We start from the raw sequence: 112,488 nt of genomic DNA, 5'->3' as shown, positions 1-112,488 counted from the left end.
AGTTCAAAGCGGCCTGCGCCTGCTCGGTCAGCCACGTGATCATCTGACGGTAGGGCACCGGCCCATAGCTGACACGCGCCACGCCCAATTCGGCCAGTTTGGACGTTTCAGGTGTGCCGGGCAGGGCAATGATATTGACGGGCAGGTTGGTCGCCTCGCAAAGCTGGCCAATCATTGTTTCGTCTTTCAGGCCCGGCGCGAAAAATCCACTGGCGCCCGCCGTTTCATAGGCCGCGGCCCGCGCAATGGCATCCTGCAGCATAGCCTGGTCATGCGTGTCAGCCGGTGTCTTGAGGAAGAGATCGGTGCGCGCGTTGACATACGCGGGGATGCCTGCACTTTCACAGGCTTTGCGCATGGCTTCAACACGCTTGGCCTGAACCGCCATGTCATAAAGGCCCTCGCCACCGATGACCTGATCTTCGAAGTTGAACCCGACTACGCCGCATTCCAGCGCACGTTTCACGTTTTCCGCGACCCCCTGCAAAGTTTCCGCATAGGCTCCTTCAAAGTCCAGCGTCACCGGCAGATCGACGGCTGAGACAATGCGGCGGGCATTATCCAAAGCAGCCTCAAGGGGGATGTTCTGCCCGTCACTGAACCCTTGAGCCATGGCAACCGGTGCGCTTCCGGTCGCAATGGCCTGTGCGCCCGCATCCCGAACTGAGCCTGCGCTGCCTGCGTCCCAGATGTTGAAAAGGATGACCGGATCGCCTTTTTTGTGAAGGCTGGTGAAGGTTTTAGCGTCCTGGATCTGATCGGTCATTGGAACTCTCCTGTTGTGGTCTGTGCAACAGTTAGTCAGTTGAAGAGGACTGGAATAGAGTTTTTTCCATCCCACACGTCACTTTGAAGTGACGACACAGGCGCTGTGCAGATCCGTCAAATACCTGTGCCGTCTGATAGGTTGGTCAAAACCGTTAGGCTTGCTCTGACGCGCCAGATACGAATTTCGCGCTGAAATTCGCCTCACCCAAACGCTTCAGCAGGTTCAATTGAGTGTCCAACCAGTCTTTGTGACCTTCTTCTTCCAGAAGGATACGTTCGAACAGAGTACGCGAGCCGACATCCCCGACCTCGGCAGCCTGCAGCGCGGCTTTGGTGTAGAAATCAACGGCCTCGGTTTCATCCTTCAGATCCGCAGCGAACATCTCTTCCAAAGAACCCGCGGCCGCCGGAGTTTTCTGAAACTCAAGTTCAGGAACGCCACCAAGGAACAGAATTCGCTCGATGAAGGCGTCAGAATGCCCAATCTCCTCTTGCATCTCACCGCGCATCTTTTCGGCGAGAATGTCGAGGCCCCAATCTTCTAGCACATGGGCGTGCAGCTGATACTGATGCGCCGCTGTCAGTTCCATATGCAGTGCTTGTTGGAGGTTGGTGATGGTTGTTGCGTTGCTCATCGGAAATCTCCTGAATCTCTGAACTGTATCCAAGGCACGAAGCAGAAACTTCGCATCCTCATACAGTTAAGAGGTCAGCCCCCACAAAACAACGTGGGGGTGACAGACCGACACAGCGGGGGATTACACCAGACGCGAGGTGTCTTTTGCAGCGCGCACAAAATCGCGGAACAGCGGGTGCGGGTCAAAAGGCTTGGACTTCAGTTCCGGGTGGTACTGAACGCCGATGAACCAAGGGTGGTCCGACCATTCCACGATTTCGGGCAAACGACCGTCCGGCGACATGCCTGAAAAGTTCAAACCGGCTTTCTCAAGTTGTTCGCGATACTTGATGTCGACCTCATAGCGGTGACGGTGGCGTTCCTCGATCTGGGTGCTGCCATAGATACCGGCAACCTTGGATCCTTCGGCGAGAACCGCGTTATAAGCGCCCAAGCGCATGGTGCCGCCTTTGTCGTCGCCGACCTTGCGTTCAACCTTGTGGTTGCCCTGCACCCATTCTTTCAGGTGGTAAACAACTGGCTCGAAACGTTTTTTTCCGGCCTCGTGGTCGAACTCCTCTGAACCCGCCTCGGTGATGCCAGCAGCATTCCGTGCCGCTTCGATCACCGCCATCTGCATGCCCAAACAAATGCCCAGATAGGGGACCTTGTGTTCGCGCGCATACTGAGCAGCCTTGATCTTGCCTTCGGTGCCGCGTTCGCCAAATCCGCCGGGTACGAGGATCGCGTGGAAGCCTTCCAGATGCGGTGCTGCGTCTTCTGTGTCGAATACCTCGGCATCGACCCACTCGATTTTCACCTTGACCCGGTTGGCCATGCCACCATGGGTCAGAGCCTCAGCAATCGACTTATAGGCATCCTCGAGCTGAGTGTATTTGCCGACGATGGCAACTTTGACTTCGCCTTCGGCATTGTGGATGCGGTCACTAACGTCTTCCCATTTAGCCAGATCGGGTTTCGGGGCAGGGCTGATCTGGAACGCGTCCAGAACCGCCTGATCCAGACCTTCCCGGTGATAGGCCAGCGGTGCATCATAGATGGTGCTCAGGTCTTGCGCCGCAATCACGCTGTCAGGGCGGACGTTACAGAACAGCGCCAGTTTCTCGCGTTCCTTGGTCGGGATCGGGCCTTCAGAGCGGCAGACCAGAATATCGGGTGCCAGACCAATCGAGCGCAGCTCTTTCACCGAGTGCTGAGTCGGCTTGGTTTTCAACTCACCAGACGCTTTGATGTAGGGAAGCAGTGTGAGGTGCATAAAGATACACTGGCCGCGCGGCTTGTCCTGGCTGAACTGACGGATGGCTTCAAAAAAGGGCAGGCCCTCGATGTCGCCGACGGTGCCGCCGATCTCACACAGCATGAAATCGACTTCATCTTCGCCAATTGCGATGAAATCTTTGATCTCATTGGTGACGTGCGGGATCACCTGAATTGTTTTGCCCAGGTAATCGCCACGGCGCTCTTTCTCGAGCACATTCGAATAAATGCGCCCCGAGCTTACCGAGTCGGTTTTCCGCGCTGCTACGCCGGTGAAACGTTCATAATGTCCAAGGTCCAGATCGGTTTCGGCACCATCGTCGGTGACAAAAACCTCGCCATGCTCAAACGGGGACATCGTGCCTGGGTCGACGTTCAGATAGGGGTCAAGCTTGCGCAGGCGAACGGAGTACCCTCGCGCCTGCAACAGCGATCCCAAAGCCGCCGAAGCCAGTCCTTTGCCCAAGGACGAAACCACACCACCAGTGATGAAAATAAAACGCGCCATAGTTTTTCGGCTGCTCCCGTGAGACGTCAAAATCAGCTGCCCGACGGTTCCGAAAAACCGCTGCATCACGGGACTTCACGTATAAAGGATTCGCGTCAAAAGCGCAAGAGAACCGCAAGATGCTGTTGCAGTCCTCTTTTAGGTTTCTAGGTTTTGTGGATCAGTCCGCTTGCGGGATCAGTGGCGCGTTGTCGCCCTGTGCCGGTGGCAGAAGATCATCTGCCGACGGAATCGCCGGAGTGCTTTCTTCGGTGGAAGCCGGGGCCGGAACGCCCAGACGATCAATCACTGAGCTGCCCGAGGATTTCTGTGCAGCCAGAATGGTCAGTGTGATCGAGGTCACGATAAAGCAAGCGGCCAGAATCCAGGTCAGCTTGCCCAGCGCGGTTGCCGCTGCGCGGCCCGTCATGGCGCCACCACCACCGCCACCCATACCAAGGCCACCGCCTTCGGACCGCTGCATCAGAACAACGGCAATCAGGCCCAAGGCCAACAGAAGGTGGATGATGAGAACGACGTTTTCCATGGTGGTCCTGTACAGCGTGGCGTGTATCGCGTGGTACTTATGCAAGTTTGTCCGCGGGGGCAAGTCAGGAGTTGGCATCACGACGTGTGATATACCATATCACGGCAAAGGGACTGGACAGAACGCTGATGAGTGACGCAGGCTGCGGCCCATGCCACATGACGATCACGACCACCCGCACGCCCTGTTACCGCCGGAACCCGCACTGCGCGTCAAAGCGCTTGAAACGATTCTGACCCGTAAAGGGCTGATTGATCCGGCGGCTCTGGATGAGATTATCGACACCTATCAAAACAAGATCGGCCCGCAGAACGGCGCGCGGGTTGTTGCCAAAGCGTGGAGCGACCCGGCTTTCAAGGCGGCCCTGCTGGAAGATGCCACACCTGTTGTGGCGGATCTTGGCTATTACGGTCGACAGGGCGAACACATGGTTGTTGTCGAGAACACGCCAGCCCAACACAACATGGTCGTCTGTACCTTGTGCAGCTGTTACCCATGGCCGTTATTGGGTATCCCGCCCGGCTGGTACAAGTCGGATGCCTACCGCGCCCGCGCCGTGCGCGAACCGCGCAAGGTGCTGGCCGAATTCGACGTCACCTTGCCCAAAGGTACATCAGTGCGGGTCTGGGATTCGACCGCTGAGATTCGCTACCTCGTCCTGCCCATGCGCCCCGAAGGCACAGATGGGATGAGTGAAGACGAACTTGCCTCGCTGGTGACACGTGACAGCATGATCGGTTCCGGCTTTCCCAGGGTGGCCTCATGACCCGCGTGCACGACATGGGTGGCCGTTTCGGGGATGGGCCGATAAATCCCGAAGCAGAGGATGCACCTGTCTTTGCCGAGGACTGGCACGCGCGAGCCTTGGCGGTGACGCTTGCCTCTGGGTTTCTGGGGCAATGGAACATCGATGTGTCCCGCCATGCGCGCGAACGCCTCTCACCCAAGGATTACACGCGGTTTTCGTATTATGAGAAGTGGATCTCGGGCCTGGCCGATCTATTGGTAGAGAACGGAGTGTTGACCCATGAAGATCTGCGGGGTGGCGGGAACGACGAACCGCACCCGCTGGCAGAAAAGATGCTGAAAGCAGAGGCCGTGTCCGCAGCATTGGCCAAAGGTGGTCCCGCAGACAGACCCTCCAATGTCGCTGTGCGCTATTCAATTGGACAAGAGGTTGTCACGACTCGGCCCGCAGCAAATCGCCTTGTGGACGGTGGCCACACACGGTTGCCGATCTATGCGTCCGGCGCCAAGGGGCGCATCCTTCGCCTGCACGGCACACATGTTCTGCCCGATTCCAATGCGCATGGATTAGGCGAAGCGCCTGAACCGATCTATGCGGTGGCGTTCCCGGCATCCGAACTTTGGGTCAGTCCGGAGCATCCCGACGACGAAGTGGTGCTGGATCTCTGGCAAAGCTATTTGGAGCCCACATGAACAACTGTGTCACCCATACGGCCCCAGAGCCCGTTTTTGACCAACCCTGGCACGCGCAAGTCTTTGCCGTCACAGTCGCGCTGAACGAGGCGGGCCGTTTCGCGTGGTCCGACTGGGCGGCCCGTTTCGCGGACACATTAAAGCGAAATGGAATAGCCCGGGACCTGGATGGTGGCGACGATTATTTCCAGGCGTGGTTGGAAACCCTTGAGGATTTGCTTGCCGATCAGGGCGCCGCGCCACCACAGGATGTAAAAGCGCTGCACCGGGCTTGGGAGGACGCGTACTTGACAACGCCGCATGGGCAACCTGTGCATCTACGCTGACAAAAATTGGGGGCTCTGCCCCCGCCGCCCGTTCCGGGCGACTCCCCCGAGGTATTTTGAGCAGATGAAGCAGGGGATCCGTTCTTCATCTGGCCGAAAATACCTCCGCCGGAGGCATCGCGCGCCCGCGCGATTATCATCTGCGGCGAAATATCGGTTTCCCTGCCGTCTGAGCCCCGCTATACGAGCCGGGTTTGATTACTCAGCACGAAAAGGACCGGATATGGCCAACGTGGTTGTTGTCGGCGCTCAATGGGGCGACGAAGGAAAAGGCAAGATTGTCGACTGGCTCAGCGAACGGGCGGACGTGATCGCGCGTTTTCAGGGCGGGCATAATGCCGGCCATACGCTGGTGATCGATGGCGAAGTCTACAAGCTGCACGCGCTGCCCTCGGGCGTTGTGCGCGGCGGCAAGCTGAGCGTGATCGGCAATGGTGTCGTGTTGGACCCCTGGCATCTGGTCAAGGAAATCGCGACCATCCGCGCACAGGGTGTGGAGATTACTCCTGAGACACTGATGATTGCTGAGAACACTCCGTTGATTCTGCCGATCCACGGAGAGTTGGACCGTGCGCGTGAAGAAGCGGCCAGCAAGGGCACAAAGATAGGGACCACTGGGCGCGGAATTGGGCCCGCCTACGAAGACAAGGTCGGGCGTCGTTCCGTACGCGTCGCCGATCTGGCGGACGAAGCAACCCTTGAAGCCCGCGTGGATCGTGCCTTGCAGCATCATGACCCGTTGCGCAAAGGTCTGGGGATCGAGCCGGTTGATCGTGATGCACTGATCACTCAGTTGAAAGAGATCGCGCAGGAGATTTTGCCTTTTGCGGCTCCGGTTTGGAAAGTGCTGAATGAAAAGCGTAAAGCTGGCAAGCGCATCTTATTCGAAGGGGCGCAAGGTGCCCTTCTGGACATCGATTTCGGCACTTATCCTTTCGTGACCTCGTCCAACGTGATCGCGGGTCAGGCCGCTACGGGCGTTGGGATTGGGCCGGGTTCGATTGATTTCGTGTTGGGTATTGTAAAAGCATACACCACACGGGTCGGCGAAGGACCGTTCCCGACCGAGCTGGAAGATGCGGATGGTCAGCGCCTTGGTGAGCGCGGCCATGAGTTCGGAACGACGACAGGCCGCAAACGCCGCTGTGGCTGGTTTGACGCTTGCTTGGTAAAACAAACTTGCGCGACCAGCGGAGTAAACGGCATCTCGTTGACCAAGTTGGATGTTCTGGACGGGTTTGAAACACTGAAAATCTGTACCGGGTATGATCTGGACGGCGAACGTTTGGATTACCTCCCAACTGCGGCTGACCAGCAGGCGCGCTGCACCCCGATTTACGAAGAAATGCCGGGCTGGAGCGAGTCGACGGAAGGCGCGCGCAGTTGGGCTGATCTGCCCGCCAATGCGATCAAGTACGTACGACGGGTCGAAGAGCTGATAGAATGCCCCGTAGCGCTTTTGTCCACCAGCCCGGAGCGGGACGACACCATTCTGGTGACCGACCCGTTTGCAGACTGATGGCCGAAGAAAACAAACCAGGCCTGAGTTATAAGGCGCGCCGCCGGTGGTCGTTGGTAATCCTTGTAATTGGTCTGCCACTCTACATTGTGGCTGTGGTGACAGTTGTGAACTGGCTGGATCGCCCCCCGATTTGGGTGGAGCTTTTGGTCTACGTCGTCCTGGGCGTTCTTTGGGCTTTGCCGTTCAAGTTCATCTTTCGCGGTGTCGGGAAAGAAGACCCCGATCAGTCCTGAGCCACTTGAGATGTCGGCGCTTGGTTTGGCCAGCTGAGCACTGCGCGTGCAAACGCGCGGTACTCACTTGTAAATTCCTTGGCCATGCTGAACGGTGTAGGCCAAGGGGTCGTCAGCGTCGCCTCGACCTGACCTGGTACAAGAGTTAGCTCTGCGTCGTGTTTCGCGGCCAGGCGTCTCATTTTTTGGTTGGTCGCAAGGCAAAGCATGTGAACTTCCCTGATCCCTCGGTTCTGAGCGATTGTAATCAGACGTGACAACAAGGCATCGCCAATCCCCTGATCTTGCCAGGCTTTCTCGACGGTAAATGCGGCCTCGGCGACGTGGTGCCTATGATCAGGTATCAAACGCAATTCGCCCACGCCTCGAAGGCACGAATCTGGGAAGGCTCCGAATATGAATGCTGCATCTGCAAGAATGCCGGAGAGATAGTTTTGCAGCCCCTGCGACGGAACATGTGTGCCAAAGCGCGAATATAGTGCCTCATCATCCAAGCTGTTGAAATGGCTTTCTATCAAGGCCTGGTCGTATTTTCGAAGTCGTCGAATCATGATGTCTTGCATAGCAATACCTCTGTCTGAAACGGGTGTCATGACGAGATTTCTGCCGTGAGATTACACCAGAATTCTGCGACGCAGCATAAATTTTTAAGCATTTCCACTAACAGGAGTTTTTTCCGCCGCGCTTTGCCAAGACTGCAACAAAAAAGGGCCGGGAATTACCCGACCCTTTGTCTTTTGATGTTGTTGCAGTTAGCCGACTGCGCGCTCGTCATCTGGGCGGAAACCGATCAGATTGGAGGCCGCGAACCGGCCACCACCAGCCTTTTCGATTTTCCCATCGCGCAGCAGTTGGCCAAACGACCGCAGGCTTTCTTCGCGATTGAACTCGTCCTGCTTCAAAGAGCGGACTTTGTTCATCAGTTGCGGGCGCGAGAACTGTTCCTGGCCTTCGATGAAGGAAAGATAAGCTGCTGCTGCTTCCAACAGATCGGGCAGTGATTGTGCGCCTTGATCCTGTGCAAACTGCGCAAAGCCGCTTTCTTCCGATCCGGTATCTTCTAGATCCGAAGTGACGCGACGAGGCATGACAGGACCAGTTGGTTCGCTTTGATCGTCCACGCGCTGTTCGGCAACCAGTTTCAGCGGGGCCGGAGCGTCTGCTTCAGGGCGCGCGCTTGTAACCTTCACTTGGGGGCGGCGGGGGCTGACAACGGATTCCAGATCGCCGCGATACTCGGCGTCCTTCGAATGTGTAGCGGCTTCGTCGTCAAGCTCTGCTTCTGTCGCGGCAACCGCTGTGCGCAGGTGCGAATAAGTTTCACGCGCGTCGCTGCTTGAAGGATCTTCCATGTGCTCGCCGGTTTTGGCCATTAAGCGAAGGACATCCTGTTCGGGATCAACATCATCAGTCAGTTTTTGGCTCGAGCGTTCAGAAAACTCAGATTCGATCTCGGAAATCTCGCTCAGCAGGTTCTCTTCATCTTCTGCGGTCAGCAACCCATGCGTCTGAGTGTCCTGATCATCCTGGGCAGTTTCGACCGTCACATCCTCGACGTTAAGGATGTTTGGAACGTCCTCTTCTTCGAGTTCTTCCTCGATATCTTCTTCCAGCTCCGCAAAGAGGGGTTCGGCAGGAAGTTTCGCCGCTTCGGGAGCGTCTTCAAGGTCATCGGCTTGCACGTGCTCGGGGGTCATGGGCACATGCATTTCTTCGGTTTCCGCAGTTTGCTCTTCTGATTCAACAGTTGGGACTTCTGCTGCTTCAGCTTCTTCCGTCTCGTCAGACGTTGTTGGCGCTTCGGCTGAAAGGTCATCTGTCTCTTCTGCGTCAGCCTCATCGATAACAGGCTGCTGCGGCTCCTCAGGCATTGGCGCCGCAGGTTCGGCAAAATCTTCTGCTTTCAATGCACCAGCTTCAAAAGCTGCGGCTACTGCGTCCACAGGGGGGGTGGAACTTGCCAGCAGAGATGTGTCTTCGTCTTCGGAATATGCTGAAGGAGGAACATCCGAATGAGAGACAACTGCGCGAATGCGCTGCAGCTTGGCCGAGATGCTGTCAGCCGCTGGAGCAGGGGGTTCTCCGACTGGTTCCGCATCGGCAAGTCCGGCTGGGGCCGGATTGGGTGGCTCGTGAGTGGGGGTGTGTGCCATGGTCATCGCGCCGGCTTGCGGGGCTAGCTCCTGACGGGGGGTCTCAGGTGTCTGTGTGGCGCGCAAAAGAAGTCCGGATTCGTTCTGGCTGGCTTCCACCCGTTGGGACGCATCGCGTCTGGCAATGCGTGTCAGCATCTCGGCATCAGGTTGAGGGGGTTCAGAGCCGAAATAGCGGTCATCTGCTGCAAGATCGCGAAAATACTCGGCGATGGCTTTCATCGTCTCAAAGGAATCGTCAAATCCTTCCAAAGTGCAGGAGAAGGTTCCATAAGAAACGGTCAATACCTTGTTATTCTGTACCATCAGACGCACGTCCTTTACAAACTACGAGAGCCAGCTTACCCGGAATCGGGAGCACACACTGGCTCGGAACTTTCTGCATGAACCTATCATTTTGTGGTCTTAATGTGTCCAAATCCGGGAAAAATGGCCAATCTTAATAAAAACGAGATCATTGTACGCTCGATTGATCCAATTGGTCTGTTCGGAGGGGGATTTGTCGGTGCCGAGGACCTGAATCTGGTGCTGAATCGCGTCAAATCGGTTGTGGCCGCTGATGGTGGTGCAAAGGTTTTGACAGAATCAGGTCATATCCCGGATGCCGTTATCGGCGATTTCGATTCGCTGAGCGCGTCGACACAGGCAAAAATACCGACCGAGCGTCTATTCCCGATCCGCGAGCAGGATAGTACGGACTTCGATAAAGCGTTGCGCAGCACGCAATGTCCGCTGATTTTGGGTGCGGGGTTTCTGGGGGGGCGGCTGGATCATCAATTGACCGTATTGAATACCCTGGTCAGGCGACAAGATCAGGCGTGTATTCTGTTGGGCGAACATGAAGTGGTTTTTCACGCACCGCCACACATCCGTCTGCCAGTTGATCCCGGCGACGTGGTTTCGCTGTTTCCTTTGCGCCCGGTTACAGGGCGCAGCACCGGGTTGGAATGGCCAATCGACGGGTTGAAATTCGATCCAGCAGGTCAAGTGGGCACATCGAACCGCGCGCTGGCAGAGGTCGAGTTGCATATGGACGCGCCGGGACTATTGATCATGATCCCGCGTTCTGCGTTGGATCCACTTATGCAGGTGTTTCTGTCGGAGCAGACCGGGCAGTGGCCCGCTCGCGAAGAATGACATAGAGCCCGGCAGCGATTGTTATCGTAATGCCAAGCGCGGCAAGCCCGTCAGGCAGGTCGCTGAAGATGACCCAGCCGATTAGGGTTGCAACAGGGATTTCCAGGTACTGCATCGGTGCCAGCGTGGCTGAGGGCGCATAACGCAACGACCAGGTCATCAGCAGGTGTGCAACGGTTCCCAAGACCCCGATCGCAATCAACAGCCAGTACATGTCCGGGGCAGGCAGGGTCACAGAAATCTCCCACACATCCAGATGCGTTCCGATCACCAGAACCGGGGCCAGTACCAGAGTCGCAAGAACACCTGATACCGCCTGTAACGACACAGGGTCTGTCTCTTTGGCGATTTGCCGTGTGACCAGCATAAACAGAGCAAACACAACAGCGACGATAAGGGGCAGCAGTGCAGGCGCGCCAACCTCGGCAAAGCTGGGTTGGATGACTAGAAGCGTGCCGATGAAACCTACGATGCAGGCGATCAGACGGCGTGCGCCAACCTCTTCACCCAGAACAAACTTGCCCAACAACAACATGATAAACGGCATAACAAAGGCGATTGCGATGGCATCCGCCAGAGGCAGGAACTGCAACGCGCTGAACATTGCGGTGATGCCAATGATGTGCAGAAACGTGCGGATTATCGTCAGTCGCAGGATGCGGCCACGCATCCGCCAAGGTCTGCCGGTCAGTGCAACCAGAGGGATCAGGATCAGGGCCTGAACTGCAAAGCGGACCGTTACCAGCAACCCCAGTGGGGTGGTCTCGCCCAACAGTTTGGCCATCGAGTCGCCCAATGGGGCAAGCAGGCAAAAGCCAAGCATTAAGACAATGCCAAAAACGGGACGATCCTGAGTCATGTCCGCGACGCTAGCCGTTTCACGGTACAGTGGAAAGGCTGGATGTTAGTCTTTCGGCAAGGGCTGAACCTTTGTGTAATCTGGCCCAATGCCCGTGGGTAAACCGTCATCAAGGTGCAGCCAGCTCAGCTTTTCTTCGTGGGAAACATGCAGCGTGGGCTGCAGGTCATCAGGCACCTCTAATGTCGCCACGTACAGATGCAGCACATCCGACATCTTGGCCGAACGGAACGAGATCGGTGTACCGCAATGCGGGCAAAAGCTGCGCTCAACTCCGGGTGAGGAGTTAAAGCGCTTGGGTTCTTCCCCGGTCCAGCGCCATTGGCCGTCGCGGACGGCGAAGTAGGTGGTCATCGGGGCGGCGCATTGGCGACGGCAACTGTCGCAGTGACATGTCACGCAAGACAATGGCGAAGAGTCGACTTCGTATTTGATTGCGCCGCACAGGCAATGTCCACGCATTACGACCCCCACATTATTTTGCGATCAGCAGTTTGGCACGTTCACCGCCAATCCACCAAGCGAGGTTTCCTTATACTTCTCGTGCATGTCATGACCCGTCTGGCGCATGGTCTCGATTACCGAATCCAATGGCACGAAATGTTCGCCATCCCCACGCAGGGATAATGACGCGGCGGACACTGCCTTGATGGCTCCCAATCCGTTGCGTTCGATACAAGGCACCTGAACCAGACCCGCAACGGGATCGCATGTCATGCCCAGGTGATGTTCCAGAGCAATCTCGGCGGCGTTCTCTACCTGTTCAGGTGTTCCGCCCATCACGGCACAGAGCCCAGCAGCGGCCATGGCAGACGCGCTGCCGACCTCGGCCTGACATCCTGCTTCAGCGCCTGAGATCGAGGCATTGAATTTGACCAGCCCGCCTATCGCAGCAGCGGTCAGCAGGAAATCTTCGATATGGCTTTCCGAAGCGCCAGGCACGTGATCCAGATAATAGCGCAGCACCGCAGGTAGAACGCCGGCCGCGCCGTTGGTAGGGGCCGTTACAACCTGCCCACCGGCAGCGTTCTCTTCGTTGACCGCCATCGCGTAGACGCTCATCCAGTCGTTGATTGTGTGTGGGGCGGTCAGGTTCATACCACGTTCAGCCATTAGAGCATCATAAATGCCCTTGGCGCGACGACGTACTTTCAACCCACCCGGAAGGATACCGTCTGTGGCTAATCCCCGTTCGATGCAGGCGTTCATGACCTCCCAAAGACGGGCGGAGCCTCTGGCAAAGCTGTCGGCGCAACCCCGCGCGATTTCATTTTCACGCTTCATGTCAGCAATACTCTTGCCGCTGGATTTTGCCATCTCCAGCATCTCGGCCGCGGATTTGAAAGGGAACGGCACCGGAGCGCCTTCGTCGGTTGCTTTGCCCTCGGCCAGTTCTTCTTCGGTCAGGACAAATCCGCCGCCGATGGAATAGAACACCTGTCGCAGGATCACGTCACCCTGTGCGTCCGTTGCCATCAGAATCATGCCATTGGCGTGCCCGGGCAGGGTGTTGTCATAGTCGAAAACCAGATCGGCTTTGGGGTCAAACTGTAGGGTTGGCAACCCTTCAGGGGTGACCGTATGCGTGCTGGCAATATCTGCCAAAGCAGCCTCGGCTTTGTTGTTGTCATAGGTGTCCGGTACAAAACCGGCCAAACCCAGGATTGTCGCCCGGTCGGTCGCGTGGCCGACACCGGTAAAGGCCAACGAGCCGTGCAGCGACCCTTTAAGACCGGAAAATTCAAACGGCGAGGCACGCATCATATCAAGGAAGCGCGCAGCAGCCACCATGGGTCCCATAGTGTGGGAGGAGGACGGGCCGATGCCCACTTTGAACATATCGAAGACAGAGAGAAACATATCAGATAGCTGAGCCTTCTGGAGGGGTTGGGTGAACAGGGGAGGTGAACGGGTTGGCCCCAAGACCTTCGGCCAAAATGGCCGAGCGGGTCGCCGGGCGTGTTTCAAGCTTCATTAACAGCGTTTGCAGGCAAGGCGTGTCTGTCAGTTGATACCAGCTTCGGTCTGTCATAGCAGGGTAAAGCGCCATCCAGCGCATCATGCACGCGACATAGTAGGTCAGAACGGAAGGGTGATCTGCACAGAACCAACCCGGCGCGCTTTTGGCCATTGCGTCCAGCAATTGAAGGTGACGTCTCAGGCGAGGATGTGTAGCGGCCCGCAATTTGTCGGCCTGCCGTGGGTCGATGTATTTCTCGGCATAAAACACGATACGCAGATCGGCGTGAAGCGTGTTGGACGCAAAGAACAACCACTTCAGAAAGCCTGCGCGTTCCGGGTCATCTTTTGCAGGGGCCAGCTGGCCATGTTGTTCGGATAGCCAAAGCAGGATGGCCGCTGTTTCAAAGATTGGCCCTTGCAGCGTTTCCAACACTGGGATTTGACCGTTGGGATTGAGTGCCCGAAAGGCTGTACTGTCCTGCGCATTCTGGCGCCGATCCACCAGGACCGTGTCAAAAGGCGCACCTATCTCTTCTAGCACCAGGCGGATTACCAGCGAGGCGTTATCAGGGGTATAGTGCAGGCGGTAGGGCTTCGACATGGCGGCAACTTATAGCTCAAAGATGGTCTTGTAAGACATGATTGCGACGTTTCCGATAGGAAACGCGTAGTACTTTGGTATCTCTGAGTTCGCTGGGTCACAAATTGGGGTCGCAGTCACCCGAGGCTTTCCCTATAACTTCGGCAGGCCAACTTTGGAAAGCTGCCATGACCGGAGATCTATCGCCCATCGACACTGCAAAATACGTGGCCGCGTGCCGTGCGGCCGAGATGGTCGAAGACGGAATGCGTGTGGGCCTGGGAACGGGATCTACAGCCGCTTGGTTGGTACGCCGCTTGGGTGAGCGCGTACGAGGCGAAGGCTTGCAGATCAAGGGCGTGCCCACGTCGACCCGAACGGCCCAGCTTGCACGTGAGGTTGGAATCGAGGTCATTTCCCTGGATCAGGCCGGATGGTTGGACTTGACCATTGACGGCGCAGATGAGTTTGACGCGGACCTGAACTTGATCAAAGGCGGCGGTGGTGCACATCTTCAGGAAAAGATTGTCGCCACGGCCAGCGATCAGATGGTCGTCATCGCAGACGCCGGAAAAGAAGTTGAAACACTGGGCGCTTTCCCGCTGCCGGTCGAGGTGGTTCCCTTTGGCTGGCAAACCACGCGGACGCTGATCGAAGAAGCGCTGGACACAATGGATGTTCTGGGGACCACCTCTGCGCTGCGCATGAACGGTCAGGCCCCTTTTGTAACCGATGAAGGAAACCACATTCTGGATCTGCACCTGCAACGCATCGGCAATCCGCGCCAGATGGCGCTGATCCTGAATCAGGTGCCGGGTGTGGTGGAAAATGGTCTGTTCGTCGATATCTGCGACAAGGTCGTTCTGGGCCACGGAGATGGCAGGGTCGAACTGCGGGACATCAATGCAGGTACCATCCAACTGGACCAGTTGTTGAGCGGATCCCGCGATAACCTGTTTTCCGATGTTTCGGACTAAGTTTGATGCTCTTATCTCCGACAAGCGCCCGTGAATGTTTGAATTTTCTGTGCCCAGGGGTTGGCGCCAGGGTTTTTGCGCCCAGATATCCAGAGGATTTTGCAAGTTGAACGAAGGAAACCGGCATGAGCTTTGACTATGATCTTTTTGTCATCGGCGGAGGCTCGGGGGGGGTCCGTGCTGCGCGTGTGGCGGCGGGTGAAACCGGTGCCAAAGTCGCGCTCGCCGAAGAAGACCGCTATGGCGGCACCTGCGTGATCCGGGGCTGTGTGCCCAAGAAGCTGATGGTCTTTGCCAGCGAATACTCGGGCATGGTGGGTGATGCACAAGCTTATGGCTGGGACATTCAACCCGGTGCATTCAACTGGAATACCTTCCACGGCAAGTTGGTGACGGAACTGGATCGGCTGGAAGGTATCTATCGTAACATCCTGAAAAACAACGGAGTGGAAAGCTTTGATCAGCGCGCTCGTCTTGTGGATGCGCACACAGTCGAATTGACTGATGGTACCCAAAAAACCGCTAAGCATATTCTGATCGCCACCGGTGGCCGTCCGGTCGTGCCTGATTTCCCGGGATCAGACCTGGCGATCACCTCGAACGAGATTTTCCAACTGGACAAGTTGCCTGAAAGCATCCTGATCGTCGGCGGTGGCTATATCGCCAGCGAGTTTGCCGGGATCATGAATGGGCTGGGCGTCAAGACAACACAGTTTTATCGCGGCGCGCAAATCCTGCGCGGCTTTGATGAAGAAGCGCGCGGTCTGATCTGTGAAGAGATGCGCCAGAACGGAATAGACGTGCGACTGGGAACCAACGTGCTGGAAATGACCAAAGACGGGGACCAGATCCGCGTCAAGGCAACCGATGGCACCGAGGATCGTTTTGACGTCGTTATGTACGCCACGGGCCGTACGCCAAATGCCGATAACCTTGGGCTGGAAGACCTGGGCGTTGAACGCGGTCGCAAGGGTGAGATTGTCGTAAATGAATACAGCCAGACCGCAGTGCCTTCGATTTACGCTATTGGTGACGTCACGGATCGGGTGAATCTGACACCGGTTGCGATCCGCGAGGGAATGGCTTTTGTAGAGACCGTCTTCAAAGGTAACCCGACACCTGTGGATCACGAACTGATCCCGACAGCGATCTTTACGCAGCCGGAATTCGGAACTGTTGGTCTGAGCGAAGAAGAGGCCGCGGCGCAAGAACCGATCGAAGTCTATGCCACGTCGTTTAAGCCGATGCAGAAATCGTTCGCGGGCGGAACGCAGCGGGTTCTGATGAAGATTCTGGTCAGTCAGGCCACACGCAAGGTTCTTGGCTGCCATATTGTCGCCCCCGGTGCTGGTGAGATGATCCAGCTTGCCGGAATCGCCGTAAAGATGGGGGCGACCAAAGAAGATTTTGACCGTACTGTCGCCGTGCATCCGGTGATGGCCGAAGAACTGGTGACAATGCGGCAACCTGTGCGCACGGCTTGATTTGCAACCGCGCGCACACAAGTTACAAAGGACGCCGTGATCACACGGTCAAACACAAGGGAACATGTACATATGGCGGGCAACAGCGGTGGCCCCTGGGGGGGCGGAGGCTCTTCCGGTGGCGGAGGAAATCGGGGAAATAACGGGGACGGGCGTCGCCCGCCCGAAGGCGATGGCCCGCAGATTCCCGAGATCGATGAGCTGATGAAGAAGGGCCAAGAGCAACTGCGCGTTCTGATGGGCGGTCGCGGCGGTTCGGGCAAAGGTGGCAGTGGCGGTCAACGCGGCGGTGGTCCGGCCTTTACCAAGGGCACGATTGCAATTGGCGTTCTGGTCGCTGCAGGTCTTTGGGGTCTGGCGAGTTTCTACACCGTTAAACCGGAAGAACAGTCAGTTGAGTTGTTCCTGGGTGAATTCTCGGCCGTCGGCAATCCGGGCCTGAACTTCGCGCCCTGGCCGTTTGTCACCGCCGAGGTCATCCCGGTGACACGCGAACAGAACGAAGACATGGGCGGTGCCCGTGGCAGTGATGACGGCCTGATGTTGACCGGTGACGAAAACGTCGTCGATATCGATTATCAAGTGGTCTGGAACATCAATGATCCTGCCAAATTCCTGTTCAATCTGCGCGATCCACGCCAAACCATCCGCGCTGTGTCGGAATCTGCGATGCGTGAGATTATCGCGCAGAGCGAACTGGCGCCGATTCTGAACCGGGATCGTGGTATTATTGCCGACCGCCTGCAGGAACTGATTCAGGCAACGATGGACAGCTACGACTCGGGCGTGAACATCGTTCGTGTGAACTTTGACAAGGCTGACCCGCCGCAAGACGTGATTGCTGCCTTCCGTGATGTTCAGGCCGCTGCTCAGGAACGTGACCGCTTGCAGAATGTTGCGGACGCCTACGCGAACCGTGTGCTCGCCGAAGCCCGTGGTGAGGCTGCTCAGGTTCTGGAAGAGGCCGAAGCGTATCGTGCCCAGCAGATCAACAGCGCACAGGGTGAGGCCAGCCGTTTCAGCGCGGTTCTGGAAGAATACTCTAAAGCGCCAGATGTGACCCGCAAGCGCCTGTATCTGGAACGGATGGAGCAGGTTCTGGGTGACGTGGACAAAATCATTCTGGATGAGAACTCTACTGGTCAGGGGCAGGGGGTTGTACCCTATCTGCCGCTCAATGAGCTTCGCCGCAATTCCGGACAGGAGAGCAACTGATGCGTAAAACGACATTTATCCTGCCGGTCGTCTTTCTCGCGATTGTTGGCGTTTTATCTTCGATTTTCATCGTGGATGAACGCGAGCGGGCACTGGTTCTGCAATTTGGCCGGGTTGTCACGGTCAAGGAAGAGCCTGGTCTGGCGTTCAAAATCCCGTTGATCCAGGAAGTGGTGCGTTACGACGACCGCATCCTTTCTATCGATGTGCAGCCGCTTGAAGTAACACCTCTGGATGATCGGCGTTTGGTGGTTGACGCTTTTGCCCGCTACCGGATTTCAGATCTGGAGCAGTTCCGTCAAGCCGTTGGTGTTGGTGGCATTCCGGTTGCCGAAGATCGTCTGGACCGCATTTTGCGTGCTGAAACCCGCGAAGTTCTGGGTTCGGTATCCTCGCGCGACATCCTCAGTTCGGACCGTGCGGCGCTTATGCTGCGCATCCGTAACAGCGCCATCGCCGAGGCGCGAGCGCTGGGCGTCAACGTGATCGACGTGCGCCTGAAGGCGACTGATCTGCCGCAAGCCAACCTTGAGGCAACCTTCGACCGGATGAAGGCGGAACGGGAACGTGAAGCAACCGACGAACGCGCCCGCGGTAACGAAGCGGCGCAACGTGTTCGCGCCCAAGCCGACCGGACCGTGGTTGAACTGGTCTCGGACGCTAATCGTGAAGCCGAAATCATTCGCGGTGAGGCGGACGCTGAGCGTAACGCGATCTTTGCCGAAGCCTTTGGCAAAGACCCGGAATTCTTCGAGTTCTACCGCTCGCTGTCCGCCTATGAGCGTGCGCTGGGTGGCAGCAACAGCTCGATGGTGCTGAGCCCGGACTCCGAGTTCTTCAACTACTTGAAATCGCCCACAGGGCAGGCGAACCAGTAATGGGTATGATCCTTCTGGCTTTCGGGCTGGTGCTGATTGTCGAGGGGCTGGCCTATGCGCTGGCCCCTTCGCTTATCGAGCGTATGCTCGAAGCGTTCCGGTCAATACCTGAACAGGCGCGCCGTTTGATGGGGCTGCTATGCGTCATCAGCGGGTTGATCCTGCTTTGGGGCGCGCATCAACTGGGTTTTTGAGGCCAGAGCTTCACTTGGCGGTGATTTCCCCGCGATCCCGAGTTGCTAGCCCGACCAAACTGACTACATTGGTTGACAAGACAGACCGTGTACTGGCGGTTCTGGCAAGAATGTCAACAAGGAGAGCTCAAGTGCAGGCGAAAGCGCGCAGTGTATCCGTCCGGTGGGACGAAGTGAGTGTTTGGATGCGGCTGATGTGGCTGGCCTTTGCCGGTTCGCTGCTTTTGCTGGCGCAAACTGTTGCCGCACAGGCAAGGGGCGAAAGCCTTGCACCGTTGGCCGAAAAGATCAGCCCTGCGGTGGTGAATATTACCACGAGCACACTGATCGAAAACCAAACAGGGCCTCAAGGTATCGTGCCCGAAGGTTCCCCGTTCGAGGATTTCTTTCGCGAGTTTCAGGATAGAAACGGCGACGACGACAACGACGCTCCGCGCCGCAGCAATGCCCTGGGTTCGGGTTTCGTGATCTCGGAAGACGGGTTTATTGTTACCAACAACCATGTCATTGCCGAGGCCGATGAAATCCTTGTGGAATTCTTCCCGGGTGACGGTCAGCCCAGGAAAGAGCTGGTAGCCAAAGTCATCGGAACTGATGAGAAAACCGATATCGCTTTGCTCAAGGTCGAGGCGTCCGGCCCGTTGAAATATGTAACCTTCGGGGACAGCGATGTCGCGCGTGTGGGTGATTGGGTGATCGCCATGGGCAACCCGTTGGGGCAGGGCTTTTCCGTCTCGGCTGGTATCGTATCGGCCCGTAACCGGGAACTCAGCGGGTCTTATGACGACTACATTCAAACTGATGCCGCAATCAACAGAGGCAACTCGGGCGGTCCGCTTTTCAACATGGATGGTGAAGTGATAGGCGTGAACACTGCGATCCTGTCACCAAACGGTGGCTCAATCGGAATCGGTTTTTCGATGGCCTCGAACGTTGTTGTCAAAGTTGTCGATCAGTTGCGTGAGTTTGGCGAAACGCGCCGTGGGTGGTTGGGTGTGCGTATTCAGGACGTAACACCGGACATGGCCGAAGCCATGGGGCTTGAGAAGCCCGGAGGCGCCTTGATCAGCGATGTACCGGAAGGCCCGGCGAAAGAGGCGGGGCTGAAGGCCGGCGACGTGATCACCAGTTTTGATGGTGTCGAGGTCGAGGATACACGCGGTCTGGTTCGTCAGGTGGGCGAAACCGAAGTCGGAAAGGCCGTGCGCGTGATCGTGCACCGTGATGGCGGTACCCAGACTGTGCTGGTTACGTTGGGTCGTCGTGAAGACGCAGAACGTTCCGAAACCGGCGAACCGGAAGCTGAGGAGGCCCCGGTTGATGAGAATGCGGATATTCTGGGTCTTACCATCTCACCATTGACGGATACGTTGCGCGAAGATCTGGGCCTGGATGCGGATGCCGAAGGCCTGGTGATTTCTGACGTCGATCAGGCGTCCGAGGCTTATGCCAAGGGGTTGCGGGCTGGTGATCTGATCACCGAGGCAGGGCAGCAAAAAGTGGAAACCATCGGAGATCTGGAGCAGCGGATGGAAGAATCGCGCGAAGCTGGCAGAAAGTCTTTGCTGCTATTGGTGCGCAGGGGCGGGGATCCACGGTTTGTGGCGCTGAGCCTGGAGGAATAAGAGCAAGAGGCCGGGATAAAATCCCGGCCTTTTTCGTTGTTCGCCCGGTATTGTGGGCAGGAGCACCAGCAACAAAAAAATGAGCCATACGCAATAGTTGCGTATGGCTCAGATACAGGGAGAGGTCAGTGGACAGATATCGGGGATGATTCTCTGACCTCCTACGGTAACAACTTCACCCTAGGTCATGTTGGAACGTGGGTCTGTGAACAAGATCACACCGACTCAGATCAGGTCGGATTCGGCTAACTCACGTAATGCTGCAAAGTCCTGAATCAGCAATCCGCCGCGGGACGCTTCCACGACATTGTCACGTTTCCATCCAGAGATTGTTTTGGACACCGCTTCTCGCGTCGCCCCGACAAACTCGGCCAGTTCGCTTTGCGACAGAGTAATGCGTTCGGACGGGTTGTCCTGCAAACCAGACAGTTGCAGCAGCCTTCGCGCCAGTCGAATGGGCATGGGCAAAAAGACCTGCTCGTTCAACTGAGACCCCATGTACCGCATCCGCAATCCGGCCAGCCGGATTAAATCCTCTGCGAGATCAGGATGTCGCCGGATCTGTTTCAAGACGTCATTGCGGCGCACACGCAGAACGCGCGAGGCTTCGGCCGCAGCAATGGTTGCTGTGCGCGGGCCATTGTCGAACAGGGCGATCTCGCCAAAAACTTCACCGGGGCGCATAAGAGTCAGGGTCAGCTTGCGCCCGCTCATGGCCAGAAAAGACACTTCAAGCGTGCCGTCCAATATTGCGTAGAGCGCGTCGCCCTCGTCGCCTTGTTCAAAAAGTGTGTCGCCTTGGGCCAGGGAAATTTCGGTCGCTTGAGCCGAAAGCATTTCTCTGAGCCCGTCGGAGGCTTCGGAAAGGAAGCCGCTGTTGGGGAAAGCCGTCATGTATGCACCGATCTTGGGCGAGGTGAGTGAGTGGGTAGTCACTCAATTTCACATAGCTCGGCTCATTATCCAAGAATTTTGTTTGTTTTGGCGGACCTGGCTGATGTGACGGGAGCTATTTCTGTTCCGGGTCCTCCATATAGTGCTGCAACATGCTGAATTGCAGCATCAGAAAAGCCATTAGGGCAATGGGAAAGCCAAAGGTCTCGATCTTGACCCACATGTCGGTAGACATCGTGCGCCAGACAAGTTCGTTTGCGGCGGCCAAAACAGCAAAACAGCCACACAGTCGGCGGGTCAGAATCATCCAGCCTTCCTGCTTCATTGGAAGCAGTTCTTCCAAAACATAGGCGAGATAAGATTTCTTTTGCAACAGGCCGACGCCCAGGATCAGGGCAAACAGGCCGTAGACCAGCGTGGTCTTCATCTTGAAGAACCGCTCGTCATTGAACCAAGCGGTGAGGCCACCGAAGAAAAGCACCATGAATGCGGTGAATATTTGCATCCGGCTGAGTTTGCCGGTCAGGTACCACAGGATTGCCATGGCGCCCAGCATCAGGGGGACAAAGATGATCGCTGCAACGATAAAGCCGGAATACTCGACGCCACCAATCAGAAAACTATCATCGCGCAGGCGCAGGTAGATGAAGAAGAAGGCCAATGGGGGGCCAAGCTCGAGCACCTGTTTGAGAAACGGGTTGATGTCTTTTTTGCCTGTCATCTGTATATCCTGCTGTTTACCCGCCCATTTCAACTATTACGGCACCAAGTGCAATCAATGCCATCAGGGCAATACGCCGGGGGCCGACGGTCTCCTTTAACACAAGCCAGCCGATCAATGCCGCAAAGACGGTTGAGGTCTCGCGGAGAACCGCGGCCTCGCCCACTTTATCCAACCGGGTGGCCAACATGATTGCTCCGAAAGACAACGGAGCGATCAGGCCTCCGGCCAGCCCGCGCAACATCAGGGGGCCGACAGCTGGGCGGTCAATCATGGCGCGCCATCTGAGAAAGGCATAGATGGGCATGGCTGCGCCATCAATCATGAAAAACCAGGCCAGAAAGGTGAACGGGTCGGCGGTGGCGCGAATGCCGTAGGCGTCATACGTGGTGTAAAGCGCCACAAAGAGGCCGGTGATGATCGCCAAGACCAGCGCGATACCCAGCGTGTCGCGGTTGGTTTCCAGAAATCGGAAGTTGTATGCGGCCAACCCGAATATGCCGGCAAGCAGGGTTGCCACGCCCAGCCACTGCACTGTCGTGAACGTCTCGCCGAACAACAGATATGCGCCGATGACGGTGAACAATGGCCCGGTTCCGCGCACGACCGGATAGACAACCGTGTAGGAGCCTTTGGTATACGCCATGGCCTGAAGTGTCTTGTAGGCGATATGAATCAGCCAGACGAGCGCGAAGATCGGCCACATATGCGGTTCGGGCCAAGGCACCACAAAGAAGGCAAAAGGCGCGGCCATTAGGCAGTAACTGGCATCAATGGCCCCACGAGAAAGCCACGGATCATGACGCCCCTTTTGCAGGGCTCCAAACACGGCATGAAGGAAAGCCGCCATCAGGGCTAGTCCAAGCGCAAGCTGGTGGCCTGCTTCGGTCCCTTCCAGTGAGATCAGCCAGTTACTCAAAGATGCCAACCTTTTGCTGGGCGGTGAGGCTGGGGGTTTTCCACCTCCAGACCCCCGAAGGTATTTTTAGCCAGATGAAGGGGCGGATCAGCCTTTGTCGAGACCGGTCAGGGCGGCGGCGAATTCTTCGGGGTCGAAGGGGGCGAGATCGTCGATCTGTTCGCCCACACCAATGGCGTGGATGGGCAGGCCGAATTTGTCCGCCAAAGCGACGAGTACGCCGCCTTTGGCGGTGCCATCCAATTTGGTCATGACCAATCCCGAAACGTCAGCCAGCTTGCGGAAAGTCTCCACCTGGCTCAGGGCGTTCTGTCCTGTTGTGGCGTCGAGGACCAGCAGGGTGTTGTGCGGCGCTGTGTCATCGACCTTGCGGATGACGCGGACAATCTTGGCCAGCTCTTCCATCAGGTCAGCACGGTTTTGCAAACGGCCTGCTGTGTCGATCATCAGCAGATCGGCACCTTCGGCCTGTGCGCGGGTCAGGGCATCGAACGCCAGACTGGCGGGGTCCGAGCCTTCTGGCGCGGTCAGCACAGGAACCCCGGCCCGATCGCCCCAGACTTGCAGTTGTTCAACGGCCGCGGCGCGGAAGGTGTCACCGGCGGCGATGACAACTTTCTTGCCCGCTTCTTTGAACTGGCTGGCCAGTTTGCCGATGGTCGTGGTCTTGCCCGAGCCGTTGACGCCGACCACCAGCACCACTTGCGGGCGTTTGGGATAGATCGGCAGGGGCTTGGCTACCGGCTCCATCACGCGGGCCACCTCTTGTGCCAGCAATTGCTTGATTTCACGTGTTGAAAGTTTGCGGCCAAAGCGGCCCTCGGCCATGTTCGAGGTGACGCGCAAGGCCGTGTCGACACCCATGTCAGAGGCGATCAGCAGCTCTTCGAGTTGCTCCAGCATGTCGTCATCGAGTGTGCGGCGTATTTCCGTTGTGGTGCCACCGCGATTGAACAGGCGGTTCAGGATGCCTTTGGATTCCGGTATCTCGGGTGGAGGCGCGACCGGCGTGGGATCGGCAGGGATTGGGGCGGGCGGCTCAACAGGTTGTGGCACCGGCGCGGGTTCCGGAACCTCGGGGACCGGTTGCGGTTCGGGCTTTGGTTCGGGGATCACCGGGTCAGGCGCGGTCGTTTCCTCGCCGCCATCTTCGACGATGGCTTCCAGCCCCTCTTCCAGGCGAGAGGAGGATTTGAACAGCTTATCCTTTAGCTTTGAGAAAAACGCCATGTAGTGTCTCCGCAGGTGTTCCCTTCACCTAATGCGGATTTGCGGCAGTTGCAAAGGGTCACGCGAATGCAAGGACAAAACCAAGCTGTGCGCCCCAATAAAGGGGCCAGACCAAATAGGGCGTTGCCTTGAGGGCCGGATGGCTTGGTGGCAGCAGGAACTTTTCAGTCGCAAGGACCAGATCGGACGCGATGAAGGCGATGGCGGCGGGAAAAGCCCACCGCAAAGCGCCGGTGTCCGGCAGTGCCAGAACAGTGATACCCATCCCAAGGATGATGGGGATATAGGCCAGAACAGGCCCTTTCAGATCACCGGCGCGGGGTGCAAGTGTCGTGGCCATGATGATGCCCAGAATGACGAGAGACCATACCGTTGCGGGCGCGTTCCAGATTAGGCCAGCGTTACTGGTCGGGTAGGTCATGAACAGCGTGATGTAAGCCAGATGTCCGCCGGCAAAGGCGGCAATGCCCGACATAAACGTGGCATCCGTTTCGCGCGATAACAGTGCGTCGCCCGTTGCGCATAAGATGAGCGCCAAAACCAGCAACCAGGGTCCGCCATTCAAAAAGGCGATCATGGTCAAGGCAGCCACGGAAGCGGTTTTCAATACCGTGCGCAAGGCTGAGGCCGGGCGCGCTGTCAGCGGCAAATAGCCAAGGGCACAGCCGAGAGCGATCCAAAAGAGTACGTTGGTCATGGGTCCCCCGACAGTTTCCAAACGACTTCATCCGAGGTGAATATTGAAATCAAGCGCTTACGTTGAGTTAAGGGAACTGTGATGAACCCAGAGGCAAAGGGTGAATGGCACAGCTTAAGCGCTTCTGGCAGAATGTACTTATGCTTAGATACTGGATGATTCTCGCAGGCTTTGCTGCGCAATCCGTTGCGGCCCAGACCCCGTTGTCTGGACCGGAATTCGATAGCTACACGCAGGGCAAAACTCTGTTCTACGGGTTCGAGGGGCAGGTATACGGGGTTGAACGGTATCTGCCGAACCGGCGTGTGATCTGGTCATTTCTGGATGGCAATTGCAAGGAAGGTGTCTGGTATCAAAGGGATGAGCAGATCTGCTTTGTCTACGAAGACAGGCTCGACCCTCAATGCTGGGTTTTTACGCAATCTGGCGGCGGTCTGGTTGCGCAGTTTGAAGGCAAACCGGAGGCGACGGAGTTATATGAGGCCGAAGAACTTGGCGAGGAAATGGTGTGCTATGGGCCTGAGGTTGGTGTGTGATCGGGGCACGCGCAGGTCTTCATAACTGATCATCACGTGGTTCTGATAGGCAGACCTTTCCGCCAGTGTCTCATAATACCGGCGCAGGTTTGGGAGTGCTGCGCGGGGTATGTCGATATCGTAATAGCGATACAGGACGTGCCCCAGCTGAATGTCGGCCAAGGTCAGGTCGGTGCCGCACAGGAACGCGTGTTGGGACAGTTGGGCGTCTGCAAGTGTCAGCTTGTTTTCCAAAGTGGTCACAGCTTGTTCGATTGCCTGCTGGTCCTGTTCCGCCTTTGGGATTCGGGTAACCTGCCAAAACACGGGCACGGTGAATGCCATCGCGACGTTAATCTTGGCCCATTCTGCCCATTTGTCGACTTTGGATTGTTGCCCCGGATCGCGGGGCCAAAACCTTTGAGTCCCATATGAATTGGCTAGGTAGCGGAGAATTGCACCGGTTTCCCAGAGGGGCGGACGGTCGCCATCGCGTATGACAGGGATGGTTCTGTTTGGGTTCAATTGATGGAATTCATCAGTGTCCAGTCCTCCGAACCTGTGTCCCAGATCGTGGCGGCGGTAATCCAACCCCAACTCACCGATACACCACATCAGGGCCTGAACATTCGATGACGTTTTGCGGCCCCAGATGGTCAGCATGGCTTAAAACAGTGATCCCTGATCCCGGGCGTCCGGTTTGGGTTTCTTGGGCGTCGGTTTTGCGGCTGAGCCAGTGCTCAGAACGCCATCTGCGAACTCGATGTCAAGCGCCGCATGTGTGGCCGCCTGGGCTTTGGTGGTGATCACGTCACCGTCCGCACGGACGACCGCATATCCCCGTTCCAACGTGGCTTTGTAACTGAGCGTTTCCCGCAGGCGGTCGGTGGCCTCAAGTTGTTGCTGAAGGCGTTCCAGCCGCGTGGTCTGAGCGGTGTTCATTCGATCGTTAAGCCGGGCAAGGCTCTGCCGCTGCTGGTCGATCTCGCGCTGAATCGGGCGCAGAGACAGGCGTGACGACAGGTTGCGCAGTGACTCCTGACGCGTTGTTACCAAACCGCGTAGGGTCGAGGGGCGTAGGTGGGCCGACAGTTCGACGACTTGCAGACGGCGGTTTTGAACGCCATGGGTCAAGGCGGGTGTCAGGCGATCTGCAATCAAATCAAGGCGCTGGCGTGGGGTGTTCAACAGGGTTTCCGGACGCGGCAAGGCGCGGGACAGATCGTGCAGCCTTTGCGTTCGGCGTTGAACTGCATCCGTTGCCGCACGGGACAACCGCGCACCTTGCTCTCCGGTCCATGCAAGCAACTCCATGCGGACGGGCACCGCAAGCTCTGCTGCGGCAGTGGGCGTGGGCGCGCGACGATCCGAGACAAAGTCGATCAGCGTTGTATCGGTTTCATGCCCGACGGCTGAAATCAGCGGTATGTCCGAGGCAGCTGCGGCGCGGGCGACGACCTCTTCGTTAAAGCCCCAGAGGTCCTCGATAGACCCGCCGCCGCGGGCGACGATGATCAGGTCGGGCCGGGGCAAAGCTCCGCCAGGCGTCAATTGGTTGAACCCTTCAATAGCTCGGGCGACTTCTGGTGCGCAATTCGCCCCTTGGACGGCCACGGGCCAGATTAGCACCTTACGCGGGAACCGGTCCCTGAGGCGATGAAGAATGTCACGGATCACAGCACCCGAAGGCGATGTCACCACACCGATGATATTCGGCAGATAGGGCAACGGCTTCTTTCGCTCGGGCGCAAACAAACCCTCGGCTTCAAGCTGTTTCTTGCGTTTCTCCAGCAAGGCCATCAATGCGCCTTGTCCGGCGACGGATACCTCATCGACATTCAGATTGTATTTCGATTGCGCGCCAAATGCGGTCAGGCGCCCGGTGACGACAACCTCCAACCCTTCTTCCGGCACAACAGACAGGCCGGAAATCTGCCCTTTCCAAGTTGTACAGGCCAGAACGTTCCGGTCATCTTTGATGTCATAGTACAAATGCCCGGAACGCGCTTTGAATACGCGCCCGACCTCACCCCGCACTCGGATTCGCCCGAAAGAGCCTTCGAGCGTCCGTTTCACCTCTCCCGAGATCTCGGAAACGGTGTATTCGGGGGTATTTTGGCCCGGAATCGGGTCATCAAGCAGATCGGACATTTCAGCGCCTTGTTTCAAATGCCGGGCCAGCTTAGAACGCCGCGCAGGCAAGGCCAAGCAGATCGGAGAGCATTCATGAACATCCTCATTCTCGGTAGCGGCGGGCGCGAACACAGTCTCGCCTGGGCGGTGTTGCAAAACCCAAAATGCGACCGTCTGATCGTTGCTCCGGGCAATGCCGGAATCGCTCAGATCGCGGACTGTGCAGCGCTGGATACTGAAAACGGCGGGGCTGTTGTCAGCTTCGCCGAAGAAAACGCGATTGACTTTGTGATTGTCGGACCCGAGGCACCTTTGGCTGCCGGGGTGGCTGATCGCTTGCGCGAGGCCGGAGTTCTGGTTTTTGGTCCCTCCGCCGAGGCGGCGAAGCTGGAAGCGTCGAAAAGCTTTACGAAGGAAATCTGCGACGCGGCCAACGCGCCCACCGCAGCTTATGCCCGGTTCACCGAAGCCGAACCTGCCAAGGCCTATATCCGCGAACAAGGCGCGCCGATTGTGGTGAAGGCTGACGGTCTGGCCGCAGGCAAGGGCGTGATTGTTGCGATGGATGAACAAACCGCACTGGACGCTATTGACGACATGTTCGGCGGCGCTTTTGGCGGTGCTGGTGCGGAAGTTGTCATCGAAGAGTTCATGGAAGGCGAAGAAGCCTCGCTTTTTGTTCTTTGCGATGGCGAGAACATTCTCTCTGCCGGGACGGCTCAGGACCACAAGCGTGTTGGCGAAGGCGATACCGGGCTGAACACGGGTGGCATGGGCGCGTATTCTCCGGCACCGGTGCTGAGTGCTGAGGTCGAAGCGCGCGCAATGGAAGAGATTGTGCGCCCGACCATGGCAGAAATGAAGCGTCGCGGCACGCCGTTTCAGGGAGTCCTTTACGCTGGGTTGATGATCAAGGACGGACAACCACGCCTGGTGGAATACAATGTGCGTTTTGGCGATCCCGAGTGTCAGGTGCTGATGATGCGCCTTGGTGCGCAGGCGATGGATTTGATGCATGCCGCAGCCGAAGGGCGGCTGGGCGATATGCGGGTGAACTGGGCAGATGATCACGCGATGACGGTTGTGATGGCGGCCAAAGGCTATCCGGGGTCTTATGAAAAGGGTTCGGTCATCATGGGGCTGGATGCTTTGCCCGAAGACAGCAGCAACATGGTGTTCCATGCCGGTACCAAGGCTGTTGAGGGTCAGGTGCAGGCCGCCGGTGGGCGAGTGTTGAACGTGACTGCGCGCGGTGACACGCTGCAAGAGGCGCGGGAACGGGCGTACAAGATGGTTGATGGTGTGAATTGGCCCGAAGGGTTTTACCGACGCGATATAGGGTGGCGTGCATTGGATAAGTGATCGGGCAGGGGGCTTTGCCCCCTCGGCCTGCGGCCTCACCCCCAAGGTATTTTTAGCCAGATGAAGAGGCGGATCAGCAGTTCAAGGCCTGTGCGAGGCTGTTGGGGCCTTTGAAAGGGCCGAGATCGATTTTGGTCCAGTCATTGTCATAGGAAACGCTCATGATCCGTGACCAGTCGGCGCTGGCCACGATCAGTTCTGGGCGTTCGCCGCAGGTGCGCAGGCCGCCCGAGATGAAATCCTCACCGATCTTGTGGTTGGTCAGACCGGGTATCGAAGCGATCTGGGTCAGGGCGTTGTCTTTGTAGCGCCAGATGCGCAGTGTTTTGGCAAGGTGCGGACGGTCGATATAGGCGATTTCGATATTGCCGTCTCCGTCCAAATCGGCTGCTCCGATTGGGGCGAGCCAGCGGAAGCGGGTGCCGATATGAGGTGTGGAGGCGATTTTTGCGCCGCTTGCGTTGTAAATGGCCAGCTGCGCGCCTTGTTGATCCTGAGATTCAACGACAATCGCTTCGAAAGTTCCGTCTGCATCAATATCGATAAGTCGTGGTGTGAGATCTTCGAAGACGCGATCTTGCGGCAGGCGAACGATTACGGTTTTTGGGTTTGAGCCGGTGTTTTGAACACGAAGTTCCAATGCACCATATTCAACAGTGTCGCCCAAGACCCCGTGCGCGTAGCGTGTGGTCGGTTCTGTGAATTTGGCCGCTTTGATTTGATCGGCAGCTGTCGCGGTGCCTAAGGTCGATCCCCAAAGGCACAGAGATGTCAGTGCGCCGCGTGTCCGACGCCACCAAAGGCGACGGGAGGGACGCGGCGCTTTGGAATGCATCAGATCTGTTTTTCCGGCATTTGCACGATCAGACCGTCCAGCGCGTCGGTGACCTTGATCTGGCAGGTCAGGCGCGAGCGGGCCGGGTCGGGCTCGTAGGCAAAGTCCAGCATGTCTTCTTCCATGTCATCCTTGCCCGGTATTTTTTCGACCCAGTCGGGGTGGACATAGACGTGGCAGGTCGAGCAGGCGCAGGCGCCGCCGCAATCGGCCTCGATGCCGGGAATGTTGTTGTCACGGGCCCCTTCCATGACGGTCAGTCCGTTGGCGACCTCGACAGTGTGTTCGGTACCGCCGTGCTCGACATAGGTGATCTTTGCCATTGCGTGCGTCTTCCTTTTGCGATGTTCGAATTCTTCCTTAGTCAAGGCATTTAGGTCTTTCCAGCCTCATTTGCGACTCCTGAGGCCGTGTCTGGACTTTCTTGGTGTTTGTTCTATTTTTGTTCTCATGCTTGTTGCCCCTGTTCATTCTGTGGTTTCCAGTCGGAACTGGCCACGCCCGCCATCTTGTTTGCCGTCAAATCAGTTGACAGCACCGCCCGAGGGCGCGCGCGTGGCCGTGGCCGGGCTGGTGATCCTGCGGCAGAGGCCGGGGACGGCAAAGGGGGTGATCTTTCTGACGCTTGAGGATGAGACCGGGATCGTGAATGTGGTGGTGTGGCGCAAAATCTACGAACAATTTCGCCGCGCGGTGATTTCAGGTCGCTTGCTTAAGGTGACGGGCCGGATGCAGCGGGCGCATTCGGTGACTCATGTAATCGCGGAAGAGATCGAAGATATCTCGGGCATGTTGGATATGCTGGTGCAGGGGGAAGGGCATTAAAGCAATCTGTGTATAGTACGGCCTCTGGACAGGGCGCTTTGCCGGTCATAGCTCGGATAGGATCGAAGCAGGAAAGAGGGCGCGATGGCAAACGGACATTTTCTGTGGACGTACCTGTCCACCTACGACATACGCGCTGCCAGAGCGGACTATGCCAGAATATTCAATTGGGCATTTGGTGAAGAAGACACTTATGACTTTGCCACTATCGGCGGGCAGGAGGTGGCGGCCGTTTTCCGAATGCCGGATCGTTTGGCGAAAATGAACATGCCGTCTTTTTGGATGTCCTATGTGCACGTCGATGATTTGGACGAAAAGGTCGAACAAGCCCGGACACATCAGGGTGCCATCATCGAAGTGGAGCCTCAAACCTTTGGCGACGCCGCGCGTATCGCGCTGGTTCGGGATCCATCCGGTGCCGGGTTCACGATGTATGAGGGTCCAGACATACAGGCCGGAGCACCGGGTGCTGGTAAGGTCATAAGCCGTTTTCACCACGTTCCTGATATCAAACTGATCGCGCCGTTTTATGCGGACCTGTTTGGGTGGCGCTTTGAGAAAAGCTCGGCAAGCCCATGGCCGCGCTATGATATACGCCATCCTGAAGGAACCTTGGTTGCTGAGGCCGAAGAGGTGCCCGAGGCCATCCGCGGAAAATTTCGCTACTGGATGCCCTGTTTTGGCGTCAAGTCGGTGGACGATTCCATTCGGCAGATCAAAGTCCGGGATGGGCATCACCATAATGACTTGCCAGAAGGTCGTGCATTGGTTTCAGATCGGCAAGGGGCTCATTTCATGATCCAGAATGTAGGTCAGGATACTATTGCGGTCAGTGAAAGCCCACGTGCGGCGGCCCGAAGCACAACTGATGGTTTGGCTTGGAAGTCCCTGCTTGCGTTGGTTTGTGTCTGGCTTGCTGTGATTATGGATTTGCAGGTGTTTTGGGGCGTGCTGTTTCTGATCTGGACTTGGCTGGCGCTGAAATCAGGGCGTGCTGATTTTGTCGAGCCAATTGACCGTTCGAATCGACCGTTTATGTTTTGGCTGATCACGGGAACATGGATGGTTCTGAGTACCTGGGTGATACTCGCCTCGGTTTTCGGCGGCGGATGATCATGTTCACGCGGCGTGTACGCTAAAGGTAAATTTGATCTGGTTTCAGCAGGTTGGCACCTAAGCACAAAACTGCGCTTGGGTTTGCCCAAACGTGGTGTCTAATTCCAAAGCGCATAAGAGGCGTCTTTCCGCCAATCTGGTGCGTGTTGGTCGACTCTGTGTCACAGGGCAGGTAATTGCGTGTGTTGTTACGCCTCAGCCTGTGTCCGAGATCAGGTTTGATCGTGCAGCACTCAACGTCTTGTCTGAGCCACTCGAGATGCCCAACGTAAAACAACATGGATCGTTCGAAAAAGCCGTCGTTCTGAATGACAACCTGATTTCTGACCGTATTGCCGAACTCTCAGAGCTTGTGCGGTCCAAGGGGTGCATTCACGCCGCCAGAATGATCGAAGAAGCTCGGAACGTCTATGCGTTCGAGAAAAAGCACCTTGAAGCCGCTGAGGCATACCGATCAAAATTTTGGGACCTGCAATCGCTGTCGTTGGAAGAACCGGAAAAACAGCAGCACAAGATTCCGAATTTTCGATCAAGGCGTTCTGGAGTACCGAACGATTTCTTGTCCGATTTTGCAAAACGACCCGTCGACCAGGTCCAGGAAAAAGCAGTAGGGCGGCCAGCCCTGGTCCTGACATCCCGGATGCGCGTGGACGGAAGAAATTTCACAGCACTGCGCAGTGGGAATCGTGGCAGCAAGCCATTGGGATTCCTTGTAGAACCTGAGTTCAAGTTTCGCTGACTGACCGTAGTGCGGGCAAAGCTATCAGGGCAGGTGATCGCGCTCTGAACCCAAGAGGCACAAATATGCGCTAGGATCGCCCCAAGGCATGCAGTGACCCTAGGGGTTGTTTTTGCGCAGAACCTCCTCACCAACTCGAACTACGTCAAGCAAAAAGCCATCAATATCATCGCGTCTCGTTCGATGGTTGTTGAAGGCACAGCGAAGCCCGTGCCTGCCTTGGACAGTTGTGTCAGAGGCTACGGCAAGGCCGCGTTCCTGAAGCCGGAGCATAATCTCTGTGTTGAGAGCCTTCGCTGCACTCTCATCCGCCGCCACATATCTGAAGCACACGATGTTGAGGTCTACCGGAGCAACAAGTTCCAGCGTTGGATGAGCTTCTATCTGGTGTGCCATATAGCGTGCATGGGCGATGTCTTGTGAAATGAGGCGGCCAAACTTTGCGGTACCATGTTCCCGCAGCGCCATCCAAATCTTTAGAGCTCGGAAACCACGGCTAAGCTCTAGCCCGTAATCGGCAAGGAATTTTCCTGCGATCATCCCGCGTTCCTGCAATTGAAGATAGGCACCATGCATTTCGAAGGTCGCGAAATGAGCCTCGGCATCTTTGATCAAAACGGCTCCAGCCTCGAAAGGTGCGTGCAGCCATTTGTGAGGGTCGATTGCAACCGAGCCGGCCCGCTCCATCCCTTTCACAAGATGCGCGTGGTCGGGTGCAAGACGTAATACGCCGCCGATGCATCCATCCACGTGAAACCAAAGCCGCTCTCGATCACAAAGATCCGCAAGTGCGGTCAGGTCATCTATGGCTCCGGTGTTCGTGGTGCCCGCCGTCCCGATCACGCAAGCTGGCTGCAACCCCTTCGCACGGTCTTCAGAGATTGCGGCCTCGAGCGCGTCGAGTTGAATCCTCTGGCGGTCGTCGCTTTGTATCTCGACCAGCGCTTTTGAGCCAAGGCCGAGGGTTTCCAACGCCTTTTGGTGGCAGCTATGGACCTGATCGGATGCGTAAAACCGCAGCGGCTTTTCCAAAGCAGAAACACCTTCTTCGCGCACATCAAAACCGGCGGCCAGGTTACGGATGACCGTGTGCGCGATCAGGTTTGCCATTGACCCGCCGCTGGTCAGGGTTCCACTGGCGCTTTCAGGAAAGCCAGCGATTTCCTTTAACCAATCGACAACCTGCTGTTCTACCTGTGCCGCGCCTGTGTTCCCGCCCCCTAGGTTGCTTCCTTCTACGGCGGCAAGGAAATCACCCAATGCCCCGGTGAAGTTGCTTGCTCCCATGTACCACCCCCAAAAGCGGGGGTGAATATTACCCATCGGATAAGCACGTACGAATTCCCTATAGTCGCCATAGACCTGTTCCAATGTGCATGGGTCTTCCGGCAAAGCCTGTTTCAGATGCGCGCGGACATCATCGGGCATAGGTTGCCAAACCGGGCGTTCTCGCACCTGCTCTAGGTGGTCAATTGCTTCATCTATTATGACGTGCGCTAGGGCCCGTGCGGCGTTCCAGTCATCTGGATCAAGTGTTTCTTCTTTGATGTTTCGCATTTGCCGCCACCTCCCTCGTCCGAGGAAGAGTGCGTTAGAACCACTTTCAGGGCAACAACTCCGTGGTCTTGGCATTCAGCAAAAACGGTTTGCGTCCGCTCGCCCGCCGCTTGGTGCTTGATTAGGAATATGTGCTTGGTGCAGAGCGTGATTTGCAGAAGTGGCAAATCCTCAAATCTCGGTGTAGGCCTCGTAAGGGCTCAACACTCGCCATAGATCCTTATCACCGCTTGAACAGAACACCTTGCGATTGCTTGTCCCTGTGATCGCCGCGCAGGTCTGCATACAACGCGCGACCGGCCTGAACGCCGGGACGGGCACCTACGGTTTCAAGCCAGCGGGCGAAATGGGGTGTGTCGTCGATCTTGTGCTGTTGCCCTTCCCACAGACTGGCCCAACCCCAGATCGACATATCCGCGATGGAATAGAAATCGCCTGCAACATATTCATTGTCCGCCAGCCGACGATCCAGCACACCGTACAGCCTGGCGACCTCGGCGCGATAACGGTCCTTTGCATAGGGCAGGTCCTGTGGTGGGTCCAGTTGAGGGGCGTATTTTAGAAAGTGATGCGCCTGACCGGCCATTGGTCCGACGCCGCCCATCTGCCACATGAGCCATTCTTCGACCGCGATCTGGTCCCGCTCGGTCTTGCCATAGAAGCGCTTGGTCTTGCGGGCCAGGTACATCAGGATCGCACCGCTTTCGAACACGGAAACGGGCGCACCGTCAGGGCCATCGGGATCGACGACAGCAGGCATCCGGTTGTTGGGGGCGATTTTCAGAAACTCCGGGTCGAACTGATCGCCTTTGCCGATATTGATCAGGTGAGTCTTGTAGGGCAGCTCCATCTCTTCCAGGGCGATGGACACTTTCCAGCCGTTTGGCGTGGGCCAGAAATACAGATCGATCATGGTCTCTCCTCAGGTTGAAAAGATCATGAGGGTTTCTGCGCAATCGGCAAGAGGGCTTGCGGCAGGCGAAGCGCAAAAAGCTGTGACTTCGGGCGATACCATCGCAGGGAAGGCCCGTCGGACCTTTGATTACAGATCTGTGACGACGGGCTTGTCGGGGTTGACGACTCTGCATGTGCGGCGTAAGGCCAACATCACAGACCACGTGGCGATTTGTTACCGGATTGCGGGCCACGCTAAACAACACCGCTAAAAGGTCAGGATGAAAGACCCCTTTCGCTTGGCCGCGTCTGGGGTTTTTTGTTTGCCTCTGCCAGAGGCTGAAAGGAATGAGATGAGCGAGAACTGGAACAAACGCACCCAAGCCGTCCATGGCGGCATCCGTCGTAGTCAGTACAACGAGGTGAGCGAGGCGATTTTCCTGACGCAGGGCTTCGTTTACGAAAACGCAGAACAGGCCGAGGCCCGTTTTCTGGAATGTGGCCCCGACGAGTTCATCTATGCGCGCTATGGCAACCCAACCGTGTCGATGTTCGAACAACGCATCGCGGCGCTGGAAGGGGCCGAGGACGCCTTTGCGACGGCGTCGGGCATGGCGGCTGTCAACGGTGCGTTGACCTCGATGCTGAAGGCTGGTGACCATATCGTGTCCGCCAAGGCGCTGTTTGGATCCTGTCTGTATATCGTCGAAAACATCCTGACCCGCTTTGGCGTCGACGTGACTTTTGTTGACGGTACTGACCTGGAGCAGTGGAAAGCGGCGATCCGCCCGGACACCAAGGCTGTCTTTTTTGAATCCATGTCGAACCCGACGCTGGAAGTGATCGACATCGCGTCGGTTGCGGAACTGGCTCATGCCGTTGGCGCCCTTGTCGTGGTGGATAACGTTTTTTCGACACCGGTCTTTTCGCGTGCGATCGAACAGGGTGCCGATGTCGTCGTTTATTCAGCAACCAAGCACATTGACGGTCAGGGCCGCGCGCTGGGCGGTGTGATCATCAGTACACGGGATTTCATCCGCGGCACGGTCGAGCCATACCTGAAGCATACCGGCGGTGCGCTGAGCCCGTTTAATGCTTGGGTTATGCTTAAGGGCCTGGAAACCATGGCGCTGCGCGTAAATGCACAGGCCGACAGCGCGCAAAAGATTGCTGAAGCGCTTGAAGGGCACCCGGCGCTGGAGCGTACCCTCTATCCCGGTCTGAAAACTCATGCGCAGAACGCGCTGGTGCAATCGCAGCTTGGCGGCAAGGGCGGCACAGTTCTGTCGCTGGACATCAAAGGCGGCAAAGACGCTGCCTTTGCGTTTCTGAATGCGATGACGATCCCGGTGATTTCCAACAATCTGGGCGACGCCAAATCCATCGCAACGCACCCGGCGACGACGACACACCAACGCCTGAGCGACGCGCAGAAAGTTGAGTTGGGCATTTCGTCAGGACTCATTCGTTTTTCCGTTGGTTTGGAAGACGCAGATGACCTGCTGGCTGATATTCAGCAGGCTTTGGAAGTCTCGCAGAAATAACCAGTTCCAGCGCGCACCTTTATCGTCGGGGCATTACCTGACGTCCGAGTGCCGCTTGAAAACCTCTTCGGACGGGGTGCTGTCCTGCCGATAGAACCAATAAAGGGCGCAAACCGTTGCAAATTGACGGTTTCGCGCCACTTTTTTCGATCCGGACTGCTAATGGCAACGTATCGGGATAGACTGGAAAACGAACCTCAGTCGTATATAGTCCGACGATCACTCGAGGAACTGCAGCCGATGAACGTTCACCCGCGCGACATTGATGAAACACCAGACCGTGAAAAAGCCGCCGAAGCCCTGAATGTGCTGCGGCAGTGGGCGAAAATGGCGTCTGTGTCTGAAATCAGTCAGTTGGACCCGGCCATCGCGCGTCTGGTGCCGGGGGTGGCCGCTGTAAATTATCCTTCGCTCTCACGCGAGTACCCAGAGGATTTTGCAGTAGATGCAGCTTACAGGTCGTCATTGCCGGACTTGCAGAATGGCCCGTCTAGCCTGATCCGTGGGGCGAAACAGCAAATCCAGCATGTGGGCATCTCGAATTTCCGCCTTCCGATCCGGTTTCACCGGAAACAGGGCGATGACCTGACGCTTGAGACGTCGATCACAGGTACTGTTAGTCTGGAGGCCGAGAAAAAGGGCATCAACATGTCCCGGATCATGCGGTCGTTTTACAAACATGCAGAACGTACATTCAGCTTCGAGGTGATGGAAGCGGCGCTCGACGACTACATGACCGATCTGGACAGCTTTGATGCCCGCATTCAGATGCGGTTTTCTTACCCGGATAAAGTAAAGAGCCTGCGCTCGGGTTTGGAAGGCTATCAGTATTACGACATAGCCTTGGAACTGGTCGAACAGAACGGCGTGCGTCAAAAGATCATGCATCTGGACTATGTCTATTCCTCAACTTGTCCGTGCTCTCTGGAACTGAGCGAACATGCGCGGTCGATGCGCGGACAGCTTGCAACCCCGCATTCTCAGCGCTCTGTCGCGCGAATTTCAGTGGTTGTGGATTGCGACGCGGATTGTTTGTGGTTCGAAGACCTCATCGCGCTGTGCCGCAGAGCGGTTCCTACCGAGACACAGGTCATGGTCAAACGCGAAGACGAGCAGGCGTTTGCCGAGCTGAACGCCGCTAACCCGATCTTTGTCGAAGATGCTGCGCGCCTGTTCTGCGCCGAATTGTTAGCTGATCACCACGTGGGCGATTTCCGTATCGTGGCTAGCCACCAAGAGAGCCTGCACAGCCATGACGCTGTGTCGATTCTGACCGAAGGCCCAACCTTTGAGGCGCCCAGTCTGGACCCGAGATTGTTCACAACCCTGTTTCATGTTGGGTGAGTTCCCCGCTGTAAGCGGTTAGAATTTAATCAGGGATTACGTCGATCAGCGTTCTTTCGCCGCAATGCAGCAAAAATGCTGCAAATGCGCATTTTTTCCCTGTATGTTCGAAGGGAATGCAGCAGACGCATGCCTGCCTTCGGGAAGGTGTGCGTCCCCGAAAGGACACCGAGACGTGACACGCCTTGGACTGCAAGACCCCAACCGCCGCGCGGCGTGTCTGCGTAGGCAGGGTGCCTTACACCAAAAACTCGGGCTGCATCGGTTTTACAGGAGAAACATGTAATGAATCCGATTACCCATTCACTGGAGCTTCAGGCTGCGGCATTGCGAGTTGCAGGCTATGCAATGGCCAACCAGATGAAGATCATGCAGATCATGGCTCGGTCTGCGTTCGAGTTGCCAATGGCACCCGTGCATACCATACACGCGGCTGCATCTGCCCCGGCACCGGTCACTGAGAAACCAGCTAAAAAGGCGGCGGTCAAAGCAAAACCAGCCGGAGCACGTGCGCTCAAAGCAGCGTCCAAGAAGACGACGAGCGCGAAAAAACCTGTGAAGAAGAGTGTTGTGGTGGCACCTAAACCCAAAACGGTTGAGTTTTCAGCGAAACCACGTGCTGCTGCCACAATTAAGGTTGAACCTGCCGCCAAAGCCAAGCCTGCACCTGCGCCAAAACCGGCACCTCAGCCGAAAGCAGCAGCAAAGCCGGTTGCCACCGCCACGAAGCCCGTTAAACCCGCTGCCCGAAAGGCGGCACCTGCAACGTCTTCTGTCGCCAAAACCGCTCCGGCAAAAGAAACCTCAGTCCAATCTGCAGCACCTGCGAGCAAGACACCTGCAGTTGAGCCCAAAAAGACGACCCCGCTTGAAAAAGCCGTTTCGACACAGGCGAAACCTGCATCGCGTACGCGCAAAGCCGCCGCGTCGAAACCCGCGCCTTCTGCGGCTCAAACGAAACCGGCACCAGCGGCTGAGCAACCTAAACCGCAGACGCGCAGAACTCGGGCTCCATCCAAACCTCCGGCGATGCCTGGGACAGAGACGAAATCCGACACTTAACTCGGATCATCTGCTTGACACGGTCGGGTTGGCGCGCCAACGCTGCGCGTCATGATGGATCTTCGCCCGGTCGGATATGTGATTGGCTTGCTGGTCGCCATTCTTGGGGCGACCATGCTGTTTCCTATGCTTGCCGACATGATCGAAGGGCGTGGCGAATGGCATGTGTTCTTGGAAAGCGCGATCATCACGATGCTGACCGGATCAGTTCTGGCGATGAGCTGTTCCAACGGCGTGGGCGAGGGGCTCACGATCCGGCAGACTTTTTTGCTGACGACCGGCGTCTGGGTTGCGCTGCCGGTATTTGGTGCGATCCCGTTCCTTTTTGGTGAAACCGAGCTGCGCTTTGTCGATGCCTATTTCGAGGCTATGTCGGGGCTAACAACAACAGGCTCAACGGTCATAAGCGGGCTTGATTCGCTGCCGCAGGGGCTTTTGCTGTGGCGTGGTATTCTGCAATGGCTAGGCGGCATCGGCATCATCGTGGTTGCGATGGTGTTCCTGCCGGAATTGCGGGTTGGTGGTATGCAAATCTTCCGTTCGGAAGGGTTTGAAACCATGGGAAAAATCCTTCCACGTGCGCAAGAGATCGCTGGCCAGATTTCCCTGATCTATGTGTTTCTGACCGTGGTGTGTGGGTTGGTTTATGCCGCGCTTGGGATGAGTTTTTTCGACGCCACGGTCCACTCGATGACAACGATTGCGACGGGTGGGTTTGCTAACTATGACGCCTCATTCGCGACATTTGCGGGTCCGGTGGAATATGCGGCAGCGGTGTTCATGATTTTGGCAGCGCTGCCCTTCGTGCGGTATGTACAGCTTGCCAATGGTCACACCTCTTCCTTGTGGGAAGACAGCCAGATCCGCGCCTTCTTGGCGACTGTTCTGGTGCTAGTCATTATCATGACCGTCTTTCTGACATCGGTCTTTCCGCATCATTGGGAACAGGCGTTTCGCGAATCTCTTTTCAACATCACCTCGATCATCTCGGGCACCGGATATGCCAGCGTCGATTACATGGGGTGGGGCAGTTTTCCCGTCATGTTATTTTTCTTGATTGGGCTCATCGGGGGCTGCGCCGGCTCCACGGCATGTTCAATCAAGATCTTCCGTTACCAACTGCTACTTGCATCAATCAAAACTCAGATCAAAAGGATCAGGTCCCCGCACGGGGTGTTTGTACCGCTTTATGACGGACGGCCCGTGGGGCGCGATGTCTTGACCTCGGTGATGAGTTTTTTCATGTTTTTCGTTCTGTCGATGGGAGTGTTATCCTGGGCCTTGGCCCTGACCGGGCTTGATTTCATCACTTCAGTATCCGGAGCAGCGACCGCTTTGGCCAATGTCGGCCCCGGTCTGGGCAGTCAGATCGGACCGTCAGGCAATTTCGGGGGCCTCAACGACACGGCCAAATGGCTGCTGACAATCGGAATGTTGGTCGGGCGTCTCGAACTCTTGGCCGTTTACGCGATCTTCACCGTTCAATTCTGGAGAAACTGATGCAAAGACCCCTTGGCGCGCAAATCTCGCATATGCTCAAGGATCGTGGCGTGGATTTGATTTTCGGTATTCCTGGCGTCCACAATCAGGAAATGTATCGCGGCATCGAAGAAGCTGGTATCACTCATGTTCTGGCCCGGCACGAGCAAGGCGCTGGGTTCATGGCTGATGGCTACGCGCGAGCAACCGGTAAGCCGGGTGTCGCCTATGTCATCACCGGGCCCGGTCTGTGCAACATCATTACACCAATCGGTCAGGCCTACAGCGATTCCGTTCCGATGCTGGTGCTGTCATCGTGCCTTGATGAAACGCACGCAGCGCGGGGGCAGTTGCATCAAATGAAAGATCAACGAGCAGTAGCCGGAACAGTTTCTGATTGGTCCGCACAGGCCGACTCCGCGACCGCTGCATATGGGTTGGTGGAACGCGCTTTTGAGGAATTCGAGCTGTCACGTCCACGTCCCAAACATATTCAGGTGCCAATCGCGCAGTTGGAGGCGGATGCCGAACCTGCACCGTTCCCCAACCAGCCTGCGTTGCGCACCAAGGCTTTGCCGCCAGACGTTTCGTCCGTTGTCTCGATGCTGAATCAGTCGCGCAGGCCCTTGTTCATCTTGGGTGGGGGCTGCAAGTCCAACGATTGGCGGCAGATTTTGACGCAGCTGGGGGCTGCGTGCTTTACCACCTATGCCGGGCGCGGGTTGGTCGGGGCGAACTATCCGTTGGACTTCGGATCCATGCTGCCACGTCCTGGAAGCGCCGAGGTCATTGCCTCGGCTGATCTGGTAATTGTCGTTGGGGCGGAGCTTGGAGAAGTCGATTTATGGCGGAATGAGTTGGGGCATAAAGCACCGCTGATCCGTGTGGATCTGGATCCGGAGGTTTTGTCTGATCACCACCGCGCCGCCATCAAGCTGCAAGCGGACAGCCAGAGTTTTGCCCGTGCGTTGTGGCAGGCCACCGAGGACAAGAAGCCTGCGCGCGGCTGGTCGGCCGAGGAAGTGGCCGAGGCTCGTGCACGCTGGCGCGCCGAGGTGGACGCGGAACGGCCCGGAATCGTGCCGATCGCGGATGCTTTGCGCGAAGCTATGCCGGCCGACTCGATGATCTATTCAGATATGACCCAGTTCGCCTATGTCGCGAAAGAAGTTTGGGATATGGCTTATCCTCATCATTGGCATCATCCAACGGGGTATGGCACCCTTGGTTATGGGTTGCCTGCCGGGATCGGTGGGGCCGTGGCCAGACGCGGAAAGCCAACGGCAGTTATCGCGGGGGACTATGGTTTCCATTACACGATGCAGGAACTGGGCGTTGCGGTTGAGCTGGGTTTATCTCTGCCGATCATCTTGTGGGACAATGGCAAGCTGAAAGAGATTGAAGACAGCATGGTGCGCAGTCAGATCGCACCCAATGCAGTCGTGGCCCGAAACCCGGATTTCTGCAAATTGGCTGAGGCTTTCGGAGCCTTGTCGGCGGCACCGTCGACATTGGCAGAAATGCAGAGCGCCACCCGCGCCGCCTTCGACGCACCGGTCCCGACGCTTATCCATGTGACGCCAGATATTCTGTGAAAAAGCGCCGCGCGGGTGCGCGGCGCTTGGAAACTTGCTGGTGGCTGCGGTTTATTCCCAGCAGTGCACCAGAACCGTCATGCCTGTTGCGCGACGGCTCAATTCATTGGGCGAAATCTGTGTGGTTTCTTCGCTGGACAGACCGGACACGCCAGCCTGAGTTAGGATTTCTGTCAGCCTCTCGTTCGTGGCCGCCAGACTGACCGAAGCCGGCAGGCTGCGCCCTTCGGATGGTGTGGGCAGCAGCATCCCGACCACATTGCCGCTGTCATTGAAGATCGGGCCGCCTGCATCACCGGGCTGCGCGTTCAAGGCCAGGCGTTTAACACCTGTCTCACCATTCAGGCCACGCACATCGGCGACTTGCCCATATGTCAGAGTCGGGGCACCCAAAGCCCCTTGATAGGAGAAGCCCGAAACCGCGACGTCGGATTGAAGACGCGGCAGGGCAGCGCTGAAAGCGGCCACGCTCATCGGCGCCAGCGCCTTGGTTGGACGCAAAACCGCAACGCCAATGTCGTTATCGGCCTTGGCAAGCTGCACCTCCTGATCCCCGTCCAGAGTGATCCGCGTGCAATTCTCGACGGCTTCCGAAACTGTCAGAACGGTTCCCTTTTCATCCGCAAAGAAACCGGAACGGGAAAGGCGCGGTTTACGGATTTGCAGGCCGGACATCAGATCAATGCTTTGTGCGGCGTCTGCACCTGCAGCAGCGTCGAGCACCTTGTCTGTGGTGGTAAAACTGGAGGCCATAGCCGAAAGAACCCGCAGGCGGCGCGCCTCGTCCCCTTCGGGCCAGACCAAAGTGAAGCCTTTGATCTGGCCGTCTGTCAGGCGCGCTTGCGTAAAGGACACAACGCCATTGCCGCGCCCTTCAAGGGTAAAGCGGTCTCCTCTCAACTCGCGCTGGCCGTTAAGCGGAACGATTTCCAGCGATTGCATGACCTCATACAAGGCGCGCAGCGTGCGCTTGTCGCCGTCCTGACTGATCAAGAGTATCTTTGCGTTCAGGTCAGATGCGCTGTTGAAGTGGGCAAAGGGGGCTTCATAGCGATCAAAGCGGACAGCATCCAAAGGCAGGTCCATCGTGATCCCAGCCGCGTCATCCTTGTATTGGGCCATCCCAACACTTGTCAGTGGCGCATTATAGTCGTCTATCAAGGCTTTGCGCTGTGCAGTTGTCAGCACACCGGTTGCCTCGTACCCATTGAAACGTTGCCAATCGCCCATTGAACGGCGCGTTCCCTGACCGAAGGCCCCGTCGATGGTCGAGTTGTAAAACCCTTCTGCCTGCAACGCAGTTTGCAGATCCTTGCGCTCTTGCGCGGTCAGCAAACGTTCGGATTGCAGGGCCTGAGCGCGGGTTTCATCCGCGTCCTGAGTGGGTGCGATTGTCAGGGTGTCTTCGGCCTGAGCAATAGGCGCGACGGGTGCCGCTATGGTGCCGCGATTCAGTACGTTTGCGCCGACGGGCCAAAATTGCTGCCCCAGTCCGCTGGAAAAGGCGATGAAGCTGTCACGGGGGATTTGACCCTCGGATCGATAGACCCTCAGCACCTGTTGGGCATCCGGCCGCGCATAGGGGCCGATCACGACCGCATACCATCCGCTGTTCAGTCTGAAGCCGTTCACATCCGGCAAGGCGCGGGCGTAAGCCTGCGCGCGTTCCTGAGCCTCTTGCAGCGTCGGCTGCGCTTCGATCTGAACCCATACGCCAGGGTCTTGCTGCGCGGAAGCGGCGCGCAGGCCGACCACAAGAAATAATAGAAATGCTTTAAATACGCGTGTCATTGTCTGCCTGTGTTCTGCAATGTTTGTGCTTTGGCGCAGAATACGCGATTTCAGGTGCCAATTGCCATGCCGCGAATACGGGGAATTTGCGGTGTGGCCGCGCAGATACAGCCAAGCACCAAAGCCCCGTTGACGCCCCTTGGCCCCTTGCATAGGAAGGGCCAAACCGACCGGAACCGGGCGCAAGGATGCCCAGAGGGAATGCTATGACCGAACCGAACAGCGCACCGCGTTCATTTCAGGAGATTATCCTGCGGCTTCAGACCTATTGGGCCTCTAAGGGCTGCGCAATTCTGCAGCCCTATGACATGGAGGTCGGGGCAGGGACGTTCCATCCCGCGACCACTCTGCGGGCGCTGGGGTCCAAGGCCTGGGCCGCGGCCTATGTTCAGCCGTCGCGCCGTCCGACCGACGGGCGTTACGGCGAAAACCCCAACCGGTTGCAGCATTATTATCAGTATCAGGTTCTGATCAAACCCAGCCCGCCCGATCTGCAGGAGCTTTACCTGGGCAGCCTCGAGGCCATCGGCATCGACATGGACCTGCATGACATCCGGTTTGTCGAGGATGACTGGGAAAGCCCCACCTTGGGTGCCTGGGGATTGGGTTGGGAAGTCTGGTGTGATGGAATGGAAGTCAGCCAGTTCACCTATTTCCAACAGGTCGGCGGGCATGATTGTGCGCCTGTCTCGGGCGAGCTGACCTATGGTCTGGAACGTCTGGCCATGTATGTGCTGGGTGTCGACCATGTGATGGACATGCCGTTCAATGATCCGCAGTCCCCCAGCCCGTTGACATACGGTGACATCTTCAAGCAAACCGAAGAGGAATACGCCCGCTGGAACTTTGACGTGGCCGACACCGAAGTTCTGCTGCGTCATTTCGAAGAGGCCGAGGCCGAATGCGCCGCCATTCTGTCACAAGAGCATGATGATCCAAAAACCGGTAAGCGCATCATCATGGCGCACCCGGCCTATGATCAATGCATCAAGGCCAGCCATATCTTTAACCTGCTGGACGCGCGGGGCGTGATTTCGGTGACGGAACGACAGGCCTACATCGGCCGTGTACGAGCACTGGCGAAACGATGCGCGGATGCGTTCGTTCAGACCGAGGCGGCTGGGTTCCAAGCCTGATGGGCCAATCAGGCCAGCCCCGGCAACAACGCTTTCAGGCCGTCAGCGATCATACTGATCGCGATTGCCGACAAGATCATGCCCATGAAGCGGCTCATGATCACGCGCGCGTTGCCAGAAAGGCGTTCAGCCAGCCATGCCGCATTCCAGAACGTGATCAGCAAAAGGGCGACGACGCCAAGGAATACACCTGCAAAAACAATTGCTTCAACAGGTTTTTTCACGTGATGTGCGTACAGGATCAAGGTCGTGATGGTTCCGGGGCCAACAAGAATGGGAAAGGCCAAAGGGTAGAAGGCGACGGTTTCAGCCGCCGGATATTCTTCTTTCTCGTCATCGGTTCCATGGTGCGAGCTGCTTTCGTTGCCGTTCAACATGTTCAAACCGATCATCAAGACGACCAGACCACCCGCGACTCTCAAATGGTCAACCGTTATTCCGAACAAGCCCAGCGCCTGACTGCCGACAGCTGCAAACGCCCCGCCAAGGATCAGGCAATAGAGGGACGTCTTAACCGCAACCTTGCGCTGATCGGATGCCGACAGATTCTGCGTCACGCTCAGAAAGACGGGCAGGTTCGTCACTGGGTTCATAATGGCAAAAAGTGCGCCGAAAAATCCAACGGCAAGAGTGGATTCCATAAGGTTCGCCTCGGTTCGTTCTGTTCTGCGGAGAAACGTGGCCTATTTCTGAAACACTTGGAAGTACCTGCATAAGGGGAAGCATCGAAAGATGACTGGAAAAATTCTGGCAATCATCCTGCTCATGTCTGCGGCTGTTGCAGGCGCTGGCATGTATTACCTTCAGGTCTACGGGTATTACTATGAAGTTGAGCCCATTCCGGGTGAGGATGTGTTTCTGTCGATCGACGCGGCCCAGCCCTCGGTGGCTATTTCGTATACATCCTTTCAGGCCATCGACGCAGACAGCTCTCCTATCCGGTATCGCGCCTGTTTTGAAACCGATGCTGCGCTGGAAGAGTTGCGGGCCACCTACCTGACAGCGGATGAGGCAAAGCCGCTGACGGCTCCGGGTTGGTTTGACTGTTACGATGCAGTGGCCCTGGCTGATGACTTGAAATCAGGCAAGGCGCAGGCGTTCATTGGTCAGAAAAACGTGCATTACGGTGTGGATCGCATCGTGGCTGTTACCCAAGAAGGCAAAGGCTTTGTTTGGCACGTTTTGAACAATTGTGGCGAAAAGGCCTATGACGGCACCGTCGTCGGAGAAGAGTGTCCTGAGCGTCCTGACAGCTGAATAACCTTGCTGGGCTGGTCCTGAAACCCGCCGCTTTTGCAAATATGACCGGTGTGACACGGCGATATGACCCATCTCCTATTGCCTTTATCGTGCTCCCCCTTGTATCCGCCTTCTTTGTGGATATCGCTAATGCCATCGTCATTCAGACGATCGTCAATTTCTAAGGACCGACAATGCCTGACCTGCTGATCGAACTGTTTTCCGAGGAGATCCCCGCGCGCATGCAGACCCGCGCCGGTGAGGACCTGAAAAAGCGGATCACCGATGGTTTGGTTGAGGGTGGTTTGACCTATGCTGGGGCCGCTGCCTTGACCACGCCGCGTCGCCTGACGCTGGCGGTCGAAGGCCTGCTGGCGGAAAGCCCAACGATCCGCGAGGAACGCAAAGGCCCTAAAGTTGGCGCGCCGGACAAAGCTATCGAAGGGTTCCTGCGTGGCGCTGGCCTGACCCGCGATCAGTTGGAAGAGCGCGACACGCCCAAAGGTGCAGTTTACTTTGCGACCATCGAAAAGGCGGGTCGCCCGGCGGCTGACATTGTGGCTGAGGTGCTGGAAACCACCATCCGCAACTTCCCCTGGCCCAAATCCATGCGGTGGGGCAATGGCCCTTTGCGTTGGGTCCGTCCGTTACATTCGATCCTGTGCATCCTGAATGATGAGGCAGGCGCGCAGGTCGTGCCGCTTGAGGTTGAGGGCATCACATCTGGGGACACAACCGCAGGCCACCGCTTCATGGCGCCGAACCGGTTTTCGGTATCGTCGTTTGACGATTACGCCGCCCAATTGAAACGCGCCTTTGTCGTGCTGTCGCCCGACGAACGGGCCGAGCATATCTGGAACGACGCCCAGAACATGGCTTTTGCCGCCGGACTGGAGGTGGTCGAAGACAGGGGCCTGCTGGCAGAGGTCGCCGGGCTGGTTGAATGGCCGGTGGTGCTGATGGGGCAGATCGACGACGAATTCCTCGACCTGCCGCCTGAGGTGCTGCAAACCTCGATGAAGGAACACCAGAAGTTCTTTTCCGTGAAGAACCCTAAAACGGGTCGGATCGAACGGTTCATCACGGTTGCAAACCGCGAAACCGCCGACAATGGCGCGACCATTCTGGCAGGGAACCAGAAGGTGCTGTCGGCCCGTTTGGCGGATGCGAAATTCTTCTGGGAGAACGACCTGCGTGTCGCCAAATCGGACATCGCCCAATGGACCCGTGCGCTTGAGAATGTAACCTTCCACAACAAGCTGGGCACACAGGCCGAACGGATCGACCGTATCGCCGCGCTAGCCCGCGAACTGGCCCCGGTGACCGGTGCGGATACCGATCAGGCCGAGAAAGCCGCGCGTCTGGCCAAGGCCGATCTGAGTTCTGAGATGGTCTATGAATTCCCTGAGCTTCAGGGGCTTATGGGACGCTATTACATCGAAGCCGCAGGCGAAGACGCCGCCGTGGCCGCCGTGGCGCAGGAACACTACTCGCCGCTGGGTCCATCGGACGACGTACCGACTGCACCGCCGTCGGTGACCGTGGCGCTGGCCGACAAGCTGGACACGTTGACTGGGTTCTGGGCGATAGATGAGAAGCCGACCGGCTCGAAAGACCCGTTTGCGCTGCGCCGTGCGGCGTTGGGGATTATTCGGTTGGTGCTGGATAACAATTTGCGACTTCACTTGGACAGATACTTTGACAGTCAATTGGTGCGGGCGGAAAGCGCCTCAAACAATGCATTGAGGTCTGAAAGCATCAATGATCTGTTGGACGAAATTGCAGAGCATGGCGTATTTGGCGCGGCTTTCCAGACGTTTAAAGAGAAACTGGGAGAGCTGCCCAATAGCGATTTCCTGAGCCTGGAAAAGAAAATACCTGACACGTCAGACGACCTCCTCTCCTTCTTCCACGATCGCCTCAAAGTCTTCCTCCGCGACGAGGGCATCCGTCACGACATCATCGACGCCTGTATCGCGATGGATGGCAATGACGACCTCAACCTGTTGGTCAAACGCGCCTGTGCTCTGAACGCGGTGATCGCGACCGAGGACGGCGAAAACCTCGTGCAGGGCTTTAAGCGCGCCAACAACATTCTGACGCAGGCCGAAGAGAAGGACGGGGTCGAATACTCCTATGGTGCGGATGTGAAATTTGCCGAGACAGACAGCGAAAAGGCGCTGTTCGCGGCGTTGGATCAGGCGCAGGCGCAGATCGAACCGGCGTTGAAGGCCGAGGATTTCCCGACCGCAATGGCCGCCATGGCTGCGCTGCGCGGACCGGTAGATGCATTTTTTGAGGATGTACAAGTCAACACCGACAATGACATTGTCCGGCGTAACCGTCTGAACCTACTTAGCCAGATCCGCCAGGTCTGTTCCAGCGTGGCTGATCTGACCCGGATTGAGGGCTAAATAACTGGGCGCGCTGCAAATGCGCGCCCACAACACCCTTGCGCGAAAGGCGCAACCGCTTATGCTGCACGCAAACCAAAAGGTGCTGCAGTGCAGAATAATCCGCATACTACGCTCATAACGTCCGACGCTCCTGTCATGGCGAACACTCATGGCGGGCGGGCCAAGTGTTTGCAACGGCTGGTCCGCCTCGACCTACCGGTGCCGCGCACGGTTGCCCTGTCTTTTGAGTCCGTACATCAAATCGCCGAAGGCGAAATTCCGGATCTGGCCGCGATCCTGGAACAGTTTGACCCGACGACGTTGCTATGCGTTCGGCCCAGTTCCGAAGACCCGGATTGGGGCGGGCCCGGTGCGGTTCTGAACATCGGAATGAACGATGCGTGCTATGTGGACCTTTCCGAAACCATGGGGGCCGAGGCTGCAGCGGCGCTGTATCTGAGATTTGTGCAAAGCTATGCAATCCACGTGGCGCGTCTGGACCCCGATCTGTTCGATGACATCGAATTGGACGGGAGTGAAGGTCTGAGCCAGTCGTTGCGGGCCTATGAAGACGAAACCGATGAAGCCTTTCCACAGGATCGCGGAGAGCAATTGATCGGTGTTCTGCGGTCGATGGCGCGCGCATGGGATGGAACCTCGGCGCGCTTGTTGCGGCAGGCCAAAGGGGCTCCGGCGGATGCCGGGCTTGGGCTGGTCATTCAAGAGATGATCCCCGGTGTAGGGCAAGGGGAATGTGGTTCCGGTGTCTTGCAACTGGTCGATTCCACAACCGGGATGCCGCAGATCACCGGACGCTACCTGAGCCAGAGTCAGGGTCGGGATGCTCTGGGCGAAGACGTTGCCGCGCTGTTCTTGGAGAAAGACCCGCGCGGACCATCGCTTGAGGAAGTGGCGCCAAAGGCTTTTGCAGAACTCAAGGAACAAGCCGCTTTGATGCGCGAAAAGCTGCGCGAAGAGATGCAGGTTGAGTTCGTCATTCAAAATGGTGACGTACACATTCTGGACGGCGTGAGGGTGCAGCGCAGCGCCCGTGCGGCCATGCGGATCGCAGTGCGACTGGCCGAGGATGGCATAATCCCGCAGCAAGAGGCGGTCATGCGTGTGGACCCTCATGCGCTGAACGAATTACTGCACCGTCAGGTGCACCCTGACGCCAAGCGCGACGTGCTGACGACGGCCATCGGGGCCAGTCCCGGTGCGTCGACCGGCAAGATCGTGTTCACCTCGGCTGAGGCGCAGGCCAGTGCCGCGCGTGGTGAAGCCTGTGTTCTGGTGCGCCGCGAGACCTCGCCCGAGGATGTACGCGGGATGCATGCGGCCGTGGCTGTGTTGACGGAAAAAGGCGGGATGACCAGCCACGCGGCAGTGATCGGGCGCGGCCTTGGTTTGCCCTGTATCGTCGGCGCGTCCGACATGCGGTTTCAAACAAAGAAAAAGATGCTGACCGCTCAGGATGGGCGTGTCTTCAAGACCGGCGATGTTCTGACCATCGATGGCAGCTCGGGCCAGGTTCTGGCAGGGCAGCCTGCGATGCTCGAGGCGGCGCTGGACGATTGTTTTCAGACGCTTATGGCCTGGGCCGATGCAGAGCGTGACATTGATATTCGCGCCAATGCTGACACGCCTGCGGATGCGCAAACAGCCCGGAATTTCGAGGCACAGGGGATCGGCCTGTGCAGGACCGAGCATATGTTCTTTGATCCTGGTCGTCTGATCGTGATGCGCGAAATGATTTTTGCACAAACCTCGTCCGGTCGGGCGGCAGTACTGGAACGCCTGCTGCCAATGCAACGCGAAGATTTCGTGCAACTTTTCCGGATCATGGAAGGTAAGCCTGTCTGCATTCGACTGTTCGACCCTCCGTTGCACGAGTTTTTGCCCACCACCCGCAGCGGGCAAAGGGAACTGGCCGAAGCGCTTGACTTACCAGTCTCGGATGTTGAGCGGCGGGTTGCGGCCATGAGCGAGTACAACCCGATGCTGGGCCTGCGTGGCGTCCGACTGGGTGTGACCGTTCCCGAAATCTATGACATGCAGGCGCGCGCAATATTTGAAGCCACGCTGGAGGCCCGCCAGAACGGTGCCGCGGTCGTGCCCGAGGTGATGATCCCACTGGTTTCGGCAAAGCGCGAGGTTGAGTTGGTCAAATCCCGCATCGACTCGGTCGCGGCGGCTGTTGCGTCGGAACAGGGGCAGGAGTTCGACTATCGGCTGGGCGTAATGGTCGAAACCCCACGCGCCTGTTTGCGCGCGGAAGAGATCGCCCCACAAACGGCATTTATGAGTTTTGGTACAAACGACCTGACGCAGATGACCTATGGCCTGTCGCGGGACGATGCCGGTCGATTCATGTCGGCCTATGTGCAACAGGGTGTCTTTGGTGAAGACCCGTTTCATGTCCTTGACCCCGATGGGGTGGGGGAATTGTTGAAACTGGGGGCGGAAAGAGGGCGCGCTGCAAAACCTGACGTGACCCTGTCTGTGTGCGGCGAACATGGCGGAAACCCCGAATCAATCGCCATTTGCCGGGATTTGGGGTTTGACTACGTGTCGTGCTCTCCGTTCCGGGTTCCGGTGGCTCGGCTGGCTGCCGCTCAACTGGCGATTTCGTCCAGACTTGGGGGTTGACAGGACCAGGTATCCCAAGGATTAGTGGGGTACATGGTCACTCGTGGGCGAAGTAATTCTTCGCGACGGGCGATTTTCCACTTGCTTTTTTCAAAAGGCTGGACCTTTGCGTCTGGTTGCGTTAGATGCCTCGTCGCGCCCGCCGGGGGAGGGTATGGCGCGTGAAGTGCCTGTGCGAGGTTATCTGATGCTACGTTATATACTGGCTGCTGCCACATTGGCGGCAACCGTGCTGCCAAGTGCGTCCTTCGCCGAGAGGGAAGCAACCGAAACCGCAAAGCAAGAGCTTGTGGCCCGTAACGAATTGCCTGGCCAACGGTTTCGCGATTATTTCCAGCTGTTCCAGCCGCGTAAAGCCGCTGAGCCTGTTGAAGTGACCTATTCCAAGGATTGGCTTGATCAGCAACCTAAAGCAGCTGGTGACGACAACTGGAAGTGCCTTTCCGAGGCGTTGTATTTTGAAGCGCGTGGTGAAAGCGTCCGCGGTCAGTTCGCTGTGGCTGAAGTGATCCTGAACCGTGTCAAAAGCGGTCGTTTCCCGGATTCGTTGTGCGGTGTCATCCGCCAAGGCACAGGGAAAAAATACCAGTGCCAATTCACATACACGTGCGATGGCCGCAAAGAGGTCATCCACGAACAGAAAGCCTATGAGCGCGTGTCGAAAGTGGCCCGTGCGGCGATTGATGGCGTCGCAAAAGAACTGACCGAAGGGGCAACCCATTACCACACCACTGCAGTTCGTCCATCGTGGTCACGTGTCTACAAACAGACCGCGCGGATTGGTGTGCATATCTTCTATCGCCACAACTACCGGACAGCGAGCAACTGATTGACGCACCCGCGCTGGAAGCTTGGTGGCGCGATGCAAGTTGCAGTCTATATTACGGGCCAGGAGGCCCGTAATGCTATTTACTCGAAGGCACATACTTAAAACTGCGGCGGCAGCGTCTCTGTTGCCGTTTGCGGCCCGGGCCGGATATCTGATGCTCGAGGCGCGCGAGGCGCAGCAGCGCGTTGCGCCCGACGGGTTTCCTGACACCACAGTTTGGAGCTTCGATGGCACTGTTCCGGGAACCACCATAAGGGTCGGGCAGGGCGCGCGCGTTCAGCGCCAACTGTTGAACGCGCTACCCCAGCCGACTTCGGTCCATTGGCACGGAATCCGCATAGACAATTCGATGGATGGTGTGCCGGGCCTAACGCAGGATGTGGTCGAAACGGGCCGTTCATTTGATTACGACTTTGTCGTTCCTGATGCGGGTACGTATTGGTATCACGCGCACAACAGGTCAATGGAACAGGTTGCACGGGGCCTTTACGGGCCGCTGATCGTCGAGGAGGCACAAACGCCAGATGTCGATCAGGACCTGATACTGATGCTGGATGATTGGCGGTTAGACCCGGAAACGGCTCAGATAACAGACGATTTCGGCAACGGCCATGACCTGAGCCACGCAGGTCGGCTTGGCAATATCGTCACCGTAAACGGGTCGTTTGATCCAGCGTTTTCTGTGCAAAGACATCAACGGCTTCGATTGCGCTTGATCAATGCCTCTAACGCCAGGATCTATGATCTGGATATTGATGGTCTGTCCGGGTGGATCGTTGCTTTGGACGGTATGCCGCTGGAAACTCCGTTGGAACTGTCAGGATCGTTTCCACTGGCGCCTGCACAGCGTGCGGATCTGATTGTCGACGTTGTCACCGAAGGTGATACAGCAAGTCTCGTTAGTGTGGAAAGGGACGGTGCCTTTGGTCTGGCGCGTTTCGACGTTACAGGCGATGCAGCAAAGGCGCAAAGGCAGAGCGTGTCAGCATTGCCGCCTAACCCTTTGCCGGAAATAAAAAATATTGAAGACGCGCCTTTGCACAGAATGGTTTTGCAAGGCGGCGCGATGCGATGGTTGGAAGGCGCCAGACTTGGTGAAACTGAATTGTCGGGGCAAGAGTTGGCGCAGCTTGGCCGGTTCTGGGCGCTAAATGGCCGTGCTGAACGCCCTAAGGATCCGTTTCTGGATGCAGAAATCGGCAGTCTGCACCGTGTTGAATTCGTAAATGAAACGGCATTTCCGCACGCGATGCATTTGCATGGTCATCACTTCAGGCTGATTCTGGGTGATGGGTCGTTTGGCCCCTGGAGGGACACTGTTTTGGTTGGACGAGGGCAGACTCGTCAGATCGCTTTGGTCGCGGACAATCCGGGGGACTGGCTGTTGCATTGCCATATGCTAGGACACGCCGCATCCGGTATGATGAGCTGGTTTCGGGTCACCTGACGCCGCAATCGGCGGTTGGAATGGCGTTTGTATAAGTGCTATAGGCCCCGGCAACGCCTATAGTAGGCATACTTTGCAACGAGCCCAAAAAGGCCTGACCTATGAGTTCTGAAATCCGCCTGGCATTCGCACACCCGTCCGAGAGATCCGAGGCAACCTCAACCCGGGGGCCGCTGGATCGGATTTCGCTGCGCGACCACATCGTCGAAGTTGAGATCGGTGCTTTTCAGGCTGAGCGAGGAACCACCCAAAGGATTTGTTTTAATATCGTGGTCGAGGTGCGCCCGCTGGCCGCCGAAATTGACGACGACGTGGACCGCATCCTGTCCTATGATCGCGTCACCGAAGCAATTGCATTTGAGTTGGCCGCAGAAAGATTGAACCTGCTTGAGACGCTGGCCGAGCGTGTGGCCGAACGCATCTTGCTCGAACACCAAGCCGTAAGGGTTTTTGTTCGCATCGAAAAGCTGGATCGTGGTCCGGGTGCGTTGGGGGTCGAAATCGTGCGCGGAAAGGACTCGGTTCATCACGACGTGGTCGAGGAAGAACGCCCGCATCCGCGCCTTGTGTACCTGTCGAACGAAGCCATTTCCTCGGACAACCTGACCGGTTGGATTGACCAGTTGGAAAACCGTCAGCGTCCATTGATCCTTTGCGTTGGGGCGTCGGATTTGGCTGCGCCCCAAACTGGCCACGCGATGACGCAGCGCCGTATTGATTTGCTGGCCATTGAGCAGAATGCTTGGGTTCTGGCGGCACGAGATCACCGTTGTGTTGTGGTTTCGACCCGGACGGAACTGGATTGGGCGATGAAGAACGGCCAGATTTGCGTCTGGGCCCCTTCAAAGATCGTTTTGGACGCTGTGGATGGCCCGTCTGCCGCACCATCGGATGCTGTAGCCCTTGCTGCCTGGTTCGCTGCGACCTTTGAAGCCAGCGAAATGCTGGTGATCGGCGGGGCATTGCCGAAAGAACCCAAAACGCCTTTGCGCGCCGTTGCCGTGGATCAGGCCCTGCTGTGAGTGTTTACTACAGGCCACTGGTTCAAAATGGCCCGGCCCGCCCTGCAGGTGCCGTTCCGCTGGCAGGGCAATCGCTCTGGTTTACCCATGTTGAAGCTCTGCGGCGCGGGGGGGACCGTGAGATTGTTGCGGTATCAGAGGTTCCTTCAGACCATCTGGACCGTTTGACCCAGGCGCGGGCAGACATTGCAGGTCTGGACATGCAGGTGCCGCATATCATGGGCATTCTGAATGCCACGCCAGACAGTTTTTCGGATGGCGGCGTCCACAGCTCGGCGGAAGCCGCCCGTATGGCCGCTGCTGGAATGGTTACGCAAGGGGCGACCATTCTGGATATCGGTGGGGAATCCACGCGCCCAGGTGCAGATTTTGTTCCCGCCGAACAAGAGATTGCCCGCACCCGCCCTGTGATCGAAGCGATACGGTCAGAAACGGACGCTCTGATCTCGATCGATACGCGCAAGGCCAGTGTGGCCAAAGCTGCCTGCGATGCCGGGGCCGGACTGGTGAACGATGTCTCAGGCTTTACCTTTGACGCTGATCTGGCACCGTTTTGTGCGGCGCAGGGCGCACCTGTTTGTGTCATGCATATGCAGGGCGACCCGGCCACGATGCAGGACAATCCGCACTACGACAATGTACTGCTGGATGTGTATGACTTTCTGGAGAACCAGATTGCTCTGCTAAAGGACTTTGGCCTCAGCCGCGATCAGATCATTGTTGATCCAGGGATTGGCTTCGGCAAGACCGAAGACCACAATCTGACCTTGCTGCGGAATCTCAGCCTGTTTCACGGTTTGGGCTGCCCGATCCTGCTGGGCGTGTCACGCAAAGGTTTCATTGGTTCGATTGGGCAAGAGCCGTGCAAGACGGCGCGTGCACCGGGATCAATTGCGGTGGCTTTGGCAGGATTGTCTCAGGGCGTGCAAATCATTCGCGTGCACGACGTGGCCGAGACCTCTCAGGCCTTGCGCCTGTGGGCTGCTGTCCGGTAATCCGGTCTCACGACAAATCACGGAGTGACACGTATGCGCAAGCTGTTCGGAACTGACGGGGTGCGGGGCACCGCCAACACGCATCCGATGACGGCGGAAATGGCCTTGCGCATCGGGGCTGCGGTTGGGCGTTACTTTCGCCGCGACGCGACAGGTGTGCACCGGGTTGTCATCGGTAAAGATACACGTCTGTCCGGTTACATGCTGGAAAACGCGCTGACGGCGGGTCTGACCTCGACGGGTATGAACGTGCTGCTTCTGGGGCCCGTACCAACGCCTGCTGTTGGGCTCATGACGCGGTCCATGCGCGCTGACTTGGGGGTTATGATCTCGGCCAGCCATAATCCGGCAGAAGACAATGGCATCAAGTTCTTTGGGCCCGATGGCTATAAGCTGTCCGATCAGGCAGAGATCGAGATCGAAAAACTGATCGACGAAGGCGTCCGGCCCGCGCAGGCGCAGAATATCGGCAGGGCGCGTCGTGTAGATGATGCGCGGTTCCGCTATGGCGAGCGTGTTAAGTCGTCCTTGCCCCGTGACGTGAGTTTGGATGGTCTGAAAGTGGTCATCGATTGCGCAAACGGTGCGGCCCACCGCACTGCGCCCGAGGTCCTGTGGGAGCTCGGCGCTGATGTCATTCCAGTTGGTGTTGCGCCCAACGGCAAGAACATCAACCTCAATTGCGGATCGACAAAGCCGCAACTGGCCGCAGAAACGGTTGTGGCCCATGGGGCAGATGTCGGCATCTGTCTGGATGGCGATGCAGACCGGGTTGTTGTGGTTGATGAAACCGGTCAAGTGGCCGATGGCGATCAGCTAATGGCATTGCTGGCGACGGCATGGAAGAAATCGGACCAGCTGAAGGGCGATGCCCTGGTGGCGACGGTGATGTCCAATCTGGGCCTCGAACGCCACTTGACAGGGCAGGGGCTGCGTCTGGAGCGCACGGCCGTTGGCGACCGCTATGTGGTTGAGCGGATGCGGGAAGGCGGGTTCAACCTTGGCGGTGAACAATCCGGCCATATCGTGATGAGCGATTATGCCACCACCGGTGACGGACTTATGGCCGGTCTGCATTTTCTGGCGGAAATGGTTCTATCGGGGCGTAAGGCGTCGGATCTGTCGAAACAGTTCGAAACGGTGCCGCAGTTGCTGAAAAACGTGCGCTATGCAAGCGGTCAAACCCCGCTGGAGGTTCAGAGCGTCCAGGCTGCCATTGCCGATGCCGAAGCGCGTTTGAACGGGCAGGGCCGGTTGCTGATCCGCAAATCCGGGACCGAGCCTCTGATCCGGGTCATGGCCGAGTGCGAAGACGACAGGCTGCTGACACAAGTTGTCGATAGCATCGTGGCCGAGGTCGAAGCTGCTACGGGTTAACGTCCGAGCAAAACCTTGCGCAGGCTGAACCATTGGCTGATCGCCATGCCGGTCAGGATCAGACCCAAGGCAATGTAAAAGCGCAGGGGCAGGGCCTCGGACAGGATCCATGCGCCGAACACCATCGACCAGATCGGCACTTGATAGTTCACCAATGTTAGGAAGACCGATCCGGCGCTGCGGGTGATCGACACGCGCAAGAGGGTGGCAAAAGCGGTTGGGACCAATCCCAACACAATCAAAGCGATCGTCGGGCGTGGCCCTTGCCACGTTGGCAGACCTTCGGTGACCAGCATTATGGGCAGAAGAAGCATAGCTCCTACAACCAGCGTCAGGGCAGCCAAAACCAAAGGGTCGACAGGTGGACAGCGTCGGGTCAGCACAGATGAGCTTGCGTAACACAGGGCTGCCGTGATGCAGGCCAGCTGCGCGAGGGGCTCTGCCCCTTGGCCCAATTGTGCAAGGCCGGGGCCGATCAGCACCAATGCGCCTGAAAACCCAAGGCACACCCCCAGAAAACGGCGCAGATTCAGGGGTTCATCCGAGAAGAAGTGGGCCAGCGGCAGCACCATCAGCGGAACAGCTGCCATAGACAGCCCTGCAAAGGCGGATGGTACAAACTGCTGCCCCCAACTCAGCAGCATGAAAGGCACGGCCGTGGACAGGACACCGATAAGCACAATCGAAGTGCTAAGAGCGGGTGTCAGAACCGGCAGTTTGCGACCGGTCACCCACATCAAAAGCAGCAGGGTCACAGCGCCCAGAGTTGTCCGAGAGGTCGCGACCGTGATCGGGCCGTAGCCTTCAAGCGCCATGGCCACGACCATGAAGGTCGCGCCCCAGATCAGGCCCAGCGTGAAGACACCGCTCCAATCCTGTTTTGTTGGCTGTTGCACCATCGGTTTTCCTGTCGGGGCTGCGTGAAACTGAAAAAAGGTTAATCTGACCGGGTGTTTATGTGCTGCGCCGCTTTTTTGTGCAAACGAAAAAGGGCGACCACCGGGGCCGCCCTTGTGCTGACAGAGGTCAGGCTTAGTTCTTTTCTTTGTCGACCATTTTGCCGGCCGAAATCCACGGCATCATGCCGCGCAGCTTGGCACCGGTTTCTTCAATTTGATGCTCGTCATTCGCGCGGCGCGACGCTTTGATGGTCGGCTGGCCCACGGCGTTTTCCAGCATGAAGTCGCGAACGAATTTACCCTGCTGGATGTCGTTCAGAACCTCTTTCATACGCGCTTTGGTTTCGTCGTATTTCAGGATGCGCGGGCCGGTCACATACTGACCGTATTCGGCTGTGTTCGAGATCGAATAATCCATGTTGGCGATGCCGCCTTCGTAGATCAGGTCAACGATCAGCTTCACTTCGTGCAGACACTCGAAATAGGCCATTTCTGGCGCGTAACCGGCCTCGACCAGCGTTTCAAAGCCGCAGCGGATCAGTTCGACCAGACCGCCGCACAGAACGGCTTGTTCACCGAACAGGTCGGTTTCGCATTCTTCGCGGAAGTTGGTTTCGATGATGCCCGAGCGACCGCCACCAATGGCCGAGCAGTAGGACAGGCCGATTTCCAGCGCTTTGCCTGTCGCGTCATTGTCAACGGCGACCAGGCAGGGCACGCCGCCGCCTTTGGTGTATTCGCCACGTACGGTGTGGCCGGGGCCTTTGGGGGCCATCATGATGACGTCGACGCCTTCTTTCGGCTCGATCAGGCCGAAGTGGACGTTCAGGCCGTGAGCGAACGCGATCGCAGCACCCGGCTTGATGTTGTCGTGGACGTATTTCTTGTAGGTTTCAGCCTGCAACTCGTCGGGCATGGTGAACATGATGACGTCGCACCAGGCCGCCGCTTCGGCGATGCCCATGACTTCCAGACCTTCCGCTTCGGCTTTCTTGGCCGAAGGCGAACCTTCGCGCAGGGCGATGACCAGATTCTTGGCACCCGAGTCACGCAGGTTCAGCGCGTGGGCGTGACCCTGCGAGCCATAGCCCAGGATGGCCACTTTTTTGTCTTTGATCAGGTTGATATCGCAATCGCGATCGTAATAGACGCGCATTTCGCCGGTCCTTTCTGGTTAGATTGCGGCGGTTTTACATGCCTGATCGCGTATTGGCGATAGTGTTGAGCTTGAGTTTTTGTGAAAAAGGTGAAGAATAATTCTTCAAAACTACAAAATGTGAAAAAATCATGCTTGATGACATTGATCGTCGCATCTTGCGTCATTTTCAGGCTACCCCAAGCCTGACCACTGCGGAGCTGGCCGATCTGTGCCGGATCAGCGCTGGGGTCTGTTGGCGGCGGATTGAAAAGATGCAGGCGGCCGGGATCATACAAGGACAAGAGGCCATGATTGACTGGGTTGCCATGGGCTATGCGGTCGAAGTTTCGCTTCGCGTTACTCTGGACAAGACACAGGCGCGTGCCTTTGACGATTTCACCGAAGCGGCGAGAAATGTGCCGGAGGTGGTCGAGATCCAGACCTTTCTGGGTCGGGTGGACGTGCGACTGTCGGTCATCGCGAAGGATATGAACCATTACCAACTACTGTATCGCGACCGTATCCTGACCTTGCCCCATATCGCCGATATCGAGGCGCTGATGCACATCGCGCGGGTCAAAAGCGATGAGGTGTTACCTGTATGATCGAGTTGGATGAGATTGATCGACGCTTGCTGCGTGTTCTGCAACAGGACGCGACACAGAGTGCCGGTGCCTTGGGTCGCAGGTTTGGATTGTCGCAACCGGCCACCTGGCGCCGAATCCGGCGACTGGAGGAAGCAGGAGTTATCAAGGGGCGGCGCTTGCGTCTGAACGCCGACGCGTTGGGTTTCGGGGTGACGGTGTTTCTGGGTATCAAACTTGGCCGCAAAGGGCAGATCAATCTTGAGGACTTCGAGCGCGCGGTGAGTGCCATCCCCGAGGTCCAGACAGTCGAGCACGTGTTGGGCCTATATGACTATCGCCTGCGCGTTGTTGCGCGGGACTTGTCTGACTTTGAGCGCGTATTACGACGTCGAATCATGACGTTGCCCGGTGCAGGGGATGTTGAAGCAAACGTTTTGCTCAGCGAAGAACGCTTGCCTGGGCCCCTTGGCTGAAACGCCTCAGTATTTGGTGCGGATACAGTAGCCGGGATGATGTGTCATCCGGGCAAAGGTCAGCGGCTTGTCCTCTTTCCAGGTGGTGCGCTCCATCTGAATCATCGATGTGCCGGTCGTCGTCCCCATGAACTCTGCCAGTTTTGCATCGGCAGAAATGGCGCAGAATGCAACTTCAGCTTCGGTGAACGGCGCGGCATTCAGTAACCATTCATGTGGGCCCTGTGCGCACAGGTCGGCATCTTCCACTTCTGGAACTGCATCGATATTGATCCAGCGTTCTTCCAATTGAAACGGTCGGTTGTCCGCGTAGTGCATACAGGTGACATGCAACACGCGCTTGTCACGAGAAATATCTATTTGTGAAGACAGCCAGCGAGGGCTTTCCACCACGTTCCGCTCGACCAGAGCATACCGATAGGTTGCGTTCTGGCTTTCGATCGTCTGTCGTGCGAGTGAGAATTCAAGCTTGGCGTGTTTGCTGGGTTCTTTCTTGACCCGCGTTCCGCTTTTACGCTTGCGTTCGACGAACCCCTGATCGGCCAATTCCCTCAGGGCGCGGTTCACTGTGGCACGCGCGCAATTAAATTCGTCTGCCAACTGTGTTTCCGTTGGCAAAAGAGACCCTTGTGGCCAGACACGGCTTTCAATACGTCGTTTAACTTCGTCTCGAACGGACTGGAAGCTGATCCGCTTTTGTATAGTCACGGGTAGAATTATCCCTTCAAGTATAAAGTGTGTGCATCTGTTCAGAAGCAATTAGAAGTGTAAAGGGGAAGGTGACACTAGTTGGCGTCAAATGTGGTGGTGTTGGCGAGATTTGGCGCAGATTTGTACAAATCTGTGTGACATGCCGTAACGTCACTTTTTGTCGCGAAAGTACTTTACGGGCAAAGGCAAAACGATCAGGTTCTCGGAAGAGTTTTGGAAAGGATCAAGAATGCCTGCGTTGTTGGACACCGTTGACCCGAACGGACTTCAAGAGTTTTCGGTGGTATTCACCGATCGTTCGCTGAACCATATGTCCCAGAAGTTCCAGCAGGTCATGCGGGACATCTCGGACATGTTGAAGGGGGTATACAACGCAGACGGCGTTGCGGTCATTCCCGGCGGCGGTACTTATGCCATGGAAGCCGTCGCCCGTCAGTTTGCGCGGGGGACGGATGTTTTGGTGGTTCGGAACGGGTGGTTCTCGTACCGATGGAGTCAAATCATTGAAAGCGCGGCCCTGACGCAGAGTGCCACGGTTATGAAGGCGCGTCAGACAGGCAATTCCAGCCCGTCGCCGTTTGCGCCCGCACCCATTGACGAAGTTGTCGAAGCCATTCGGTCACAAAAGCCGGGTGTTGTCTTTGCCCCGCATGTCGAAACATCGGCAGGAGTCATTTTGCCGGATGATTACGTGGCCGCGCTGGCTAATGCGGCGCATGAGGTCGGAGCATTGATGGTACTGGATTGCATCGCATCCGGTTGCGCCTGGGTGGACATGAAGGCGACAGGTGTCGATGTTCTGATTTCTGCCCCGCAAAAAGGGTGGAGCGCATCGCCTTGTGCTGGCCTTGTCATGTTGTCCGAGCGGGGCGAAGCCCGGTTGCAAGAGACCAACTCCGACAGCTTTGCGGTTGATCTGAAAAAGTGGCGTCAGATTATGCAGGCGTATGAAAACGGTGGTCATGCCTATCATGCAACCATGCCCACGGACGCATTGTTGGCTTTCCGCGATACCATGGCTGAGACCAAAGACTATGGGTTCGAAAAGTTGCGCGCGGCGCAATGGGCGTTGGGAGATGGTGTGCGGGCAATGCTGAAGGACAAGGGCATCGTTTCAGTAGCTGCTGACGGTTTTGGCGCGCCCGGCGTTGTGGTCAGCTACACTTCGGACCCCGACATTCAGAGCGGCAAGAAATTTGCAGCGCTGGGGATGCAGATTGCTGCTGGCGTGCCCCTGCAATGTGATGAACCCGAGGGGTTCAGCACCTTCCGCCTGGGTCTGTTCGGGCTCGACAAGCTTTATGATGTGGACGCAACCATTGCGCGCTTGAAACGGGTGCTGGATCAGGTTCTGTAAACGAACCGGGCCTTAGCGGACGCCAAGGCCCATCTGCATCAGTGTCTTGCGTACGGGCGGCAGAGAATAGAGCGCGCTCAGCCCCATGGCCCGTGCGTCACGCAACGGACGCGCCTCGATCATCGAGGCGCGGTTCAACAGGTCGATGCCCCTGACGCGCATTTCGACCTCGGTATGGCGGGCCTTGTGGTATGCATCCAGCATCTGAGCATCGCCCAATCCTTCGGGACGGGCCTGTGCCAAATCCAGCAGACAGCGCAGATCACCCAAAGACATGTTCAACCCCTGAGCGCCAATCGGCGGCACCACATGCGCCGCTTCGGCCATAAGGGCAATGCGTTCGCCAGCCAGCCGCTCAGCAGACTGGCTGATAATAGGCCAGATCGTCCGGCGCGACGCCAACTTCAAGGGGCCAAACAACCCGCAGGATCGTTCGGTCATTGCGGCCTCAAATGCTTCAGGCTCGAGGTTCAGAAGGTCGATTGCCTTCGGACCACGCTCCATCCAGACAATGGCTGAGGACGGCTGCCCTTGCCAATCGGGTAAGGGGACTAGCGTGAACGGCCCGCCCGATCTGTGAATCTCGGTTGAAACGTTTTCATGCGGAATGGGGTGGGTGACGGCAAAAGCCAGCGCTTTCTGGCCATACCGTGTTGTGTGAACCGATATCCCGGCGGCATCGCGCATGGGCGAATTGCGGCCATCGGCGGCCAGCACCAGGTTACACCGAACGCGGCTGCCATCGCTCAGCCCAACGCGGGCTTCGGCGGTGCGGGTGAATAGGCTGGTCGTACCTGTGCCGGGGCGGAAATCGACATTGGGAAGTTCTGCCAGTCGCGCCACCATTTCCCGGCGCAGCAGCCAGTTGGGCAAGTTCCAACCAAAGGGTTGATCAGAAATGTCGGCGGCATTGAAATCGCGCACAACGCGCGGTTCGGGCACGTCACCGCCTGCGTCTACGATACGCATGATTTGCAAAGGCGCTGCATGAGCGTCCAGACGCGCCCAAAGCCCGCACTGTTCGAGCAATCCGTGCGCGGGCTGCAGAAAGGCAGTGGTGCGCAGGTCCGATCCGTCCACATCCCGCTCAGTGATCGGAGGGGTCGGGTCCACGCAGGTCACGTCAAAGCCTGCTGTTCCGAAAACCGCTGCTGCGGTCAAGCCGGCGATGCCGCCGCCGGAAATCAGGATGTCACAACTGTCAGTCATGGCGCCTCTCATCGGTTTGGGCAGAACCTAGTTCGGTTCGACCCCAAGCGCCAAGTGACATCCTGTCCCGTGCCTCAGCCCCGAGAAATAAGGACGAGAATCAAAAACATCACCGGCACCATCATCAGGGCAGGAATGAAGAGACCGGGCAGGCCGAACAACATGATGGAACAGCCCCACATGCTGAAAATCGCACCGGCGGTGTAATACAGATCTTCGGCCTTGCCATTGACCGCATCGCGGGCCAGCCATCCGAATACAGGGATTGCAAAGAAAAGGCGCTGCCAAATCGGCAGGCGGCCGGTCATCTCGATCGCGGTCATTGAGGTCTCCATCTGTTCGTCGCTGACGTGCATATAGGGACGAGGATGCAGGTGCAGAATGTGCGGATCGTCGCAGTGTGACAGCCTATCGCAGGCGAGCCAGAAACGCGGTCAAATCGTCCGTGTGATGGTGGATGTGATCTGCGTCATGCGGGTCAGGCGCCACGTGCACTGTGCGCATTCCCATCTCGTGCGGAGCCGCCAGATTGCGCGGATCATCCTCGAACATGGCGGCTTTTTCAGCTTGGATACCATCCTGGGCAAAGATGGCCTCAAAGGCTGCTTTTTCGGGCTTGGGCCGATAGCCTGCATGTTCAACGCCATAGATTGCATCGAACAACCCGGAAAGGCCGCGCGCGTTCAGCACGCGTTCAGCGTAAGGGGCGCTGCCATTGGTGTAGACAATGCGCCGCCCAGGCAGGGCGCGTATGTGATCGGCCAGGTCTTCATCTGGGTCCATATGGCTCATGTCCACCTGATGGACTGCGTGCAGATACGGGTCGGGGTCCAGATCATGTTCGGCCATCAAACCGGCCAGCGTGGTGCCGTATTCGCGCCAGTAATGCGCCCGCAAACGGTCCGCCTCGGCTTGATCCACACCTATGGCCCGCATGACATAGTCCGTCATCAGCACCTCGATCTGATCGAACAGACGCATGTGTGGCGGGTACAGGGTGTTGTCCAGATCGAACACCCACTGTGTGACATGAGAAAAAGCCGGTTTGACCATAAGCAGGGTGTAGGGCGCGGGCGCGGTGTTTTCAATGCTCTACTTGATCGTTCCCCCTTTGGACGGATAGACATGTCCGAACGAGGAGATAATGAACCCCATGAGCCAGACCCGATCCCCAACCAAGGATGCCTATAGCCTGATACTCGAAGCTATCGACGTGGGTGTCTACAAACCCGGTGATCGTCTGGTGGAAAGCGAGCTGGCCGAACGGTTCGGAGTGTCACGCACGCCGATCCGCGAAGCGTTGCAACGGCTCGAGACACAGTCACTGTTGGAACGGGACGGTCGGTCGCTGATCGTGGCGTCGCTGGATCACAACCAGATGGCCGAGCTTTACATCGTACGTCGGGAACTGGAGGGGTTGGCTGCAAGCCTTGCGGCCAAACATGCGACCGAAGAAGAGATCAAGGTTCTGCAGGAGATGGTCGTCGAAGATGACAAGCTGATTGATGACCCGTCGGCATTGTCGCGTGCAAACCGGCGCTTCCACGAACAGATCCATCTGGCGTCTCATAATCGCTATCTGGTGCAGCAACTTGATCTTGTGCATCGCACAATGGCGTTGATGGCAACCACCTCTCTGGCGGTGCAGGGGCGTGGTGAAATCGCCCAAAGTGAGCATAAGGGCATTGTCGAAGCCATTGCCGCAAGGGATGAAGAGGCAGCGGCTCGAGCGCTGAAGGATCATATCTCGATCGCGTTCATGACGCGCCTGAAACAGGACGCAAGCCTGCGCGACAAATAAGTATCAGGCCAGCGGCTGATCTTCGCTGGCTTGCCCATGTTGGGTTTTGTCCCAGAAGAATGGATTCGTTGCCAGCTCCCACAGAGCTTTGTAGGCTGCAACCACGCCCAAGGGGTAGTACAAAGCCATGGTGGGAACCCAGGGCAACAAAAAACGCCGCTCTCGTGCCGAAACGGCAAGACAGCCAACGCAGATATTCAACGCCTCAGTCGTCAAAAACAACAGCACCAGCGCCGTAGTCAGATTCTGTGGCAAAACGGGTGCCAGCGGATTGGAAAGCCCCAACGTTGAGAGCCAGAATACCCACAGAACAGGGGCCAGCAAAAACTGACCCAGCGTGCCTAGGAAAAACGCCTGAAGCCCCAAAAACTGCGCGGCGCCCAGATCGCGCAATAGTCTTTTTGCTGAGCGCATGTGCACAAGATACGTCACCATAAAGCCCTTGAGCCAGCGTGAGCGCTGTTTCACCCAAGGCCAGGCGCGAAAATTTGCCTCTTCATAAGTTGTAGTGTCCACCAGTTCGGTTCGGTATCCGGCCCGGCACAGCCGAACGCCAAGGTCAGCATCTTCGGTCACGTTGTGTGCATCCCAGCCTCCCAATTCCAACAGCTTGTCTCGACGGAAGAAAAACGTTGTCCCACCCAACGGGATGACAAGCCCCAAGCGCGCAATTCCGGGCAGAATGATGCGAAACCAGCTGTTGTATTCGATGGTGAAGCAGCGTGAACGCCAATTTGTGCGTGGGTTGTAGTAATCCAGACTGCCCTGAAGACACACGACCTCGGGCGGAGCCTGGGAAAAATGCGCGACGACCCGTTCGATCTGATCCGGCTGCGGTGCGTCTTCGGCGTCCCAGACACCCACATAGTCGCCGCGGCAAAAGTCCAAGGCATAGTTCATGGCGCGCGGCTTGGTGGTCAGCCCGTCCAATTCTGGCACCTCGACAATCCGCATCCAGCTGGGCAGGTCAATCTTCGCCAAAGTTGCGCGCGTGACCTCATCTTTTTCTTCCAGCACCAAGATAACGTCCAAGAGCGCCTTGGGGTAGGTCAGGCGTTTGAGCCGTTGGACAAGCGCATTCGCAATCTCGCGTTCTTTGTAAAGGGGAACCATGATCGAAACGCAGGGTTGTCGCAGGGTGACAGCTGCATCAGACGCTTCTGGCTTCTGACGAAAGCTGTGGCGCAAATAGGCAAAAGTACCGGCAAGGCGAAGAACAGCAAAGAGAATTAAAGTTCCCACAGCCGCGGCAAGCAGGGTCGCCAACACAAACCACGGGAAAGCAAAAAACAACGCAATAATTCCAAGCGCTGAAACAGACGGTACGATGCGCGACCCAATCGTCCAGTTGCGGCAACTCTGATCCGCATCAACCCGTGTTTCTGCAGCCTCTGCCAAAGGGCGCGAAAACTGTCGGGCAATAGTGCGGTCGATCTGATCAGAAGCCGCAAGAACTGGAATGATCGTGTAGTCGCAATCCCGCATGTTGTTTGTGACAGCTGGAAACCGATCCGGACGCGCTGTCGCAACCAACAGAAGCGGGCCCACGCGCATCCACGGAATGACGTTGTGTTTCAACCAAAAGCCAACTGGTTTCAGGTCGCACAGCCCCGGCATGGGCGGGATCTGTTCCAAGTTCGCAATCTGCCAGCCGGACTGGACAGACAGGGCATGCAAGATGTCTTGCCGGGTGGCAAATCCTTCACCCACCAAAATTTCGCCCAAAGGCGCGTTTTGCTGGGATTGCAAATGCAAGGCGTGGTCGAGTTCCGACTGCGTCAGAGTTTCGGCTTCTACCAGACAGGTGCCCAGCGGTTTTCGAAATCCGGGAGCGGGGATCGGAGAAGCGGCTGTGAAATTTTGGAGATTAAGCTCAACCATAAAAAGAACCCTGGCACAGTTACCCGTGCTCAGGGTTGTTCGATCAAGGTTAACGTGCCGTTAACACTGCAAAGCTTGAGAGTTATGCGCTCTGTTTTTTCTTTTCCATGGCGTCAGCGAAACGCTCGAACAGATAGAAACTGTCCTGAGGCCCGGGGGATGCTTCCGGGTGATACTGCACCGAATAAACGGGCCGATCTGTCATGCGAATCCCGCAGTTCGACCCGTCAAACAAAGATTGGTGGGTTTCCACAACGCCATCGGGCAGAGACTGAGCATCAACCGCAAAGCCGTGGTTCATCGAAGTAATCTCAACCTTGCCGGTATCCAGATCCTTGACCGGATGGTTGGCGCCGTGGTGGCCGTGGTTCATCTTGACTGTCTGACCGCCCAAGGCCAGTGCCAGCATTTGGTGGCCGAGGCAGATGCCGAAAACAGGCAGATCGGTGGTCTCCAGTACCTCTTTGATCATAGGCACAGCGTATTCTCCGGTCGCTGCCGGATCGCCGGGGCCATTCGACAGGAACACTCCATCAGGCTGATGGGCAAGCACCTCGGCGGCAGTGGCTGTTGCGGGCAGTACCGTTACATCACACCCAGCTGACGCAAGACAACGCAGGATGTTGCGCTTTGCACCATAGTCGACGGCCACAACCTTGTGCACCGGGGCTTCCTGACGCTGATGCCCGTCAGGCCAGGCCCAACGCATTTCGTCCCAGCGATAGCTTTGAGCACAGGTCACATCCTTGGCCAGATCCATGCCCTCCAGACCGGCAAACCCACGGGCGGCTGCAACCAGTGCCTCGATGTCGAAATTGCCTTCGGGGTTATGGGCCAAAGCAACATGAGGTGCGCCTTGTTGACGGATAGCACGTGTTAAACGGCGGGTGTCGACGCCGCCGATCGCGATCCGTCCGCGACGGGCCAACCAGCCTTTGAGCTCCTCGGCCGATCGCCAGTTCGAGGGCTCGGTCGGATCCCATTTTACAACCATGCCTGCAGCAACCGGGTCGCCGGTTTCATCATCTTCGGGGTTCACGCCGACATTGCCGATATGCGGGAAGGTGAACGTCACGATCTGACCGGCGTATGACGGGTCTGTCATGATTTCCTGATAGCCTGTCATGGCTGTGTTAAAGCACAGCTCGGCCACAGTCTGCCCGGTGGCGCCAAAGCCATTGCCATAAAACAATGTACCATCGGCCAATGCCAGACATGCGGTGGGCTTGGACGGGGCGTTCTGGGCCATGGCGCGACTCTCCTTCAAGGTAAACCGGCGCATACCTAAGGGGGTTAGGCGCGTGGGTCAAGCCTGTTCAAATTTTTGGCTATTGTTGTTTTTCAAAGACTTAGATGTAATGGCTTCCTGTTGTATCAGGCTTTTTGTTTAGATATGGTCGGGGTTCCGTTGTCATGGGGATGGACAAACCAAATGGACATGCGATCACGGGTGAACACAGCCCTGAAGCAAGCAATGAAAGACAAAGCGGCCGAGCGTCTGTCGACGTTGCGGTTGATCAACGCGGCTATCAAGGACCGTGACATCGCCGCGCGCGCCTTGGACAATGAAGAGGCCAAGGGTTGCGGCGATGCTGAGGTACTTGAAATCCTTGGTAAAATGACAAAGCAACGCAAAGAAAGCGCCCGTGCCTATGAAGAAGGCGGCCGTTTGGATTTGGCCGAACGCGAGATGCAGGAAGTTGCGGTCATCGAGGAATTTCTGCCCAAGCAGCTGGATGATGACGAGGTGTCAAAGGCGATTCAGACTGCGATCACCGCAACCGGGGCCGGATCCATCCGAGACATGGGTAAAGTCATGGGCGAATTGAAGACTCGTTACACCGGACAGATGGATTTTGGCAAAGTTGGCCCGATGGTCAAAGATCACCTTTGCGCAGCGTCAAACGGCAACTGCTGAAAAAACAAAATGAACGATGACCTACTGCGCGACCCGTTCGCGCAGTCTTGTGCTTAGTTCGTCATAAAGCGTTATCCGCTCATCTTCCGATAAAAACGAACCGATCTCGACCTCGCGCCCATCACCGACAAGCGTGACATAGTGAGGGACGGGTCCACCTTTCTCGTGCATTTCCGTCCTTGCCCAAAAGCGATTGCAGGACCATTCCTGTTGGTCTTTGCCGGGTGTGTAATGCACCAGATGCGCTTGCGTATCAGACAGCGTCAGAACCTCGAAAACGCTGCGTGCGCGATAGTTGGTCTGAATGGCCAGCCAAAGGCCAAATACCGTGATCAGAAGAAAGGGTAACAGCCCCCACAGAACCACAGACCCCAGCATGGCCAGCAACGGGATCAGGCCAAACATGAACACCGAAAGTATGGTGATAAAAGCTCCGCGCGGAGGCAGAGAGTTATGCGGCCAAAGGCGAAGCTCTTGTTCCGTTTCGGATGTCTGATTCCATGTATACGGCATATCGCGAACATAGCGCAGGACTGTCTTGTGTCGACGGGTTTTGACTAGATGACGTGACCGACACGCGCCCAGGACAGGGCATCGTCCAAACGGTCATCTCCCCAGAACACTTCTTGGCGGACGACAAAACTTGGGGCGCCGAATACGCCCAGCTTCATAGCTGTTTCTGTTTCGGCTTCAAGCGCTGCGGTGACGTCATCACTGCGCGCCCGTCCCAGCGCCAACCTGGGGTCTTGCTGGCATCGTAAAAGGGCTTCGGACAAGGCGTTCTCGCTTCCGGCTTCAATCCCTTCTTCGAACCAGATACGGTACAGCGCCTGGGTAAAGGATTTACCCCAACCTTCAATCATTCCCAGCACGGCGACCTGATTGGCCAGAGCCAGATCTGAGACAGGGTAGGGCGCAGGCAGGTTGGCGTGAATGTGGTACTTGGCGCAGCGGCGTTCGATATCGCGCCACATATAGGCCGATTTGACCGGCTTTCCGGCAAAAGGAGTGTTCTGTTGGGTCGACATCACGGTACGCACGTTAAACGGCCGCCAGTTCACTGTGGCGTCATGTTCGGCGCACCACTCGTCCAGACGCATCACGGTTAGGTAGCTATAAGTACTGCCGATCGAGTACCAAAAGTCGATTTCAGGCATAGACGACCCTCCGGCTGTCTTGCACTGATATAATACCCGATTTTGTCCTGATTGGCGAACGTCGGGTCCGCGCAAAGAAAAACCCCGCCACTTGGGCGGGGTTTCTTTGGATCGGAATGGGATCAGTGCGCGTGGCCTTTGTCCCAGTCTTCCTGCTTTGGCAGTTGCTCGAACGTGTGTTCAGGCGGTGGCGATGGCAGGGTCCATTCCAGTGTGTCGGCGTATTCGTTCCATGGGTTCGGACGGGTCTCTTTTGCGCCACGGAACAAAGCGTAGAACACGATGCCGAAGAACAGCAGGAACGAAGCGAACGATATGAACGCGCCAATCGACGATACGAAGTTCCACTGAGCGAACGCTTCGGGGTAGTCAATATAGCGGCGCGGCATGCCTTGACGGCCCAGGAAGTGCTGCGGGAAGAAGGTCAGGTTGGCGCCAATGAAGAACATCCAGAAGTGAACCTTGCCCCAGAACTCGGAATACTGACGGCCTGTCATCTTCGAGAAGTAGAAGTACACGCCAGCGAAGATCGCGAAGACGGCACCCAAGCTCATCACATAGTGGAAGTGTGCCACCACGTAGTAGGTGTCATGATAAGCACGGTCGACACCGGCCTGCGACAGAACCACACCGGTCACACCACCAACGGTGAACAGGAACAGGAAGCCGAAGGCAAACAGCATCGGAGTTTTGAACTCGATCGAGCCGCCCCACATGGTCGCAATCCACGAGAAGACCTTAACGCCAGTCGGAACAGCAATAACCATCGTTGCCAGCATGAAATAGGCCTGCTGACGCAGCGACATGCCAACGGTGTACATGTGGTGCGCCCACACAACGAAGCCCAGAACACCGATCGCGATGATCGCCCAAACCATCGGCAGGTAGCCAAAGATTGGCTTGCGCGCGAAGGTAGCGATCACGTGGCTGATGATGCCGAAACCGGGCAGGATCACGATGTACACTTCCGGGTGGCCGAAGAACCACAGGATGTGCTGATACAGGATCGGGTCACCGCCACCGGCAGGGTCAAAGAAGGTGAAACCAAAGTTGCGATCCATCAGCAACATGGTGATCGCGCCTGCCAGAACCGGCAGCGACAGCAGAATCAGCCACGAGGTGACGAAGATTGACCAGCTGAACAGCGGCACCTTGAACAGGGTCATGCCCGGGGCACGCATGTTCAGGAAGGTGGTGATCATGTTGATCGCGCCGAGGATCGAGGAGGCGCCCGATACGTGCACGGCGAAGATCGCAAGGTCCATGGACATGCCGCCCTCGGTCGTGGACAGCGGCGGGTACAGAACCCAGCCTACGCCTGAACCAAGCTGGTCGTTACCACCGGGGCTGAGCAGCGAGGCCACACCCAGAGAAGTACCGGCGACGTAAAGCCAGAAGGACAGGTTGTTCATCCGCGGGAACGCCATATCCGGCGCGCCGATCTGCAACGGCATGAAATAGTTGCCAAATCCGCCGAACAGGGCGGGAATGACCACGAAGAACATCATCAGAACACCGTGATAGGTGATCATAACGTTCCAAAGATGCCCGTTGGGGGTACATGGGTCGGCCATGAAGCCTTCCAGACACATGTACTGAACGCCCGGGTGCATCAGCTCGAGCCGCATGTAAACGGTCATCGCCACCGAGATCAGACCGGCTAGGGCCGATACGATCAGGTACAGAATCCCGATGTCCTTGTGGTTGGTCGACATGAACCAGCGCTGGAAAAAGCTGCGCTCGTCTTCATGGTCGTGACCATGAATGGCTGCGTCTGCCATTATAGGTGCCTCCTGTTGCAACTGCACCGCGCAGTCGGACCTCTCCAACGCGCGGGATTCCTGCTGGTTTTAGATTGCGAAGAGGGCACCTTCAATGGCCGAGTTTGATCTGGATCAAGATTAATTGTCGCGGGCAGGGGGTTGCCGCGCGATTTTCAGGCCTCGAACGGCATCTATCTGGGAATGCTTGCCCGGTTTTCAAGCCGTAGATGGTGGCCCGCAAGGGCGTTTGGCAGAGTTCCGCCTTGACCGTCATGGGCAGGCGTCTCAGAACTACGCCAACACCCGCAATCCGGAGACCAAATATGGCTGACTACGATCCCGACAACATCTTTGCCAAAATCCTGCGCAATGAGATCCCCTCGACCCGCGTGTTCGAGGATGATGAGACGTTGGCCTTCATGGATATCATGCCGCGTTCGGACGGTCATTTGCTGGTGATACCCAAATCGCCGTGCCGCAATGTGCTGGACGCCACGCCCGAGCAACTGGTTGCCGTGATGAAGACGGTGCAGAAAATGGCACAAGCAGCGAAGGCGGCATTTGATGCAGACGGAGTGACGATCCAACAGTTCAACGAAGCCGCAGGCGGGCAGGAAGTTTTCCACTTGCACTTCCATGTCCTGCCGCGTCATGAAGACGTGTCGATGCGCCCGCCCGGAAAGATGGGTGATTTCGACCAGATCGCGCAGCACGCCGAAAAGATCAAAGCCGCATTGTAAAGCTGAGTTTCAGTTATCCGCCGTAACGAATTTCGGACCTACACCCCATCAAAGGGCGCGGCGTTTACGCGCGTATCAATCAGGGGAAAGAGAATTGCCGTTCCGATTTGGGGTCGGAACGGCAGACTCGTAACAAAACACTTCTCGGATTTCGAGGGCGAACCCTGGATCACCGGTTAACATACCACTCACTCTTGATTGGCAGTTTCATACTACTCGTTAACGGCTCCTTTGTATCTAGTTGAGTTAAATAATGTCTAAAAAAAACGATAAACCCGGCTTAAACACGGTTAATTGCTTCAGGCGTCGGAAACAGAGCTAACCGCTTGAGCGTATTGTTTTGAAGCTCGCATGATATCACCGATTCGCTTTGCTGAGATACAGGGTGGCTCACCCGTCATTCGAACCAAAGACATCTACAAATGTCTTCTCTAACGCGGCATCAAGATCAGCCATGGTCACAGGAAGCCCTAGATCGACCAGAGAGGTCACGCCGTATTCGCTGATCCCGCAGGGGACGATTCCCGAGAAATGCTCCAAATCGGGTTCGACGTTGACCGAGATGCCGTGAAAGCTGACCCATTTGCGCAGGCGCAGACCAATGGCTGCGATCTTGTCTTCCGCTGCCTTGCCCGTCACCGTGAGCGGCTTGTCGTCCCGCCGAACCCAAACTCCAACGCGTCCGTCGCGGATCTCGCCGTGTACATTGAATTCAGCCAGGGCCGAGATCACCCAGGTTTCCAATTGCTTTACAAACTGGCGCACATCCCGTCCGCGTTTGTTGAGATCCAGCATGACATAAGCCACACGCTGACCCGGTCCGTGATAGGTGTATTCACCGCCACGTTTGCTTTCATAGACCGGAAACCGATCAGGATCGGTTAGGTCCTCGATCTTGGCTGAGGTGCCGGCAGTATACAGGGGCGGATGCTCCAGCAGCCAAACGCATTCTTCAGCGTTGCCGCGTGCGATTTCGGCAACGCGGGCCTCCATGAAGGCCACGGCGTCGTCATAGCTGGTCAGACCATCGGTGATTTTCCATTCCATGCCGGCCTCATATCTGTGCAAAGCGGTCAGGGAAAGGGGTCAGGCGGCCTCGGACAGGCATCGTTGCAACATCTGAGCATAGGTTTCGGTTCCCTGTGCGCCGGTCAGCAGGTATTTTCCGCCAAACACCATGGACGGCACGCCGGAAATACCCCGGCTGGTCCAGAATTGCTGTTTCTCGCGCACGGGGCCCGTGTGTTGGCCACTCTCAAGCGCTTGCCGAGCAGCTTCCGCATCAAGCCCGACTGATCGAACGGCATCCAGCAAAACCTCGGAGTCCGAGACGTCCTTCTGCTGGGTAAAATTCGCATCAAACAGAGCAAGCTTCAGCGGGTGTTGCTGACCTTGCCCTTCTGCCCAATCCAGCAACTGATGTGCGGCAAACGTATTTACCATCCGGCTTTCGTCGCCGAAGTTGAACGTAAACCCCAGCTCTGCGCCAATCGAAGTGAGTCTGTCCCGCGCTTGCTGGCTTTGTTCGGCGGTGGTTCCGTATTTCTCCATGATATGCTCGCGCAGGTTTTGACCTTCGGGTGGCATATTCGGGTTCAGTTCGAACGGATGCCAGCGCAGCCGGGCCAAAACACCCATTTGCTGCAATGCTGTGTCCAATTGTTTAAAGCCAACAATGCACCACGGGCAAACCACGTCTGAAACGATGTCGATCTGTACAATGGGGCGGTTCTCGGTTGAGGTCATTTGCGGTTCCTGTCAGATCGGATGTGTGGTGATCATTCAGCTAGATAGGTCTGCTTCCGAGTAATTTAAACCAGAGCGTTTTTGCCTCTTCACATCGTGCGCGCCAACGTCTATACGCCGCTCTACCAAGTCACAGGTAGTGCGGTCGTGGCGGAATTGGTAGACGCGCAGCGTTGAGGTCGCTGTGGGGTAACACCCGTGGAAGTTCGAGTCTTCTCGACCGCACCAAACTCACAAAACACGCCAGTCTGATAATCACTCCGTCGGCTAAACTATCCTTGTTGGATGGTTTCCTTGGGATGTTTCGCGTGATGATCCGAACATCAGATATTAGGCGTGGTGTTAATTGGGCGTAGAACTTTCCTTGGCAGTCTGCTTTGTCTAAGGCGCTTGCTGCGCGCATTGCGGGCCGCAAAGAGTCCTTGATGGTTCAATGCAAGTATGACTAGATGAAAGGGTGATCTGGATGGAAACTGATCAAGTTGGCGAGGTCAAACTTCGGGATACGGCGCTAAGATTTCACATCTCTAATCCCCGTGATCATATCCAGCGTCGACATCTTTCTGGCCATCTGTACGAGTTGGAAGAACTGCTTCTCATCGAGAAGAATTTCCCGGCCGGGGCGTTTTTTGTGATATCGGATCAAACGTCGGAAACCATTCCGTTTTCGTTGGGAAATTTCTGAATCCTTCCAAAATTGTGCCATTCGAACCGAACCCGGTTGCGTGCGACATCCTCAAAAAAAACATCGCATTAAATGAACTCGAGTCAGTGTCGGACTTGTCCTGTGTCGAGTTTTGCGTGTCCGATGACGGCATAGTTGGCTTCACAATTGACTACCCAGTCAACAACCTGGGTGCGGGCCGGGTGAGTTCTCAAAGCGATGGTCCAAGTATCCGTCTTCGCCCAGGCGACGACATGATGCCAGAGAAAGTCGATTTTATTAAAACCGATGTGGAGGGAATGGAGTTAAACGTTCTCAGGGGGTTACGGGAAACTCTCTCGACAAGCCGCCCGGATATTCTGGTTGAAGTTCTTCAAGGTACTTACGAGGATGCGCTTGAATTACTGCATTCGCACGGGTACCGCGTTTTGCATTCGATACGACGGTATGGTGTCAACCTTAACCTTTTGGCGCGCCCGCAAGAACGTGCTCTGTACGGTGTAGGTGCATGGGCAGATAGTGCTGCCACGCAAGCTTTGAGCAAACAGATCCATCCAGAACACAAAAAACGGACGATGTTCGTGTTTCGCACTCATAAGTGGACCGAGAACGAAGCCCGGCTTTATTCTATCTGGAAGAAAGCGGCTCCGGGACCTGTCTGTGTTGTATATGATGCCACAAATTCTGCACCGCCTGATTTACCCGATGAACAGGTTTTACGCGTCGACCAGACCTGGATTGAAGAAAATCAGCTGCTCGACATAAACAAGGTTGGTTGGCGGTTTGGTGACTACGCGCTGTATCGAGCGATGCAGGCCGCGCCTGACATTGATTACTTTCTGATTTCTGACAACGATCTGCTTCCGAACTGGCCGGACCTCAGGGACTTTTTTGCCGAGCTTGAGGCCTGTGATCAGGACTTGCTGACATCTGTACTGGTCGGAGCAGGGCCGCGTCGAATGGCGTCGATGCAGCATGAGATGTTTGATCAGTTTTCTCAAAAGATGTCCTGTCGTTTCGGGATATTGCGGGCAAGCCGCCGACTTGTGGAAAGTGCTCACGAATTCCGCAAGAAATATGCAGACGCAATGCGGCAAAAACTGATGCGGCCGTTTGCAAATGATGAAGCGCTGTTTGCTACGCTGGCGAGCAATCCAAAAGGTTATAGCGCTTCGACATTTGACGATGCCTTGCCAGGCGGTGTCACAAACTTGCTGTTGCGTGACGCCCAAAGCCCTGTTCCGATTGAAGGCGTTGAATACCGTACCATCGCGCGCACATTTGCTCATCCGGTCACCATCGGCTGAACCGTCAGCGCGCTTAATGCTTCGTACCCAATCAGTGTGAAGCTGTGTAAAAACTTCACTGCGCCGGGGCGGGCAGTTCTTTTCGTGCGATCTGAATGGTGGAGGCCAAGTAGATCGACGCTTGAGCGGTTTCTCTGACGCTCTTGAAAAGGGCTGTTGGGGGACGTAACAAAACCAAGCGCTTAGTTGGATCTGCGCTCGGTCGCAGCAAGCTAAATCGTACCGAGGTTTTGCGGTCAACAGTCACGGGATAATGAAAATGAGACTTGTCGTATCCACGATGAAAGACGAAGGGCCGTTTATTCTTGAGTGGATCGCTCACTATCTCTCGATCGGTTTTACGCATTTTATCGTTAACTCGAATGATTGTTCGGATGGGACGGATGCCATCCTGAAAAGGTGCGAAGAGCTTGGGTTCCTGGCGCATATTGATAATCCGGCTCCGTGGAAATTCGGACCTCAGGCATCGGCCTATGCCAACGCAATGCAACATCCCTGGTCATCCGAGGCCGAGTGGATTCTCGTGTGTGACGTGGACGAGTTTCTGGATGTCCGTATCGGGGACGGTACGCTGGACGACTTGTTTCGCGCTTTGCCACATGCTGATGGGTTTGCGGCACTGTGGCAGATGTTCGGGCACAACGGGATTGTTGAATTCGAGGACCGGTTCGTTGTTGAGCAGTTCACGCGTGCGGGCGAGCTGGGGATGGTCATGCCGCAGAATGTGCGCGCATTTAAGTCTTTGACCCGCAACAACGGGTCCTATCACGCGATCAATACACACCGCCCGCGCGGTCCTGTTCGGGGCAAGGCCGAAAATTTTGCTTGGGTGGATGGTGACGGAGATCCTCTGCCGCCTGCCATGCGTCGGCGAGGCTGGGCGTACACGACAACAGGAGCAGCCTTCGGAACCACGTTGTTCCGAATGAACCACTATGCCGTCAGATCTATCGAAAGCTATTTGATGAAACGGCTTCGAGGGGATGTGAACACAACGGCTTTTCACCCAAAGATGGAAGCGACGGGGCGGGCCTACTGGCACATGCACTGCTTTAATGTGGTCGAAGAGCGGTCGATCCTGACAAAGCTGAGCCGCCTACGTGAGTTTCACACACGTTTGTATGAAGACAACGTATTGAGAGACCTTCATGAAAACGCAGTGAAGTTTCACAAGTCCAAGATTGCCACGATACGTGAAACAGAAGCTGCCAAGGGCTTTGTTCAGAGGTATCGGAACTTTCGCAGCGGGCAGTATCTAAAAGCTCTGGATCTTGGTGTTCTGGAAGAAGCAAATGCTTCATTTGACATTGAGATGTACAAAGACCCAGAGGTTAGTTTTGCTCAGGTCGCCAAGTGGAACCGGATTGGTCAAATGGCAATTGCCGGAAACGCCAAGTCCATGAATTATCCGTGGTTTGTTCGCCTGGATTCCCTGGAAACGCCTTTGGATTTTGAACAAGCGGCGGCAGAACATTCCAAGATCACAGATCCAAAGCAGGTCGATCTACCGTTTGATCCCAAAGATACTGATTTGTTGCCGTCGCCCGCCAAAGAAGTCAAGCGAACGGCGAAGCAACGTCAGAAATTCCTCAAGTCGATCAGCGGCAAGAAGTCTTGGGTGCTGATTGGTCAGGTCGAAACAGAAATCGTGCAGGAAATCCTGGATTTGGGAACTGTGGCGCAACTGACAATTATTGCGCCTTGGGGCTTGTCGTGGAACGGGTTTGCTTGTGTGGACACAACGCAAGACGCTGATTTGCAGGCGCTTGACCGTGCATTTTATGCATTTCTCGAGTATTTCCGCGAACCCATTCTGTCGGGAAAGCTGCGTGTATACCGGGCGATGCCAGCCTTGATGCTGAAACTGTTCGAGGATCAAAGCGTTGGCGTCGTGATCATTCGAGGCGTCCGGGCAGAGCGTGTGATGCTGCAGCTACTGAGGCGAATAGACAGGGTTTTGGCACCAGGTGGAAGCATTGCTTTTACGTCTTATAGACGCGGCAAAGGTTCGTACTCGGGCTTGTCCGCAGCAATTAACAGGTTTCTTGCGGGCAACGCTGCCAGCTATAGGATCACCAGCCTGGAACCACCGTGGCTTGGGATCGACAAATTACCTCCGCTCAATAAAGAATAAGCCAAGCTTCTGGCTCTTGCGCGGCTGACATGGTAGCGATCAAAAAAAGAATAAGGCTGGATGGACGCTGTTCGGTAGTGCCCGCCGCATAAGCAGAACGAGGTTGAGATGGCAAACGAACCCCAAATCATCGGTGCCGTGCCGGGGCATAAGGAAAAGCCTAAAGCCGACAAGGTTACCAAGCGCAAGAATACCAAGGAAGCGATCCGCCGCACGTTCTTGTCGCGCCTTCCCAAAGGGGGCGTAGCAGTTGAGATCGGTGTTTGGCAGGGTGAGTTCTCTCCGACCATTTTGAAACTGCTTGAGCCCAGTCAGCTGTTTCTTATCGATCCGTGGAAACACATCGGGGAAGAGTCGCACACCACTGCGTTTGTCGGCCGAACCGAAGATGAAAAGATGGAGGCCATCTTCCAGAAGGTGGTCAAATCTTTTGAAAAAGAGATCGAAGAAGGCAAGGTTGGCATTATCCGAGACTTTTCTGTCCCTGCGCTCGAATTGTTCGATGACGAAAGCATTTCGTTTGCCTATGTCGATGGCGACCACTCCTATGAAGGCGTGACTGCCGACCTCGTGGCGCTGTTTCCCAAGATCAAGCCCGGCGGGATCATGGCCTTTGACGATTACCACCGTCGCGGATGGTGGGGTGACGGCGTGATCCGTGCGGTGAATGAGTTTCTGGGCAAACATCCACGTGCCCTGCGTATCCGGGCTATTGCCGGCGCTCAGATCGCCATCGAAAAGATTGTGCCGCAGGATGACAGTAAAGGGCAAACTGGCTAAGCGGTAGGATTGAGTGACAACGATGGTCAAGCCTGAAAAAATTCTCATCACTGCGATGAAGAACGAAGGGCCCTATATTTTGGAATGGGTCGCCCATCACAAGGTGTTGGGGTTCGACAGAATAATCGTCTACACAAATGACTGTACGGACGGCACAAACCAAATACTGCGCCGTTTACAAGACTTGGGCCATGTCGAGTTTCACAAAAATCGCGTTGGAACAGGCGGTATTCATCGTTCCGCCCTTAGGCAGGCGCGCCGTTTGCCAGTGGTGAAAAACGCCAAATGGATTCACGTGGGCGATGCGGATGAATTTCTGAATATCCACGTTGGTAATCACAAAGTTGATGATCTGATCGAAGCAACGCCCGGTGTCGACGTCATCTCGATCCCGTGGAAGATTTTTTCCAACAACGGTCGACATGTGTTGCGCGATATGCCCATCACGCAGCAGTTCTTTGATGGTGAGTTGGACTATGAACAGGGCGGGGCCGGGCGCCGATTTGTAAAATCCATGTTTCGACAGGGCGATGTGTATCTACGCTATGGATTGCACAACCCTCATCCCAGAGCCGAGTTTCAGGCGGCCGTCTTCAGGTCGGTCCCCGGTGGCCACGCAAAGGAACCGGCACCCTTCGGCAATCACGTCTCACCTCCGTTTGGTTTCGAAGTCGCGCAAATCAACCATTATGCGGTTCGGTCCACCCAGGCTTATCTGGCCAAGCGCAGCCGGGGCAGGGCGAACCACTCGTCTCAGACCCTTGGAACGGACTATTGGGATCGCTGGAACCGAGGTGGTGCGCAGGACGCAACGATCTTGCGATACAAGGATGAGGTAGACGCCGTGTTGGAAGAGTTCCGCGCAGATGACCGACTCAAACGGTTACACAGAAAATCGTTCCGTTGGCATAAGGCACTGATTAACGATCTTCTGAAGCAACCTGACTATCATGAACTGTACCAGAAACTGCTCGCCAAACCGGCTGTGGAATTCGTCAAGAAGGACCGTACTGTGCGGGAACGACTTTCAGCAGAGCCCATTCCTGTGCCCGATGAACATCGATCAGAATCCTAACAGACCCCCCCTCGGAGAATATTGAAATGGCTGCGGATCGCTCTCTGCCGACGATTGGGATGCTCTGGATGGAAGGGCGTCTGAGTTTTCTGGAACAGATGTGCATGTTGTCCTTTGTCGAACAAGGGCACAGAGTGGTTCTGTTTCACTACGGGCAGGTGGAAAACGTGCCTTCTGGTGTCGAATTGGTATCTGCCAACGAGGTGCATGAGCCGAAACAGTTCATTATGAACAATCAATTCAAAACACCTGTACCGCAATCTGACATTTTCAGACTTCAGTTGATGAAAAAGACGGACTTCCTGTGGTGTGACACGGATGTTGTGGCGCTGGCTTCGATCCCAAAAATAGATCATATCTTTGGCTATTACAACCGAGACACGATTTGCAATGCTGTGATGCGGCTGCCAGCCGACAGTCCGGCGCTAGACGCGTATATCGACTACAGCAAGGACCCGTACCCCATCCGCCCTTGGGTTGAAGGAGAAGAACGGGAAGAGCTGGAGCGCATGAAGAGTGCTGGAGAGTTGCCGCACGCTTCAGATCAGGAACACAGTGTTTACGGTCCGGGCGTTATGACCTGGTATCTGCGTCAACACGATGAGTTGAAGCATGCCAGCCCAATCCCCGTGTTTTATCCGCTACCGTTCCGTCAGGCAGGGCAAGCCAACGACATTCACGTTCGAGAATTCAGAGAGACCTATATCAAGGAAAATACTCTTGCCGTGCATTTGTGGGGCCGCCGAATGCGGTGGTGGATCGCCAATGGGATCAAACGGCATTCCTTCCTCGACAGGCGCCTGCGGAACTTAGGCATCCGCGCCAGCGATGCGCCTTTGCCGCGCCATGGCAGAAAAGGACCCAAGCCGATCGAGTTTCCGGCAAATTTGCCTGGGCTTCGCGCAACAACCGAAGATATTCGAAAGGCTACGGGTGGGGCAATGTCAACGGCCTTGCTGTCCGACCGGGAAGACTATCTGAAGGCAGCACAGGCCGAGTTGGACAAGATCACTGCTGGCAATCTCTTTGGTGTAAACGACCCACCGCCTCAGGGGTTTTTGCGAGGCTGGGATCACTACCGCAGCGATGCAGCGCGGCTGAATACGCTCGCATTGGCTATGTTCAATTTCGCCGAAAGCCATCGCCATCTACCCGATCTCTGTGACCCAAGCACATTTATGGAAAAGCTGTTGGTCATGAAGCTTTTGGGGGCTGTCCCACAAGCGTTCATCGCCGACAACGACATGGCTTTTGAAAGGCTGCCGGATCGCCTGACCGTGCCTAAGCGAGTGTGGCATGCACATGTTCCGGGCTTGCCGGACAAGCTTGAATGCGAGCCTGGGCAGTATAGCCTGAAAGGCTCAGCCAGCGCATCGCACCAGATTTCTCTGTCGCTTCCAATGGACGATGCTAAGCGTAATGAGGCGAACGCTCAGATGGCGGCGTGGCACAAGACCAAAACGCCAGAGGGTTTTTGGACCGGTGATTGGTGGCGCGTTACCAGCAAGCCATCCTATTGGATCGAACAAGATCAGAATGTTGGTGAACAGTCTGTCACTGAATGGCAGTTCTGGGTCATTGCGGGGTGCGTGACTTTGGTGCAGGTAGATCGAGACAGCGCGCGCGGACGCATTCAGATGTTACACGACCGCGACTACAATTATCTGGCGCATGAGCTTTTTTTCCCTAGCAGTTCGGATACAGAGCCGAAGCCTGCGCAATTCAATGACATGATTCAGATCGCTGAAACCCTGGCAAAAGATGTCGAATTTGCCAGAATAAAATTGTGCTTGGTCGGGGAAAAGATCTGCTTGCGCGAAGTTGCTTTGTCTCCAACTGCGGGAAAGCAGAAGATACGCTCAGATGCGCTGGACCAGCAATTGGGCGCTGCATGGGTCGGAACATCTTTGTTTCCAAACGCCAGTTAGCCTGCGTTAAAAATCCAGTAGGCGGATCAAATGTTGCTCAGGCTCATTCAACAGCAATCTCTTGGCGCAGCTTTCCGGTCGTTTTGTCAAAGATCAGAACACGGTTGTCGTCCGTGACAACTGCATACCAGTTAGAGCCGATGGTCAGCGCCTGGGCCTTCGCACCGTCCGGCAACTCGATCTGATCCGGAAGGGTGGGGGTGCGGTCCGATAGGCGGATGACAATCAGGGCGAATGTCACTAGAACCCCGCCAATCATCACCGCGGTCAACAACATGACCATCCGCCGCAGCAATCGCAGCTGCGGTGTTTCCTGCGGTTCTTGGGGTTCGGAAGGGACAGTCATGGGCACCCGCCAGATTGAGTTTCAGATCGCGGCTGATCCGCCGTCACGCCTTGATAAGGCGCTTTCGAGGGATGTGCCAGACGGTGAAAACCTGTCGCGCACCAGGTTGGCGCGTCTGATCGAAGAGGGTGCGGTTCAGATCGACGGGCGCGAAGCACGTGACCCTAAGGCAAAAGTCTCGGAAGGAGCACATATTACCATCGTCGTGGCCGAGGCCGAAGACAGCCATATCGGCCCCGAAGACATCCCGCTTGAGGTTGTCTTTGAAGATGCGGACGTAATCGTTGTGAACAAGCCCGCAGGCATGGTCGTGCATCCCGCGCCGGGTTCGCCAAGCGGCACTCTGGTGAACGCGTTGCTGCACCATTGCGGGGATGATCTGTCAGGTGTTGGTGGGGTAAAACGTCCGGGCATCGTGCATCGGATCGACAAGGAAACCAGTGGCCTTTTGGTGGTGGCAAAATCGGACGCTGCACACCACGGCCTGGCCGAGCAATTCGCAGCCCATAGTGTCGAACGGTATTACCGCGCCGTGTGCTACGGAGTGCCGGACGCAAACGATCCACGTTTGCGCGGTGTCAAAGGCGTCAGTTTCGAACCCGGCAAAATCATGCGCGTGACCACGCAGCTTGCGCGGCACAAGACAGACCGTCAGAGGCAGGCGGTTCTGTTTCACGGGGGGCGCCACGCAGTAACGCGTGCACGGGTTGTTGAGAGTTTTGGTACACCCGCAGGGCTGGCCTTGATCGAATGCTGGCTGGAAACCGGACGCACCCATCAGATCCGTGTGCATATGGCTCATGCAGGGCATGGGCTGGTCGGAGACCCAGTTTACGGCGGCAAGCGCAAGCTGTCTGCCAAGGCGTTTTCGCTTTCGGCTGCTGAATCTGTCCGCGATTTCCCGCGTCAGGCCCTTCATGCAGCGGTTTTGGGCTTCGAACACCCGGTGACCGGCGAAAACCTGCGGTTCGAAGCTGACCTGCCGCAAGATATGAAATCCCTGATTGCAGGGCTGCGCAAACCAGTGTCACAATAAGCAAAGTCCCGTGAGAAAGAGTTTCTTATCTTCCCTTAACAGAAGTTTAATTTCAGACTGATAACAGCACCTCTTGAATAGGCAGGGTTCCTTACCCATATCCTATGTTAAAGACTTAAACATTTGTCGGAGGGACATCATAATGGCAAACTACGCAAATCTCCCCGCACCGACGCCCGAGGGCGGCCTGAATCGCTATATGCAGGAAATCCGCAAGTTTCCCCTGCTGGAGCCGGAAGAAGAATACATGCTGGCCAAGCGCTGGGTCGAAGAGCAGGACACCGAATCCGCGCATAAGATGGTGACATCTCACCTGCGTCTGGCGGCCAAGATCGCTATGGGCTATCGCGGCTATGGCCTGCCTCAGGCCGAAGTGATTTCCGAGGCAAATGTGGGCCTGATGCAAGCGGTCAAACGGTTTGATCCTGAAAAAGGCTTCAGGCTGGCGACCTATGCCATGTGGTGGATTCGCGCCTCGATTCAGGAATATATCCTGCGGTCGTGGTCGTTGGTAAAGCTGGGTACAACCTCGGCTCAGAAAAAGCTGTTCTTCAACCTGCGCAAGGCCAAGGCCCGTATCGGCGCTTTGGAGGAAGGCGACCTGCGTCCTGAAAACGTCAAGCAGATCGCCAATGATCTGGGTGTGACCGAAGAGGAAGTCATCAGCATGAACCGCCGTATGTCCGGTGGGGATGCCTCGCTGAACGCGACCGTTGGGTCCGAAGGCGAGGGCACGATGCAATGGCAGGATTGGCTGGAAGATGAAGATGCCGATCAGGCGGGTGACTATGAGGCGCGCGATGAATTGGAAGCCCGCCGCGAGTTGCTGACCGCAGCACTGGATGTTCTGAACGATCGGGAAAAGGACATCCTGACCCAGCGCCGGTTGATGGATCAGCCGGTGACACTGGAAGAGCTGAGCACGCAGTACAACGTCAGCCGCGAACGTATCCGTCAGATCGAGGTGCGCGCGTTTGAAAAACTGCAAAAGAAAATGCGGGATTTGGCCCGTGAAAAAGGCATGCTGGCAACCAGCTGACCGAAAAACCAGCCCGCAATCTCTGCGGGCTGGTTTGTTTCGCTTCAAACGAAAACAAAATCGTCTTCAGAGAGCTGACCTGGGCGAACACCAGTCAGTACGATGCTGTCGCCATCGTCCAATTCAATCTCTGTGCGCAAGAACCCACCAGAGATGTCGTCTTCGATATCTTCATAGCTGGTAATCCCGTCATATCCGGACAGATCAATCTTGTCTTTGCCAGCGCGAAAATCGAGGATCAAGTCGTCCCCACCTCCGTTCTCCATGACGAAAGTATCCTTGCCGCGTCCGCCGATCAGGATGTCATCGCCAGCACCGCCATCGATCAGGTCAGCGCCGCGACCTCCGTAGATTTTATCGTGGCCATCATCGCCGCGCAAAATATCCTTGCCGCGCCCGCCAAAAACGATGTCATTCCCGTCGCCGCCAAGGGCTACGTCATTGCCTTTACCCGCTTTGATAACATCGCGACCACCACCGCCATGGATGTAATCCTGACCCTTCCCGGTGAAAATGAACTCGTCAGTGTCATCACCCAGAATGAAATCGGTATTTTTCTGACCCAGTATGCTTGATACCGATACCGGAAGCAGCACGCCGTCCAGCACGTGAATGATCCCATTGGACGCATCCACGTCAAATGCAACCAGGTTTGGGTCAGTAATAGCAGCGTCCGCATCAACCAAGCTCGGTGGTGACGTTTCCAGGTTCAGTTCAAGAGATGATCCCAGAAGGGTGTTAATCTCAGCACCGTTACCCAGCGCAACCACGGCGTCTTTGGTGAATTCTCCGTCAACCACATGGTACTTGAGGATATCGGTCAGCAAGGGCAAAGGATCTCCGCCACCAAGAAGCGTGAGTGCCTTGACGATAAAATTCAGCGCTTCCGCCTCGTCATCGCCCGTGAAGCCAAGGGTTTGGGCCAAATTTATGAACGCTGAATCCTTTGGTGCGAAGACCGTCAAATCCACTTCAGGGCTATCCAATGTTTCGACCAGCCCTGCTGCAATCGCTGCTTCACGCAATATGTCAAAGTCATCCGGGTTGTCGTCAAAGGTGCCCGGCGCGCCGCTGTTCAGGACAATCCCGGTTATGGTTTGCTGATCCTTGGTTGTCGTCTGCATATCCGTCGTTTTTGGTTTCTCCCACCCAATTGGTTACGTCTGATCAAGACAAGCGGCAGACCTAATTGCGCTGCACACCTGTCGATATGTTTGCTACGGGGCAGACACGGAAACGGATCAGGAAAAGTGAATAAGTGGCGGCGGGCCAGCTTGTATGCTACGGGAAAGGCGTGCTTTATTTCGATGACATTTTGAAAGCGTCACATCGTGTATTGTTGCGATGATCGAACAAATTGGCGTGGACAAATAGGGAGGGCGCGATGCAAAAACCTGTTCAGTTTGGCGTTTTGGGGGCCGCGAAATTTGCGCGGGAATATATGGCGCCAGCGATCCATTCCGCCAACGGCGCGCAGTTGGCGGCCCTGGCGACCTCTGATACGGCAAAGGCGGATCCTTTTCTGTCTTTTTGCCCTGACCTCCAAGTTCACAACAGTTACGACGCGTTGTTGGCGGACCCAGGGATAGACGCAATCTACATCCCTCTGCCCAATCATTTGCACGTCGAATGGAGCCTGAAGGCCCTTGACGCTGGCAAGCATGTGCTATGCGAAAAGCCGATGACTATGCGCGCAGATGAGTTTGACGCGTTGATCGCCAAGCGCGACCAAACCGGCCTGCTTGCGGCCGAAGCTTACATGATCGTGCATCACCCCCAATGGCAATTGGCCCGTGATCTGATTGTGGATGGGGCCATCGGGAATTTGGTGCATGTGACCGGTGCGTTCAGTTTTGACAATCGGGCGGATACCGGGAACATCCGTAACCGCGCTGAAACCGGCGGCGGCGGTCTGCGGGATATCGGCGTCTATGTGATCGGCGGTGCACGCTTTGCCACCAGGGAAGAGCCCGTGTCCGTACAATCTGCAATCCGTTGGCAGGATGACATCGATGTCTTTACGGAAATCCGGGCCCAGTTCCCGGGGTTCACCTATTCCGCCTACGTATCCATTCGCGCGCACCCTCATCAGGAAATGGTGTTCCACGGCGAGCAGGGCCTGATCCGCCTGACAACCCCTTTCAATGCCCGAGTGTTCGGCGAGGCACGAGTCGAGCTGCACCGTCCAGGGCTAGAGGTTCAGATCACCCGTTTCCCAGGAGCGGATCACTACAAACTACAGGTCGAAGCGTTCTGCCGTTCGGTCCGCGAAGGGCTGGACTATCCCTGTCCACTGGAGTTTTCGCGCGGCACGCAAGAGATGATCGACCGCGTATTTGACGGCGCAGAGCCGCTGTAACTTGCTAAGCGACGGCGGGACCAGCTATCGTATCCTCCTGTGTTTCAGGAGGTGAGTCATGGCCGGAGGTTGGGCGCGTGACGGCGCGGTAAGCGAACAGATCGAAGCGTCGATTTCGGATGAGCTGGCGCGGATGCAGGCACAAAAGCGGCCTGTGGGGGAAAGCCGGACACATTGTGCGGAATGCGAAGAACCCATTCCCGAAAAGCGACGCATCGCACTGCCGGGCGTCAAACTTTGCCTCGATTGCCAGCAAGAACGCGATGGCGCGTTCAAATTGAGGGGTGGAGTGAATCGTCGAGGTTCGAAAGACAGTCAGTTGAAGTAATCGGAACAAAGCGATGCTCAGCTCCAAACTGACGCAAAATGGTCTGGTTCTGGGGTTCCTGGCAGCGTTCCTTTGGGGCACGCACAGCGTTATTGTACGTTATCTCACCAGCGATCTGGGCGGGCTGCAAATCGCTGTAACACGTCTGTTTGTCGCCGCTCTGGCGATCTATTGCATGTTACGTGTGATGCGGGTTTCAGTATCGATTAAGTTGGGCGATTGGAACTTTCGGCTCGCAGTCTTGTCGACGGTGATCAACTACATCCTATTCCATGTTGGCCTTGAATACACAGGCGCGGCAAGTGCCATGGTATTGGAGAATACTGCTCCGTTCTTTGTTCTGATTTTCTTGTATTTCTTTTCCGACACGCAGGTGACACGTGCAGATGTCTTTGCCACGGCGCTGGCAATTCTGGGTGTTTTCCTAACAGTTTACCGGGATTTTCAGGGCGGCGGAGACCCTTTTTATGGCGATCTTCTGGAAATCGGAGCCGGGCTAAGCTGGGCAGTGTTTCTAGTTTCCAGCAGCCGTGCAATGCGCAGCTCAAAATCAACAGAAGAGCGGTTGAACTTCCTTTTCGGTATTTTCCTGTGCGCGGGCGTGCTGTTGCTGCCGTTGGCAGCTTTTTTGTTTAAGCTGCCAACAGCCAACGACGTCTTGTTTTTGACCTTGTTAGGCGTCCTGCCTACCGCATTGGCCTATTACCTTTGGTATGAGGCGGCCGCTCGGGTTTCAACCTTGACAGCCACGTTGATGTTCGCGGCGTCCGTCGTATTTACTTTCATCAACTCAGCCTTGTTTTTGGGGGCCACAATCACTCCAATTGCGGCCCTTGGGGCTGTTTTGATTATCCTGGCCATATTCCTTACAACCAAGAACCAAAAATGATCAGCCTTCCATCGCCTCCAGCTCGTCGATAAAGCCAGAAATCATCGACAGGCCCTTGTCCCAGAACTTCGGGTCGCTCGCGTCCAATCCGAATGGGGCCAGCAGTTCCTTGTGATGCTTCGATCCGCCCGCGCGCAACATTTCGAAATACTTGTCTTCGAACCCGTCCGCTCCGCTTTCGTAAACCGAATAAAGCGCGTTCACGAGGCCATCACCGAAGGCGTAGGCGTAGACATAGAAGGGTGAGTGGACAAAATGCGGGATGTAGGCCCAGAAGGTCTCGTACCCGTCCATGAATTCAAATGCCGGGCCAAGGCTTTCGGCCTGAACGCTCATCCACAATGCGTTGATGTCATCCGGGGTCAGTTCGCCTTCGCGACGGGCCGCATGTAGCTTGCATTCAAAATCGTAGAATGCAATCTGGCGGACCACGGTGTTGATCATGTCCTCAACTTTACCGGCCAGCAGCACCTTGCGCTGTTCCGGGGTTTCGGCTTGATCCAGCATCTTGCGGAAGGTCAGCATTTCGCCAAAGACCGAGGCTGTTTCAGCCAGCGTCAGCGGGGTAGAGGACAGCATCTCACCCTGATCGGCGGCCAGCACCTGATGCACGCCATGGCCCAGCTCATGCGCCAGGGTCATCACATCACGTGGTTTGCCCAGATAGTTGAGCATCACATAGGGGTGGACATCAGTGACTGTCGGGTGCGCAAAAGCACCTGGCGCTTTGCCAGGCTTCACCGCCGCGTCGATCCAGCCCTTTGAGAAGAACGGCGATGCGATCTCGCCCATGCGTGGGTCGAAGGCATTGTAAGCGTCCATGACGGTCTTTTCGGCTTCGTCCCAATTGACGACGCGTGTGTCTTCCATGGGCAAGGGCGCGTTGCGGTCCCAGACCTGCATCACATCCAGACCGAGCCATTTGCGCTTCAGCTCATAATAACGGTGGCTCAGCTTGGGGTAGGCGGCCACAACTGCCTCGCGCAGCGCTTCGACCACTTCGGGCTCTACATCGTTTGACAAGTGACGCCCGGTCTGCGCGGTGGGCATTTTACGCCAGCGGTCGACGATTTCCTTTTCCTTGGCCTGTGTGTTGTGAACACGGGCAAAGGTTTTGATGTTGTCCTGAAACACCGATGCCAGTTCCCGCGCAGCCGCTTCGCGCTTAGAGCGATCCTGCTCGGTCAACAGGTTCAGGGTGCCTTCGATATTCAGCTCTTCGCCGTCAACGTCAAAGGTCAGTCCAGCTATGGTTTCATCAAACAGACGTTCCCACGCATCACCTACAACGCCCAGATCGTGCAGGAATTTTTCCAGCTCATCGGACAGCTGGTAAGGCTTCATCGCTCTGATGCGGCGGAAAACGGGCTCGTAGCGTGCCAAATCGGCATTGGCGTCGAAATGAGCCTTTAGCACATCGTCGTCGATACGGTTGAGTTCCAGAGTGAAAAAAACCAGCGGCGTGGTGAAAATCGTGATTTTTTCCTGCATGTCTGACAGGAACTTGGCGCGCTCGGAATCCGTGGTCAGTTGATAATAGCGCAGACCAGCAAAGGACATGATGCGTCCGGCAATGGAATTGATCTTTTCATTGCGCTGTACACAATTCAGCAAGCCGGCTGCGTCCAGCTCGGCCAGTTTGCCTTCGTAATCCGCGGCAAAGGCGCCGCATTCGCCTTCCAGCCAGCCCAGGTCACGCTCAAGCTCGGGCGCTTCTTCCGAGGTGTAGAGATCGCTCAGATCCCATTCCGGAAGGTTACCAAGGTTGTCGGCACCGCCCATTGCGTTTGCGTCACGGACGGGAAAGGGAAGGTCGCGCATGGATCACCTTTTGTAGATATCTTTTGCAAACATCTAGGGCCGGCGCGACCGGATCACAAGCGGACAGTCCTTTGAGTGGGCAAAGGGGCCGATCTTTTCAGCCCACGGCCTAGCCGGTTGGGTTGGACTGAAAATGCGCGGCCAGCTGATCCAGAACCGGACCGCGCACTTCCAGTGCCTCCATCAACACTTCATGCTCGCCATCCGGGATTTCGACAAGCGTGCCGTTTGGCCAGTTTTCCATACGTGTGCGTATCGCCTTGCGGTCGACGATCTGTTCGTGGCTGCCCAGAAAGGTCAGGCAAGGTGTGTCTGGGGCGGGGTGTTCCATCAGCCAGGTGCATTCGTCCAGCGACTCGCGCAGCCAAAGGTTTGAAGGCGCACCAAGCGCCAGTTCGGGATGGGCCTTTAGTTGATCCTGCATCATCTTAAACATCGCCGCATCGCGGGTCAGCATGTTGCCTTCAAACGGTTGCGACAGGACATAGCTTTCCAGGGTTGTGGTCGGAGGTGTCTTTTCACCAAGACCAAGCGCCGTACCCCAATAGGCTGTCACACGACTGAGGGGTTTCATAACCGGGGTGAAGAAAATACCCCACATCGGTCCGGTGAAAGCACAGGCGGCAAAGCACTTCTGCTCTATCACGGCGCGTAACCCAATAGCACCGCCCATTGAGTGCCCGATCACATGCCAGGGTTTCGGCAGATCCAGCGCACGGGCAAGATCTAGCGTCGCCTGAACGTCATGCTGGTAGTCTGTAAACTGATCGACATGGCCAATACGAGGGTTGTCCAGCAAACGGTCCGCCAGGCCCTGACCGCGCCAATCAACCGCCAGCATGGCAAAGCCGCGTTGGATGAACTCGGCTGCGGTGCTTCCGTATTTCTCGATATATTCGGTTCGACCGGGAAACATCAGCACCGTGCCATGCGCATCGCCTTCGGGTCGCCAATGACCCACACGGATTCGAATCTGGTCAGAAGTCATCAGCCAGTGGGCGCTCCCACCGGCGGGACCGCCGGCCACGTCTTCAAAAAAAGGGGCCGGCGTCAATTCCATCAGGCCAACACCGATGCGAGTTTCATAGCAACGCCCATGTCGCCATCAATGGTCAGCTTGCCCGACATGAACGCACCCGTAGGGTTCAGCTCACCGCTGAGGATTTGCTCGAACGTTTCGGCGTCAGCGCTCATTGTAACGTCCGCATCATCGTCACTGACGCGCGCGCCGTCTGCGTCCAACACGATTGCGCCCAGATCGGCGATAGCAAACTTGGCCGAGGCGTCGAATGCGCCGCCTTCCAGTTTTTCATTCAGCGCGGCTGCCGCCTTTTCAAGAATCTCGCTCATGCTTTTCCTCATTTTGTTAGTGCGCCGTGAATGGACATCCCCGGTCGCAACGCTACACTGACGATTGTTATGAGCATTGCAATCCACAATCTCAAAGGTACCGTTGCGGCACTTGTTGTCCTAGTCACGTTTTCCACCAGTTGCTTCGCGCAACAGGCGGATTTGCGGGATGAAGACGCGCTGCTGCAGCAACTGGCCCAATCCACGCCCGAACAGGCTATGGCTCTGGATCGGCAGTTGCAGGCGCTGTGGGCACAGTCCGGTTCAGCTTCGGCGGATCTGTTGTTGGAACGAGGGCGCGAAGCGCTTGAAAACGGAGATGTAGACGCCGCACTGGATCATCTGACAGCGTTGACAGATCACGCACCCGAATTTGCGGAAGGCTGGCATGTACGTGCCTCGGCATTTTTTGGAATTGAACGGTTCGGAATGGCGGCTGCTGATTTGGAGCACGCATTGACCCTCAACCCCAACCATTATGAGGCAATATACGGGCTGGGTTTGATCTTTGAGATTATCGGAGAGCCTCAGAAAGCCTATGACGCGTATTCGCGGGCCTTGGCTATACATCCCCATCATGAAGAAGTAACCAATGCGGTGAATCGACTGAAGCCTCAGGTTGAAGGCGCAGCGCTGTAAGGTCTGGGGCAGGGGGCAATGGTGAGCGGGTCATCCCGAGTAGTGGCCGTATTGGGCCCGACAAACACAGGTAAAACCCACTACGCAATCGAACGGATGCTGGGATACCGCACCGGCGTGATTGGTTTGCCGCTGCGTCTGCTGGCGCGCGAAGTCTATGATAAGATCGTTGCCATTCGTGGCCCGTCGGTTGTGGCCTTGGTAACGGGTGAAGAGCGCATCGTGCCGCCGCGCACCCAGTATTGGGTCTGCACGGTCGAGGCCATGCCTGAAGGCATGGGGGCAGATTTCGTTGCGATCGACGAAATCCAACTTTGTGCCGATCCCGAACGCGGCCACGTCTTTACAGATCGTCTGCTGCGATCCCGTGGCACGAACGAGACGCTTTTCCTAGGCTCTGACACTATGCGCGGCCCCATCGCGGCGCTTGTTCCCGAAGTGCAATTCGTAAGGCGCGAACGGATGTCTCAACTGGTCTATTCTGGGTCAAAGAAGATCAGCCGGATGCCTGCACGCAGCGCCATTGTCGGATTTTCGGTCGACAATGTTTATGCCATCGCGGAATTGCTGCGCCGTCAGAAAGGGGGGGCGGCCGTTGTAATGGGGGCGCTCAGCCCACGAACGCGGAATGCTCAGGTTGACCTCTATCAAAACGGCGAAGTCGATTATCTGGTTGCCACCGACGCCATTGGGATGGGGCTGAACCTGGATGTGAATCATGTCGCGTTTTCATCTCTGACCAAATTTGATGGCCGCCGGATGCGCCCACTGGCCCCGAATGAACTGGCGCAGATTGCGGGCCGGGCCGGTCGCGGGATGTCTGATGGCACCTTTGGTGTGACGGGCGAGGCCCCGCCGCTGGACGAAGGTGTGGCGCAGGCCATCATGGACAGCCGCTTTACGCCGATGAAAAAGCTGAACTGGCGGAATGCCGCCTTGCGGTTCGGCTCCATCGACGCGCTGATCACTTCGCTTGAGGTCAGCCCAAATGATGAGCATCTGATCAAAGCGCGCCCTGCGGATGACCTGAACGCGCTCAAATCTCTTTCGCAAGTGACCGAGGTCGTAGCCCGCGCCAGCGATCCGCAATCCATCCGTTTGTTGTGGGACGTGTGCCGAATCCCCGATTTTCGCGGCATCAGCCACGCAGAACACGCCAGCTTGCTTGAAGTGATCTATGGTCACCTGCACGAGCGCGGATCGATCCCGAATGATTTTATGGCGCGGCAGATTCGCCGTATCGACCAGACCCAGGGTGACATTGATACGTTGTCCAAAAGGTTGGCATATATTCGCACTTGGACATATGTTGCGCAACGAAACGGCTGGGTCCGTGACGAATCGCATTGGCGTGACGAAACACGCACTGTAGAAGACAGACTGTCAGACGCGTTGCATGATCGTTTGACTCAAAGATTTGTGGACCGGCGTACATCTGTTTTGCTGCGCCGGCTCAAACAGAAGGAGGCCCTTTTGGCCGAAGTAAATGACAAGGGTGAAGTGACCGTCGAAGGCGAATTCGTCGGTCGTCTGGAAGGGTTCCGGTTTACACCGGACAAAAGCGCGCAAGGGACCGAGGCGAAAGCTTTGAAATCGGCTTCTTTGCAAGCACTCGCGCCGCAATTCCATCTGCGCGCCGATCGCTTCTACAATGCGCCCGATACCGAAATTGATTTCACGGATCAGGGTGGCCTGATGTGGGGCGAATATGCCGTCGGCAAGCTGGTTGCCGGGGCAGAGCCTCTCAAGCCGATGGTCGAAGTTTTTGTGGATGAGGCCGCAGGGCCGGATGTCGAACAGAAAGTGCAGCGCCGGTTGCAGCACTTCATCGACCGCAAGGTCGCTGCGCTTTTCGAGCCGCTGCTGAACCTGTCGCGTGACGAAGAGTTGAGCGGTCTGGCGAAGGGCTTTGCGTTCCGCATGGTCGAGGCGCTGGGCGTTCTGCCGCGCGGGCAAGTCGCGCAAGAGGTCAAGGATCTGGATCAGGATGCCCGCGGCGCGCTGCGCAAGCACGGTATCCGCTTTGGCCAGTTCACGATTTTCATGCCGCTGCTGCTGAAACCAGCACCTACGCGTCTGCGTCTGGTGTTGTGGGCGTTGTCCAGCGGTTTGCAGGAATTCCCCGAAGCGCCGCCTCCGGGTCTGGTCACTGTACCTGTCGCCAAGGATGCGCCGCAGGGCTATGACACCATGTGTGGTTACCGTGATGCGGGCGAGCGTTCGATCCGGATCGATATGCTGGAACGTCTGGCTGATATGCTGCGCGCCGAAGACAGCCGGGGCGGGTTCGAAGCCAAGCCCGACATGCTGTCGATCACGGGCATGACGTTGGAACAATTCGCGGACCTGATGCAGGGCTTGGGCTACAAGGCCGAACGCGGTGAGCGTGAAAAGGTGAAAGCGGTTGCCTCTGAGCAACCTGCGGCGGAAGCGGTGGAACAGCCTGTCGCTGAAGATTCTGCGGCACCTGAGGCTACGTCGGAAGAAGCCGCCGCACCCGCCGAGGCGTCAGCCGAGGCCACAACAAGCACCGAGGCGGCAGCCGAGGCACCAGCGCCTGACGCCGCACCGGATGAGCCCGAGGTTGAGGTTTTCTATACCTTCACCTGGGGCCGTCAACGCCAGCAAAACCGTGGCCCGCGCCGCGAGCAGGGGCAGGGCAAAGGCAAGCCCCGTGGCAAACCCCAGGACGGTCGCGGCAAGCCGCACGGCAAGAAGGGCGGCAAACCTCAGGGTGCCAAGACCTTCTCGTCACGGCCTCCGAAAAAGGAAAAGGCCATTGATCCCGACAACCCATTCGCTGCGGCGCTTATGGGTTTGAAAGACGGCAACTGACACAAGATGGCCGAGGCCAAGCTGCGGATCGACAAATGGTTGTGGCAGGCGCGGTTCTTCAAGACCCGTAGCCTGGCAGCCAAGCAGGTCAGTGGCGGCCATGTCCGATTGAACGGAAACCGGGTGCTCAAACCGGCGCAAGCCGTGGCACCCGGAGACGTTCTGACCTTTCCCCAGGGCCGTATCGTGCGGGTTGTGCGCGTGGAAAAACTGGGCGAACGCCGCGGTCCGGCCCCCGAGGCGCAAACGCTGTACTTCGATATGACGGAAAAACAGGACGTGCCTCCTAAAAATCCGGGGTTCGAAGGAAAAGGTCGTCCAACCAAGAAGGATCGGCGCGCTCTTGATCTTTCTCGCACAGAAGATCGCTGATCCCATCTTGAAGAGCGGGCCAGACTGAATTAGCTAGTCGAACGAACCGCAAACGGGAATCCGCTCATGACCTATGTTGTCACCGAAAACTGTATCGCCTGCAAATACACAGACTGCGTCGAAGTGTGCCCGGTGGACTGTTTCTATGAAGGTGAGAATACATTGGTTATTCACCCGGACGAATGCATCGACTGTGGTGTTTGTGAACCGGAATGCCCGGCAGACGCAATCCGCCCGGATACTGAGCCGGGAATGGAGCAATGGGTTGAGTTCAATCGCAAGTTCTCGGAACAGTGGCCGGTGATTGTTACAAAGAAAGACCCGCTTCCCGACGCTGAAGAGCGCGACGGTGAAGAGGGTAAGATGGAGAAGTATTTCTCTGAAGCACCCGGCGAAGGCGGCTAAGCGATTCGCGAAGAAAGCGCACGGCACAGCGCGAAGATCTTGAAATAAAGCATTGTGCGCGCAGGTAATTCGAATATTTTCCTTTGGGTAAACTTTCGGGTGTCGTATTTTTGTGATATACTCAGTTTTAATATGATGACCGAGATTGGGATGCGCTCCGTAAGTATGCTCGCTTTGGAGTACTGAATTTATGACAGAAACGCCGCCTGACGGGGCTGAGACAGTCCCGGCACGTGGTGCTTTTGTTGTCTGTGTCCCGGTCCGTAAGCAAGGAAAAAACTGAATGACAAAGTCGAAAAAGCTTGAGTTCCGCCCCAACGACTATGTTGTCTATCCCGCCCATGGCGTGGGTCAGATCATCTCGATTGAGGAGCAGGAAGTTGCGGGTTTCTCGCTCGAGCTGTTCGTCATCTCATTTGAGAAAGACAAAATGACACTGCGGGTGCCGACCAACAAAGCAACCGAATCCGGTTTGCGGTCGCTCAGCTCGCCAGATGTCATCAGCCAGGCGATGAAGACATTGAAGGGCAAGGCCAAGGTAAAACGCGCCATGTGGTCCCGCCGCGCCCAGGAATATGAACAGAAAATCAACTCGGGCGACCTTATCTCGATTGCCGAAGTTGTTCGCGATTTGCATCGCACCGACGATCAACGCGAGCAGAGCTATTCCGAGCGTCAGCTTTACGAAGCTGCTCTGGAACGCCTGACACGCGAGGTTGCAGCTGTTTCCGGTGCTGGCGAAGTTTCGGCCGCCAAGCAGGTAGACGAAGTCCTGACCTCGCGCGCCGCCTGATTGCAAGAGAATCGTGATTAAGGCCGCTCTAATTGGGGCGGCCTTTTTCGTGGCTTGGTGATTTGCACAACTGTCGTTAATTTCACTGTGTATGCAGCATGATACAGGGTGGATATGAAGCAGACGGTGAAATACCTGTATATCGGGCACGACCCGATTTCGGTCTGGTTTCGTTATGGTCTGATCCTTTTCGATATTGTGTCGATCATCTTCTTTGTCGCCACCGCTCATTTTCCTCAGGGGTCGGGCGTCACGGTCGCAAGCCTGCTGATTGGCTTTGTGATTTTTTTGGATTTCTCAGCGCGGCTTTGGATCGCCAAGGACCGTTGGAAGCTGCTGCGCCAGATTTACACGCTGGCGGATATCGTTGTTATCGTCTCTCTGGTGCTTGATCCGTTCCTGACGGGTAACCTTGCGTTTTTGCGGATTCTACGCGCCTTGCGGTTGATCCATTCCTACCACCTGCTGCGGGACTTACGACGCGACAGCAATTTCTTCCGCACCCACGAAGACGCGGTGATCGCCGCCATCAACCTGATGGTTTTTGTCTTCGCAACTTCGACCGCCGTTCTGGTGTTCTTTATTCCCGCAGATTCGCAAACGCCCTATATTGACGCACTCTATTTCACCATGGCGACCCTTACGACCACCGGGTTCGGCGATATCACCTTGCCTACGCCAGGGGGTAAGCTGTTCTCGGTTTTTATCATGGTGGTGGGTGTGGCGCTTTTTGTCCGGTTGGCGCAGGCGATTTTCATGCCTCAAAAGGTTCGCCACAAATGCCCAAGCTGTGGCTTATTCCGACATGACCCGGACGCTGTGCATTGCAAACACTGCGGCGGCACCTTGCGCATCGAAACCGGGGGTGCGTCTTAAACCAGCGCGGCGCAGACCAGCAGAAAGGTTATCTCGGACACCAATTGTGTGGCCCCAAGAATATCGCCGGTCTGGCCACCGATCTTTTTCTTGGCGACAACGGCCAGGGCGGCTGCGCTGGCTGCCGCAAAACCCATCGCAGGTATTGCATCCACACCTATGAGCAGAAGGGCGAGTGCTACCGCCAGAACAAGTGCAGCGATGACGGAAATCGTCTGCGGTTTTCCTACAGAATGGCTCAGGCCCGATGTGCGGGCATGAGGTAATCCAGCCATCACCGCAGGCATCAACGCTCGCGAGACAATGCTGGCTGCTAAAACTGCGCCCACCGCACCAGCCGTCAGCAAAGCAGCGATAGCCGATATTCGCACCAGTTGAGACACGATCAGGGCAAGCACGCCGAAAGTCCCAATATGACTGTCCTTCATGATCTCCAACCGGCGGTCGCGGGTGAACCCGCCCCACAGGCCGTCGAACGTGTCCGCCAGGCCATCCTCGTGCATCGCCCCGGTTGTTGCGATCAGCGTGGCCAGTAAAAGACCGGCCGCCGCCAGAACAGGTAAACCCAGCGCCAGCGCGCCCCAGCCCACAAGGCATGCGAGTCCTGCAACCAGCAGACCGACAATCGGAAAGGCCCAGGTTGCCTGAGCTTGCCGAGAAAACACTGGATCCGGCAAACGCGGCAGGGGCAGGCGGGTGAGAAGGACCAGCGCCAGCCGAATATCCCGCAGAGAAAAGGGTTTCGTGTCGTTTTTATGCACGCCCGTGCCTTTCGGGGTCTTGTCGGTTTCGGTGCTTCGGTTAAACACACTGCACCACTCTGATGCAATGAGGCTTTCATGTTGCCTGAACTGAATGATTTGAATGCGTTCCGTGCTGCACTAGCTGCAGCTCCGGGTCCGGATGCCGCTGCGGTGCATGGCGCGGGTGAGCGTAACGGACAACTGACTAAACCGCCCGGCGCGTTGGGTCGGCTTGAGGATTTGGCGATCTGGTATGCGGGTTGGCGTGGGGATGCCCGCCCGCAAATTACCGCACCACAGGTCATCGTCTTTGCCGGAAATCATGGTGTTACGGCACAGGGCGTGTCGGCCTTTCCGCCGGAAGTGACCGTCCAGATGGTTATGAACTTTGAACATGGCGGCGCGGCGATCAATCAGCTGGCCAAGGCAGCAGGCGCGACAATGAATGTGCATGCACTTGAGCTGGACAGACCCACTGTGGACTTCACCCAGGCCCCGGCCATGAGCGAAGAAGATCTGCTGAGTGCCTTGCGTACCGGTTGGCAGGCCGTTGATCCGAAGGCCGATCTGCTGGTTGTGGGCGAGATGGGTATTGGCAACACCACTCCAGCAGCGGCTATCGCCTGCGCACTGTTTGGTGGGGATGCCGAGGATTGGACCGGGCGTGGCACCGGTGTCGACGATGCAGGGCTGGCCAATAAAACCCGTGTCGTAGCAGAGGGCGTCGCGAAACATGCGTCAGAAGATGGCCTGGAGATTCTGCGCTGCCTTGGAGGGCGTGAGATTGCCGCGATGGCCGGGGCGATTGCCGCCGCGCGCGTGTTGCGCATTCCGGTCATTCTGGATGGTTTCATCTGCTCTGCTGCTGCGGCGTGCCTTTGGAAGCTGTCGCCTAGCGCGCTGGATCACGCTGTCGCGGGGCACCAAAGCGCGGAAGCGGCACATGGTGCCGTATTGTCTCGGCTGGGCAAAGACCCGCTGTTAAGCCTTGGTCTTCGGCTGGGCGAAGGATCTGGCGGGGCATTGGCGATCAACATCCTCAAAAGCGCCGTGGCCTGCCATTCAGGTATGGCCACCTTTGCCGAGGCTGGGGTATCCGACGGGTAATGACTTGCCTGACCCAATCGGGGTTTTGGGTCAGGCAGATTTCTTGGCGTGTTCTTCCGCCAGTTCGAGCAGCGCAGTTTCCAGATCCTTTTCCAGTTTCTGAGCGCGCTCGATGTATTTCTTGTTTTCGGCTGTTGGCAGGCCAGGAACCCACAATTCAGCCAAATCACGAACAGACGTCCTGTCGTGGTGGTAAAAGGTCTGTTCAGCTTGCGCGGCCTCATACTCACTCAGCCCTATATTCTCCAGTACATAACGGCCTGCGCGCAACGAGCTGTCGAACAGTTCGCGCACGATGTCGTTGGCACCAGCTTGGTACAGCTCGTACACGTGGGTCCGGTCTCGGGCGCGGGCGATGATGTGCAGGTCAGGGCGCTGTCGTCTGGCATAACTGACTAGTCGCGTGACTTGCTTGTGGTCATCCATCGCCGCCACGAGGACCGAGGCTTTTTCCAACCCCGCAGCGCGCAACAGTTCAGGACGCGTCGGATCGCCCAAAAAGCCTTTTACACCAAACCGGCGCATCAGCTGGACGGTTTCGATATCATGGTCCAGAACCACCGTTTTAAAGCCGCTGGCCCGCACCAGCCGGTTCACGATCTGACCAAACCGGCCAATGCCAGCAATGATCACTGGGCCTTTTTCGTCGATCTCATCAGGTTCAGGCTCTTTGGACGTATCGCTTATTTTTCGGGACAGAAGGTCATAGATGATGAACAGAAGCGGGGTGATCAGCATCGTCAGGGCAATGATCATCAGCAGTTTCTGTGACAGGTCAGGCGGGATAACGTTCTGCTGCGTCGAAAAGGCCAGCAGAACGAAACCAAATTCACCGGCTTGTGCCAACCCCAATGTGAACAGCCAATGATCTCGGCCTCGCAGCTTAAAGGCTCTACCGACCAGAAACAGGATGATGCCTTTTGCAAGGATCACAAGCAGTGCCAAGCCGATCAGGTCAAGCGGGTCATCGAAGAAATAGGCAACGTCGATCCCGGCCCCAACCGTGATAAAGAACAGCCCAAGAAACAGCCCTTTGAACGGTTCAAGGTCGCTTTCCATTTCATGGCGAAACTCTGAGCTGGCCAGCACGACACCCGCCAGAAACGCGCCTAAAGCGGGCGACAGCCCAACAAGCGTCATCAGGAAAGAAATACCGACCACAATCATAAGCGCCAGAGCGGTGTACATTTCGCGCAGGCGCGTCGCGTGTATAAATCGAAAGAGAGGTCGGGTAAGATAGACGCCTGCCAAAATGACAAAAGCAATTGCGCCAATCGTGACCAGTGTGACAGCCCAGCCCGGCAATCCTTCAACCAAGGACAGACTGTGATGACCCGCGTCATGCAGATCACCCGCCCCCCGATCAATCGAACCGTCTGCTTCGATGTGAGGCATCGCAGGTAGGGCGAGCAACGGAAGCATGGCCAATATTGGAATGACTGCGATGTCTTGCGTCAAAAGCACCGAAAACGTCGCGCGACCACCATTTGTCTGCATCAGACCTTTTTCAGACAAGGTCTGAAGGACGATAGCGGTCGACGACAGCGACAGGGTCAACCCAACGGCCAACGCAACGGACCACGGGTGGTTTGCATACATCGCCACCGCAGCAATCACCGCGGTCGAAAGTAAGACCTGTAGCCCCCCAAGACCCAACAATCGGTCGCGCATGTCCCAAAGGGCACGAGGTTCAAGCTCCAGCCCGATCAGGAACAGCATCATCACAACACCAAACTCGGCGACATGTTGAAGGTTTTCCGTTTCGGCCCCGACCAGCCCCAGCATCGGTCCAATGATAATCCCGGCGGCCAAATAGCCCAGCACCGACCCAAGCCCCAGCCTTGCGGACAGAGGCACCGCAATCACAGCCGCAGCCAGATAGATCGAAGCCTGGTATAGAAAATCGTCCATGAGTCTCCTCGTGAGCCCGTTCAGGTGGGCAGGGGGGCGTCGCGTTTTAGTTGGTCCATGACTATCTGGCTTTGGACACGGGCAACAGCAGGATGCGGCAGGATGACCTGATGGAGCAAGCTGTTGAGGGCGGAAAGATCGTCGCAATAGACGTGCAGCAGGTAATCTGCCTCTCCTGTCATCGTCCAGGCGCTGGTAATTTCGGGGCGGGTATCGACCATGCGGGCAAAGCTCTGGGATTGTTCGGGGCCATGTGTACCCAGATGAACCTGAACAAAGCCTTGAACCTGCAAGCCAAGTTTCAGCGGATCGAGCCGGGCGGCATAACCTGTTATATAGCCCTCGGCCTCAAGCCGTTGTCGGCGTCGACCTGCCTGGCTGGGTGAGAGATTCAGCATTTCACCCAGTTGGTGCGCGGTCAGATGTGCGTCCTTTTGCAAGGCAGATAGAAGACGTTTGTCAGTAGCATCCAGCACGTGCGGAGGAATCCCGAATTTTTTGCGATTCATGCGCGTTTTACGCGTCTACTTTGAGTTTACACGAAAACAATGCGCAGAAACAGCGTCTGGAAAGTCATATTTTTGAATCAGCAAAAAAACTTCCTGTCTTCAAAGGAGACGCGCCATGGGTCCTTTCCCGCACAACGCCCCGAAATCAGTGATCAGTGAAGAAAACCCCGCCGGAACCGACGGGTTTGAATTCGTTGAATTTGCCCATCCCGAACCGCAAGAACTGCGCGATCTGTTCGCCAAGATGGGGTTCGATCTGGTGGCCCGGCACAAGGACAAGCCGCTGGTCGAACTCTGGCAGCAGGGGGATGTCACCTATATCCTGAATGCTGATCCAGAGAGTTTTGCGGACAAGTTCGTGGCCGAACACGGCCCTTGCGCCCCGGCGATGGGGTGGCGCGTGGTCGACGCGCAAAAAGCATATGAACACGCTGTTTCAAAAGGGGCCGAGCCCTATGACGCAGATGACAAAACGATGGATGTTCCTGCTATCAAGGGCATTGGTGGATCGCTGATCTATTTCATCGACCAGTATTACGACACTTCGCCCTACAATCAGGAATTCGAGTGGATCAGGGAATCCAAGCCGCGTGGCGAAGGGTTCTATTATCTCGATCACCTGACCCACAATGTCTACAAGGGTAACATGGACAAGTGGTTCAAGTTCTATGGTGACTTGTTCAACTTCCGTGAAATTCGTTTCTTCGACATTCAGGGCAAGTTCACGGGGCTGTTCAGCCGCGCATTGACATCACCCTGCGGTCGCATCCGAATTCCGATCAACGAAGACCGGGGTGAGACCGGGCAGATCGTGTCGTACCTCAAGAAGTACAAGGGCGAAGGGATTCAACACATCGCTGTGGGCAGCGAGGACATCTATGCCTCAACCGACGCGATTGCAGAGAACGGTTTGAAATTCATGCCCGGACCCAACCGGGCCTATTACGAGATGTCGAAAGATCGTGTGACGGATCATGACGAACCGCTTGATCGCATGATGAAGCACGGCATCCTGATCGACGGTGAAGGGGTTGTGGACGGCGGTGAGACCCGCATTCTGCTTCAGATCTTCTCAAAGACCGTGATCGGCCCGATCTTCTTTGAATTCATCCAGCGCAAAGGCGACGATGGGTTTGGTGAAGGCAATTTCCAGGCTCTGTTCGAATCCATCGAACGCGAGCAGATCGAAAGTGGCGAGATCTCTGCAGCCTGAAACTTACGCGAAACGCCGGGGTAATCTCCGGCGTTTTGACGCTCAACTGCGGGGCATCGAAAGCGTCACGTTACGGCCTTTTTTCTGATACCGCAGTTCGCTATCGCTTATGGCGATGACCTTGCCACCGTCGATGCGGTCTCCAACCTTCAGTTTCTTGTACCGGCCACTGGGCAGGCGGACCAAGGCACGGCGGTTGGCAGGCGTGCCATAAACGCCAATCAGGTTCAGCCTGCGCAGATTGATGGCGTTGTCGATAGTAGCCTGCCGGGCGACCGATGCGGTCGAAGGTATCTTGGGTGCCACGGTCTTGGGTTGAAAAGATTCTGCGTCGTCAGAGTTTTCAACAAGTGCCGCTGTTGATGCCAGAGTGGACGGCTTCGCGACGGTCGGTCTGGCAGCAACCAGTCCAGCCGGTCGCGCCTTAGGTCGGGGAACGCGCATAATGGCCAGCTCGGAAACAGGAACTTCGACCTCTTCTGGGGCTTCCAGGCCTGCAGGGCGCGCTTTGGGTCGTTTTCCGGCAAGTTCCTCCAGCGACTGGCCGCCCAGTTGCTGACGTTCGAAGGTCTCTTCAATGTCGCCGGGGCGCGGTTTGGGGCGCAAACCAGCCAGCCGTTGATCAACTTCTTCAACAACAGGTTCTTCTTCGAACCGCAGCGGTGCCTGAGGCGGCGCTTTGGAAGGGCGGCCCAGGTACACAGTGATCCCTTCGGGATTCAACGCGCCTTCGGGTGTGGGAACAACAAGTCCCCGGTCATCCAGATCGAAACGTGAGCCTGCAACACTGGGTAAATCGTCGCTCTGAAATGGTTCGTCCGTGTCGAAACTTGATGCGGGTGGTAACGCGACAGCATCTGTGGACAGATCAGACTTGTCGATGGATGTCAGGTACAGGTCTTCATGCTCAGCGATTTCCGGTTCTTGCAGAGGTGCAGGGGGTGATACGTCAATGCCAGTCTCAGCAAGGATTTCTTTTGGGGCGTCGGGGTCTTGAGCAATGGGTTCGACCGGTGTCGGAGCAACCTTGAGCGCCTCAAGGATCGCCGCGTCCGTAGGTGACAACTCTGGCTGTGCCTCAGCCTCCTCCGCTGGTGGTTCGGGGGGCGTGTTTTGCTGGGCGTCGGCAGCTGCCACCTCAGGGTCTGGCTCAGGGGCGACCTCGGGGTTTGGTGCATCTGAATTCAGCTCAGCCTGCTCGGACGTTTCCTCTGACGATTCGGGAAGGAAGGTTTGTTTTGGCTGGACGACCGCGATCTCTGGCTCCGGCTCTGGAGAGGCCTCGGGCGATGAGACTTCCGGTGCAGTGGGACTCAGTTCAGCCTGCTCTGGTTGATCTGTGGGTCCAGAAGCCAACCATGCGCCAAAAACTCCGCTCAGAAGAACTACGGCAGCAAAAGCTGGGATGGCATGCCGCTTGGAGGCAGGGCTTGAGGTGGCATGTGCTGCAGGGGACGTGTCAGGCGCTCGAAATGTTTCCGGCGCAACTGTGCCCGCAATAGGATGAGCGGGCAGGCCGGGGGTGTCTGCCTCATCGTGCGAATCCGCTTCATCGGGCTCTGAAGTCAGTGTTGCATGCGGCTGATCCACAAGTGGCTGATCAGGTTGCTCTGTAAACACCGGCTCGCGCGGGAAAGACCCAGCGCTTTCTTCGGCGCTGAACAGTGTCGGCACAAATCCATGGCCTGCGGCAAAGCTTCGCGCTTCGGCCAAAGTCTCATTGGCGACTACAGCGACATGGGTTGTGCTGCCGATTGTTTGGCTGTCGTAGCTGAGATCAGACAGGGCATACGGGGTCGCATCGGCCAATGCAGCCTCAATACGTGCCTCTCGCTCGTCGGGCGGTAACTCTCCGGTTTCGACGTCCAGAAAGCGCACCTGATCTGCTGGCAATACGACTTTGCAACTCAGATCGTTTTCCAGCGCAAAGGCCTTTTCCCGCAACGCCTGCATTTGTTCGGGCAGGTCCTCAGCATCCAGCGGAATCGAGCCGACAACATACCAATCGTCATCCGATTGGTGATGCAGAGTTATTCCGGTTGTAGAAAAAGAAAGCGCAAAGGCGGGTTTCATAATCCGGAGGAACCATAATTATCATCGTCAATGCAAACGACTTTGCGTTCGCAGACCGACATTAAAGCAGGAACCCGCCGAGGGAAAGAAAAAGGCTGGGTCTGCTCTTGTATGGCGACGGTCCGCTAACCCATCTTAAAGTAGAACAAATTGGAGTGATAACCTTGAAGACATTCGCTTTTCTGGCCGCGATGATGGCAGCAACAGCCGCAGGCGCAGCCCATGCGGAAGAACGTCGCATCACCGTGGACGCCAGCGGGACGGTGCAAATCGCGCCGGATATGGCGACGATTACCTTGGGTGTAACAAACGAAAATGCCGAGGCCGGGGCAGCCATGCAGGCGACCTCGGACGCGGTTGCCAAAGTCCTTGCGCGGCTGGCCGATATGGGCATCGAAGACCGGGACGTTCAAACCCGAGATTTGTCGCTGTCACCAGTTTGGTCGGGACGGCATGGGCAGAATGGCGAAAAGCCCGAAATTACAGGGTTCACCGCGTCGAACCGGGTTTTTGTGCGGGTTCGCGATCTGACACAGTTGGGGACGATCATGGATGTGGTCATTCAGGACGGTGCCAATGATTTCGGCGGGCTGAGCTTTGGTGTGCAGGATCCCAAACCGCTTGTGGTGCAGGCCCGTGCGCAAGCCGTAGGAGAAGCCACCGCCAAGGCCGAGCAGTTGGCGCAGGCGGCCGGTGTCACGCTTGGCGCGGTCCAGACAATCTCGGAACGTGTGGCTGGTGTCCGCCCGATGGCCGAGATGCGCGCCATGAGCATGGCTGATGCGGGCGGGGTCCCTGTTGCAGGCGGAGAGGTTTCAGTCTCGGTCAGTGTCTCGATGGAATTCGAGATTTCGGACTAAGATAGTGCCTTCGCACGGGCCATCAGCGGTTTGCGTTGTTGGCCTGCTGCATCGAAATTGTCCGGTGAAAGCCAGGCTTCGAACGCATCCCGAATGCGCGGCCATTCGCTATCAATAATCGAATACCACGCAGTATCACGGTTGCGTCCTTTGTAATGGGTCGCTTGCCTGAAAATCCCTTCAAAGCTAAAGCCCAGCCGCTCTGCCGCACGGCACGATGGCGCATTGAGTGCGTCGCATTTCCATTCATAGCGGCGATAGCCCAATTCATCGAACACCCGCTTCATCATCAGATACATGACTTCGGTGGATTGTGGTTTGCGCTGAAGCAGAGGTGAGAAGTGGATATGCCCCACCTCAATTGCGCCTGCAGCGGGCTCGATCCGCAGGTATGAGGCCATGCCGACCGGTACGCCTTCGCCGTCCAGAACGGTGTGAAACATCGGGTCCGCATCCATGCAGGTGGCGCGGGCCCAATTTTCGAATGCAGGCTCGTTGTCGAAAGGGCCGTAGGGCAGGTAGGTCCAGTTGCGACCATCCCTGTCATTGGCAAACGCCCGGAAAAGTCCGGGCGCATGCCTGTTCACGTCCAAAGGCACGACAGAACAGTACCGTCCTTCCATCGGAGTATACGGCGGGGTCGGGCGTGGAAACTCGCCCGAAACCGGCAGGCCGATGGGCTGGCCAAGGTCGTTAGTGTCGTGCCCGGCCATCGTCAGGCGCTGGCCTTGGACAGGGCCTGATCCAGATCGGCGATCAGGTCGTTTGCGTCCTCAATCCCGATGGATACGCGCACAACACCCGGACCTGCACCTGCAGCTTCTTGTTGTTCCGGCGTCAACTGACGGTGGGTGGTCGAGGCCGAGTGGATGATCAACGAGCGCGCATCGCCCAGATTGGCCACATGGCTGAAGATTTCCAGCGCGTTGACCAGCTTGATGCAGGCGTCATAGCCACCTTTGACGGCAAAGGTGAACAGCGCACCGGCACCGCGTTTGTATTGCGACTTGACCCGGTCGTGATAGGGCGACGAGGGCAGACCCGCATAGGTGACATATTCCACGCGGTCATCCGCTTCCAGCCAGGCCGCGATCTTCTGGGCATTATCCACGTGACGCTCCATCCGCAGTGACAGGGTTTCGATCCCCATCAGCGTATAATGCGCGGCTTGCGGGTTCATGGTCATGCCCAGATCGCGCAGACCGATGGCGATGCCGTGGAAGGTGAACGCCAGCGGGCCAAATGTTTCGTGGAACTTCAGCCCGTGATAGGCCAGCTCCGGTTCGCTGAGCGAGGGGAACTTGTCATTTGCCGACCAATCGAACTTGCCCGAATCCACGACGCACCCACCGGTGACAGTTCCGTTGCCGGTCAGATACTTGGTGGTCGAGTGCACAACCAGTGTCGCACCGTGTTCAATGGGACGGCACAGGTAGGGCGTGGCCGAGGTGTTGTCGACGATCAGCGGAATGCCAGCTGCATCAGCTACGTCCGCCAAGGCACGGATATCGGTGACATAACCGCCTGGGTTGGCAATGGATTCGCAGAATACAGCACGGGTGTTTTCGTCGATTGCGTCCTTCACCGCGTCCAGATCATCTGTATCGACAAACTTGGCTGACCAGCCAAAGCGTTTAATGGTTTGGCTGAATTGCGTGACCGTTCCACCGTACAAACGGGTCGAGGCGACAACGTTGCAGCCCGGGCCCATCAAGGGGAATAGCGCCATGATCTGTGCCGCGTGACCAGATGAGCAGCACACGGCCCCAACACCGCCCTCAAGCGTGGCCACGCGTTCCTGCAACACCGCGACGGTTGGGTTGGTCAGGCGCGAATAGATAAAGCCCACTTCTTGTAGGTTGAACAGGGCCGCCGCATGGTCGGCGTCGCGAAAGACATAGGCCGTGGTCTGATAGATCGGTGTCTGGCGCGCTCCGGTCGCCGGGTCGGGGCGGGCGCCCGCGTGAATCTGCAGCGTGTCGAAACCGTAGGTGGGGCCGTCAGACATCTTGAAAATCTCCTGTTGGAATTTGTGTTGCTGAATCTTTAGGTGAATGCGCGCTTGCGCACAACGATCCTGTCAGCGCAGCCACAACCCTTTGCTTTTGATCGTGTTGCGAATGGCCTGTTCGCGCCGCGGCAGGTTGTTTTGATCAAACAGGGCGCGGATTTTTGCACCTTTTCCCTGAAGGACCAATTTTTTCAGCGGATCATACTGTTTGAGGACCTTCTTGACCTTGTTCGGAGCCACAACGGCCTCCAGAACGTCGATCACATGATCACTTTCGCGGGCGTAGAGCAGTGGGAACAAGCGGTAGTGACAACTGACAGAGCCATCAAGCAGGCCTTCGGGCAGCGCATCCCGACCTCCGCCGAATGAATGTATCACAAGCGGAAGGGCAGCTTGATCCAGCCATGGATCAAGGTTTTGGCCCGTCAGTTCGGGTATGTGTTCATCTCGGATCGCTTTGGCATAGTCCAGATAGCGTTCACCAAAAACCCTCGGGCATTTGTAAAAGAAATAGCCTGCGTTGAAATACAGATACCGCCGCCAGTAATCATGGGGTTGGCTGACATCTAATGAGCTTTCAAAATCCAGCCCGAACCGCTGATACAGCGCCCGCCAGATGCCGTCGAGGCCGGGGCCGTAGAGCGTTGGTTTTGGCCATGTCCCCTCAACCTTCAACGATGCGCCAGGACGGTCGAAGTCAAAGGGTACAGTTGTGATGTCACCGGTGATCAGCGTGTCGGTGTCAAAGAACACAAAGGGCTCATTTTCGGGCAAGGCCAAAAGGGCCTCGATCTTGTTGCCGTATGGGTAGCTTTCGCCAAAGACATGCGAATCAAAGGGAAGAACTTCGGCATCCAATTGCGTCAGCGCTTTGAGAACGTCTTCGTCCTGAATGCTGGGGTTCTGATTCCAACGTGGTCCCGATTTGGGCGTGGCGACAAACAGTTTGCCTTCAAATCGCGGTGAGCTGTGCCGCAATGATGCGGCAAACAGCAGGGCTTCGTATTGCAGGCGATTATTTTGTCCGACAACAGCAATGTTAAATTTCTGTGGATTTGCCTGCATCTGCGCCCGTTCCTGATGAGTGCGCGACCCGGCACCCTTCGTCCCGGAGTACAACACCTGACCCGAACCGTCAAAAGCCGAAAGCTGAATGCACTGCCGGGTAATCTCATTTTTTCAAGGTGGTCATCTGAAACAGCTGAATTGAGCGCTGACCAATGCACAAAGGCCTTTGTCATTGACGGCAGATCAACCGAAAAGGACAAGATATTCGAGAAATGGATCGGTTGCACTTACCGCCTGGTACGCAAACGCCGGCCATCGCGGCGCGCGGGTTTGGACCGAGTCCGATCATCTCATCACAATGACTGAGGTTTCTTAGCCTCAAAATTACACAAAGCCGGAGGAAAACCGGCTTTTTGCCCGGGTTTTTCACTTTTTTGACCTTTTGATAAATTTTACCAATTGATAAAAAAATTTTTTGTGGCAAGCTGAGGTCATAACAAACATATCTACAGGGAGTAGAGTGATGGCACAGGGCCAGATGGCACCCGGCATCGTCGCTGGGCGGCTTTCCAGCGATGAGCTGACCTCGAATTTCACCGATCTGCATCCGCCACTGGCCCCGCATGAGGCCGCCGTTGCCGCTGATCGATGCTATTTCTGCTATGACGCACCATGCGTGACAGCCTGTCCGACGGATATCGATATTCCGTTGTTCATTCGCCAAATTCAGGCGGGGCAGCCACAGTCGGCAGGGCGGACCATTCTGGAACAGAACATTCTGGGCGGCATGTGCGCTCGGGTCTGTCCAACCGAAACGCTCTGTGAAGAAGCCTGTGTGCGCGAGGCTGCAGAAGGCAAGCCGGTTGAGATCGGTAGACTGCAACGTTTTGCGACCGATGACATCATGGCCTCTGGCGCGCACCCATTCGAAAGGGCGGCACCTACGGGCAAGACTGTTGCTGTTGTTGGGGCAGGGCCTGCAGGGCTGGCTTGCGCCCACCGTCTGGCCATGTTGGGCCATGACGTCGTAATCCATGAAAGCAAGCCCAAGCCGGGCGGGCTGAACGAATATGGGATTGCCGCTTATAAATCGACCAATGATTTTGCGCAGGCCGAGGTGGATTGGCTGCTGAAAATCGGCGGGATTGCGATCGAGACCGGATCGGTGCTGGGCGACAGTATCTCGCTGGATGGCCTGCTTGAGAATTACAACGCGGTTTTCCTATCCATCGGCCTGGCTGGGGTGAACGCCCTGCGCGCAGGCGGTGTTGAAAAGGATGGCGTTCGTGCTGCCGTTGATTTCATCTCGGATGTGCGGCAGGCAGATGAACTGGTAAACCTGCCCGTTGGTCGCAACGTTGTCGTCATTGGCGGCGGCATGACAGCGGTAGATGCTGCTGTGAAGTCCAAGTTGCTGGGCGCGGAACATGTCACCATTGCCTACCGTCGCGATCGCGACGCCATGGGCGCCAGCCGGTATGAACAGGACCTTGCCGCCTCGCACGGCGTTCGAATCCTGACCAATGTGCAGCCGGTTGCCGTGCATGGAAACGGAACTGCTGCTGAGATCGAACTGGAATATACCTCCAGCCAGAACGGTCAGCTCACTGGAACCGGCGAGACAATCCGCCTGCCTGCAGATCAGGTGCTCAAAGCCATCGGTCAGACGCTGGATGGCGCGCCTGAAGGGCTGACGCTGGACGGCAATAAGATTGCTGTCAGCGGGGCTGGACGCACCTCAATGTCGGGTGTCTGGGCTGGTGGGGACTGTGCGGCGGGGGGTGAAGACCTGACCGTGACAGCGGTTGCTGAAGGCCGGGATGCAGCGATGGACATCCACGCGACACTCGTTTCGTGATAGAGTGGGGTATTCACCCCATTCCTTTCGCTGCTGAGGTATTCTCATGTCCCAGATCGAACAAGCTGTTGCTCAACACTATACCACCGGTGCCCTGACCGAACGCGTCCGCGCGGCGCTTGAGGCCAGCGGTATTGACCCGGACGCGGCCACCGTTGCTGATCTGAAGGCAGGGGATGAGTTCCACACGGGTGGTGTTCTGGCGACCGATAACCTGTTTGCTCAATTGTCGCCGACCCATGCAACCCGCGTTCTGGATGTGGGGTGCGGTATAGGCGGCACCTCGCGCTATATCGTGAATCGTTATGACTCTTCGGTAATCGGGGTCGATCTGACGCCTGAATTTGTGGAAACGGCCACCGTGTTGAGCGATCTGGTCGGGCATTCGGAAAAGGCCACTTTTCATGTGGGCAGTGCCTTGGACATGCCTGTGCCGGATGCGGGTTTTGACCTTGCAGTCATGATGCATGTGGGCATGAACATCGAAGACAAGGCCGGACTGTTTGCGGAAGTGTCGCGGGTGCTGGCCACGGGCGGAACTTTTGCCTTGTTCGATGTCATGGGCGGAGACGTGGACGAGCCGCTGGCTTTCCCACTCCCTTGGTCCACTTTGCCAGAGACTTCGTTCGTGCACGCGCCGGATGTGTACAAAGACGCAGCAGTGGCGGCGGGGTTGGAACTTGAGACCGAAACCGACCGCACCGATTTCGCGCTTCAGTTCTTCGAAGATGTCTTTGCCAAGATCGCTGAAAGCGGCCCCGCGCCGCTGGGGATCCACCTAATGATGGGCGAGACGGCGCCCGAGAAATTCCAAAACTACGTCACAAACCTCAAATCCGGGCGCATTCGCCCGACCGAAATGATTTTCAAGAAATCCGGCTGAGCCGGGAAGGGAGAAGCTATGGCCGATCTGACGACAAACTTTCTGGGCATTTCCAGCCCCAACCCGTATTGGCTGGCCTCTGCGCCGCCCACCGACAAGGAATACAACGTCCGCCGCGCCTTCGAGGCCGGGTGGGGCGGTGTTGTCTGGAAAACGTTAGGGTCCGAGGGCCCTCCGGTCGTGAACGTGAACGGCCCGCGCTATGGCGCGATATACGGCGCGGATCGGCGGTTGCTTGGTCTTAACAACATAGAATTGATCACGGACCGGCCATTGGAAGTGAACCTCGAGGAAATGGCGCGGGTCAAAGCGGATTACCCGGATCGCGCACTGATCGCTTCGATCATGGTGCCCTGCGAGGAGGAGGCATGGAAGGCCATCCTGCCGCGCGTTGCCGAAACCGGCGCGGATGGGATCGAACTGAACTTTGGCTGCCCGCACGGTATGAGCGAGCGCGGAATGGGCTCGGCTGTGGGACAAGTGCCGGAATACATCGAAATGGTCACACGCTGGTGTAAGCAGTACTACGACCGCCCGGTCATCGTGAAGCTGACGCCGAACATCACCGATATCCGTAAACCTGCAGCTGCGGCAAAGAACGGTGGCGCGGACGCCGTGTCGCTGATCAACACGATCAACTCGATCACCAGCGTCAATCTGGATACGTTCAGCCCCGAACCCTCAATCGACGGCAAGGGCAGCCATGGTGGCTATTGTGGCCCTGCGGTGAAGCCGATTGCACTGTCGATGGTGTCCGAGATCGCGCGGGCCGAGGCCACGCATGGCCTGCCGATTTCCGGTATTGGCGGCGTCACCACATGGCGTGACGCGGCCGAGTTCATCTCGCTGGGCTGCGGCAATGTACAGGTCTGCACGGCTGCGATGACCTATGGCTTTAAAATTATCGACGAACTGACCGCCGGTCTGTCCGAATGGATGGATGAAAAAGGGTACAGCAGCATTGACGAGGTGATCGGTCGTGCCGTGCCCAATGTCACCGACTGGCAGTATCTGAACCTGAATTACATCGCCAAGGCGAAGATCGACCAGGACCAGTGCATCAAATGTGGTCGTTGCTATGCGGCTTGTGAAGATACCAGCCACCAGGCGATTTCGATGTCGGATGATCGCGTGTTCGAAGTGATCGACGAAGAATGCGTGGCGTGTAACCTGTGCGTCGACGTGTGCCCGGTTGAAGACTGTATCTCGATGGTGCCGATGGCACCGGGTGAGGTCGATCCGCGTACAGGCAATGAGGTTCAGCCGACCTACGCAAACTGGACCACGCATCCGAACAACCCGATGGCCAAGGCGGCCGAATGAACCGATTTGG

The 112,488-nt window shown here is 56.7% G+C and carries 108 protein-coding genes, 1 tRNA gene, 1 pseudogene and 1 riboswitch (1 of these 111 cut by a window edge); of the genes and pseudogenes, 62 read left to right on the top strand and 48 right to left on the bottom strand.

Annotated elements, in window-relative coordinates:
- The 4 genes from GS632_RS04900 to secG all read right to left on the bottom strand — a co-directional run.
- Positions 1 to 766: the 5' portion of an isocitrate lyase/phosphoenolpyruvate mutase family protein gene (locus GS632_RS04900; RefSeq protein WP_171237359.1), read on the bottom strand. It extends 11 nt beyond the left edge of the window; 766 of the gene's 777 nt are visible here — the first part of the coding sequence; its start codon is at positions 764 to 766; its stop codon lies beyond the left edge, outside the window.
- 154 nt (positions 767 to 920) lie between these two features.
- Positions 921 to 1,403, bottom strand: a complete 483-nt coding sequence (locus GS632_RS04895; protein WP_171174805.1) for a bacterioferritin — start codon at positions 1,401 to 1,403, stop codon at positions 921 to 923.
- A gap of 123 nt (positions 1,404 to 1,526) precedes the next feature.
- Positions 1,527 to 3,170, bottom strand: coding sequence for a CTP synthase (locus GS632_RS04890; RefSeq protein WP_171721341.1), 1,644 nt, complete (start codon positions 3,168 to 3,170; stop codon positions 1,527 to 1,529).
- Positions 3,171 to 3,330: 160 nt separating this feature from the next.
- Entirely contained in the window at positions 3,331 to 3,696 is a 366-nt protein-coding gene (gene secG, locus GS632_RS04885) for a preprotein translocase subunit SecG (RefSeq protein WP_171174800.1), read from the bottom strand.
- 151 nt (positions 3,697 to 3,847) lie between these two features.
- On the opposite strand from secG, the gene nthA reads away from it, so the two are divergent.
- The 5 genes from nthA (at position 3,848) to GS632_RS04860 (ending at position 7,217) form a co-directional block, all read left to right on the top strand.
- Positions 3,848 to 4,462: a nitrile hydratase subunit alpha gene (gene nthA, locus GS632_RS04880; RefSeq protein WP_171721342.1), complete on the top strand. Its 615-nt coding sequence runs from the start codon at positions 3,848 to 3,850 to the stop codon at positions 4,460 to 4,462.
- Positions 4,459 to 5,136, top strand: coding sequence for a nitrile hydratase subunit beta (gene nthB / locus GS632_RS04875; protein ID WP_171237361.1), 678 nt, complete (start codon positions 4,459 to 4,461; stop codon positions 5,134 to 5,136). The genes nthA and nthB overlap by 4 nt, the downstream gene beginning before the upstream one ends.
- On the top strand, positions 5,133 to 5,462 hold the full coding sequence (locus GS632_RS04870) for a nitrile hydratase accessory protein (RefSeq protein ID WP_171174794.1): 330 nt from the start codon (positions 5,133 to 5,135) through the stop codon (positions 5,460 to 5,462). The genes nthB and GS632_RS04870 overlap by 4 nt, the downstream gene beginning before the upstream one ends.
- Positions 5,463 to 5,685: 223 nt before the next feature.
- Positions 5,686 to 6,981: an adenylosuccinate synthase gene (locus GS632_RS04865; RefSeq protein ID WP_171174792.1), complete on the top strand. Its 1,296-nt coding sequence runs from the start codon at positions 5,686 to 5,688 to the stop codon at positions 6,979 to 6,981.
- Positions 6,981 to 7,217, top strand: a complete 237-nt coding sequence (locus GS632_RS04860; RefSeq protein WP_171174790.1) for a DUF2842 domain-containing protein — start codon at positions 6,981 to 6,983, stop codon at positions 7,215 to 7,217. The genes GS632_RS04865 and GS632_RS04860 overlap by 1 nt, the downstream gene beginning before the upstream one ends.
- Here the strand turns inward: GS632_RS04860 and GS632_RS04855 are convergent.
- Both GS632_RS04855 and GS632_RS04850 read right to left on the bottom strand, forming a co-directional pair.
- Positions 7,208 to 7,780, bottom strand: coding sequence for a GNAT family N-acetyltransferase (locus GS632_RS04855; RefSeq protein WP_171237363.1), 573 nt, complete (start codon positions 7,778 to 7,780; stop codon positions 7,208 to 7,210). The two genes, GS632_RS04860 and GS632_RS04855, sit on opposite strands and share 10 nt — an antisense overlap.
- Positions 7,781 to 7,969: 189 nt before the next feature.
- Positions 7,970 to 9,676 (bottom strand): hypothetical protein, encoded by a 1,707-nt coding sequence (locus GS632_RS04850; protein ID WP_171721343.1) that lies wholly within the window; start codon positions 9,674 to 9,676, stop codon positions 7,970 to 7,972.
- Positions 9,677 to 9,799: 123 nt separating this feature from the next.
- Here GS632_RS04850 and GS632_RS04845 point away from each other — a divergent pair, with 123 nt between their 5' ends.
- The gene (locus GS632_RS04845) at positions 9,800 to 10,507 is read left to right on the top strand and encodes a thiamine diphosphokinase (protein ID WP_171237365.1); all 708 of its coding nucleotides are present in this window, start codon (positions 9,800 to 9,802) and stop codon (positions 10,505 to 10,507) included.
- Here GS632_RS04845 and GS632_RS04840 read toward each other — a convergent pair.
- The 4 genes from GS632_RS04840 to GS632_RS04825 are packed head-to-tail and all read right to left on the bottom strand — an operon-like array spanning position 10,452 to position 13,929.
- Positions 10,452 to 11,366 (bottom strand): DMT family transporter, encoded by a 915-nt coding sequence (locus tag GS632_RS04840; protein ID WP_171174782.1) that lies wholly within the window; start codon positions 11,364 to 11,366, stop codon positions 10,452 to 10,454. The two genes, GS632_RS04845 and GS632_RS04840, sit on opposite strands and share 56 nt — an antisense overlap.
- Positions 11,367 to 11,411: 45 nt before the next feature.
- Positions 11,412 to 11,828 (bottom strand): GFA family protein, encoded by a 417-nt coding sequence (locus tag GS632_RS04835; RefSeq protein ID WP_171721344.1) that lies wholly within the window; start codon positions 11,826 to 11,828, stop codon positions 11,412 to 11,414.
- Between the two features lie 24 nt (positions 11,829 to 11,852).
- Entirely contained in the window at positions 11,853 to 13,226 is a 1,374-nt protein-coding gene (locus GS632_RS04830) for an L-serine ammonia-lyase (protein WP_171174778.1), read from the bottom strand.
- 1 nt (position 13,227) lies between these two features.
- A complete protein-coding gene (locus tag GS632_RS04825) occupies positions 13,228 to 13,929 on the bottom strand; it encodes a glutathione S-transferase family protein (RefSeq protein WP_171174776.1) in 702 nt (233 codons plus the stop codon).
- 167 nt (positions 13,930 to 14,096) lie between these two features.
- On the opposite strand from GS632_RS04825, the gene rpiA reads away from it, so the two are divergent.
- From rpiA to GS632_RS04795, 6 genes are all read left to right on the top strand, one after another.
- Positions 14,097 to 14,885 (top strand): ribose-5-phosphate isomerase RpiA, encoded by a 789-nt coding sequence (gene rpiA, locus GS632_RS04820; RefSeq protein WP_171174774.1) that lies wholly within the window; start codon positions 14,097 to 14,099, stop codon positions 14,883 to 14,885.
- A 125-nt stretch (positions 14,886 to 15,010) separates the two neighbouring features.
- Positions 15,011 to 16,369, top strand: a complete 1,359-nt coding sequence (gor, locus tag GS632_RS04815) for a glutathione-disulfide reductase (RefSeq protein WP_171721345.1) — start codon at positions 15,011 to 15,013, stop codon at positions 16,367 to 16,369.
- Between the two features lie 72 nt (positions 16,370 to 16,441).
- A complete protein-coding gene (gene hflK / locus GS632_RS04810) occupies positions 16,442 to 17,584 on the top strand; it encodes an FtsH protease activity modulator HflK (protein WP_171721346.1) in 1,143 nt (380 codons plus the stop codon).
- Positions 17,584 to 18,462, top strand: coding sequence for a protease modulator HflC (hflC, locus tag GS632_RS04805; protein ID WP_171721347.1), 879 nt, complete (start codon positions 17,584 to 17,586; stop codon positions 18,460 to 18,462). Before hflK ends, hflC begins: the two co-directional genes overlap by 1 nt.
- Positions 18,462 to 18,656, top strand: coding sequence for a DUF2065 domain-containing protein (locus GS632_RS04800; RefSeq protein WP_171174766.1), 195 nt, complete (start codon positions 18,462 to 18,464; stop codon positions 18,654 to 18,656). Before hflC ends, GS632_RS04800 begins: the two co-directional genes overlap by 1 nt.
- Before the next feature lie 110 nt (positions 18,657 to 18,766).
- On the top strand, positions 18,767 to 20,281 hold the full coding sequence (locus GS632_RS04795; protein WP_171237368.1) for a Do family serine endopeptidase: 1,515 nt from the start codon (positions 18,767 to 18,769) through the stop codon (positions 20,279 to 20,281).
- Between the two features lie 225 nt (positions 20,282 to 20,506).
- Here GS632_RS04795 and GS632_RS04790 read toward each other — a convergent pair whose 3' ends face one another.
- From GS632_RS04790 to GS632_RS04770, 5 genes are all read right to left on the bottom strand, one after another.
- Positions 20,507 to 21,175, bottom strand: coding sequence for a Crp/Fnr family transcriptional regulator (locus tag GS632_RS04790; protein WP_171176201.1), 669 nt, complete (start codon positions 21,173 to 21,175; stop codon positions 20,507 to 20,509).
- 115 nt (positions 21,176 to 21,290) lie between these two features.
- Entirely contained in the window at positions 21,291 to 21,896 is a 606-nt protein-coding gene (locus GS632_RS04785; RefSeq protein WP_171721348.1) for an inner membrane-spanning protein YciB, read from the bottom strand.
- A gap of 16 nt (positions 21,897 to 21,912) precedes the next feature.
- On the bottom strand, positions 21,913 to 22,815 hold the full coding sequence (locus GS632_RS04780) for an EamA family transporter (RefSeq protein ID WP_171234021.1): 903 nt from the start codon (positions 22,813 to 22,815) through the stop codon (positions 21,913 to 21,915).
- An 87-nt stretch (positions 22,816 to 22,902) separates the two neighbouring features.
- The gene (ftsY, locus tag GS632_RS04775; protein ID WP_171174758.1) at positions 22,903 to 24,045 is read right to left on the bottom strand and encodes a signal recognition particle-docking protein FtsY; all 1,143 of its coding nucleotides are present in this window, start codon (positions 24,043 to 24,045) and stop codon (positions 22,903 to 22,905) included.
- 58 nt (positions 24,046 to 24,103) lie between these two features.
- Positions 24,104 to 24,742: a lysoplasmalogenase gene (locus tag GS632_RS04770; protein WP_171234022.1), complete on the bottom strand. Its 639-nt coding sequence runs from the start codon at positions 24,740 to 24,742 to the stop codon at positions 24,104 to 24,106.
- Positions 24,743 to 24,882: 140 nt separating this feature from the next.
- Between GS632_RS04770 and GS632_RS04765 the strand changes: the two genes are divergently transcribed.
- Positions 24,883 to 25,278 carry a hypothetical protein gene (locus GS632_RS04765; RefSeq protein ID WP_171721417.1) on the top strand — a complete coding sequence of 132 codons (396 nt, stop codon included), beginning with the start codon at positions 24,883 to 24,885 and terminating at the stop codon, positions 25,276 to 25,278.
- Here the strand turns inward: GS632_RS04765 and GS632_RS04760 are convergent.
- Both GS632_RS04760 and xseA read right to left on the bottom strand, forming a co-directional pair.
- Entirely contained in the window at positions 25,216 to 25,920 is a 705-nt protein-coding gene (locus tag GS632_RS04760) for a glutathione S-transferase family protein (RefSeq protein WP_171721349.1), read from the bottom strand. The genes GS632_RS04765 and GS632_RS04760 overlap by 63 nt on opposite strands.
- Positions 25,921 to 25,923: 3 nt before the next feature.
- Positions 25,924 to 27,408: an exodeoxyribonuclease VII large subunit gene (xseA, locus tag GS632_RS04755; protein WP_171721350.1), complete on the bottom strand. Its 1,485-nt coding sequence runs from the start codon at positions 27,406 to 27,408 to the stop codon at positions 25,924 to 25,926.
- Positions 27,409 to 27,483: 75 nt separating this feature from the next.
- On the opposite strand from xseA, the gene purD reads away from it, so the two are divergent.
- Positions 27,484 to 28,752, top strand: coding sequence for a phosphoribosylamine--glycine ligase (gene purD / locus GS632_RS04750; protein WP_171237372.1), 1,269 nt, complete (start codon positions 27,484 to 27,486; stop codon positions 28,750 to 28,752).
- 73 nt (positions 28,753 to 28,825) lie between these two features.
- On the opposite strand, the gene GS632_RS04745 is transcribed toward purD, so the two are convergent.
- Both GS632_RS04745 and GS632_RS04740 read right to left on the bottom strand, forming a co-directional pair.
- Positions 28,826 to 29,587: a VCBS repeat-containing protein gene (locus tag GS632_RS04745; protein ID WP_245223144.1), complete on the bottom strand. Its 762-nt coding sequence runs from the start codon at positions 29,585 to 29,587 to the stop codon at positions 28,826 to 28,828.
- Entirely contained in the window at positions 29,587 to 29,910 is a 324-nt protein-coding gene (locus tag GS632_RS04740) for a 2Fe-2S iron-sulfur cluster-binding protein (RefSeq protein WP_171174748.1), read from the bottom strand. Before GS632_RS04740 ends, GS632_RS04745 begins: the two co-directional genes overlap by 1 nt.
- A gap of 127 nt (positions 29,911 to 30,037) precedes the next feature.
- Here GS632_RS04740 and GS632_RS04735 point away from each other — a divergent pair, with 127 nt between their 5' ends.
- The 3 genes from GS632_RS04735 to GS632_RS04725 all read left to right on the top strand — a co-directional run bounded on the left by GS632_RS04735 (position 30,038) and on the right by GS632_RS04725 (position 32,267).
- Positions 30,038 to 30,412 carry an OB-fold nucleic acid binding domain-containing protein gene (locus tag GS632_RS04735; protein WP_171174746.1) on the top strand — a complete coding sequence of 125 codons (375 nt, stop codon included), beginning with the start codon at positions 30,038 to 30,040 and terminating at the stop codon, positions 30,410 to 30,412.
- 84 nt (positions 30,413 to 30,496) lie between these two features.
- Positions 30,497 to 31,525 (top strand): VOC family protein, encoded by a 1,029-nt coding sequence (locus tag GS632_RS04730; RefSeq protein WP_171721351.1) that lies wholly within the window; start codon positions 30,497 to 30,499, stop codon positions 31,523 to 31,525.
- Positions 31,526 to 31,913: 388 nt separating this feature from the next.
- The gene (locus GS632_RS04725; protein ID WP_171237374.1) at positions 31,914 to 32,267 is read left to right on the top strand and encodes a hypothetical protein; all 354 of its coding nucleotides are present in this window, start codon (positions 31,914 to 31,916) and stop codon (positions 32,265 to 32,267) included.
- 99 nt (positions 32,268 to 32,366) lie between these two features.
- On the opposite strand, the gene GS632_RS04720 is transcribed toward GS632_RS04725, so the two are convergent.
- Entirely contained in the window at positions 32,367 to 33,824 is a 1,458-nt protein-coding gene (locus GS632_RS04720) for a pyridoxal-dependent decarboxylase (protein ID WP_171237375.1), read from the bottom strand.
- Between the two features lie 223 nt (positions 33,825 to 34,047).
- Positions 34,048 to 34,737 (bottom strand): glutathione S-transferase N-terminal domain-containing protein, encoded by a 690-nt coding sequence (locus GS632_RS04715; protein WP_171174738.1) that lies wholly within the window; start codon positions 34,735 to 34,737, stop codon positions 34,048 to 34,050.
- Positions 34,738 to 34,932: 195 nt separating this feature from the next.
- Positions 34,933 to 35,010: riboswitch (SAM riboswitch) on the top strand.
- Positions 35,011 to 35,071: 61 nt separating this feature from the next.
- Here GS632_RS04715 and metZ point away from each other — a divergent pair.
- The 5 genes from metZ to GS632_RS04690 all read left to right on the top strand — a co-directional run bounded on the left by metZ (position 35,072) and on the right by GS632_RS04690 (position 41,742).
- On the top strand, positions 35,072 to 36,262 hold the full coding sequence (gene metZ / locus GS632_RS04710; protein WP_171237376.1) for an O-succinylhomoserine sulfhydrylase: 1,191 nt from the start codon (positions 35,072 to 35,074) through the stop codon (positions 36,260 to 36,262).
- A 240-nt stretch (positions 36,263 to 36,502) separates the two neighbouring features.
- Positions 36,503 to 37,606 carry a GTP cyclohydrolase FolE2 gene (folE2, locus tag GS632_RS04705; protein ID WP_171237377.1) on the top strand — a complete coding sequence of 368 codons (1,104 nt, stop codon included), beginning with the start codon at positions 36,503 to 36,505 and terminating at the stop codon, positions 37,604 to 37,606.
- A gap of 285 nt (positions 37,607 to 37,891) precedes the next feature.
- On the top strand, positions 37,892 to 38,668 hold the full coding sequence (locus tag GS632_RS04700; RefSeq protein ID WP_171721352.1) for a hypothetical protein: 777 nt from the start codon (positions 37,892 to 37,894) through the stop codon (positions 38,666 to 38,668).
- Positions 38,669 to 38,719: 51 nt separating this feature from the next.
- On the top strand, positions 38,720 to 40,168 hold the full coding sequence (locus tag GS632_RS04695; protein ID WP_171237379.1) for a TrkH family potassium uptake protein: 1,449 nt from the start codon (positions 38,720 to 38,722) through the stop codon (positions 40,166 to 40,168).
- Positions 40,168 to 41,742, top strand: a complete 1,575-nt coding sequence (locus GS632_RS04690; protein ID WP_171721353.1) for a 5-guanidino-2-oxopentanoate decarboxylase — start codon at positions 40,168 to 40,170, stop codon at positions 41,740 to 41,742. The genes GS632_RS04695 and GS632_RS04690 overlap by 1 nt, the downstream gene beginning before the upstream one ends.
- A 51-nt stretch (positions 41,743 to 41,793) precedes the next feature.
- Here the strand turns inward: GS632_RS04690 and GS632_RS04685 are convergent, their stop codons facing one another.
- On the bottom strand, positions 41,794 to 43,533 hold the full coding sequence (locus GS632_RS04685; RefSeq protein ID WP_171721354.1) for a serine protease: 1,740 nt from the start codon (positions 43,531 to 43,533) through the stop codon (positions 41,794 to 41,796).
- Positions 43,534 to 43,739: 206 nt separating this feature from the next.
- Between GS632_RS04685 and GS632_RS04680 the strand changes: the two genes are divergently transcribed.
- The gene (locus GS632_RS04680) at positions 43,740 to 44,669 is read left to right on the top strand and encodes a glycine--tRNA ligase subunit alpha (RefSeq protein ID WP_171721355.1); all 930 of its coding nucleotides are present in this window, start codon (positions 43,740 to 43,742) and stop codon (positions 44,667 to 44,669) included.
- A gap of 8 nt (positions 44,670 to 44,677) precedes the next feature.
- Here the strand turns inward: GS632_RS04680 and GS632_RS04675 are convergent, their stop codons facing one another.
- Positions 44,678 to 45,310: a MarC family protein gene (locus tag GS632_RS04675; RefSeq protein ID WP_171237383.1), complete on the bottom strand. Its 633-nt coding sequence runs from the start codon at positions 45,308 to 45,310 to the stop codon at positions 44,678 to 44,680.
- 91 nt (positions 45,311 to 45,401) lie between these two features.
- Between GS632_RS04675 and GS632_RS04670 the strand changes: the two genes are divergently transcribed.
- From GS632_RS04670 to glmM, 9 genes and pseudogenes are all read left to right on the top strand, one after another.
- Positions 45,402 to 45,926, top strand: a complete 525-nt coding sequence (locus tag GS632_RS04670; protein WP_171237384.1) for a DUF6446 family protein — start codon at positions 45,402 to 45,404, stop codon at positions 45,924 to 45,926.
- Between the two features lie 26 nt (positions 45,927 to 45,952).
- A pseudogene (locus GS632_RS22070) lies at positions 45,953 to 46,093 on the top strand (sodium/glutamate symporter); the annotation flags it as partial.
- Positions 46,094 to 46,102: 9 nt separating this feature from the next.
- Positions 46,103 to 48,322: a glycine--tRNA ligase subunit beta gene (glyS, locus tag GS632_RS04665; protein WP_171237385.1), complete on the top strand. Its 2,220-nt coding sequence runs from the start codon at positions 46,103 to 46,105 to the stop codon at positions 48,320 to 48,322.
- A gap of 138 nt (positions 48,323 to 48,460) precedes the next feature.
- Positions 48,461 to 50,953, top strand: a complete 2,493-nt coding sequence (locus GS632_RS04660; protein ID WP_171174715.1) for a putative PEP-binding protein — start codon at positions 48,461 to 48,463, stop codon at positions 50,951 to 50,953.
- A gap of 187 nt (positions 50,954 to 51,140) precedes the next feature.
- Complete coding sequence (locus GS632_RS04655; RefSeq protein WP_171174713.1) at positions 51,141 to 51,782, top strand: cell wall hydrolase; 642 nt, start codon at positions 51,141 to 51,143, stop codon at positions 51,780 to 51,782.
- A 73-nt stretch (positions 51,783 to 51,855) separates the two neighbouring features.
- Positions 51,856 to 53,229 carry a multicopper oxidase family protein gene (locus tag GS632_RS04650; protein ID WP_171237386.1) on the top strand — a complete coding sequence of 458 codons (1,374 nt, stop codon included), beginning with the start codon at positions 51,856 to 51,858 and terminating at the stop codon, positions 53,227 to 53,229.
- A 101-nt stretch (positions 53,230 to 53,330) separates the two neighbouring features.
- Positions 53,331 to 54,251 carry a dihydroneopterin aldolase gene (locus tag GS632_RS04645; RefSeq protein WP_171237387.1) on the top strand — a complete coding sequence of 307 codons (921 nt, stop codon included), beginning with the start codon at positions 53,331 to 53,333 and terminating at the stop codon, positions 54,249 to 54,251.
- Positions 54,248 to 55,246 carry a dihydropteroate synthase gene (gene folP, locus GS632_RS04640; RefSeq protein ID WP_171237388.1) on the top strand — a complete coding sequence of 333 codons (999 nt, stop codon included), beginning with the start codon at positions 54,248 to 54,250 and terminating at the stop codon, positions 55,244 to 55,246. Before GS632_RS04645 ends, folP begins: the two co-directional genes overlap by 4 nt.
- A gap of 33 nt (positions 55,247 to 55,279) precedes the next feature.
- The gene (gene glmM / locus GS632_RS04635; protein WP_171174706.1) at positions 55,280 to 56,623 is read left to right on the top strand and encodes a phosphoglucosamine mutase; all 1,344 of its coding nucleotides are present in this window, start codon (positions 55,280 to 55,282) and stop codon (positions 56,621 to 56,623) included.
- Here glmM and GS632_RS04630 read toward each other — a convergent pair.
- Entirely contained in the window at positions 56,620 to 57,522 is a 903-nt protein-coding gene (locus tag GS632_RS04630) for a DMT family transporter (RefSeq protein WP_171174703.1), read from the bottom strand. The genes glmM and GS632_RS04630 overlap by 4 nt on opposite strands.
- A gap of 133 nt (positions 57,523 to 57,655) precedes the next feature.
- On the bottom strand, positions 57,656 to 58,678 hold the full coding sequence (ilvC, locus tag GS632_RS04625) for a ketol-acid reductoisomerase (RefSeq protein ID WP_171174700.1): 1,023 nt from the start codon (positions 58,676 to 58,678) through the stop codon (positions 57,656 to 57,658).
- 131 nt (positions 58,679 to 58,809) lie between these two features.
- Between ilvC and GS632_RS04620 the strand changes: the two genes are divergently transcribed.
- Positions 58,810 to 59,265 (top strand): Lrp/AsnC family transcriptional regulator, encoded by a 456-nt coding sequence (locus tag GS632_RS04620; protein WP_171234043.1) that lies wholly within the window; start codon positions 58,810 to 58,812, stop codon positions 59,263 to 59,265.
- On the top strand, positions 59,262 to 59,720 hold the full coding sequence (locus GS632_RS04615; RefSeq protein ID WP_171237389.1) for an Lrp/AsnC family transcriptional regulator: 459 nt from the start codon (positions 59,262 to 59,264) through the stop codon (positions 59,718 to 59,720). The genes GS632_RS04620 and GS632_RS04615 overlap by 4 nt, the downstream gene beginning before the upstream one ends.
- A 6-nt stretch (positions 59,721 to 59,726) precedes the next feature.
- On the opposite strand, the gene GS632_RS04610 is transcribed toward GS632_RS04615, so the two are convergent.
- Entirely contained in the window at positions 59,727 to 60,428 is a 702-nt protein-coding gene (locus GS632_RS04610) for a GntR family transcriptional regulator (protein WP_171619306.1), read from the bottom strand.
- A 232-nt stretch (positions 60,429 to 60,660) separates the two neighbouring features.
- On the opposite strand from GS632_RS04610, the gene GS632_RS04605 reads away from it, so the two are divergent.
- Positions 60,661 to 61,788, top strand: a complete 1,128-nt coding sequence (locus tag GS632_RS04605) for an aminotransferase class V-fold PLP-dependent enzyme (protein ID WP_171174693.1) — start codon at positions 60,661 to 60,663, stop codon at positions 61,786 to 61,788.
- Between the two features lie 12 nt (positions 61,789 to 61,800).
- On the opposite strand, the gene GS632_RS04600 is transcribed toward GS632_RS04605, so the two are convergent.
- The 3 genes from GS632_RS04600 to GS632_RS04590 form a co-directional block, all read right to left on the bottom strand.
- On the bottom strand, positions 61,801 to 62,997 hold the full coding sequence (locus GS632_RS04600; protein WP_171237391.1) for a UbiH/UbiF family hydroxylase: 1,197 nt from the start codon (positions 62,995 to 62,997) through the stop codon (positions 61,801 to 61,803).
- A gap of 74 nt (positions 62,998 to 63,071) precedes the next feature.
- Positions 63,072 to 63,320 carry a hypothetical protein gene (locus tag GS632_RS04595; protein WP_171091130.1) on the bottom strand — a complete coding sequence of 83 codons (249 nt, stop codon included), beginning with the start codon at positions 63,318 to 63,320 and terminating at the stop codon, positions 63,072 to 63,074.
- An 85-nt stretch (positions 63,321 to 63,405) separates the two neighbouring features.
- Positions 63,406 to 64,050, bottom strand: a complete 645-nt coding sequence (locus GS632_RS04590; RefSeq protein WP_171234048.1) for a pyrimidine 5'-nucleotidase — start codon at positions 64,048 to 64,050, stop codon at positions 63,406 to 63,408.
- A gap of 100 nt (positions 64,051 to 64,150) precedes the next feature.
- On the opposite strand from GS632_RS04590, the gene GS632_RS04585 reads away from it, so the two are divergent.
- Positions 64,151 to 64,798: a GntR family transcriptional regulator gene (locus GS632_RS04585; protein WP_171174686.1), complete on the top strand. Its 648-nt coding sequence runs from the start codon at positions 64,151 to 64,153 to the stop codon at positions 64,796 to 64,798.
- A gap of 3 nt (positions 64,799 to 64,801) precedes the next feature.
- Here the strand turns inward: GS632_RS04585 and GS632_RS04580 are convergent, their stop codons facing one another.
- Both GS632_RS04580 and carA read right to left on the bottom strand, forming a co-directional pair.
- On the bottom strand, positions 64,802 to 66,679 hold the full coding sequence (locus GS632_RS04580) for a glycosyltransferase family 2 protein (RefSeq protein ID WP_171721356.1): 1,878 nt from the start codon (positions 66,677 to 66,679) through the stop codon (positions 64,802 to 64,804).
- Positions 66,680 to 66,761: 82 nt separating this feature from the next.
- Positions 66,762 to 67,928 carry a glutamine-hydrolyzing carbamoyl-phosphate synthase small subunit gene (gene carA, locus GS632_RS04575; protein ID WP_171721357.1) on the bottom strand — a complete coding sequence of 389 codons (1,167 nt, stop codon included), beginning with the start codon at positions 67,926 to 67,928 and terminating at the stop codon, positions 66,762 to 66,764.
- A 183-nt stretch (positions 67,929 to 68,111) separates the two neighbouring features.
- Between carA and GS632_RS04570 the strand changes: the two genes are divergently transcribed.
- A complete protein-coding gene (locus GS632_RS04570) occupies positions 68,112 to 68,597 on the top strand; it encodes a GatB/YqeY domain-containing protein (RefSeq protein WP_171174673.1) in 486 nt (161 codons plus the stop codon).
- Positions 68,598 to 68,618: 21 nt separating this feature from the next.
- On the opposite strand, the gene GS632_RS04565 is transcribed toward GS632_RS04570, so the two are convergent.
- The 3 genes from GS632_RS04565 to ctaD form a co-directional block, all read right to left on the bottom strand.
- The gene (locus tag GS632_RS04565; RefSeq protein WP_171237396.1) at positions 68,619 to 69,110 is read right to left on the bottom strand and encodes a DUF2244 domain-containing protein; all 492 of its coding nucleotides are present in this window, start codon (positions 69,108 to 69,110) and stop codon (positions 68,619 to 68,621) included.
- A gap of 44 nt (positions 69,111 to 69,154) precedes the next feature.
- Entirely contained in the window at positions 69,155 to 69,754 is a 600-nt protein-coding gene (locus tag GS632_RS04560) for a 2-hydroxychromene-2-carboxylate isomerase (protein WP_171237397.1), read from the bottom strand.
- Positions 69,755 to 69,876: 122 nt separating this feature from the next.
- Entirely contained in the window at positions 69,877 to 71,535 is a 1,659-nt protein-coding gene (gene ctaD, locus GS632_RS04555) for a cytochrome c oxidase subunit I (RefSeq protein WP_171089416.1), read from the bottom strand.
- A gap of 305 nt (positions 71,536 to 71,840) precedes the next feature.
- On the opposite strand from ctaD, the gene GS632_RS04550 reads away from it, so the two are divergent.
- The gene (locus GS632_RS04550; RefSeq protein ID WP_171174666.1) at positions 71,841 to 72,257 is read left to right on the top strand and encodes an HIT family protein; all 417 of its coding nucleotides are present in this window, start codon (positions 71,841 to 71,843) and stop codon (positions 72,255 to 72,257) included.
- Between the two features lie 390 nt (positions 72,258 to 72,647).
- Here the strand turns inward: GS632_RS04550 and lipB are convergent, their stop codons facing one another.
- Both lipB and GS632_RS04540 read right to left on the bottom strand, forming a co-directional pair.
- Entirely contained in the window at positions 72,648 to 73,304 is a 657-nt protein-coding gene (gene lipB / locus GS632_RS04545; protein WP_171237398.1) for a lipoyl(octanoyl) transferase LipB, read from the bottom strand.
- A gap of 39 nt (positions 73,305 to 73,343) precedes the next feature.
- Positions 73,344 to 74,003 (bottom strand): DsbA family oxidoreductase, encoded by a 660-nt coding sequence (locus GS632_RS04540; protein WP_171237399.1) that lies wholly within the window; start codon positions 74,001 to 74,003, stop codon positions 73,344 to 73,346.
- Between the two features lie 141 nt (positions 74,004 to 74,144).
- On the opposite strand from GS632_RS04540, the gene GS632_RS04535 reads away from it, so the two are divergent.
- The 7 genes from GS632_RS04535 to GS632_RS04505 all read left to right on the top strand — a co-directional run bounded on the left by GS632_RS04535 (position 74,145) and on the right by GS632_RS04505 (position 81,891).
- Positions 74,145 to 74,231, top strand: a tRNA-Leu gene (locus GS632_RS04535).
- A 238-nt stretch (positions 74,232 to 74,469) separates the two neighbouring features.
- Positions 74,470 to 74,688 (top strand): hypothetical protein, encoded by a 219-nt coding sequence (locus tag GS632_RS04530; protein WP_171619263.1) that lies wholly within the window; start codon positions 74,470 to 74,472, stop codon positions 74,686 to 74,688.
- Positions 74,640 to 75,974, top strand: coding sequence for an FkbM family methyltransferase (locus GS632_RS04525; protein WP_171721418.1), 1,335 nt, complete (start codon positions 74,640 to 74,642; stop codon positions 75,972 to 75,974). Before GS632_RS04530 ends, GS632_RS04525 begins: the two co-directional genes overlap by 49 nt.
- 259 nt (positions 75,975 to 76,233) lie before the next feature.
- Positions 76,234 to 78,108 (top strand): glycosyltransferase family 2 protein, encoded by a 1,875-nt coding sequence (locus GS632_RS04520; RefSeq protein ID WP_171721358.1) that lies wholly within the window; start codon positions 76,234 to 76,236, stop codon positions 78,106 to 78,108.
- Between the two features lie 108 nt (positions 78,109 to 78,216).
- On the top strand, positions 78,217 to 78,888 hold the full coding sequence (locus GS632_RS04515) for a class I SAM-dependent methyltransferase (RefSeq protein WP_171174651.1): 672 nt from the start codon (positions 78,217 to 78,219) through the stop codon (positions 78,886 to 78,888).
- Positions 78,889 to 78,910: 22 nt separating this feature from the next.
- Positions 78,911 to 79,963, top strand: a complete 1,053-nt coding sequence (locus tag GS632_RS04510) for a glycosyltransferase family 2 protein (protein ID WP_253284423.1) — start codon at positions 78,911 to 78,913, stop codon at positions 79,961 to 79,963.
- Positions 79,964 to 79,989: 26 nt separating this feature from the next.
- Complete coding sequence (locus GS632_RS04505; protein WP_171721359.1) at positions 79,990 to 81,891, top strand: ATP-grasp fold amidoligase family protein; 1,902 nt, start codon at positions 79,990 to 79,992, stop codon at positions 81,889 to 81,891.
- Between the two features lie 43 nt (positions 81,892 to 81,934).
- On the opposite strand, the gene GS632_RS04500 is transcribed toward GS632_RS04505, so the two are convergent.
- Positions 81,935 to 82,237 carry a DUF6476 family protein gene (locus tag GS632_RS04500; protein ID WP_171174647.1) on the bottom strand — a complete coding sequence of 101 codons (303 nt, stop codon included), beginning with the start codon at positions 82,235 to 82,237 and terminating at the stop codon, positions 81,935 to 81,937.
- On the opposite strand from GS632_RS04500, the gene GS632_RS04495 reads away from it, so the two are divergent.
- The gene (locus GS632_RS04495; protein ID WP_171721360.1) at positions 82,236 to 83,273 is read left to right on the top strand and encodes an RluA family pseudouridine synthase; all 1,038 of its coding nucleotides are present in this window, start codon (positions 82,236 to 82,238) and stop codon (positions 83,271 to 83,273) included. The two genes, GS632_RS04500 and GS632_RS04495, sit on opposite strands and share 2 nt — an antisense overlap.
- Positions 83,274 to 83,415: 142 nt before the next feature.
- The gene (rpoH, locus tag GS632_RS04490; protein ID WP_171237406.1) at positions 83,416 to 84,312 is read left to right on the top strand and encodes an RNA polymerase sigma factor RpoH; all 897 of its coding nucleotides are present in this window, start codon (positions 83,416 to 83,418) and stop codon (positions 84,310 to 84,312) included.
- Positions 84,313 to 84,356: 44 nt separating this feature from the next.
- On the opposite strand, the gene GS632_RS04485 is transcribed toward rpoH, so the two are convergent.
- A complete protein-coding gene (locus GS632_RS04485; protein ID WP_171721361.1) occupies positions 84,357 to 85,436 on the bottom strand; it encodes a fasciclin domain-containing protein in 1,080 nt (359 codons plus the stop codon).
- 260 nt (positions 85,437 to 85,696) lie between these two features.
- Between GS632_RS04485 and GS632_RS04480 the strand changes: the two genes are divergently transcribed.
- The 3 genes from GS632_RS04480 to GS632_RS04470 are packed head-to-tail and all read left to right on the top strand — an operon-like array spanning position 85,697 to position 87,888.
- Positions 85,697 to 86,671: a Gfo/Idh/MocA family protein gene (locus GS632_RS04480; RefSeq protein ID WP_171237408.1), complete on the top strand. Its 975-nt coding sequence runs from the start codon at positions 85,697 to 85,699 to the stop codon at positions 86,669 to 86,671.
- 58 nt (positions 86,672 to 86,729) lie between these two features.
- Positions 86,730 to 86,999, top strand: coding sequence for a DksA/TraR family C4-type zinc finger protein (locus tag GS632_RS04475; protein ID WP_171237409.1), 270 nt, complete (start codon positions 86,730 to 86,732; stop codon positions 86,997 to 86,999).
- A gap of 13 nt (positions 87,000 to 87,012) precedes the next feature.
- Entirely contained in the window at positions 87,013 to 87,888 is an 876-nt protein-coding gene (locus tag GS632_RS04470) for a DMT family transporter (protein WP_171721362.1), read from the top strand.
- Here GS632_RS04470 and GS632_RS04465 read toward each other — a convergent pair whose 3' ends face one another.
- The 3 genes from GS632_RS04465 to GS632_RS04455 form a co-directional block, all read right to left on the bottom strand.
- Complete coding sequence (locus GS632_RS04465; protein ID WP_171174632.1) at positions 87,889 to 89,709, bottom strand: M3 family oligoendopeptidase; 1,821 nt, start codon at positions 89,707 to 89,709, stop codon at positions 87,889 to 87,891.
- Positions 89,710 to 89,818: 109 nt separating this feature from the next.
- Positions 89,819 to 90,769, bottom strand: a complete 951-nt coding sequence (locus tag GS632_RS04460) for an alpha/beta hydrolase (protein ID WP_171174630.1) — start codon at positions 90,767 to 90,769, stop codon at positions 89,819 to 89,821.
- Positions 90,769 to 91,059 carry an SCP2 sterol-binding domain-containing protein gene (locus GS632_RS04455; protein ID WP_171174628.1) on the bottom strand — a complete coding sequence of 97 codons (291 nt, stop codon included), beginning with the start codon at positions 91,057 to 91,059 and terminating at the stop codon, positions 90,769 to 90,771. The genes GS632_RS04460 and GS632_RS04455 overlap by 1 nt, the downstream gene beginning before the upstream one ends.
- Positions 91,060 to 91,089: 30 nt before the next feature.
- Between GS632_RS04455 and GS632_RS04450 the strand changes: the two genes are divergently transcribed.
- From GS632_RS04450 to GS632_RS04425, 6 genes are all read left to right on the top strand, one after another.
- Positions 91,090 to 91,698 (top strand): tetratricopeptide repeat protein, encoded by a 609-nt coding sequence (locus tag GS632_RS04450; protein WP_171174626.1) that lies wholly within the window; start codon positions 91,090 to 91,092, stop codon positions 91,696 to 91,698.
- Positions 91,699 to 91,716: 18 nt separating this feature from the next.
- Positions 91,717 to 94,533 carry a DEAD/DEAH box helicase gene (locus tag GS632_RS04445; protein WP_216601712.1) on the top strand — a complete coding sequence of 939 codons (2,817 nt, stop codon included), beginning with the start codon at positions 91,717 to 91,719 and terminating at the stop codon, positions 94,531 to 94,533.
- A 6-nt stretch (positions 94,534 to 94,539) separates the two neighbouring features.
- Positions 94,540 to 94,905: an RNA-binding S4 domain-containing protein gene (locus GS632_RS04440; RefSeq protein WP_171234068.1), complete on the top strand. Its 366-nt coding sequence runs from the start codon at positions 94,540 to 94,542 to the stop codon at positions 94,903 to 94,905.
- A gap of 66 nt (positions 94,906 to 94,971) precedes the next feature.
- Positions 94,972 to 95,310, top strand: a complete 339-nt coding sequence (gene fdxA, locus GS632_RS04435) for a ferredoxin FdxA (RefSeq protein ID WP_074735041.1) — start codon at positions 94,972 to 94,974, stop codon at positions 95,308 to 95,310.
- A 283-nt stretch (positions 95,311 to 95,593) separates the two neighbouring features.
- Complete coding sequence (locus GS632_RS04430) at positions 95,594 to 96,103, top strand: CarD family transcriptional regulator (RefSeq protein WP_171089457.1); 510 nt, start codon at positions 95,594 to 95,596, stop codon at positions 96,101 to 96,103.
- 114 nt (positions 96,104 to 96,217) lie between these two features.
- Complete coding sequence (locus GS632_RS04425; protein ID WP_171237413.1) at positions 96,218 to 96,979, top strand: ion channel; 762 nt, start codon at positions 96,218 to 96,220, stop codon at positions 96,977 to 96,979.
- Here GS632_RS04425 and cobS read toward each other — a convergent pair.
- Positions 96,976 to 97,788 (bottom strand): adenosylcobinamide-GDP ribazoletransferase, encoded by an 813-nt coding sequence (gene cobS / locus GS632_RS04420; protein WP_371809922.1) that lies wholly within the window; start codon positions 97,786 to 97,788, stop codon positions 96,976 to 96,978. The genes GS632_RS04425 and cobS overlap by 4 nt on opposite strands.
- A gap of 30 nt (positions 97,789 to 97,818) precedes the next feature.
- Between cobS and cobT the strand changes: the two genes are divergently transcribed.
- Positions 97,819 to 98,829, top strand: coding sequence for a nicotinate-nucleotide--dimethylbenzimidazole phosphoribosyltransferase (cobT, locus tag GS632_RS04415; RefSeq protein ID WP_171174616.1), 1,011 nt, complete (start codon positions 97,819 to 97,821; stop codon positions 98,827 to 98,829).
- A 30-nt stretch (positions 98,830 to 98,859) separates the two neighbouring features.
- On the opposite strand, the gene GS632_RS04410 is transcribed toward cobT, so the two are convergent.
- Positions 98,860 to 100,740 (bottom strand): monovalent cation:proton antiporter-2 (CPA2) family protein, encoded by a 1,881-nt coding sequence (locus tag GS632_RS04410; RefSeq protein ID WP_171237414.1) that lies wholly within the window; start codon positions 100,738 to 100,740, stop codon positions 98,860 to 98,862.
- A gap of 20 nt (positions 100,741 to 100,760) precedes the next feature.
- Complete coding sequence (locus GS632_RS04405) at positions 100,761 to 101,216, bottom strand: Lrp/AsnC family transcriptional regulator (RefSeq protein WP_171091132.1); 456 nt, start codon at positions 101,214 to 101,216, stop codon at positions 100,761 to 100,763.
- Between the two features lie 148 nt (positions 101,217 to 101,364).
- On the opposite strand from GS632_RS04405, the gene hppD reads away from it, so the two are divergent.
- Entirely contained in the window at positions 101,365 to 102,462 is a 1,098-nt protein-coding gene (gene hppD / locus GS632_RS04400) for a 4-hydroxyphenylpyruvate dioxygenase (RefSeq protein WP_171237415.1), read from the top strand.
- A gap of 42 nt (positions 102,463 to 102,504) precedes the next feature.
- On the opposite strand, the gene GS632_RS04395 is transcribed toward hppD, so the two are convergent.
- On the bottom strand, positions 102,505 to 104,535 hold the full coding sequence (locus GS632_RS04395; RefSeq protein ID WP_171237416.1) for a hypothetical protein: 2,031 nt from the start codon (positions 104,533 to 104,535) through the stop codon (positions 102,505 to 102,507).
- Positions 104,536 to 104,690: 155 nt separating this feature from the next.
- Here GS632_RS04395 and GS632_RS04390 point away from each other — a divergent pair, with 155 nt between their 5' ends.
- Positions 104,691 to 105,395 (top strand): SIMPL domain-containing protein, encoded by a 705-nt coding sequence (locus GS632_RS04390; RefSeq protein ID WP_371809924.1) that lies wholly within the window; start codon positions 104,691 to 104,693, stop codon positions 105,393 to 105,395.
- Here GS632_RS04390 and GS632_RS04385 read toward each other — a convergent pair.
- From GS632_RS04385 to GS632_RS04375, 3 genes are all read right to left on the bottom strand, one after another.
- The gene (locus GS632_RS04385) at positions 105,392 to 106,108 is read right to left on the bottom strand and encodes a GNAT family N-acetyltransferase (RefSeq protein ID WP_171721365.1); all 717 of its coding nucleotides are present in this window, start codon (positions 106,106 to 106,108) and stop codon (positions 105,392 to 105,394) included. The two genes, GS632_RS04390 and GS632_RS04385, sit on opposite strands and share 4 nt — an antisense overlap.
- 2 nt (positions 106,109 to 106,110) lie before the next feature.
- Positions 106,111 to 107,403, bottom strand: a complete 1,293-nt coding sequence (locus GS632_RS04380; RefSeq protein WP_171237419.1) for an O-acetylhomoserine aminocarboxypropyltransferase/cysteine synthase family protein — start codon at positions 107,401 to 107,403, stop codon at positions 106,111 to 106,113.
- Positions 107,404 to 107,475: 72 nt separating this feature from the next.
- Positions 107,476 to 108,471: a hypothetical protein gene (locus GS632_RS04375; RefSeq protein ID WP_171721366.1), complete on the bottom strand. Its 996-nt coding sequence runs from the start codon at positions 108,469 to 108,471 to the stop codon at positions 107,476 to 107,478.
- 466 nt (positions 108,472 to 108,937) lie between these two features.
- Between GS632_RS04375 and GS632_RS04370 the strand changes: the two genes are divergently transcribed.
- The 3 genes from GS632_RS04370 to preA are packed head-to-tail and all read left to right on the top strand — an operon-like array spanning position 108,938 to position 112,478.
- Entirely contained in the window at positions 108,938 to 110,272 is a 1,335-nt protein-coding gene (locus GS632_RS04370) for an NAD(P)-dependent oxidoreductase (protein WP_171234075.1), read from the top strand.
- Positions 110,273 to 110,318: 46 nt separating this feature from the next.
- Complete coding sequence (locus tag GS632_RS04365) at positions 110,319 to 111,155, top strand: methyltransferase domain-containing protein (protein WP_171237421.1); 837 nt, start codon at positions 110,319 to 110,321, stop codon at positions 111,153 to 111,155.
- Between the two features lie 18 nt (positions 111,156 to 111,173).
- Positions 111,174 to 112,478: an NAD-dependent dihydropyrimidine dehydrogenase subunit PreA gene (gene preA, locus GS632_RS04360; RefSeq protein ID WP_171237422.1), complete on the top strand. Its 1,305-nt coding sequence runs from the start codon at positions 111,174 to 111,176 to the stop codon at positions 112,476 to 112,478.
- Positions 112,479 to 112,488 lie beyond the last annotated feature (10 nt).

Origin of the sequence: Ruegeria sp. HKCCD7296 (genome assembly GCF_013110775.1) — a bacterium.
Taxonomy (GTDB): Bacteria; Pseudomonadota; Alphaproteobacteria; order Rhodobacterales; family Rhodobacteraceae; genus Ruegeria.
The sequence above is the reverse complement of the archived record's forward strand: the minus strand, read 5'-3'. Positions and strand labels throughout refer to the sequence as shown.

Excerpts from the sequence above, each read along its gene's own strand:
- secG (WP_171174800.1), bottom strand. The coding sequence starts at position 3,696 with ATGGAAAACGTCGTTCTCATCATCCACCTTCTGTTGGCCTTGGGCCTG.
- rpiA (WP_171174774.1), top strand. The coding sequence starts at position 14,097 with ATGACCGGAGATCTATCGCCCATCGACACTGCAAAATACGTGGCCGCG.
- cobT (WP_171174616.1), top strand. The coding sequence starts at position 97,819 with ATGTTGCCTGAACTGAATGATTTGAATGCGTTCCGTGCTGCACTAGCT.
- GS632_RS04620 (WP_171234043.1), top strand. The coding sequence starts at position 58,810 with ATGCTTGATGACATTGATCGTCGCATCTTGCGTCATTTTCAGGCTACC.
- GS632_RS04530 (WP_171619263.1), top strand. The coding sequence starts at position 74,470 with ATGGAAACTGATCAAGTTGGCGAGGTCAAACTTCGGGATACGGCGCTA.
- GS632_RS04845 (WP_171237365.1), top strand. The coding sequence starts at position 9,800 with ATGGCCAATCTTAATAAAAACGAGATCATTGTACGCTCGATTGATCCA.
- GS632_RS04860 (WP_171174790.1), top strand. The coding sequence starts at position 6,981 with ATGGCCGAAGAAAACAAACCAGGCCTGAGTTATAAGGCGCGCCGCCGG.
- GS632_RS04835 (WP_171721344.1), bottom strand. The coding sequence starts at position 11,828 with ATGCGTGGACATTGCCTGTGCGGCGCAATCAAATACGAAGTCGACTCT.
- xseA (WP_171721350.1), bottom strand. The coding sequence starts at position 27,408 with ATGTCCGATCTGCTTGATGACCCGATTCCGGGCCAAAATACCCCCGAA.
- rpoH (WP_171237406.1), top strand. The coding sequence starts at position 83,416 with ATGGCAAACTACGCAAATCTCCCCGCACCGACGCCCGAGGGCGGCCTG.
- GS632_RS04660 (WP_171174715.1), top strand. The coding sequence starts at position 48,461 with ATGGCGAACACTCATGGCGGGCGGGCCAAGTGTTTGCAACGGCTGGTC.
- GS632_RS04460 (WP_171174630.1), bottom strand. The coding sequence starts at position 90,769 with ATGGAATTGACGCCGGCCCCTTTTTTTGAAGACGTGGCCGGCGGTCCC.
- GS632_RS04645 (WP_171237387.1), top strand. The coding sequence starts at position 53,331 with ATGAGTTCTGAAATCCGCCTGGCATTCGCACACCCGTCCGAGAGATCC.
- hppD (WP_171237415.1), top strand. The coding sequence starts at position 101,365 with ATGGGTCCTTTCCCGCACAACGCCCCGAAATCAGTGATCAGTGAAGAA.
- metZ (WP_171237376.1), top strand. The coding sequence starts at position 35,072 with ATGAGCGAGAACTGGAACAAACGCACCCAAGCCGTCCATGGCGGCATC.
- GS632_RS04650 (WP_171237386.1), top strand. The coding sequence starts at position 51,856 with ATGCTATTTACTCGAAGGCACATACTTAAAACTGCGGCGGCAGCGTCT.
- GS632_RS04475 (WP_171237409.1), top strand. The coding sequence starts at position 86,730 with ATGGCCGGAGGTTGGGCGCGTGACGGCGCGGTAAGCGAACAGATCGAA.
- GS632_RS04785 (WP_171721348.1), bottom strand. The coding sequence starts at position 21,896 with ATGACAGGCAAAAAAGACATCAACCCGTTTCTCAAACAGGTGCTCGAG.
- GS632_RS04560 (WP_171237397.1), bottom strand. The coding sequence starts at position 69,754 with ATGCCTGAAATCGACTTTTGGTACTCGATCGGCAGTACTTATAGCTAC.
- GS632_RS04630 (WP_171174703.1), bottom strand. The coding sequence starts at position 57,522 with ATGGTGCAACAGCCAACAAAACAGGATTGGAGCGGTGTCTTCACGCTG.
- lipB (WP_171237398.1), bottom strand. The coding sequence starts at position 73,304 with ATGGAATGGAAAATCACCGATGGTCTGACCAGCTATGACGACGCCGTG.
- GS632_RS04725 (WP_171237374.1), top strand. The coding sequence starts at position 31,914 with ATGATCGAAGAAGCTCGGAACGTCTATGCGTTCGAGAAAAAGCACCTT.
- GS632_RS04565 (WP_171237396.1), bottom strand. The coding sequence starts at position 69,110 with ATGCCGTATACATGGAATCAGACATCCGAAACGGAACAAGAGCTTCGC.
- GS632_RS04495 (WP_171721360.1), top strand. The coding sequence starts at position 82,236 with ATGGGCACCCGCCAGATTGAGTTTCAGATCGCGGCTGATCCGCCGTCA.
- GS632_RS04720 (WP_171237375.1), bottom strand. The coding sequence starts at position 33,824 with ATGCGAAACATCAAAGAAGAAACACTTGATCCAGATGACTGGAACGCC.
- GS632_RS04690 (WP_171721353.1), top strand. The coding sequence starts at position 40,168 with ATGCAAAGACCCCTTGGCGCGCAAATCTCGCATATGCTCAAGGATCGT.
- GS632_RS04500 (WP_171174647.1), bottom strand. The coding sequence starts at position 82,237 with ATGACTGTCCCTTCCGAACCCCAAGAACCGCAGGAAACACCGCAGCTG.
- GS632_RS04510 (WP_253284423.1), top strand. The coding sequence starts at position 78,911 with ATGGTCAAGCCTGAAAAAATTCTCATCACTGCGATGAAGAACGAAGGG.
- GS632_RS04695 (WP_171237379.1), top strand. The coding sequence starts at position 38,720 with ATGATGGATCTTCGCCCGGTCGGATATGTGATTGGCTTGCTGGTCGCC.
- GS632_RS04740 (WP_171174748.1), bottom strand. The coding sequence starts at position 29,910 with ATGGCAAAGATCACCTATGTCGAGCACGGCGGTACCGAACACACTGTC.
- GS632_RS04830 (WP_171174778.1), bottom strand. The coding sequence starts at position 13,226 with ATGTTTCTCTCTGTCTTCGATATGTTCAAAGTGGGCATCGGCCCGTCC.
- nthA (WP_171721342.1), top strand. The coding sequence starts at position 3,848 with ATGCCACATGACGATCACGACCACCCGCACGCCCTGTTACCGCCGGAA.
- fdxA (WP_074735041.1), top strand. The coding sequence starts at position 94,972 with ATGACCTATGTTGTCACCGAAAACTGTATCGCCTGCAAATACACAGAC.
- folE2 (WP_171237377.1), top strand. The coding sequence starts at position 36,503 with ATGAACGTTCACCCGCGCGACATTGATGAAACACCAGACCGTGAAAAA.
- GS632_RS04365 (WP_171237421.1), top strand. The coding sequence starts at position 110,319 with ATGTCCCAGATCGAACAAGCTGTTGCTCAACACTATACCACCGGTGCC.
- GS632_RS04655 (WP_171174713.1), top strand. The coding sequence starts at position 51,141 with ATGCTACGTTATATACTGGCTGCTGCCACATTGGCGGCAACCGTGCTG.
- GS632_RS04855 (WP_171237363.1), bottom strand. The coding sequence starts at position 7,780 with ATGCAAGACATCATGATTCGACGACTTCGAAAATACGACCAGGCCTTG.
- glmM (WP_171174706.1), top strand. The coding sequence starts at position 55,280 with ATGCGCAAGCTGTTCGGAACTGACGGGGTGCGGGGCACCGCCAACACG.
- GS632_RS04505 (WP_171721359.1), top strand. The coding sequence starts at position 79,990 with ATGGCTGCGGATCGCTCTCTGCCGACGATTGGGATGCTCTGGATGGAA.
- GS632_RS04680 (WP_171721355.1), top strand. The coding sequence starts at position 43,740 with ATGACCGAACCGAACAGCGCACCGCGTTCATTTCAGGAGATTATCCTG.
- GS632_RS04440 (WP_171234068.1), top strand. The coding sequence starts at position 94,540 with ATGGCCGAGGCCAAGCTGCGGATCGACAAATGGTTGTGGCAGGCGCGG.
- GS632_RS04380 (WP_171237419.1), bottom strand. The coding sequence starts at position 107,403 with ATGTCTGACGGCCCCACCTACGGTTTCGACACGCTGCAGATTCACGCG.
- GS632_RS04715 (WP_171174738.1), bottom strand. The coding sequence starts at position 34,737 with ATGATCGATCTGTATTTCTGGCCCACGCCAAACGGCTGGAAAGTGTCC.
- GS632_RS04445 (WP_216601712.1), top strand. The coding sequence starts at position 91,717 with ATGGTGAGCGGGTCATCCCGAGTAGTGGCCGTATTGGGCCCGACAAAC.
- preA (WP_171237422.1), top strand. The coding sequence starts at position 111,174 with ATGGCCGATCTGACGACAAACTTTCTGGGCATTTCCAGCCCCAACCCG.
- ctaD (WP_171089416.1), bottom strand. The coding sequence starts at position 71,535 with ATGGCAGACGCAGCCATTCATGGTCACGACCATGAAGACGAGCGCAGC.
- glyS (WP_171237385.1), top strand. The coding sequence starts at position 46,103 with ATGCCTGACCTGCTGATCGAACTGTTTTCCGAGGAGATCCCCGCGCGC.
- GS632_RS04455 (WP_171174628.1), bottom strand. The coding sequence starts at position 91,059 with ATGAGCGAGATTCTTGAAAAGGCGGCAGCCGCGCTGAATGAAAAACTG.
- GS632_RS04790 (WP_171176201.1), bottom strand. The coding sequence starts at position 21,175 with ATGACGGCTTTCCCCAACAGCGGCTTCCTTTCCGAAGCCTCCGACGGG.
- GS632_RS04425 (WP_171237413.1), top strand. The coding sequence starts at position 96,218 with ATGAAGCAGACGGTGAAATACCTGTATATCGGGCACGACCCGATTTCG.
- GS632_RS04485 (WP_171721361.1), bottom strand. The coding sequence starts at position 85,436 with ATGCAGACGACAACCAAGGATCAGCAAACCATAACCGGGATTGTCCTG.
- GS632_RS04605 (WP_171174693.1), top strand. The coding sequence starts at position 60,661 with ATGCCTGCGTTGTTGGACACCGTTGACCCGAACGGACTTCAAGAGTTT.
- GS632_RS04870 (WP_171174794.1), top strand. The coding sequence starts at position 5,133 with ATGAACAACTGTGTCACCCATACGGCCCCAGAGCCCGTTTTTGACCAA.
- GS632_RS04370 (WP_171234075.1), top strand. The coding sequence starts at position 108,938 with ATGGCACAGGGCCAGATGGCACCCGGCATCGTCGCTGGGCGGCTTTCC.
- GS632_RS04850 (WP_171721343.1), bottom strand. The coding sequence starts at position 9,676 with ATGGTACAGAATAACAAGGTATTGACCGTTTCTTATGGAACCTTCTCC.
- GS632_RS04585 (WP_171174686.1), top strand. The coding sequence starts at position 64,151 with ATGAGCCAGACCCGATCCCCAACCAAGGATGCCTATAGCCTGATACTC.
- GS632_RS04430 (WP_171089457.1), top strand. The coding sequence starts at position 95,594 with ATGACAAAGTCGAAAAAGCTTGAGTTCCGCCCCAACGACTATGTTGTC.
- GS632_RS04735 (WP_171174746.1), top strand. The coding sequence starts at position 30,038 with ATGCTTGTTGCCCCTGTTCATTCTGTGGTTTCCAGTCGGAACTGGCCA.
- GS632_RS04480 (WP_171237408.1), top strand. The coding sequence starts at position 85,697 with ATGCAAAAACCTGTTCAGTTTGGCGTTTTGGGGGCCGCGAAATTTGCG.
- GS632_RS04450 (WP_171174626.1), top strand. The coding sequence starts at position 91,090 with ATGGACATCCCCGGTCGCAACGCTACACTGACGATTGTTATGAGCATT.
- GS632_RS04800 (WP_171174766.1), top strand. The coding sequence starts at position 18,462 with ATGGGTATGATCCTTCTGGCTTTCGGGCTGGTGCTGATTGTCGAGGGG.
- GS632_RS04550 (WP_171174666.1), top strand. The coding sequence starts at position 71,841 with ATGGCTGACTACGATCCCGACAACATCTTTGCCAAAATCCTGCGCAAT.
- GS632_RS04770 (WP_171234022.1), bottom strand. The coding sequence starts at position 24,742 with ATGACCAACGTACTCTTTTGGATCGCTCTCGGCTGTGCCCTTGGCTAT.
- GS632_RS04515 (WP_171174651.1), top strand. The coding sequence starts at position 78,217 with ATGGCAAACGAACCCCAAATCATCGGTGCCGTGCCGGGGCATAAGGAA.
- GS632_RS04595 (WP_171091130.1), bottom strand. The coding sequence starts at position 63,320 with ATGACCGCGATCGAGATGACCGGCCGCCTGCCGATTTGGCAGCGCCTT.
- GS632_RS04580 (WP_171721356.1), bottom strand. The coding sequence starts at position 66,679 with ATGGTTGAGCTTAATCTCCAAAATTTCACAGCCGCTTCTCCGATCCCC.
- GS632_RS04730 (WP_171721351.1), top strand. The coding sequence starts at position 30,497 with ATGGCAAACGGACATTTTCTGTGGACGTACCTGTCCACCTACGACATA.
- ftsY (WP_171174758.1), bottom strand. The coding sequence starts at position 24,045 with ATGGCGTTTTTCTCAAAGCTAAAGGATAAGCTGTTCAAATCCTCCTCT.
- GS632_RS04795 (WP_171237368.1), top strand. The coding sequence starts at position 18,767 with ATGTCAACAAGGAGAGCTCAAGTGCAGGCGAAAGCGCGCAGTGTATCC.
- hflC (WP_171721347.1), top strand. The coding sequence starts at position 17,584 with ATGCGTAAAACGACATTTATCCTGCCGGTCGTCTTTCTCGCGATTGTT.
- GS632_RS04600 (WP_171237391.1), bottom strand. The coding sequence starts at position 62,997 with ATGACTGACAGTTGTGACATCCTGATTTCCGGCGGCGGCATCGCCGGC.
- GS632_RS04615 (WP_171237389.1), top strand. The coding sequence starts at position 59,262 with ATGATCGAGTTGGATGAGATTGATCGACGCTTGCTGCGTGTTCTGCAA.
- GS632_RS04765 (WP_171721417.1), top strand. The coding sequence starts at position 24,883 with ATGCTTAGATACTGGATGATTCTCGCAGGCTTTGCTGCGCAATCCGTT.
- nthB (WP_171237361.1), top strand. The coding sequence starts at position 4,459 with ATGACCCGCGTGCACGACATGGGTGGCCGTTTCGGGGATGGGCCGATA.
- ilvC (WP_171174700.1), bottom strand. The coding sequence starts at position 58,678 with ATGCGCGTCTATTACGATCGCGATTGCGATATCAACCTGATCAAAGAC.
- GS632_RS04410 (WP_171237414.1), bottom strand. The coding sequence starts at position 100,740 with ATGGACGATTTTCTATACCAGGCTTCGATCTATCTGGCTGCGGCTGTG.
- GS632_RS04520 (WP_171721358.1), top strand. The coding sequence starts at position 76,234 with ATGAGACTTGTCGTATCCACGATGAAAGACGAAGGGCCGTTTATTCTT.
- GS632_RS04890 (WP_171721341.1), bottom strand. The coding sequence starts at position 3,170 with ATGGCGCGTTTTATTTTCATCACTGGTGGTGTGGTTTCGTCCTTGGGC.
- purD (WP_171237372.1), top strand. The coding sequence starts at position 27,484 with ATGAACATCCTCATTCTCGGTAGCGGCGGGCGCGAACACAGTCTCGCC.
- GS632_RS04385 (WP_171721365.1), bottom strand. The coding sequence starts at position 106,108 with ATGGCCGGGCACGACACTAACGACCTTGGCCAGCCCATCGGCCTGCCG.
- GS632_RS04760 (WP_171721349.1), bottom strand. The coding sequence starts at position 25,920 with ATGCTGACCATCTGGGGCCGCAAAACGTCATCGAATGTTCAGGCCCTG.
- GS632_RS04840 (WP_171174782.1), bottom strand. The coding sequence starts at position 11,366 with ATGACTCAGGATCGTCCCGTTTTTGGCATTGTCTTAATGCTTGGCTTT.
- GS632_RS04700 (WP_171721352.1), top strand. The coding sequence starts at position 37,892 with ATGAATCCGATTACCCATTCACTGGAGCTTCAGGCTGCGGCATTGCGA.
- GS632_RS04675 (WP_171237383.1), bottom strand. The coding sequence starts at position 45,310 with ATGGAATCCACTCTTGCCGTTGGATTTTTCGGCGCACTTTTTGCCATT.
- GS632_RS04895 (WP_171174805.1), bottom strand. The coding sequence starts at position 1,403 with ATGAGCAACGCAACAACCATCACCAACCTCCAACAAGCACTGCATATG.
- GS632_RS04670 (WP_171237384.1), top strand. The coding sequence starts at position 45,402 with ATGACTGGAAAAATTCTGGCAATCATCCTGCTCATGTCTGCGGCTGTT.
- GS632_RS04685 (WP_171721354.1), bottom strand. The coding sequence starts at position 43,533 with ATGACACGCGTATTTAAAGCATTTCTATTATTTCTTGTGGTCGGCCTG.
- hflK (WP_171721346.1), top strand. The coding sequence starts at position 16,442 with ATGGCGGGCAACAGCGGTGGCCCCTGGGGGGGCGGAGGCTCTTCCGGT.
- GS632_RS04375 (WP_171721366.1), bottom strand. The coding sequence starts at position 108,471 with ATGCAGGCAAATCCACAGAAATTTAACATTGCTGTTGTCGGACAAAAT.
- GS632_RS04470 (WP_171721362.1), top strand. The coding sequence starts at position 87,013 with ATGCTCAGCTCCAAACTGACGCAAAATGGTCTGGTTCTGGGGTTCCTG.
- GS632_RS04570 (WP_171174673.1), top strand. The coding sequence starts at position 68,112 with ATGGACATGCGATCACGGGTGAACACAGCCCTGAAGCAAGCAATGAAA.
- GS632_RS04865 (WP_171174792.1), top strand. The coding sequence starts at position 5,686 with ATGGCCAACGTGGTTGTTGTCGGCGCTCAATGGGGCGACGAAGGAAAA.
- GS632_RS04825 (WP_171174776.1), bottom strand. The coding sequence starts at position 13,929 with ATGTCGAAGCCCTACCGCCTGCACTATACCCCTGATAACGCCTCGCTG.
- GS632_RS04590 (WP_171234048.1), bottom strand. The coding sequence starts at position 64,050 with ATGGTCAAACCGGCTTTTTCTCATGTCACACAGTGGGTGTTCGATCTG.
- gor (WP_171721345.1), top strand. The coding sequence starts at position 15,011 with ATGAGCTTTGACTATGATCTTTTTGTCATCGGCGGAGGCTCGGGGGGG.
- GS632_RS04745 (WP_245223144.1), bottom strand. The coding sequence starts at position 29,587 with ATGCATTCCAAAGCGCCGCGTCCCTCCCGTCGCCTTTGGTGGCGTCGG.
- GS632_RS04395 (WP_171237416.1), bottom strand. The coding sequence starts at position 104,535 with ATGAAACCCGCCTTTGCGCTTTCTTTTTCTACAACCGGAATAACTCTG.
- GS632_RS04540 (WP_171237399.1), bottom strand. The coding sequence starts at position 74,003 with ATGACCTCAACCGAGAACCGCCCCATTGTACAGATCGACATCGTTTCA.
- GS632_RS04465 (WP_171174632.1), bottom strand. The coding sequence starts at position 89,709 with ATGCGCGACCTTCCCTTTCCCGTCCGTGACGCAAACGCAATGGGCGGT.
- carA (WP_171721357.1), bottom strand. The coding sequence starts at position 67,928 with ATGGCCCAGAACGCCCCGTCCAAGCCCACCGCATGTCTGGCATTGGCC.